General features: G+C 70.4%; 107 protein-coding genes and 10 pseudogenes (2 of these 117 only partly in view). 58 read left to right on the top strand and 59 right to left on the bottom strand.

Annotated elements, in window-relative coordinates:
- On the top strand, positions 1-1532 hold the 3' portion of the coding sequence (locus tag OG299_RS38510; protein ID WP_327364148.1) for a helix-turn-helix transcriptional regulator. It extends 1339 nt beyond the left edge of the window; only the last 1532 of its 2871 coding nucleotides appear in the window; its start codon lies beyond the left edge, outside the window; the stop codon is at positions 1530-1532.
- 22 nt (positions 1533-1554) lie between these two features.
- On the opposite strand, the gene OG299_RS38505 is transcribed toward OG299_RS38510, so the two are convergent.
- Positions 1555-2877 (bottom strand): TolB family protein, encoded by a 1323-nt coding sequence (locus OG299_RS38505; RefSeq protein ID WP_327364147.1) that lies wholly within the window; start codon positions 2875-2877, stop codon positions 1555-1557.
- A 221-nt stretch (positions 2878-3098) separates the two neighbouring features.
- On the opposite strand from OG299_RS38505, the gene OG299_RS38500 reads away from it, so the two are divergent.
- The gene (locus OG299_RS38500; protein ID WP_327364146.1) at positions 3099-3365 is read left to right on the top strand and encodes a hypothetical protein; all 267 of its coding nucleotides are present in this window, start codon (positions 3099-3101) and stop codon (positions 3363-3365) included.
- Positions 3366-3392: 27 nt separating this feature from the next.
- On the opposite strand, the pseudogene OG299_RS42890 reads toward OG299_RS38500, so the two are convergent.
- Positions 3393-3557 (bottom strand): annotated as a pseudogene (locus OG299_RS42890) (IS630 family transposase); the annotation flags it as partial.
- A 63-nt stretch (positions 3558-3620) separates the two neighbouring features.
- Positions 3621-3932, bottom strand: a complete 312-nt coding sequence (locus tag OG299_RS38495) for a hypothetical protein (RefSeq protein WP_327364145.1) — start codon at positions 3930-3932, stop codon at positions 3621-3623.
- 285 nt (positions 3933-4217) lie between these two features.
- Here OG299_RS38495 and OG299_RS38490 point away from each other — a divergent pair, with 285 nt between their 5' ends.
- The 3 genes from OG299_RS38490 (at position 4218) to OG299_RS38480 (ending at position 5837) form a co-directional block, all read left to right on the top strand.
- Complete coding sequence (locus OG299_RS38490) at positions 4218-4613, top strand: hypothetical protein (protein WP_327364144.1); 396 nt, start codon at positions 4218-4220, stop codon at positions 4611-4613.
- A 223-nt stretch (positions 4614-4836) separates the two neighbouring features.
- On the top strand, positions 4837-5568 hold the full coding sequence (locus OG299_RS38485; RefSeq protein WP_327364143.1) for a DUF6193 family natural product biosynthesis protein: 732 nt from the start codon (positions 4837-4839) through the stop codon (positions 5566-5568).
- Entirely contained in the window at positions 5565-5837 is a 273-nt protein-coding gene (locus OG299_RS38480; RefSeq protein WP_327364142.1) for a hypothetical protein, read from the top strand. The genes OG299_RS38485 and OG299_RS38480 overlap by 4 nt, the downstream gene beginning before the upstream one ends.
- Positions 5838-6176: 339 nt before the next feature.
- On the opposite strand, the gene OG299_RS42885 is transcribed toward OG299_RS38480, so the two are convergent.
- Positions 6177-6833: a transposase domain-containing protein gene (locus tag OG299_RS42885; protein WP_442817559.1), complete on the bottom strand. Its 657-nt coding sequence runs from the start codon at positions 6831-6833 to the stop codon at positions 6177-6179.
- Between the two features lie 119 nt (positions 6834-6952).
- A complete protein-coding gene (locus tag OG299_RS38475; RefSeq protein ID WP_327364141.1) occupies positions 6953-7447 on the bottom strand; it encodes a MarR family winged helix-turn-helix transcriptional regulator in 495 nt (164 codons plus the stop codon).
- Positions 7448-7555: 108 nt separating this feature from the next.
- Between OG299_RS38475 and OG299_RS38470 the strand changes: the two genes are divergently transcribed.
- The 4 genes and pseudogenes from OG299_RS38470 to OG299_RS38460 all read left to right on the top strand — a co-directional run.
- Complete coding sequence (locus OG299_RS38470) at positions 7556-8155, top strand: SgcJ/EcaC family oxidoreductase (RefSeq protein ID WP_327364140.1); 600 nt, start codon at positions 7556-7558, stop codon at positions 8153-8155.
- Complete coding sequence (locus tag OG299_RS38465) at positions 8152-8904, top strand: SDR family NAD(P)-dependent oxidoreductase (RefSeq protein WP_327364139.1); 753 nt, start codon at positions 8152-8154, stop codon at positions 8902-8904. Before OG299_RS38470 ends, OG299_RS38465 begins: the two co-directional genes overlap by 4 nt.
- 181 nt (positions 8905-9085) lie before the next feature.
- Positions 9086-9172 (top strand): annotated as a pseudogene (locus tag OG299_RS42880) (IS5/IS1182 family transposase); the annotation flags it as partial.
- A gap of 7 nt (positions 9173-9179) precedes the next feature.
- Positions 9180-9296, top strand: a pseudogene (locus tag OG299_RS38460) (IS5/IS1182 family transposase); the annotation flags it as partial.
- 133 nt (positions 9297-9429) lie between these two features.
- Here OG299_RS38460 and OG299_RS38455 read toward each other — a convergent pair.
- Both OG299_RS38455 and OG299_RS38450 read right to left on the bottom strand, forming a co-directional pair.
- Positions 9430-10002: a GNAT family N-acetyltransferase gene (locus tag OG299_RS38455; protein ID WP_266637765.1), complete on the bottom strand. Its 573-nt coding sequence runs from the start codon at positions 10000-10002 to the stop codon at positions 9430-9432.
- 1872 nt (positions 10003-11874) lie between these two features.
- On the bottom strand, positions 11875-13029 hold the full coding sequence (locus tag OG299_RS38450; protein WP_327364138.1) for an FAD-dependent oxidoreductase: 1155 nt from the start codon (positions 13027-13029) through the stop codon (positions 11875-11877).
- A gap of 238 nt (positions 13030-13267) precedes the next feature.
- Here OG299_RS38450 and OG299_RS38445 point away from each other — a divergent pair, with 238 nt between their 5' ends.
- Positions 13268-13873, top strand: coding sequence for a TetR/AcrR family transcriptional regulator (locus OG299_RS38445; protein ID WP_266637761.1), 606 nt, complete (start codon positions 13268-13270; stop codon positions 13871-13873).
- A gap of 34 nt (positions 13874-13907) precedes the next feature.
- A pseudogene (locus OG299_RS38440) lies at positions 13908-14137 on the top strand (hypothetical protein); the annotation flags it as partial.
- A 141-nt stretch (positions 14138-14278) separates the two neighbouring features.
- Here the strand turns inward: OG299_RS38440 and OG299_RS38435 are convergent.
- On the bottom strand, positions 14279-14917 hold the full coding sequence (locus tag OG299_RS38435) for a TetR/AcrR family transcriptional regulator (RefSeq protein ID WP_327364137.1): 639 nt from the start codon (positions 14915-14917) through the stop codon (positions 14279-14281).
- Positions 14918-15064: 147 nt separating this feature from the next.
- Here OG299_RS38435 and OG299_RS38430 point away from each other — a divergent pair, with 147 nt between their 5' ends.
- Positions 15065-15706 carry a DsbA family oxidoreductase gene (locus tag OG299_RS38430; RefSeq protein WP_327364136.1) on the top strand — a complete coding sequence of 214 codons (642 nt, stop codon included), beginning with the start codon at positions 15065-15067 and terminating at the stop codon, positions 15704-15706.
- Positions 15707-15763: 57 nt separating this feature from the next.
- Complete coding sequence (locus OG299_RS38425; protein WP_327364135.1) at positions 15764-16699, top strand: NADP-dependent oxidoreductase; 936 nt, start codon at positions 15764-15766, stop codon at positions 16697-16699.
- A gap of 169 nt (positions 16700-16868) precedes the next feature.
- On the opposite strand, the pseudogene OG299_RS38420 reads toward OG299_RS38425, so the two are convergent.
- Positions 16869-17073, bottom strand: a pseudogene (locus OG299_RS38420) (helix-turn-helix domain-containing protein); the annotation flags it as partial.
- Positions 17074-17182: 109 nt separating this feature from the next.
- Positions 17183-18001: pseudogene (locus tag OG299_RS38415) on the bottom strand (IS110 family transposase); the annotation flags it as partial.
- A 273-nt stretch (positions 18002-18274) separates the two neighbouring features.
- On the opposite strand from OG299_RS38415, the gene OG299_RS38410 reads away from it, so the two are divergent.
- Positions 18275-18505, top strand: a complete 231-nt coding sequence (locus OG299_RS38410; protein WP_327364134.1) for a hypothetical protein — start codon at positions 18275-18277, stop codon at positions 18503-18505.
- On the opposite strand, the gene OG299_RS38405 is transcribed toward OG299_RS38410, so the two are convergent.
- A complete protein-coding gene (locus OG299_RS38405; protein ID WP_327364133.1) occupies positions 18478-19200 on the bottom strand; it encodes a hypothetical protein in 723 nt (240 codons plus the stop codon). The genes OG299_RS38410 and OG299_RS38405 overlap by 28 nt on opposite strands.
- A 94-nt stretch (positions 19201-19294) precedes the next feature.
- On the opposite strand from OG299_RS38405, the gene OG299_RS38400 reads away from it, so the two are divergent.
- Together OG299_RS38400 and OG299_RS38395 are read left to right on the top strand one after the other, a co-directional pair.
- Complete coding sequence (locus tag OG299_RS38400) at positions 19295-19918, top strand: TetR/AcrR family transcriptional regulator (protein WP_327364132.1); 624 nt, start codon at positions 19295-19297, stop codon at positions 19916-19918.
- Between the two features lie 106 nt (positions 19919-20024).
- Entirely contained in the window at positions 20025-20231 is a 207-nt protein-coding gene (locus OG299_RS38395) for a hypothetical protein (protein ID WP_327364131.1), read from the top strand.
- A gap of 410 nt (positions 20232-20641) precedes the next feature.
- On the opposite strand, the gene OG299_RS42875 is transcribed toward OG299_RS38395, so the two are convergent.
- Complete coding sequence (locus OG299_RS42875; protein ID WP_353962828.1) at positions 20642-20857, bottom strand: RICIN domain-containing protein; 216 nt, start codon at positions 20855-20857, stop codon at positions 20642-20644.
- 535 nt (positions 20858-21392) lie between these two features.
- Positions 21393-21977, bottom strand: a complete 585-nt coding sequence (locus OG299_RS38385) for a TetR/AcrR family transcriptional regulator (protein WP_327364130.1) — start codon at positions 21975-21977, stop codon at positions 21393-21395.
- A gap of 55 nt (positions 21978-22032) precedes the next feature.
- Between OG299_RS38385 and OG299_RS38380 the strand changes: the two genes are divergently transcribed.
- Positions 22033-22938 carry a DUF2867 domain-containing protein gene (locus OG299_RS38380; protein ID WP_327364129.1) on the top strand — a complete coding sequence of 302 codons (906 nt, stop codon included), beginning with the start codon at positions 22033-22035 and terminating at the stop codon, positions 22936-22938.
- A 187-nt stretch (positions 22939-23125) separates the two neighbouring features.
- Here the strand turns inward: OG299_RS38380 and OG299_RS38375 are convergent, their stop codons facing one another.
- Positions 23126-24046 carry an MBL fold metallo-hydrolase gene (locus OG299_RS38375; protein WP_266637752.1) on the bottom strand — a complete coding sequence of 307 codons (921 nt, stop codon included), beginning with the start codon at positions 24044-24046 and terminating at the stop codon, positions 23126-23128.
- A gap of 81 nt (positions 24047-24127) precedes the next feature.
- Here OG299_RS38375 and OG299_RS38370 point away from each other — a divergent pair, with 81 nt between their 5' ends.
- Positions 24128-24979 carry a LysR family transcriptional regulator gene (locus OG299_RS38370; protein ID WP_327364128.1) on the top strand — a complete coding sequence of 284 codons (852 nt, stop codon included), beginning with the start codon at positions 24128-24130 and terminating at the stop codon, positions 24977-24979.
- Between the two features lie 621 nt (positions 24980-25600).
- On the opposite strand, the gene OG299_RS38365 is transcribed toward OG299_RS38370, so the two are convergent.
- Together OG299_RS38365 and OG299_RS38360 are read right to left on the bottom strand one after the other, a co-directional pair.
- On the bottom strand, positions 25601-26077 hold the full coding sequence (locus OG299_RS38365) for a hypothetical protein (RefSeq protein ID WP_327364127.1): 477 nt from the start codon (positions 26075-26077) through the stop codon (positions 25601-25603).
- Between the two features lies 1 nt (position 26078).
- Positions 26079-26621 (bottom strand): hypothetical protein, encoded by a 543-nt coding sequence (locus tag OG299_RS38360; RefSeq protein WP_266637749.1) that lies wholly within the window; start codon positions 26619-26621, stop codon positions 26079-26081.
- A 909-nt stretch (positions 26622-27530) separates the two neighbouring features.
- Between OG299_RS38360 and OG299_RS38350 the strand changes: the two genes are divergently transcribed.
- The 3 genes from OG299_RS38350 to OG299_RS38340 are packed head-to-tail and all read left to right on the top strand — an operon-like array spanning position 27531 to position 29202.
- On the top strand, positions 27531-28220 hold the full coding sequence (locus OG299_RS38350) for an HAD family hydrolase (protein ID WP_327364126.1): 690 nt from the start codon (positions 27531-27533) through the stop codon (positions 28218-28220).
- Positions 28217-28381 carry a hypothetical protein gene (locus tag OG299_RS38345; protein WP_327364125.1) on the top strand — a complete coding sequence of 55 codons (165 nt, stop codon included), beginning with the start codon at positions 28217-28219 and terminating at the stop codon, positions 28379-28381. Before OG299_RS38350 ends, OG299_RS38345 begins: the two co-directional genes overlap by 4 nt.
- Positions 28382-28434: 53 nt before the next feature.
- Positions 28435-29202 (top strand): YhjD/YihY/BrkB family envelope integrity protein, encoded by a 768-nt coding sequence (locus OG299_RS38340; protein ID WP_327364124.1) that lies wholly within the window; start codon positions 28435-28437, stop codon positions 29200-29202.
- A gap of 82 nt (positions 29203-29284) precedes the next feature.
- Here OG299_RS38340 and OG299_RS38335 read toward each other — a convergent pair whose 3' ends face one another.
- Positions 29285-29788 (bottom strand): hemerythrin domain-containing protein, encoded by a 504-nt coding sequence (locus OG299_RS38335; RefSeq protein ID WP_327364123.1) that lies wholly within the window; start codon positions 29786-29788, stop codon positions 29285-29287.
- A 246-nt stretch (positions 29789-30034) separates the two neighbouring features.
- On the opposite strand from OG299_RS38335, the gene OG299_RS38330 reads away from it, so the two are divergent.
- Positions 30035-30652 carry a single stranded DNA-binding domain-containing protein gene (locus tag OG299_RS38330; protein WP_327364122.1) on the top strand — a complete coding sequence of 206 codons (618 nt, stop codon included), beginning with the start codon at positions 30035-30037 and terminating at the stop codon, positions 30650-30652.
- Between the two features lie 588 nt (positions 30653-31240).
- On the top strand, positions 31241-32059 hold the full coding sequence (locus OG299_RS38325; RefSeq protein ID WP_266637741.1) for a DUF1206 domain-containing protein: 819 nt from the start codon (positions 31241-31243) through the stop codon (positions 32057-32059).
- Between the two features lie 143 nt (positions 32060-32202).
- On the opposite strand, the gene OG299_RS38320 is transcribed toward OG299_RS38325, so the two are convergent.
- From OG299_RS38320 to OG299_RS38300, 5 genes are all read right to left on the bottom strand, one after another.
- Positions 32203-32628, bottom strand: coding sequence for a VOC family protein (locus tag OG299_RS38320; RefSeq protein WP_327364121.1), 426 nt, complete (start codon positions 32626-32628; stop codon positions 32203-32205).
- A gap of 93 nt (positions 32629-32721) precedes the next feature.
- Positions 32722-33099 carry a hypothetical protein gene (locus OG299_RS38315; RefSeq protein ID WP_327364120.1) on the bottom strand — a complete coding sequence of 126 codons (378 nt, stop codon included), beginning with the start codon at positions 33097-33099 and terminating at the stop codon, positions 32722-32724.
- A 379-nt stretch (positions 33100-33478) separates the two neighbouring features.
- Positions 33479-33676 (bottom strand): CsbD family protein, encoded by a 198-nt coding sequence (locus OG299_RS38310; RefSeq protein WP_266637737.1) that lies wholly within the window; start codon positions 33674-33676, stop codon positions 33479-33481.
- A gap of 109 nt (positions 33677-33785) precedes the next feature.
- Positions 33786-33947 (bottom strand): hydrophobic protein, encoded by a 162-nt coding sequence (locus OG299_RS38305; RefSeq protein WP_266637735.1) that lies wholly within the window; start codon positions 33945-33947, stop codon positions 33786-33788.
- Between the two features lie 1000 nt (positions 33948-34947).
- Entirely contained in the window at positions 34948-35271 is a 324-nt protein-coding gene (locus OG299_RS38300) for a plasmid stabilization protein (RefSeq protein ID WP_327364119.1), read from the bottom strand.
- A gap of 320 nt (positions 35272-35591) precedes the next feature.
- Between OG299_RS38300 and OG299_RS38295 the strand changes: the two genes are divergently transcribed.
- From OG299_RS38295 to OG299_RS38275, 5 genes and pseudogenes are all read left to right on the top strand, one after another.
- A complete protein-coding gene (locus OG299_RS38295) occupies positions 35592-35867 on the top strand; it encodes an isoamylase early set domain-containing protein (RefSeq protein ID WP_327364118.1) in 276 nt (91 codons plus the stop codon).
- A 311-nt stretch (positions 35868-36178) separates the two neighbouring features.
- A pseudogene (locus OG299_RS38290) lies at positions 36179-36775 on the top strand (SDR family NAD(P)-dependent oxidoreductase); the annotation flags it as partial.
- A gap of 325 nt (positions 36776-37100) precedes the next feature.
- Positions 37101-37235: pseudogene (locus OG299_RS38285) on the top strand (MFS transporter); the annotation flags it as partial.
- Between the two features lie 201 nt (positions 37236-37436).
- Positions 37437-37700 (top strand): hypothetical protein, encoded by a 264-nt coding sequence (locus tag OG299_RS38280; protein WP_327364117.1) that lies wholly within the window; start codon positions 37437-37439, stop codon positions 37698-37700.
- Positions 37701-37861: 161 nt separating this feature from the next.
- A complete protein-coding gene (locus OG299_RS38275; RefSeq protein WP_327364116.1) occupies positions 37862-39550 on the top strand; it encodes a sensor histidine kinase in 1689 nt (562 codons plus the stop codon).
- 9 nt (positions 39551-39559) lie between these two features.
- Here OG299_RS38275 and OG299_RS38270 read toward each other — a convergent pair whose 3' ends face one another.
- Both OG299_RS38270 and OG299_RS38265 read right to left on the bottom strand, forming a co-directional pair.
- The gene (locus OG299_RS38270) at positions 39560-40039 is read right to left on the bottom strand and encodes a pyridoxamine 5'-phosphate oxidase family protein (RefSeq protein WP_327364115.1); all 480 of its coding nucleotides are present in this window, start codon (positions 40037-40039) and stop codon (positions 39560-39562) included.
- Positions 40040-40161: 122 nt separating this feature from the next.
- Positions 40162-40488: an STAS domain-containing protein gene (locus OG299_RS38265; RefSeq protein ID WP_266637723.1), complete on the bottom strand. Its 327-nt coding sequence runs from the start codon at positions 40486-40488 to the stop codon at positions 40162-40164.
- A gap of 269 nt (positions 40489-40757) precedes the next feature.
- Between OG299_RS38265 and OG299_RS38260 the strand changes: the two genes are divergently transcribed.
- The 3 genes from OG299_RS38260 to OG299_RS38250 all read left to right on the top strand — a co-directional run bounded on the left by OG299_RS38260 (position 40758) and on the right by OG299_RS38250 (position 44881).
- On the top strand, positions 40758-41501 hold the full coding sequence (locus OG299_RS38260) for a response regulator (protein WP_266637721.1): 744 nt from the start codon (positions 40758-40760) through the stop codon (positions 41499-41501).
- 190 nt (positions 41502-41691) lie between these two features.
- Positions 41692-44046: a phosphoketolase family protein gene (locus OG299_RS38255; RefSeq protein ID WP_327364114.1), complete on the top strand. Its 2355-nt coding sequence runs from the start codon at positions 41692-41694 to the stop codon at positions 44044-44046.
- 139 nt (positions 44047-44185) lie between these two features.
- Positions 44186-44881: a response regulator gene (locus tag OG299_RS38250; protein ID WP_327364113.1), complete on the top strand. Its 696-nt coding sequence runs from the start codon at positions 44186-44188 to the stop codon at positions 44879-44881.
- On the opposite strand, the gene OG299_RS38245 is transcribed toward OG299_RS38250, so the two are convergent.
- The 3 genes from OG299_RS38245 to OG299_RS38235 all read right to left on the bottom strand — a co-directional run bounded on the left by OG299_RS38245 (position 44875) and on the right by OG299_RS38235 (position 47911).
- Entirely contained in the window at positions 44875-46632 is a 1758-nt protein-coding gene (locus tag OG299_RS38245; protein WP_327364112.1) for a sensor histidine kinase, read from the bottom strand. The two genes, OG299_RS38250 and OG299_RS38245, sit on opposite strands and share 7 nt — an antisense overlap.
- Before the next feature lie 134 nt (positions 46633-46766).
- Complete coding sequence (locus OG299_RS38240) at positions 46767-47630, bottom strand: universal stress protein (protein WP_327364111.1); 864 nt, start codon at positions 47628-47630, stop codon at positions 46767-46769.
- Positions 47627-47911 carry a hypothetical protein gene (locus OG299_RS38235; protein ID WP_266636840.1) on the bottom strand — a complete coding sequence of 95 codons (285 nt, stop codon included), beginning with the start codon at positions 47909-47911 and terminating at the stop codon, positions 47627-47629. Before OG299_RS38235 ends, OG299_RS38240 begins: the two co-directional genes overlap by 4 nt.
- Before the next feature lie 269 nt (positions 47912-48180).
- Between OG299_RS38235 and OG299_RS38230 the strand changes: the two genes are divergently transcribed.
- From OG299_RS38230 to OG299_RS38215, 4 genes are all read left to right on the top strand, one after another.
- Positions 48181-48849, top strand: a complete 669-nt coding sequence (locus OG299_RS38230; RefSeq protein WP_266636842.1) for a CBS domain-containing protein — start codon at positions 48181-48183, stop codon at positions 48847-48849.
- A gap of 54 nt (positions 48850-48903) precedes the next feature.
- On the top strand, positions 48904-49458 hold the full coding sequence (locus OG299_RS38225; RefSeq protein ID WP_327364110.1) for a CBS domain-containing protein: 555 nt from the start codon (positions 48904-48906) through the stop codon (positions 49456-49458).
- Between the two features lie 66 nt (positions 49459-49524).
- A complete protein-coding gene (locus OG299_RS38220) occupies positions 49525-49740 on the top strand; it encodes a hypothetical protein (protein ID WP_327364109.1) in 216 nt (71 codons plus the stop codon).
- 28 nt (positions 49741-49768) lie between these two features.
- Positions 49769-50758, top strand: a complete 990-nt coding sequence (locus OG299_RS38215) for an Acg family FMN-binding oxidoreductase (RefSeq protein WP_266636846.1) — start codon at positions 49769-49771, stop codon at positions 50756-50758.
- A 67-nt stretch (positions 50759-50825) separates the two neighbouring features.
- On the opposite strand, the gene OG299_RS38210 is transcribed toward OG299_RS38215, so the two are convergent.
- The 6 genes from OG299_RS38210 to OG299_RS38185 all read right to left on the bottom strand — a co-directional run bounded on the left by OG299_RS38210 (position 50826) and on the right by OG299_RS38185 (position 57125).
- On the bottom strand, positions 50826-51131 hold the full coding sequence (locus tag OG299_RS38210; protein WP_266636848.1) for a DUF1876 domain-containing protein: 306 nt from the start codon (positions 51129-51131) through the stop codon (positions 50826-50828).
- A 76-nt stretch (positions 51132-51207) separates the two neighbouring features.
- Positions 51208-51858 (bottom strand): Rv1733c family protein, encoded by a 651-nt coding sequence (locus OG299_RS38205; RefSeq protein ID WP_266636850.1) that lies wholly within the window; start codon positions 51856-51858, stop codon positions 51208-51210.
- A 323-nt stretch (positions 51859-52181) separates the two neighbouring features.
- Entirely contained in the window at positions 52182-54626 is a 2445-nt protein-coding gene (locus tag OG299_RS38200) for a glycoside hydrolase family 65 protein (RefSeq protein WP_327364108.1), read from the bottom strand.
- Positions 54623-55375 carry an HAD family hydrolase gene (locus OG299_RS38195; protein ID WP_266636854.1) on the bottom strand — a complete coding sequence of 251 codons (753 nt, stop codon included), beginning with the start codon at positions 55373-55375 and terminating at the stop codon, positions 54623-54625. Before OG299_RS38195 ends, OG299_RS38200 begins: the two co-directional genes overlap by 4 nt.
- Positions 55372-56043, bottom strand: coding sequence for a helix-turn-helix domain-containing protein (locus OG299_RS38190; RefSeq protein WP_266636856.1), 672 nt, complete (start codon positions 56041-56043; stop codon positions 55372-55374). The genes OG299_RS38195 and OG299_RS38190 overlap by 4 nt, the downstream gene beginning before the upstream one ends.
- A 5-nt stretch (positions 56044-56048) precedes the next feature.
- Positions 56049-57125: a zinc-dependent alcohol dehydrogenase family protein gene (locus tag OG299_RS38185; protein ID WP_327364107.1), complete on the bottom strand. Its 1077-nt coding sequence runs from the start codon at positions 57123-57125 to the stop codon at positions 56049-56051.
- A 697-nt stretch (positions 57126-57822) separates the two neighbouring features.
- Between OG299_RS38185 and OG299_RS38180 the strand changes: the two genes are divergently transcribed.
- Positions 57823-58671, top strand: a complete 849-nt coding sequence (locus OG299_RS38180) for a chymotrypsin family serine protease (RefSeq protein WP_327364106.1) — start codon at positions 57823-57825, stop codon at positions 58669-58671.
- Positions 58672-58790: 119 nt separating this feature from the next.
- Here the strand turns inward: OG299_RS38180 and OG299_RS38175 are convergent, their stop codons facing one another.
- The gene (locus tag OG299_RS38175; protein WP_266636862.1) at positions 58791-60257 is read right to left on the bottom strand and encodes a phosphoinositide-specific phospholipase C-related protein; all 1467 of its coding nucleotides are present in this window, start codon (positions 60255-60257) and stop codon (positions 58791-58793) included.
- A 737-nt stretch (positions 60258-60994) separates the two neighbouring features.
- Between OG299_RS38175 and OG299_RS38170 the strand changes: the two genes are divergently transcribed.
- The 3 genes from OG299_RS38170 to fxsT are packed head-to-tail and all read left to right on the top strand — an operon-like array spanning position 60995 to position 68099.
- Positions 60995-62491 carry a VMAP-C domain-containing protein gene (locus tag OG299_RS38170; RefSeq protein WP_327364675.1) on the top strand — a complete coding sequence of 499 codons (1497 nt, stop codon included), beginning with the start codon at positions 60995-60997 and terminating at the stop codon, positions 62489-62491.
- Positions 62488-63651 carry an AAA family ATPase gene (locus tag OG299_RS38165; protein WP_327364105.1) on the top strand — a complete coding sequence of 388 codons (1164 nt, stop codon included), beginning with the start codon at positions 62488-62490 and terminating at the stop codon, positions 63649-63651. Before OG299_RS38170 ends, OG299_RS38165 begins: the two co-directional genes overlap by 4 nt.
- On the top strand, positions 63651-68099 hold the full coding sequence (gene fxsT / locus OG299_RS38160; RefSeq protein WP_327364104.1) for an FxSxx-COOH system tetratricopeptide repeat protein: 4449 nt from the start codon (positions 63651-63653) through the stop codon (positions 68097-68099). Before OG299_RS38165 ends, fxsT begins: the two co-directional genes overlap by 1 nt.
- Before the next feature lie 189 nt (positions 68100-68288).
- Here the strand turns inward: fxsT and OG299_RS38155 are convergent, their stop codons facing one another.
- The 3 genes from OG299_RS38155 to OG299_RS38145 form a co-directional block, all read right to left on the bottom strand.
- On the bottom strand, positions 68289-69635 hold the full coding sequence (locus tag OG299_RS38155; RefSeq protein ID WP_327360012.1) for an IS630 family transposase: 1347 nt from the start codon (positions 69633-69635) through the stop codon (positions 68289-68291).
- A 45-nt stretch (positions 69636-69680) separates the two neighbouring features.
- Positions 69681-70802 carry an IS630 family transposase gene (locus OG299_RS38150; protein WP_327280728.1) on the bottom strand — a complete coding sequence of 374 codons (1122 nt, stop codon included), beginning with the start codon at positions 70800-70802 and terminating at the stop codon, positions 69681-69683.
- A gap of 129 nt (positions 70803-70931) precedes the next feature.
- Positions 70932-72236 (bottom strand): cation:proton antiporter, encoded by a 1305-nt coding sequence (locus tag OG299_RS38145; RefSeq protein WP_327364103.1) that lies wholly within the window; start codon positions 72234-72236, stop codon positions 70932-70934.
- 176 nt (positions 72237-72412) lie between these two features.
- On the opposite strand from OG299_RS38145, the gene OG299_RS38140 reads away from it, so the two are divergent.
- The 4 genes from OG299_RS38140 to OG299_RS38125 all read left to right on the top strand — a co-directional run bounded on the left by OG299_RS38140 (position 72413) and on the right by OG299_RS38125 (position 76870).
- The gene (locus OG299_RS38140; RefSeq protein WP_327364102.1) at positions 72413-73606 is read left to right on the top strand and encodes an alpha/beta hydrolase family protein; all 1194 of its coding nucleotides are present in this window, start codon (positions 72413-72415) and stop codon (positions 73604-73606) included.
- Positions 73603-74751 carry an effector-associated domain 2-containing protein gene (locus OG299_RS38135; RefSeq protein ID WP_327364101.1) on the top strand — a complete coding sequence of 383 codons (1149 nt, stop codon included), beginning with the start codon at positions 73603-73605 and terminating at the stop codon, positions 74749-74751. Before OG299_RS38140 ends, OG299_RS38135 begins: the two co-directional genes overlap by 4 nt.
- Before the next feature lie 142 nt (positions 74752-74893).
- Positions 74894-75103 (top strand): aldo/keto reductase, encoded by a 210-nt coding sequence (locus OG299_RS38130; RefSeq protein WP_266636876.1) that lies wholly within the window; start codon positions 74894-74896, stop codon positions 75101-75103.
- A gap of 33 nt (positions 75104-75136) precedes the next feature.
- Positions 75137-76870 carry an HEXXH motif domain-containing protein gene (locus OG299_RS38125; RefSeq protein ID WP_327364100.1) on the top strand — a complete coding sequence of 578 codons (1734 nt, stop codon included), beginning with the start codon at positions 75137-75139 and terminating at the stop codon, positions 76868-76870.
- Positions 76871-76958: 88 nt separating this feature from the next.
- Here the strand turns inward: OG299_RS38125 and OG299_RS38120 are convergent, their stop codons facing one another.
- Entirely contained in the window at positions 76959-78239 is a 1281-nt protein-coding gene (locus tag OG299_RS38120) for a cation:proton antiporter domain-containing protein (protein ID WP_266636880.1), read from the bottom strand.
- 475 nt (positions 78240-78714) lie between these two features.
- Here OG299_RS38120 and OG299_RS38115 point away from each other — a divergent pair, with 475 nt between their 5' ends.
- Complete coding sequence (locus OG299_RS38115; protein WP_327364099.1) at positions 78715-79263, top strand: SUMF1/EgtB/PvdO family nonheme iron enzyme; 549 nt, start codon at positions 78715-78717, stop codon at positions 79261-79263.
- Here OG299_RS38115 and OG299_RS38110 read toward each other — a convergent pair.
- The 3 genes from OG299_RS38110 to OG299_RS38100 all read right to left on the bottom strand — a co-directional run bounded on the left by OG299_RS38110 (position 79235) and on the right by OG299_RS38100 (position 81755).
- Positions 79235-79699: a hypothetical protein gene (locus OG299_RS38110; protein WP_327364098.1), complete on the bottom strand. Its 465-nt coding sequence runs from the start codon at positions 79697-79699 to the stop codon at positions 79235-79237. The two genes, OG299_RS38115 and OG299_RS38110, sit on opposite strands and share 29 nt — an antisense overlap.
- Positions 79700-80463: 764 nt before the next feature.
- Positions 80464-81396 (bottom strand): BTAD domain-containing putative transcriptional regulator, encoded by a 933-nt coding sequence (locus tag OG299_RS38105; protein WP_327364674.1) that lies wholly within the window; start codon positions 81394-81396, stop codon positions 80464-80466.
- Positions 81291-81755, bottom strand: a complete 465-nt coding sequence (locus tag OG299_RS38100) for an AfsR/SARP family transcriptional regulator (RefSeq protein WP_327364097.1) — start codon at positions 81753-81755, stop codon at positions 81291-81293. Before OG299_RS38100 ends, OG299_RS38105 begins: the two co-directional genes overlap by 106 nt.
- A gap of 276 nt (positions 81756-82031) precedes the next feature.
- On the opposite strand from OG299_RS38100, the gene OG299_RS38095 reads away from it, so the two are divergent.
- On the top strand, positions 82032-82892 hold the full coding sequence (locus tag OG299_RS38095) for an MBL fold metallo-hydrolase (RefSeq protein ID WP_327364096.1): 861 nt from the start codon (positions 82032-82034) through the stop codon (positions 82890-82892).
- Positions 82893-82914: 22 nt separating this feature from the next.
- Here the strand turns inward: OG299_RS38095 and OG299_RS38090 are convergent, their stop codons facing one another.
- Both OG299_RS38090 and OG299_RS38085 read right to left on the bottom strand, forming a co-directional pair.
- Positions 82915-83388, bottom strand: a complete 474-nt coding sequence (locus tag OG299_RS38090) for a hypothetical protein (RefSeq protein WP_327364095.1) — start codon at positions 83386-83388, stop codon at positions 82915-82917.
- Between the two features lie 710 nt (positions 83389-84098).
- The gene (locus OG299_RS38085) at positions 84099-85076 is read right to left on the bottom strand and encodes a transposase family protein (RefSeq protein WP_327364094.1); all 978 of its coding nucleotides are present in this window, start codon (positions 85074-85076) and stop codon (positions 84099-84101) included.
- 168 nt (positions 85077-85244) lie between these two features.
- Here OG299_RS38085 and OG299_RS38080 point away from each other — a divergent pair, with 168 nt between their 5' ends.
- Both OG299_RS38080 and OG299_RS38075 read left to right on the top strand, forming a co-directional pair.
- Positions 85245-86333 carry a pentapeptide repeat-containing protein gene (locus tag OG299_RS38080; protein ID WP_442817608.1) on the top strand — a complete coding sequence of 363 codons (1089 nt, stop codon included), beginning with the start codon at positions 85245-85247 and terminating at the stop codon, positions 86331-86333.
- Between the two features lie 328 nt (positions 86334-86661).
- Positions 86662-87123 carry a DUF3592 domain-containing protein gene (locus tag OG299_RS38075; protein WP_266636894.1) on the top strand — a complete coding sequence of 154 codons (462 nt, stop codon included), beginning with the start codon at positions 86662-86664 and terminating at the stop codon, positions 87121-87123.
- A 171-nt stretch (positions 87124-87294) separates the two neighbouring features.
- On the opposite strand, the gene OG299_RS38070 is transcribed toward OG299_RS38075, so the two are convergent.
- The 3 genes from OG299_RS38070 to OG299_RS42870 all read right to left on the bottom strand — a co-directional run bounded on the left by OG299_RS38070 (position 87295) and on the right by OG299_RS42870 (position 89171).
- Complete coding sequence (locus OG299_RS38070) at positions 87295-88080, bottom strand: ATP-grasp domain-containing protein (protein WP_327364092.1); 786 nt, start codon at positions 88078-88080, stop codon at positions 87295-87297.
- Between the two features lie 309 nt (positions 88081-88389).
- Positions 88390-88863 (bottom strand): hypothetical protein, encoded by a 474-nt coding sequence (locus OG299_RS38065; RefSeq protein WP_327364091.1) that lies wholly within the window; start codon positions 88861-88863, stop codon positions 88390-88392.
- A 35-nt stretch (positions 88864-88898) separates the two neighbouring features.
- Complete coding sequence (locus OG299_RS42870; protein ID WP_442817607.1) at positions 88899-89171, bottom strand: single-stranded DNA-binding protein; 273 nt, start codon at positions 89169-89171, stop codon at positions 88899-88901.
- A gap of 337 nt (positions 89172-89508) precedes the next feature.
- Between OG299_RS42870 and OG299_RS38055 the strand changes: the two genes are divergently transcribed.
- Complete coding sequence (locus OG299_RS38055; protein WP_266636900.1) at positions 89509-90162, top strand: TetR/AcrR family transcriptional regulator; 654 nt, start codon at positions 89509-89511, stop codon at positions 90160-90162.
- Between the two features lie 309 nt (positions 90163-90471).
- On the opposite strand, the gene OG299_RS38050 is transcribed toward OG299_RS38055, so the two are convergent.
- Positions 90472-92700 carry a sulfatase family protein gene (locus tag OG299_RS38050; protein WP_327364090.1) on the bottom strand — a complete coding sequence of 743 codons (2229 nt, stop codon included), beginning with the start codon at positions 92698-92700 and terminating at the stop codon, positions 90472-90474.
- A gap of 404 nt (positions 92701-93104) precedes the next feature.
- Here OG299_RS38050 and OG299_RS38045 point away from each other — a divergent pair, with 404 nt between their 5' ends.
- Entirely contained in the window at positions 93105-93692 is a 588-nt protein-coding gene (locus OG299_RS38045; RefSeq protein WP_327364089.1) for a rhodanese-like domain-containing protein, read from the top strand.
- 647 nt (positions 93693-94339) lie between these two features.
- Positions 94340-94693, top strand: coding sequence for a hypothetical protein (locus OG299_RS38040; RefSeq protein WP_327364088.1), 354 nt, complete (start codon positions 94340-94342; stop codon positions 94691-94693).
- A gap of 18 nt (positions 94694-94711) precedes the next feature.
- On the opposite strand, the pseudogene OG299_RS38035 reads toward OG299_RS38040, so the two are convergent.
- Positions 94712-94801 (bottom strand): annotated as a pseudogene (locus OG299_RS38035) (AAA family ATPase); the annotation flags it as partial.
- A gap of 82 nt (positions 94802-94883) precedes the next feature.
- Here OG299_RS38035 and OG299_RS38030 point away from each other — a divergent pair.
- The 3 genes from OG299_RS38030 (at position 94884) to OG299_RS38020 (ending at position 97449) form a co-directional block, all read left to right on the top strand.
- Positions 94884-95561 (top strand): DUF6461 domain-containing protein, encoded by a 678-nt coding sequence (locus OG299_RS38030; RefSeq protein ID WP_327364087.1) that lies wholly within the window; start codon positions 94884-94886, stop codon positions 95559-95561.
- Positions 95562-96080: 519 nt separating this feature from the next.
- A complete protein-coding gene (locus OG299_RS38025) occupies positions 96081-96398 on the top strand; it encodes a hypothetical protein (RefSeq protein WP_327364086.1) in 318 nt (105 codons plus the stop codon).
- A 442-nt stretch (positions 96399-96840) separates the two neighbouring features.
- The gene (locus OG299_RS38020) at positions 96841-97449 is read left to right on the top strand and encodes an alpha/beta fold hydrolase (protein ID WP_327364085.1); all 609 of its coding nucleotides are present in this window, start codon (positions 96841-96843) and stop codon (positions 97447-97449) included.
- A 155-nt stretch (positions 97450-97604) separates the two neighbouring features.
- Here the strand turns inward: OG299_RS38020 and OG299_RS38015 are convergent, their stop codons facing one another.
- The 3 genes from OG299_RS38015 to OG299_RS38005 form a co-directional block, all read right to left on the bottom strand.
- Entirely contained in the window at positions 97605-98252 is a 648-nt protein-coding gene (locus OG299_RS38015) for an NADPH-dependent F420 reductase (RefSeq protein ID WP_266636912.1), read from the bottom strand.
- 448 nt (positions 98253-98700) lie between these two features.
- A complete protein-coding gene (locus tag OG299_RS38010) occupies positions 98701-99153 on the bottom strand; it encodes an acyl-CoA thioesterase (protein WP_327364084.1) in 453 nt (150 codons plus the stop codon).
- 76 nt (positions 99154-99229) lie between these two features.
- Complete coding sequence (locus OG299_RS38005; protein ID WP_327364083.1) at positions 99230-100048, bottom strand: 3'(2'),5'-bisphosphate nucleotidase CysQ; 819 nt, start codon at positions 100046-100048, stop codon at positions 99230-99232.
- 138 nt (positions 100049-100186) lie between these two features.
- Here OG299_RS38005 and OG299_RS38000 point away from each other — a divergent pair.
- A pseudogene (locus OG299_RS38000) lies at positions 100187-100647 on the top strand (LysR substrate-binding domain-containing protein); the annotation flags it as partial.
- A gap of 7 nt (positions 100648-100654) precedes the next feature.
- Here the strand turns inward: OG299_RS38000 and OG299_RS37995 are convergent.
- Complete coding sequence (locus OG299_RS37995; protein ID WP_327364082.1) at positions 100655-101788, bottom strand: FAD-dependent oxidoreductase; 1134 nt, start codon at positions 101786-101788, stop codon at positions 100655-100657.
- A gap of 111 nt (positions 101789-101899) precedes the next feature.
- Here OG299_RS37995 and OG299_RS37990 point away from each other — a divergent pair, with 111 nt between their 5' ends.
- Both OG299_RS37990 and OG299_RS37985 read left to right on the top strand, forming a co-directional pair.
- A complete protein-coding gene (locus OG299_RS37990; protein WP_266636920.1) occupies positions 101900-102628 on the top strand; it encodes a TetR/AcrR family transcriptional regulator in 729 nt (242 codons plus the stop codon).
- A gap of 469 nt (positions 102629-103097) precedes the next feature.
- Positions 103098-104030 carry a LysR family transcriptional regulator gene (locus OG299_RS37985; RefSeq protein WP_327364081.1) on the top strand — a complete coding sequence of 311 codons (933 nt, stop codon included), beginning with the start codon at positions 103098-103100 and terminating at the stop codon, positions 104028-104030.
- A gap of 182 nt (positions 104031-104212) precedes the next feature.
- On the opposite strand, the gene OG299_RS37980 is transcribed toward OG299_RS37985, so the two are convergent.
- The 3 genes from OG299_RS37980 to OG299_RS37970 form a co-directional block, all read right to left on the bottom strand.
- The gene (locus OG299_RS37980) at positions 104213-105532 is read right to left on the bottom strand and encodes a hypothetical protein (RefSeq protein WP_327364080.1); all 1320 of its coding nucleotides are present in this window, start codon (positions 105530-105532) and stop codon (positions 104213-104215) included.
- 106 nt (positions 105533-105638) lie between these two features.
- Complete coding sequence (locus tag OG299_RS37975) at positions 105639-105872, bottom strand: nuclear transport factor 2 family protein (RefSeq protein WP_327364079.1); 234 nt, start codon at positions 105870-105872, stop codon at positions 105639-105641.
- The gene (locus OG299_RS37970) at positions 105869-106867 is read right to left on the bottom strand and encodes an NADP-dependent oxidoreductase (RefSeq protein WP_327364078.1); all 999 of its coding nucleotides are present in this window, start codon (positions 106865-106867) and stop codon (positions 105869-105871) included. Before OG299_RS37970 ends, OG299_RS37975 begins: the two co-directional genes overlap by 4 nt.
- 122 nt (positions 106868-106989) lie before the next feature.
- On the opposite strand from OG299_RS37970, the gene OG299_RS37965 reads away from it, so the two are divergent.
- Positions 106990-107865, top strand: a complete 876-nt coding sequence (locus tag OG299_RS37965; protein ID WP_266636930.1) for a LysR family transcriptional regulator — start codon at positions 106990-106992, stop codon at positions 107863-107865.
- Between the two features lie 298 nt (positions 107866-108163).
- Here the strand turns inward: OG299_RS37965 and OG299_RS37960 are convergent, their stop codons facing one another.
- Together OG299_RS37960 and OG299_RS37955 are read right to left on the bottom strand one after the other, a co-directional pair.
- Complete coding sequence (locus tag OG299_RS37960) at positions 108164-108472, bottom strand: putative quinol monooxygenase (protein ID WP_327364077.1); 309 nt, start codon at positions 108470-108472, stop codon at positions 108164-108166.
- Positions 108473-108905: 433 nt separating this feature from the next.
- Entirely contained in the window at positions 108906-109430 is a 525-nt protein-coding gene (locus tag OG299_RS37955; protein WP_327364076.1) for a P-loop nucleotide/nucleoside kinase family protein, read from the bottom strand.
- Between the two features lie 380 nt (positions 109431-109810).
- Between OG299_RS37955 and OG299_RS37950 the strand changes: the two genes are divergently transcribed.
- Positions 109811-110173 carry a DUF1330 domain-containing protein gene (locus tag OG299_RS37950; protein WP_327364075.1) on the top strand — a complete coding sequence of 121 codons (363 nt, stop codon included), beginning with the start codon at positions 109811-109813 and terminating at the stop codon, positions 110171-110173.
- An 80-nt stretch (positions 110174-110253) separates the two neighbouring features.
- Here OG299_RS37950 and OG299_RS37945 read toward each other — a convergent pair whose 3' ends face one another.
- Both OG299_RS37945 and OG299_RS37940 read right to left on the bottom strand, forming a co-directional pair.
- On the bottom strand, positions 110254-110481 hold the full coding sequence (locus tag OG299_RS37945; RefSeq protein WP_327364074.1) for a hypothetical protein: 228 nt from the start codon (positions 110479-110481) through the stop codon (positions 110254-110256).
- A gap of 271 nt (positions 110482-110752) precedes the next feature.
- A protein-coding gene (locus OG299_RS37940; RefSeq protein ID WP_266636938.1) for a S53 family peptidase crosses the window boundary here: on the bottom strand, positions 110753-110853 show its 3' end. The gene runs 1297 nt beyond the window's last position; only the last 101 of its 1398 coding nucleotides appear in the window; the start codon falls outside the window, past its right edge; it ends in the stop codon at positions 110753-110755.

Below are 110853 nucleotides of genomic sequence, written 5' to 3'. Positions count from 1 at the left end.
TACTCGGCGCCACGGGCGACCTGCGGCAGGCCAGGGACACCATGCAGGAGGTGCTGCGTCTCCTGCCTGCCGAACTCACCCAGATCCGGGCACAGACGGCGCGGGCCTGCGCGACGGTGGAGCAGATTCTCGGGCGCTACACCGAGGCCAGGGCGATGCTGCACAGCGAGTGGAAACGTGTCGAAGATGTTGACGCCCACTCGGCGGCCTTCCTCCTCGTCGCGCTCGTTGCCGGTGAAAGTGTGGAGCGCGAAAACGGACAGGACCGGGTGGCCGAGGCGATCGCCGCCGCGCGGGAAGTCGGGGATCCGATGCTGCTGGTGACGGCTTTGTCGGCCGCCACCCTCATCGACCGGCGGGCGGACCGGCTGGACGAGGCGGCCGCACTCCTCGACGCGCTGCCCGACACCGATCTGGTCCACGACATCGATGCGGCGTTCTGGCTGAGCTGGTCGGAAGTCTCCGCCGACCGGCTCACGGCGGCGAGCCGACACATGAGCCGTGGCCTGCAACTGGCACGCGCGAGCAGGCAGTCACACAAGATCGCGCTGCTGACCGCGATACGCGGCATGGTGCACGCCTACCTCGGCGAGCTGGAGGCGGCGACGACCTGCTTCGACGACAGCCTGGAGTCGGCGGAACTGACCGGCAGCGAGGAGCTGCGCGTCATGGCGTTGACCTTCGGGTGCTGGATCACCACCTGGCGCGGCGACCTGGCCGAGGCGCTCCGCCTGGGTAAGGAGGCCATCGTCGTCGACAACCAGGCGACGGCCACGAGTTCCTGGCGCAGTGGCCAGGCCGAGGCGATGCTGGCGCAGGCGATGTTGCACGCGGGTGATCCGCACGCCTGCATCGAGCTGCTGCTCACCAGTGGCGGCGGTGCCGAGCTGCCCGCGGTGGGCCTGCGGACCAGGCCGTTGGTGTACCTGATGCTCACGGAGGCGGAGGCCGTGGCCGGCCGGGTCGCCGCGGCCGCGGAATGGGCCGACCGAGCGGAGGACGCAGCCGGTCGGCTCAATCTTCCGCTGCGCACCGCCATGGCACAGCAGGCCCGCGCGATCGCCACGCTGCCGACGGATCCGGCGGCAGCCGCACCGCTCGCCGTCGCCGCTGCCGGAACGTTCGGCCGGATCGGGGCGGCCGTGGAGGCCGGGCGGGCGCACTTGCTCGCCGCGACGGCGTTCGGCGGCAGCGGGGCGATGGAACAGGCCCGTACGCACCTCGTGTCCGCCCGCGCATTGTTCACGCGGTGCGACGCGCAACTGTTCCTGCCGCAGGTCGCGCGCGAGGAGCGGCGCCTGAACGCGCGCGGCCCCCGGCCCGAAAGCGGCGCCGAGCGGTTCGACTTGACCGCCCGTGAGGTCGAGATAGTCAACCTGGTCTCGGACGGCCTGACCAACCGGGACATCGGCCAACGGCTGCACTTGAGTCCCAAGACCATCGAAGTCCACCTGGGCCGGGTCTACGCGAAGGTCGGCGTCTCCGGTCGTGCTGCTCTGGCCGGTGTGTGGGCCGCCGCGGCGCGCGATTGAGGGCGCCGCAGCGGCCGACAACTCAGTTGCCGAGGTCGCGTACGTACAGGTTGAACTCCCGGCTGGTGCCGTCACCGCCCAGGTTCGTCGCGCTGGTCGTGAAAGCGACGTGGTGGCCGTCGGCCGAAATCGAGGGGCTGTAGCCGTACCCATCGCTCTGCGAGCCGTCATTGGCGACGCTGACCCTGGTCGTGGTGGCGGTCACCCGGTCTCGCACGAACACGTCCCAGCGTGAGTTGGTGTCGCCGCTCACCAGCTTGTCCTCGCCGGACACGAACGCGATGTAGCGGCCGTCGGCAGAGAGCGTCGTCCGCTCCTGACCGGGGGTTCCGCTGTCGCTCAGGCCATTGGGGCCGAGGTTCACCTGCGTCGTCGTCCGGGTAACCCGGTCGTACAGGAAGATGTCGGTGTCGAACCGACCGCCGGTGTCGCCCGCCACCAGATTCGACGCCGTGGATTCGAACGCGACGTAGCGGCCGTCGCCCGAGATGGTCGCCGTGCGACTGGCGGAATTGCCTTCGTTGCCGTCGGGACCGACGCTGATCCGGTCGGTGTACCCGGTCAGCTGATCGTGCACAAACACGTCGTCCGCGTGATTGTTGTCGGGGAACAGGGACAGCGTCTTCGCCCCGGAAGAGAACGAGACGTAGCGCCCGTCTGCCGAAATCGACGGCAGTTGGCTGATGCCGTCGCCCTGGCGACCGTTCGAATCGACGCTGACCCTGGTGGTCTCACCGGTCTGCCGGTCGCGCACGAAGACGTCGTGGATGTCGTTGGTGTCGCCGGACACCAGGTTCGACGCGGGAGAGTCGAACGCGACGAACCGGCCGTCGGCGGAGATCGACGGATGGAAACTCTCGCTGTCGCTCTGCTCGTCGTGGCTTCCGACGCTGGCCCTGGTCGTCTCACCGGTCTGCAGGTCGTGCACGAAAATGTCGCGGTAGCGGTTGGTGTCACCGGCCACCAGGTTCGTCGCGGAGGACTCGAACGCGACGTAGCGCCCGTCGGCGGAGATCGACGGATTCCGGCTCACGTTGTTGGCCTGGTTGCCTGCGGAGTCGACGCTGACCCTGGTGATGACGCCGGTCTGCCGGTCGCGCACGAACACGTCGTCCGCTCGGTTGGTGTCGCCGGCCACCAAATCCCTTGCAGGCGAGGCGAACGCCACGTAGCGGCCGTCGGCGGAGATCGACGGCCCGCCGGCGGAGTTGCTGATCGGTGCCGTGCCTGCCGGCCTCGGTTCGGCATCCGTGGCATGCGCGACGCCGACCGGTAGCAGCGCCGCGACGATTCCCGACGCGAGCACTGCGCGCCTTGTGTTGCGGATTTCGGAGTGACGTCTCATGGTTGTCCTTCTGTTCGGTTCGCCGCCACGGCAGCGTGTTGCCCGGATCAGCGTTCCGTATCGGACCGGCCGAAGCATGAGGGAACCCCCTACACCTTCGGCGTCGCGTTCTGCGCGCTGCGCATGTGGACCTTGCACGGTGCATTTCAGCGCGACATCTCCGATCCGGCTTCGTAGGCCCGGACACCAAGGAGATCCCCGTCCCCGGGCCCACCGTGACCGTGACGGCCACCGTGCCGGGCCCCACCGTCACTGTGACGGCCTCTGCCGCCTCCGCGGCCCCGGTGGCACCGAGTACTCCGCAGGCCGCACCGACGCCGACCGAGGCCCCGAAGGCGCCCCCGGCCGCCCCCACGACCGGCACCCTGCCGAACTTCGTCGGCCAGCAGCTCCAGGCCGCCCAGGACGGCGCGCAGGCCGCCGGGTTCTACCTTCTGGACTCCACCGACGCGACCGGCGCCGGAGGACCAGCCAAACCGTTTCAGTAGCCGCCACACCGACGCCACCGACAACGTCAGGCGCAGGCGGCGGATCACCGTCTGGACCCTGACAAGAGTCCACCGCTCATCCTCGAATCCGTGTGCTGACGGGCCTTTGCCGAGTTCCTCCTCGAGCACGGCAAACTGGGCGTCGTTGACGGTCGGGGAGTTGGCCGGGCCCGCCGAGCGCACGGCCTGCATGCCGCCCTCTCGCCCGGCGCGGCGCCAGCGTTCCACCGACCGCACACTCACCCGCATATCCGGTCATGGGTAGTAGCTGAGGATCACCAGCAGGGCCGTGCATTCCGCGAGGAGCTGGCCGCCGAGCGCCGCCTGCCGCACCCGCCGGACGGGAGCGGCCAGGGCGACGACGAATGCCAAGGCGCCGAGGCCCACACTCCAGCCGAACAGCCACCCGGGAAGTCCCCTGGTGCACTCCACCCCATAGGTCACACAGCCCGACACCTGCACAGAGGACAGGAGCAGCATGACGGCCGCCAGAACCGCCGGCACGAACAAGGCGGCGGACAGGCCCGCGCAGAGGCGGGAGCGGTCCTTTCCTCCGTCTGTTCGCACCGGGGACGTCGCAGAGGGAGCAGTTGCGTTCATGCCCCTATCCAACGCGTTCAGCAGAGCCGGGGTAGCCGTCCGGGTACTCACTTCGCGAGTGTGTGCCGTACTCAGATCGCGGGCGCCGCACGGCTTCGTGTGGCTTTGCTCACGCGACTTCGGGAGGCACCGCCGTCCGGCACTGTTCGATAGCGGCAGCCGCCATTGCGCTTCAACCCCTGCGCCGCGCCGGCCGTTGCCGCCCTCCATGCCATCGAACATGGTTGCGGGAGCCCGTGCGATCCTGCATGGATGAACCATCTCGGCGACGCGCACCTGCACACCTGGACGCTGCGCTTCATGGCCCTCCTGGCAGCCGACGCCCAGGATCAACTTGCCTGGCTGGGGAAGCGTGAGCTGGAAACGAAGGACGTCGTCGAGGAGGCGGAGCTCCTCTGCCGCGTCTCCGAAGGACTGGCGGAGCGCGGAGCCTTCGAACCCAAGGATCTCCGTGATCTTCGGGCCGTCGGCTGTCGCCTCGGCGAGATCGATGCCACCAGCCGCGTCGGCCTCTGGGACAACGCCCTGGCCACAGACTCGTCGTGGGACGACATACGCTCTCTCGCCCGCCAGTTTCTCCTCACGAGGCTGGGCGACTGGCATCAGCCACTGCCACGTCCCGTGCGCACACACGCGGGCGACCACTGAGCCATCCAGGCCGCCTGTGCGACTCTGACGCAGTCGGCGCCGCGGGAACATCGCAACTACGTTCAAATGCACGTCGACAGGTAGGCCGCCGCACGCCAGACCTCGGCAGCTGCCTCTCGGGGCGACGCTCAAGCAGCGTCACGTGGAGTCGCGTGCCCACAGCCCTCGCTGCGACGCCTGATCGCCGTTTCTCTTGGTGGCGTCGCGACGGCAGACTACGGAGGTGGACGCTGACCTTTACCCTGATCTGGCTGCTGCGGGCAGCCTGGCCGCAGCGCTGGAACAGCTGGCGGCCGAACTCGGTGTCGATCTCACAGTGGTACCCGGCGATTGGGGCCCGCTCGTTTCGGCCGGCATCGCCTCGTCGGTCCCTGAGCGCAAGCCGCTGTCTGTTCACATCGGGGCTGAGAGCCGCCGGTTCGGTGTCTCCGGCTGGAGTCACGGAGTCGAACTCATCACCGGAGCCACGCCCGACTTGGCGGATGTCGTCAGGGCCGGAGCGGCGTGGGGGCGGGGCAGGAGCACGCGGGAGCTGCGGGCGAAGCTGTCGTTTCTGCGCTCCAGCAAGCGCGCCGAAGCTCACGAACGCGGGCCGGCCGCGGTGGTGGAGCTGCAGTGGCGCACGATGCGGGAGCAGGCGGCCGAGGAACCGGACTTCACAGGGTTCGGCGAACTCGTGGAAGCGGCTCATGCCGAACCGCGGCTGCGACAGCTCTATGTATTCTCCAGCCACTGGACGCTCGGCTTCAGCTCCTGTACCGGGTACCCGTTCCGCGATGAGGTGGCCATCGTCCCGTCACACAATGGCAGCCCTTTCCGCCTGAAGGAGCATCCTCTCTCCGACGACGTTCTCGGCGAGGCCGCCACAGCCGAGGAAGCCGTCGCCCTGGCGGTGCGCCACCTCCCCACTGATCTCGGTCCGGCCGAATCGGGAACCGCCGAACAAGATGGATGACGAGCGCGAACCAAGTCACTGACCGTCACCGTCTTGTGGCCAGTTGGCTTACCATCAGAGAGGCTGGGGGGGTCTCGCCGGACGGCATCGAGCCACTGCGGCAGCCGTTCGCTCCGGCGCTCGGTGAGCATCTGGCCGAAGAAGCGGACGTGGCCGGTGAGGCCGTCCAGTTCAGGGCAGTGGACGAGAACGGCTTTGAGTCGGAGGTGCTCCGTCTCGGTGAGGCTCTCTGGCCGGCGGAGGATCCATCCAGCGACGACACGGGGTGATGGTGGCCGAGCTGTGACGGAGCCCGGCGAGAGTCGCTTCTCCCAGAAGTAGGCACGAACCTACTGGTAGCTGCCCTGATAGCCGAGCGGCATGACTCCTCCCACACCGTCCATGCGTTGGTGCAGCCTTGGTTCCAGCGGTCATCCAGGGAGGGCTTGAAGGCGTCGAGTTTGGATCGCCGGCCTTGCCACTGCCCGTGGAACAGTTCCTCCGGGGTGGTTGCGTCGGCGAGGAGCTTGACGGTTCGGGAGGTCATATGGAGTTGGCGGCCGATCGCCCTCCGGCTGAGCCCGGCTGCCAGCAATTCGTGGACGGTCGCGTGCTTGTCGCGGGTGCGGTCAGCGAGGCGGTATCTCGGCCAAGGCGAGCCAGAGAGGGCTTCGAACTTCTCGGCTCGGGGCAGGCTGGGCTGGATCTGGCGCCAGGAGCGTCGAGAACCCCTTGCGTTCCGATTTCGGCCAGGACCACTGCCCTGACCTGGGGAAACCCGAAGGGAACGCCCCCGGTGGTGGAGGGGCCGTCGAAGGTGTCGCCACTGCTGGTCGAATCCGGAAGGTCGAATTGGGTGCCGTCCAGGGCGAGCAGTCGTAGCCCGCGCCACCACGCTCCAGGCCGTGGCCGGTGTGGCGAGCGGCCCGGCCACCTCCCGGAACACGGTCTCCTGCACGTCCTCCCGGAGCCGGGCTCGCGCCTGGCATCAAGACGACCGGTTCACCCGTGCGAGGGCCCGGCTGCCGGGGATACCGCTGCTCAGTACGCGTAGCACCTCTTCCTACGACTCCCGGGCGAAGAGGCACAGGCCCAGGGATGAAGTACACGACCAGCCGCGCCGGCAGGAGGCGGCGGCGCCGTTCGGCCCGGCCGTGCTTGGCTATCGCCGCGTCGACCAGCTCGGCGGTGAACACCTTCGTCAGGATCCCGATCCGCACCCGCCGGCCCGCACCCCACCCGTCACACGCAGGGCAACGATCTCCGCAGCTCAAAAGCAACTGCATTGGCCCTGGCGGCCCCCACCCGGCCGCCGAACCCTCCGGGGCCGCAAACGGGTCGCGGATGTGGATCCGTGGTTGCACGTGTTCTCATCCCCGACCTGGACACCGGCGAGCCGCCCCGGTCACATGCGCTCCTGGCCTTCCTTGCGCTCATGGGTCAGCGCCCGGATCTCCTCCGTCGCCTCGCGGAAGGCCGGCGCCGCGCGCGCGAAGTAGTCGAAGAGCAGGTCCTGCTGCTCGGGTGTGTACTGCGCGAGCACCTCCCCGATCCGCCGGCGGGCCGGACCCACCGCCGCCTCGACCCTGGCCAGCGCGTCGGGCACGGCCTGCACCACGACCTTGCGCCGGTCGGCCGGGTCGGCGGTGCGGCGCACGTACCCCGCGCGCTCCAGCCGGTCGATCAGCCGCGTCGTCGCGCCCGTCGTCAGCCCGGTCCCGGACGCAAGCTCGCCCGAGGTCAGGCCGCCGGCGAGGGTGATGCGGCTCAGCGCGTACCACTCGGACGCCTGGAGGCCCGCTGCCTCGGCACCCGCCATGCCGTGCAGCCCCACCGCGTCGACGTAATCCCGGAAGACCAGCCGCCGCTCGTCCTGCCCTGCCCCACCCTGTTCCGGCATCGCCATTCCATTCCCCTTGCCTAATATCTGCGCGTGTGCAGATAATGCATGTGTGCAGTTGTTGCACCAGTCTAACCAATCTCACCGCCTCCACGGAAGGGCATCACCATGAACGCCAAGATCGTCAAGCGCGTCGTTCTAGCCACCGCCGCCGTCCTCGCCCTCGGTGCCGGCGGCGCGTACCTCTACCTCGACGCCACCTCCGACACCAAGCGCCCGGGCTCCGAGGCGTGCACCGACGTCATCCCGGCAGACGGCAACCGCGCCGACGGCGAGGCCATCTGCACGACCATCGACGCCCTCACCGCCGCCTGGGGCCGCGGCGACGCCGATGCCTACGGCCGGCAGTTCACCGCAGACGCCACCTACACCACATACATCGGGAGCCACTACGAGGGCCGCTCCGACATCACCGAAGGCCACCGCGCGCTCTTCGAGGACTTCCTCAAGGGCAGCAAACTCTCCGCCACCTACCTCGACCTGCGCTTCCTCGGCAAGGACGCCGCGATCCTGACCGGGCGCGGCGACGACTACACGGGCGGCAAGCCCAAGGCCACCGAACTGTCCAAGGTCCAGACGTACACCCTGGTCCGCGACACGGACGGCGTCTGGCGCATCGCCGCCTTCCACAACACCCAGCGCCAGAACGTCATGGAGCGCTTCTCCTTCCTCTACTCCCCCGCCACGGCCCCGAAGGCGGAGAAGTGAGCCGGGAGGGCGCGAGCCGCGCTCTGGTCACCGGCGCCACCGAAGGCATCGGCCGGTCCTTCGCCCGCACCCTGGCTGCGCAGGGTTACACGGTGACCGCCGTCGCCCGCACCGAGCACCGCTTACGCGACCTCATGAACGAACTCGGCGCCGGACACGACCACCTCGTCGCCGACCTGGCCACACCGGAAGGAATCCGCACCACCGCGGACGCGCTGACGGCAGCCACGACTGCCACCCCCTACGACCTCCTGATCAACAACGCCGGCCTCGCCCGCCCCGGTCCCTTCGCCGACACCCCGCTCGACGAGGCCCTGCCCGTGCTCCGTCTCAACTGCGAGGCGGTCATCAGCCTCGCGCACGCCTTCCTCGCCGCCGCCCGCCCCGGAGCGGCCCTGGTGAACGTCGCATCTACCCTCGCCTTCGTCCCCAAGCCCGACCAGGCCGTCTACAGCGCGAGCAAAGCGTTCGTCAGGTCCTTCTCCGAAGCCCTCTGGCACGAACAGAAGCCGCGCGGCGTGTACGTGACGGCCCTGTGCCCCGGCCCGACGGCAACCCGCCCCGGCCTCCACGCGGACACCCCATCCGCCCTGCTCATGACCCCGGAAGCAGTCGTCGCCGCCACCTCGGCCGCCCTGCGCGAACGCCGCCGCCCCACGCTTGTACCCGGCCGCGCCAACGCACTCCTGACCAGAACGCTGGCCGCCCTCCCCCGCCGCACAGCCCTCGCCGCCCTCGCCGACGCCTAACGAGGTCGTGCAGGGTCTGTACGGTCAACGGTGGGTCTTCGAACAAGAAGTGACACCTGATGACAGACGTGACCGTGTCGGCGGAGGCTGTGGCGGAAGTGCAGCCGTCCGGGTTGGCGCCGGACGTCCTGGATGACCGGTTGATCAGTCACCTGGTGGACCGGACCAAGGCAGGCGGGATCAAGGCAAGCGCCGCTGCAAGCTCCCGCTGCACCAGCGCGCCCTGGTCGCCCTGGTGTACCTGCGCAAGCACGACCGGCCTTGCCGGGCACCAAGTCGAACGCGGCATGGCCCAGTTGAAGTCCTGGAGGACCTTCCAAAAGTCCCGGATGAGCCCCAACCGCATGACGTCAGTTGCCAAGGCAGTCCTCACCCTGGAGAGGCAACGCTGAAAACGATCACTGAGCTGCGGCCCTTCCGGCGTCGAGGCACTGTAGTCGTCACCGAATCGGCACGCTGCTTGTCACCAAGGGCAGGACCGGCAGGGTTGTCGGTGCTCCTCTGGAGCGCTGGGATGAGTCCGAGTCAGGCCGTCTGTCGGCCCCTGGCGCTGGGCTGATCTGAGGTAGGGCTTCCGGCTGAGGCGATGTCGTCGCGGAGCACGCTGTAGCGAACGACGTCCCGCCACTGCCCGTCCCGGAACACGATGCTGCGCAACACGCCCTCGCGGGTGAAGCCCGACCTTTCCAGTGCGCGCTGCTCAGCGAGGTTCCCCGTCTCGGTATCCGCCTCGATCCTGACCACAGGCGTGTGCGCGAACAGGTACCGCGTCAGCAGCCGCTGAGCCTGCGTGCCGATACCCCGGCCCCGGGCTTCTGGCAGCAGCTGGGCTCCAATGTTCCAACAGTAGGAACTCCGCGAGGTCACGACCTTCCGCCATGCCACGAAGCCAAGCCGGTCGGCACCGGTTACCACCATCAGCTGACCCGCCTCATCGCTGAGCAGGCCGTCCTGCGCCCAGCGCCGCCGCCAACGCCCCGGATCTGACCAGCCCAGCCACTGGAACGGCCCAGTCGCCTCGGGATCTGTCAGGAACTGCTCAAGCAGTGGCAGATCGCCCTCGTCCACCGGACGCAATATCACTGGATCGTCGCTCATCGAGTCACTCTAGGACGCGCCGGCGATCTCGGTGTCAACTGATCCTGCTGGTTTGCCAACTATCGAGCTTCGGCACATCACAGGGGCTCTGCCTCAGCGACGGCGACTTCGCTTCGTTCATCGAGGCCGTCAACAGCGTCTTGGACGCCACCGCAGTGGAGCGGGAGGCCGTTCCGGTCTGACGCACAAAACAGGTGCTGAACAGCATCGGGCTGGCCGGAGTCGATGCGACTGCTGAACTCGTCGTGGGGTGCGGCCGGCGACCGCCGCCACCAAGGGATTAGGCCTCATCGTTGGGCCGGTGCGGTGTGAAAGGAACGCAGACCGGAGCAGGTACGACATGCCGTCGACCCAGGCGGACGAGTTCGTCCATCACCGACTCGGCGGCCCTCATGGGAGGTCCGAGCACCAGGACGTGCCCGCTGGGGAGAACAAGGTTGGACGGTGGGCTGGCAGAGGCCGGCTGCTCGTCGGCCTGGAGGTCTCGCTCGGGCCGGTCAGGCCCCACATCTCGTCACGGACGACGATTCGGGCAGGCTCCGGCTCCGGTGCGGAGAGCGGCTGTTCCACGGGGATTCCCGCTTCGGTCGGCTCACACAGCGTAGGGCGCGCTCCGTAGATCCATTGGTTTTCCGGTCAGGAGCGGTGCCGGATGCGGCCGAGGTCTGCGTCGAGGATGTTGCCGGAACGAGGTGCTCTGCTCTTTCCAGGCAGGGTCGTAGTTGTCGTACTCGGGGTCGTCGTAGCCAGGGCCGATGGGCATGGCGGTCTCTTTCCACTGGTTGAGTCGGGTATGCCGGTCATTGCTTGGCCGGATGCGCAGCTCTCGCGCTCCGGCTCGGTGGAGGCTTGCGATCATGGTTCGCCAGCATCACGCGGACTGGCCGGACTCGTTGGGCGGTATGAAGCACTCCGGCACCCGCCTGGACCCACTGGCCGAGAGCGCGGTGATCGCCGCGTGTGCTCTCGCCGACGCCAGCGGGCTCGAGCGGTGGAGCGCGGGCGCCATCGAGGACGCGGCCACCGCTCTGGAGGTACTCGCCGGGGCACTGTCCAGCCTGAGCCCTGCGGCCGCTGAAATCCTGGAGGTCGTCCCGGCCGCTGTCGCCGCGCTCCGCGAAGGCGTCGAGCGGGTGCCGACCGCGGCCGCCCCCTCCGGGAATGACAGCCGTGCGGGAGACCCCGCGGTGTTGAGCGCCGGACTGCGGCGGGCGCTCGCCACGCACAACCTCACTGGGCGAGTTCACCAGCTCGGCCCCGACTTGCTGACCGCACCATGGACGCGGCTCACGCCCAGGCTCTCGCCGCGCTCCTCATCGTCCGTCGTGAACTACCACGTCAGACACCCGCCCCTGAAGACGAATCCCGCTGGGGCGCGGGGCCGGCCGATGAATCCCTCGCGGCGGCCCTGGCCGCTTACGGGCCGGGGACGTACGCCCGGGTCTTCGCTTCCGGGGACGTCTCCAGCGGTCTCACTCCGAGGTTGTACTCCAGGTGACCGCTGCCCGGAAGCACCGCGTCGGCCCGCGCCACCGCGCCGGCCCGGCCGCGACGCCGAGGGCTCCGGCACGGGTGGAAGGCATCGACGCGAGCTAAAGGGGGCTGGACGGTACTGGCATCAAGCGGTGAGGTCGGTCAGCAGGTCTCGTGGAGCGTGCACGTCTGCGCACCTGCCTGCCAGGTACTCCACCTGCGCGGCGGTGCCCTGGTTGTTCACCTCACGGCATGAGCGTGCAAGGCCACACCCAGACCCAGACCCTCGGTGGTCCCGATCGTACGAAGGGCCGGAATCAACCCGCCAACAAGGTAAGGACCACTTCACCTGGTGGCGGTCCCGTCTGCGGAAGTCGGGCGGCGCGTTGCCTGCCGTGCTCAGTTGGTGTGAGCGGGGCGCGAGTCAGGCCAGAGGCTGTCGGGGAAGGCGGCGTCGTCGGAGTCGATGTCGGGCATGAGGGTGGTGAGCATCTGCTGGGCGGTCCTGGCGTTGTCGGCGGCGCGGGGCAGCATGACGCTTTCGTAGGCGTCGAGGGCCTGGTCGACAGTGGGGTGGTCGATGACGGCTCGGGCGAGTTCGGCGCCGTCGAGCAGGGCGAGGTTGGCGCCGACGCCGACGGGTGGCATCAGGTGGGCGGCGTCTCCGAGCAGGGTGATGCCGGGGACGCGCTGCCAGGAGTGGTGAACGGGAAGGACGAACATGGGCCGGTTGATGAAACCGCCCTCGTTGTCGCGCAGGATGTGCAGCAGGCTCTCGTGCCAGCCCTGGTACTGGGTGAGGAGGCGCGCCCGCACTGCCTGGGTGTCTGCGAGGTCGAGGCCGGCGTGCCAGTCCTGGGGGCCGCGGAAGTTGACGTAGGCGCGGACGTGTCCGTTGCTGTTCCGCTGGAGCACCAGGCTGCGGCGGCCCGCCTTGGCCGACATGGTGCCGCGACCTACCAGGTGGGCGATGCCGGGGTGACGATGGTCGACGTCGTCGAAGTGAGCCTCCACCAAGGTGACACCGGCGTAGGAGGGTTGGGCGTCGGAGAGCGCGGGGCGCACCCGGGACCAGGCGCCATCGGCGCCGATGACCAGGTCGAAGTCTTCGCCCGTGCGGTCGTGGTGGTGCAGGCGGACGGTGCCACGGGGTAGTGGGGTGACGGCCCTTACGGAGTGGCCCCAACGGACCGTGCCGGGGGCGAGGGAGTCCAGCAGGAGCGCGCGCAGCTGGCCGCGGTCGATCTCGGGCCTGCTCAGATCGTCCTCGTCCGCCTGGTCGTGGCGTATCAGGGTCGCGTGGCGGTCGTACAGGCGCCACTCCTGGCTCTCGGGCCGGGAGAGGGCGAGGAACTGGTCGAACAGGCCGGCTGTGCGCAGGGCTGCCTGGCCGGTGTCTTCGTGGATGTCGAGAGTGCCGCCTTGCGAGCGGGAGTGGGGGGCGGTCTCGTGCTCGAAGACCGTGACCGGCACGCCGTGCTGTTGCAGGACGCGTGCGCAGACGAGGCCGCCGAGGCCGGCGCCGACGATCGCAATACGAGCGGTGGTGGACATGAGGGCCACGCTCCGTTCAAAGGGTTGGGGGAGGGTGCTGGTGCGTTGTGGCGACGCCCTGTTCAGGGCATGGCGGATCAGTCGTTCCGGTGTGGGACGCGTCCCGGGTTCCGGCGGCCGGGGTGCCGGTCAGCCGTCCCCACTCACAGAAACATAGCAGCTCCAAAAGTACAACCGCTCCGACTTTACATTGAGTCGCCTTTGCGAGCGGATCCCCTCAAGGAGGTAAGGTGGGGGCATGGCCGAGACAACGACAGGACGCCGCGAACGCAAGAAGGCCCAGACGAGGCAGGCCTTGACGGATGCCGCAGTGCGGCTGTTCACCGAGCGCGGCTTCGACGACGTCGGTGTACGCGAGGTGGCGGAGGCGGCCGACGTCTCGCTGAGCACGCTCTTCAAGCACTTCCCCAGCAAGGAGGCCCTCGTCTTCGACCTGGACACGGACATGGAGAGCGCCCTGGTCGCCGCCGTTCACGACCGGGCCCCCGGTCAGCCCGTGCTGCACGCCCTGCGCGACCACATGGTGCGCACCCGAACCGCCGTGCGAGCCAACGACCCCACTTTCGTCCTGGTCGAATCCACCCCTGCACTGCGGGACTACGCCCGTCGCATGTGGTTGCGCCACGAGAAGGCGCTGGCCGCCGCCCTCGCCGAGGCCACCGGGCTCGCCCCGGAAGACCCCGCCGTCGTCGGCCTGGCACGCTTCGCCCTGGAAGCTCCCAGCATCGCCCGCGCAAGCGAAGACCCGGCCGGGACCATGCGCGACCTGTTCACCCTGCTGGAACACGGCTGGTCCGCCACCCCCCTGGCGGGACAGGAAGACCGCCCCCGTCGGGACGGGTGACCGCGACCTCTCGAGGTCGCAGCGTTCTCGCGGAATCATGGCCCGCAGCCGCATCAAACGGTGCGGGCCCGGCGGCCGGCCCCGCACCCGTCCGGCCCGGGTGGTCGGCGACAAGGGGGCTACAGCTCCCGCAAGATCCGCGCCTACCTCCGCAAACGCGGCATCGCCTGCACCATCCCCGAGCGCGTCGACCAGATCAGCGGACGCCGGCGGCGCGGCAACGCTGCTTCAACAAGCTCTCAACGCGCAGCGCATGTACGGCAAGGGCGTGGCGGATGCCGTGCGCGCCGCGTTCGCGGCACGGCAGATCCCCCGGGATCGCGTAGCCGCCGCACCGCGGGCGCGATGCCACCGGCCCGGGCCGTCGCCCCGGGGCGGTGGCGGGCCGGCTCCCCCCGGCCTGGGTCATGGCGCCGCTGCGGCCATGACCGGGCCGTCGCCGGGTACCTCCGCGGTGTCGAGGGGGCGCTGCAGGAGGGCGAAGGTGGAGTCCAGGCAGTCCGCGGCGCGGGCCGGGTCGGGGTCGACCTTCCGCATGATCTGCAGGCCCTGCACCAGGTTGAGCAGCAGCCGAGCGCCTTGCGGCGGGGTGACGGCCGGAGCGAGCTCCCCGTCCCGCGCAGCCCGCTCCAGCTGCGCGGTGAACGCCTCCTCGGCGTACCGGAGGTTCCGCCGGGCCAGCTGGGCGACCTCCTCGTCGCGCGGCAGCAGTTCGGCGATGCTGTTGACGCTGAAGCACCCTGCGTTGCCGGAGGCCGCGTCGGCGGCGAGGAGCCGGCCCAGGACGTCCCGCAGCTGGGGCAGCGCCGGACTCTTGTCGTCGAGCGCGGTGCCGAGCAGCCGGGTCTGGTGGTCCAGGTAGCGGCCGAGCGCCCGGATGAACAGCTGGTGCTTGTCCCCGAACGCCGCATAGATCGATCCGCGGCCCAGCCCCAGCTCCTCCACGAGGTCGCTCATCGCGGTCGCCTCGTAGCCCTTGCGCCAGAACAGGATCATCGCCCGGTCCAGGATCGCCTCTTCGTCGAACGTGCGTGGTCTCGCCATGCCCCCACGGTAGCGAAGGTCGGCGGCTGGGGCAGCACGTGGTTGACCGCTCGTTCCAAAATCGGCTACGTTATGGAACGAGCGGTCCGGAACTCCCGAAGCGGAGCCGGGCCCACCCGTGAGACCGATCCGTCAGGAGCGAGCGTCGTGAAGGTCGAGATCTATTCGGACCTGGTGTGTCCGTGGTGCTACATCGGCAAGCGCCGCTTCGAGAAGGCCCTGGCCGCCTTCCCGGAGGCGGCGAATGTCGACGTCGTCTATCGGCCGTTCCAGCTCAACCCCGCGGCGCCCGAGACGACGGAGCCGTCCGCACACATCTACGAGCGCAAGTTCGGTCGCCCCGCCGCGACCATCTTCGGCCCGCTGACCAGTGCTGCGTCCGCCGAGGGGATCACGTTCCGGATGGACGACGCCTTGGCCACCAACACCTACCAGGCGCACCGCCTGCTCTGGTTCGCCCGGCGGCACGGGCGCCAGGCCGAGGTGAAGGAGCGCCTGCTGGCGCACTACTTCACCGACGGCGGGAACCTCGGCGACCGCGAGGCCCTCGCGGGGCTCGCCGAGGCGGCCGGCCTCGACCGCGCCGCCGCGCTGGCCTTCCTCGCCTCGTCCGAGGGAGCGGACGAAGTCCGCGCCGAGCTCGCCGAAGCCACCGCTCTCGGCGTCACGGCGGTCCCCACCTTCGTGATCGACGGCACGTTCGTGCTCCAGGGCGCCCAGAACCCCGAGGCCCTGCTCGATGCCCTGGAGAGGGCCGCGGCCGACCGCAGCCCCGCGACCACTGCCTGATCCCCCCCTCCCCCCAGCCCCACCCCACCCCTCGCAGACTTGATCAAGGAGCGTCCCATGAAGGCAGCAGTCATCGACCAGTACGGCCAGGTCCGCGACGTCGTGCGTGTCACCGACGTGCCCGTCCCCGCCGTCGGCCCCCGCGACGTGCTCATCGAGGTCCGCGCGGCCGGGGTCAATCCGGTGGACCACCTGATCGTCAAGGGCTTCCTGAGCGCGGGTGCGCCGACCGGTCCGCTGGTCATCGGCAACGAGCTCGCCGGCGTGGTGGCCGAGGTCGGCGGCGAGGTCACCCGCTTCGCGGTGGGCGACGAGGTCTTCGCCCGCGTCGACCCCCGCGTGGGCGGCGCCTTCGCCGAGTACGTCGCCGTGGACCAGTCGCTGGTCGCCACCAAGCCGTCCGGCCTGACGTTCGAGGAGGCCGCCTCGCTGCCCCTGGTCGCGCTCACCGCCCTCCAGGCCCTGACCGAGCAGGCCGACGTACGGGCCGGGACGCGCGTGCTCATCCACGGCGCCGCCGGCGGCGTGGGCTCCGCAGCCGTCCAGATCGCCAAGCAGCTCGGCGCCGAGGTCGTGGCCACCGCCAGCGCCGGCAGCGTGGAACTGGTCCGCGAGCTCGGTGCCGACCGGGTGATCGACTACCGCGCCGAGAAGTTCGACGAGATCGTCTCCGACGTGGACGTCGTCCTCGACACCATCGGCGGCGAGACCCAGGAACGGTCCTTCGGCGTGCTCAAGCCCGGCGGCACGCTGGTCTCGATCGTCCCCATCCCGGACGCCGAGGCCAAGCAGGCCCAGTGGAACGTCCGCGCCCTCAGCTTCTACATGCGCCCGCACGGCGAGCAGCTGGCCCACCTCGCCGGCCTCGTGGAGTCCGGGCAGCTCCGGCCGATCCTCGAAACGGTCTTCCCGCTCGACGAGGCCTCCGAGGCCCTGCAGAAGGTCGAGCGAGGCGGTGCCCGCGGCAAGACCGTCATCGGTGTCCGCGCCTGACCGCACCCCCGCTCCCGGAGACCGCCGCCCCACGAGCGGCGGCCTCCGCGTTCCCCATGTCCGCCCAGCGGCGAACCCCCGTCCTCCCGAGGTGGAAGGACGGGGGTTCACGGCGCCGTGAACCGTCACGGCGCGGTGGTGCCGCGCGATGCCCTTCGGCGCCGAGGAGGTCATCCGCCGCTGCGCCGCCGGCCTCCCAGCGCAGCAGGTCGCCCGGCCGGCATTTCGAGCACCTCGCAGAGCGCTGCGAGCGTCGCGAAGCGCACCGCCTCGGCACGGCCGTTCTTCAGTACCGCCAGGTTGGCGGGCGTGATACCCACGCGCTCCGCCAGCACCGGTCTTCCCCCGCGGCGTCCTCGGCCAGGACCAGCCACGGGTCCTCGAGCCGGAACCGGTGCGTGCCGCCCCCGCCTGCGACCAACACCAGCGAGGCGACCGGCGCTTCCGTGGGCACTTCGATCCTGTCGTTGGCCAGGAGCCAGGCGACGACGGCGGGCCGGTCGAACTCCGGGAGCACATCCGTGCCGCCGGCCGGCGCCGGCCATGGACTGCGGCGAGCGAGGCGGCCAGAGATGGGATCACGATGTCGAGGGTGCCCGTGCCGGGAACGATGACGGTCTGCTCGTCGAGGGCGCCGAAGACGTCATCGATCAGCCTCTGAGCCATCCGCGGAGCCTTGGGCCGGATCAGCTCGACGAGCCGGCGGCGGCCGGCTTTCCGCAGAGCGCTGGGAGATCCGTAGCGCTCGAGGAGCCAGGTGACGGCCGGGTGGTCCAGCCGCGGTCCCAGGACCCGCTCGAGGCTGGGGTGGAACTGGGTGAGCAGGCCGCGTATCCGGTTGCTGGTGCGGGTGGCCTCGGCCGCGAGGTCCTGGTCGAAGCCGGTCAGCACCGTGAGCTCGGCGGTGATCTCGTCGGTCAGCTCCAGCGAGCGCAGGATGTGGGGCACCGTCCGGGCCGCGTCCGCGATCACCGCGGCGTCCTTCGCATCGGTTTTCGCCTCGCCCGGATAGAGATCGGCGATCCGCCGCATGGCGAGTCCGGGCAGGTAGGCGACCTGGCAGCCCGCGTCCCGGGCGACGGTCAGTGGCAGGGCACCGATCGAGGCGGGCTGGTCCACGATCACCAGCACGGTGCCGAACTTGGCCTTGAGTTTGTCGAAGACGGCCCGCAGTTTCGGTTCGCTGTTGGGCATCGGCTTGTCGAAGACCTTCTTGCCCGCCGGGGTCAGCCCGTGGCCATGATGGACGGACTTGCCGACGTCCATCCCGAGGAAGACGCCCACGCCATCGGTGTCTAACATCGCACCCCTCCCAGGTGGTTGCTCCTGCCGGCCTCGGCAATGGCACCGTGCTCGCGCATCCACGTTATGCAGACCTGCCGCCCGCTTTTCTGTCCGGCATTGCGCCAGGCCGGGCGGTGGCCGGGTCTCTCATCAGCGACTCCGACGGCACCCCACGGACCTGGCGACACCCCCCCAGGTCATCCGTTCGACAGAGGGGACACAGTCATACCGGGCCCGGAGGCCAGCAGCCCCATTGCAGGACCGCGAAAAACACAACGGGGGGGAAGTCGCGTGCCGGCGGCGCCAGTTCACCACCGCGGCCCGGGACGACCGGGCGATCCGCCCCACCTCGGCCAGCAGCACCCGGTCCTGTCCCGGGACGAGAGGGGCGAGGGCGGCGAGCGGCGGCCGTCCGGGGTGGTGTGCACCGCCCACCAGTCGACCCGGACTGCCTTCGCAGCTACGGCGCTGCCGCCGGCGGCCTGGTTCGAGGCTCAGCTGGAGACGCTGGCCGAGGGCTGAGCGGGGACGGCGGCCGGGCCGTCCGCGGGGCGGCCCGGCAGGCACAGGGCGAGGGCGCCGAGGACGAAGCCGTAGCAGGAGACCAGGCCGTGGCCGTTGGCCTGGGCGAACCAGAGCACGAGGCCGAGCACGGGGACCCCGGCGGCGAGCAGCAGCTCCTTGGCGTGGCTCCCGGGGATCCCGGCGCGGTGTGCGCGCAGGGCGCGCTGCAGGAGGGCGGCGGCGAGGGTGGCGCCGAGGAAGTAGGTGGCGCCCGAGCTGCCGGCGAAGTTACGGGGGTCGGTGCTGTGGTGGCCGCCGAGGCCGATCAGCATGTCGATGTGCTCGGGCAGCAGGATGCCCGCGAGGAACAGGACGAGGGTGCGGGGCCCGCCCCAGTACCAGTCGGCGAGCGCGGCGACGGCGGCGAGGGTGGCGATGTTCCAGGCGCCGCCGAGGAGGCCGCCGTTCTGCATGAAGACGGCGGTGACGACCCGCCACCACCCCGTTTTGGCGGGGTCGTCGTCGAGGGCGTCCATGGCGCCGGACCAGAGCAGCTGCGTGGCGACCCCGGCGAGGGCGAGGACGGTCAGGCCCACCGCCGCCCAGGGGACGCGGCGGCCGCGCAGCGTGTCCCGGCCGAGCAGGTCCAGGCCCCCGTTGAACATCATCACCATCAGTGCCGCCGTGGTCACGTTGAACACCAGTGCGCCCATCGCCGCCACCCCCCTTCGGTCGTCGTAGGACGACAGTAGCGCGACCGAGGCCGACTTTCAAACACTGTTAGAAAATGGGCGTAGGCTGTTCCTCGTGAAGCTGACGAGGGAACGCATCATCGACGCGGGCATGGCGGAGTTCGCCGAGTCCGGATACCAGGGCCTGTCCATGCGGCGGGTGGCGCTGCGGCTCGACGCGAAGGCGGGCAGCCTCTACTACCACGTGCCCAGCAAGGCCGTCCTGGTCCAGCTGATGGCGGACCGGGTGGCCCGGCAGGCCTACGACGCGGGCACCGCCGCACTGGACACGCTGGAGCCCGGCGCGGGCTGGCAGGAGCGGGTGGAGGCCCAGGCCCTCACCCTGCGCACCTGCATCCGCCGGCACGCCGGTGGCGCGGTGATGTTCGCCGACAGCCCGAAGGTGCTCAGTACGGGGGCGCTGTCGGTGATGGAACGGCTGCTGGAGACCCTGCGCGCGGCAGGCGTCCCGGACGGGCCGGCGGCGGTCGGCGCGGACGCGCTGCTCAGCCACGTCACGGGGTTCGTACTCCAGGAGCAGAGCGAGTCACCGGCGGCGGCCGTTGGCCCGGAGGAGGGCGCCGCGCTCGTGGCCCGCTTCCCCCTGACGGTGGCCGCGGCCTCGGCCTACGGGGAGGACGAGAAGTTCCTGCTCAGCGTCCGCCTCCTCTGCGACGGCCTGGCCACGCGAATCCCGTGACGGCGGGCCCGAGGAGGCACGGCGGCGGTGGGCGGAGGAGGATGCGCGCCGGGAGCAGGAGAGGGGGAGGGTGAGGCGCGTCTGGCCCGCGAGCAGGCCGAGCGGGATGAGAGTGCGCCAGGCGCTGGAGAAGGCGCGGGCGTGGTGGGGCCGCCTGTCACCGCAGCAACAGACCGAGCTGTTCGCCGCCGTCGCCGAGTACGCCCGGCGTGAGTCAAGTCTGCAGGTAGAGACCCCGGAGAAGCCGATGATGTGGTCGCAGTACGCCCGCGGCGTTCCGGTCCAAGTAGCCGAGCAGCAGCCCCGCCGGTAGGCCAGCGGCCCGGTGCGGCCCACAGGTTCGGGATGGGTGCGCCGGCCAGGAGCGGGGCGGTGTCGAGCCAGCCGGTCACCTGCTGTCGGAGGGCGTCCTTCTCCGCGGCCGAGTACAGGGCCCGCTTCTGGCCTGCGGAACGGTCCAGGCGGAACCAGCCGGGCATCTCGGCGACGAACGCGTCCATGTCCGGCCAGGCCGGCGGGACATGGACTTCGCGGACGGTGTCGATCAGGTCGAAGAAGCGGCCCTCCCGCCGGTCCTGGGCCAGGCGCGCGGACGGCTGGAGCGTTCTGGGCGAGCCTGCGGCTTGGCGCAATACGGTGTGGAGGGGCGGTTGTTCGATGCCGTGCGGGTTGCTGTGGAGCGGCTCACGGGCGATGCGGTGTTTGAGCGTGGGCTCGGCCTTTTCACACTGCGGGTGTGGCCCACTTCTGGTTGGCTCCAGAATGACACTCCCACTGTCCGGCAAGAGCTCCGTTGCCGGTTTGCCAGGACAAGATTTCCAGACACTTTCCTGAGTTCCTGTTCCGGATCGCCCCATCGTGCAGAGGGGCGCCGAGTGAGGCGCATTTGAGGATGGGTGACCCGGTGTGGCGGGTGCCGAAGTCCGTCGTCCTCTTCACTCGGTAGGAGTTGTGGCGGGCGCGTTTGACGATGCGTGGGTAGCTGTGGTGGCGTCGCGGCCCCGGCGGCGCGTGGCCCGCGGTCGCCTACGTCGATGCCGCGGGCAACACCGTTTCGCTCGTCCCCGACGCACCGGTCGGCGGCTCGCGCACGTACCGGTTTCGCCGTTGGCGTTTCGCACATCGGACACGGCCCGGCCGACGACGCCGCCAGCGGCGGCGGCGGTGGCCGCTGCATGGCTCCGCGACGTCGTCGAACGGCTCATCGCGGCGGGCCAGTAGCGGCCGGGTGAGCCCGACATCGTCGTCGTGACCGATGCCGGATACGCCGTCACGCGCCTGGCTTGGGTGCTGAGACCTGCCCGTCGAGCTGGTCAGGCGGATCCGGGGCGACCGCGTTGTGCGGCCACCGAAGCCGCCGCGGGTCTACGGCTCCAAGGGCGGCCGTCCGCCGAAACACGGGCCAGGGTGGGAGGACGTGGGCGCTCCGGTGACGGGTGCGGCGCTGCAGTACGGTCGCGGCGGGCGGCCCGGGTCAGCGCGTGACCAGCGCGGCCGTCACCGTGGCCAGGTAGGCGGGGTCGGTCGGCACCGAGCCGGGGACGGCGTGTGCCAGCTGGGCGTGGCCCACGTAGCTGGTGTAGGCGAGGATGCCGCGGCGGCGGGCCTCGGGGGGCGGGAAGCCGAGCAGTTCGAAGAGGTGGGCGAGATAGCCGACCCGGCGCTCGGTGACGCGGGCGAGCGCCGCCGTGACCATGGGGTGGTCGCTCGCGGCGAGCAGCCGCACCTCCAGGGGGCCCTCGGCGGCGGAGGCGGTCGCGGCGCGCAGGAGGGCGCCGAGGCGGGCCGCAGGGTCGGGTTCGGCGGCCTCCATGGCGCTGATGATCCGCTCGGTGGACAACTCCTCCCAGCGGGCGAGGGCTGCCTCGACGAGCGCGTCACGGTTGGAGAAGTGCCAGTAGAAGCTGCCCTTGGTCGTTCCCAGGCGGGTCGCGAGGGGTTCCACCGCGACCGCGGCGAGGCCGCGTTCGGCGAGCGCGGCGAGGGCGGCGTCCGCCCAGTCGTCGGCGGTGAGGCGTTTGCGGGTGCGCCGTTCCGTGGGGGGCGGGGTCTCGTGCATGGCTCCGTACGGTACCGTACGGTTGAAACATACGCTCCCGTATGGAGGTGCGGTTATGCGTCGCACGCGCACGGTTCGCAACATCCACCAGAGAATCGTCCAGGCCCCGGCCGAGACCGTCGGCGCCCTTGTCGACCGGCTCGCCACGCCGGACGACCCCCTCTTCCCCACCCCGGTCTGGCCCGCGATGGTCCTCGACCGTCCGCTCGCCGTCGGCGCCGACGGCGGCCACGGCCGGGTCCGTTACCGGGTCGCCGCCTACGAGCCGGGGCGGTCCGTACGGTTCGACACCACCGATCCCGGCATCGGCGAGGGCCACCACCGGTTCGACGTCGAACCCCTGGGCCCGGACAGCTGCCGCGTCGTCCACGTCCTCGAACTGACCATGGGCGCCGGGGCGTTCGCCCTGTGGAAGCTGGCGATCCAGCCCGTGCACGACACGATGGTCGAGGAGACCTTCGACAACGCGGAGCGGGCCGCCCTCGGCCGCCTGCCCCACCCGCCGGCCCGCCGGACGCCCCGCGCACTGCTGCTCAACCGCATCTTCTGGGCGCGGCCGACCGCCGTCCCCGTCCCCGACGACGCCCGCCTGCTCCACGACGCCGTCGAGCGGCCCGACTTCACTGACGCCTGGCGCATGCCGCTGAAGCCCGGCATGGACCGCAATCCCGGCGCCTGGCGGCACGTCCTGCCCGCCGCAGTCCAGGGCACGGCCGAGCACGAGCTGATGCTCGGCGAAGACGCCTCCCACCTGGACTACCGCACCTCCCTCCTGTTCGACGAGGACGCGGTCACCCTGTCCTCCGCCGTACGGGTCCACAACACGCGCGGCAGGCTCTACTTCGCACTGGTACGCCCCTTCCACCCGTTCGCGGCCCGGCTGATGCTGTGGCGGGCACACCGGCGGGTGGCGTTCGCGGCCCGGTCCGCCGGGGAGCGGAACGCCACGGCCTCGATCTGATACGGCTTGCGCGAACCGGACGGCATCTCGGACGCGAGCTTGCGGTCATGCTCAGGTCACGCGCGCATGCGCGTACCTCTCCATCTGACCGCCGCGCTCGTGTCTGCAACCCCGCCCGGCCTCCCCTCCGACCGTGGGCGGAGAACCTCGCCCAGGGCGTCGCCTGCGGCCGCACCCAGGCCGTGCCTCAGCCTGTCGGGCCCTGGTCCGCGACGGTGGGGTGTTCGGTGCACAGGCATCCAACGCCCTTGTCGATCCACTCCTGTCCGGCCCACTCCGGGTGCCGTTCGATCATCAGGGCCCGGACCTCGGCCACGATCTCGCTCTCGCCCATCGCGGAGTCGCGGCGACGCCAGGTCTCGTCGCGCAGCTCGCGCAGGTAGTCGCGGATGTCGGCGAGGATCTGCGGGCCGCCGACGGCGCCGTGGCCGGGGACCACCGTGCGGTGCCCGTCGGCCGACAGGCTTTCCATCACCGTCAGCCAGCCGGTGCCGGAGACGTCGGTGTCGTGCGGCGGGAACCAGGGGAAGATTGCGAACTGCCCGCTCTCGGCCAGGTCGCCGGTGAACAGCACGCCGGCATCGGGTACCTCGATCACCTGGTCGCCCTTGGTGTGGCCCCGGCCGGTCGGCCGCAGCCGTACGGTGCGGCCGCCGAGGTCCAGGTCGTATCCGCCGTCGTAGACCACATCGGGGGCGGCGACGCGGACGCTGGTGTCGAGGCGGTCGGCGACCGGCGCACCGAAGCCGCGGAACATCTCCAGGTAGCCCGCTCCCTTCACCGCCAGGTCCTCGGCCTGGGCACGGTTGGCGAGGTAGGTGGCGTGGCCGTCGAAGACGTGCGCGCCGAAGGCGTGCTCGGGGTGGTAGTGCGTGGTGGTCAGGTACAGGCGGCGCCCCTTGGCGACCTCGGACGCCAGGGCGAGGACCTGCTCGGCGTTGGCGGTGCCCATGCCGGTGTCGACGACGAGGACGGCCTCGGTGCCGCCGACGATGCCGATGTTGGGGACCAGCGGGATCCCGCGGTCCGGGACCACCAGCAGGTCGGGGGCGATCTCCTGGGCGCCGGCCACATGGACGGCGGGGTCGGGAAGCAGTGTGTCGTTCATGCTTCGATTCCACCGCCCCTGTACCCCGGCCGTCCAAGACCGATTCGCTCGCGCCCGATACCGTGCGGGTATCGTTGCAGCATGGAGCTGCGGACATTGCGCTATTTCGTCGCGGTCGCCGAAGAACTCCACTTCGGCCGGGCCGCCGCCCGACTGCACATGAGCCAGCCCCCACTCAGCCGGGCGATCAAGCAGCTGGAGACCGACCTCGGCGCCACCCTGCTCCACCGCTCGGCCCAGGGCGTCACCCTCACCCCCGCCGGAACCGTACTGCTCGACGAAGCCCGCACCCTGCTCGACCACACCGACCGGATCCGCGCACGCATCGCCGCCGAATCCGGCTCCACCGCCATCACCGTGGGCCTCCTCGGCGACGGCACCGACCTCAATGCCCTCCACCTGGCCAACGCCTACCGCAAACGACACCCGGACATCGAGGTCCACATCCGCGAGACCGACCTCACCGACCCCACCTGCGGACTGCGCACCGCACAGGTCGACATCGCCCTCACCCGCGCCCCCTTCGACGAAACCGGCCTGACCGTACGCCACCTACGCACCGACCCGGTCGGCGCGGTGCTGCGCACCGACGACCCGCTCGCCTCCCGCACGCGCCTGGAACTGGCCGACCTGGCCGACCGGCGCTGGTTCCACTTCCCGGACGGCACCGACCCGCTGTGGGGGGCGTACTGGACCGGCGGCGAGACGCGCGAGGGACCTACGGTGAGGGCCGTCCAGGAGTGTCGGCAGGCCGTGCTCTGGAACGGCACGGTCGGCATCACCCCCCTCGGACACGACATGCCCGAGGGGCTGACAGCAGTACCGCTGACCGACATGGCGCCCAGCCGCGTGGTGGTGGCGTGGAACGAGGGCGACACGAACCCTCTCATCCCCTCGTTCGTCCACATCGCGACAGCCACCCACCGCCGCTGAACCCCTCCCCGCCCGCACCGGTGTTCCTCAACCCCGAGCTCCGCACAGACGAACAACTGCGGCCTTCGATGCGCGCGCAACCAAGTGGGGAACTGCAAGCGGGCCAAACGGGCCCCGGCGGTCCGGGCTGAGGCCCCGACGGCACGGCCGTATTGCGGGGAGAGCATCCGGATGCCTACCCGCCGCCCTGGTGGGCGCCTGGACGACGCCCTCATGGAGCCGCTGCCGATGCCCTGTCCCGTCTTCCCCTTGGCCTTTCCCGCCTTGGCGAGCTCCTTTTCGAGGCCGGAGCTTCGGCACCTGTGCGGCTGCCCGCCTTCCGGCGCCCGAAGCAGGCTGTTCGCATGTGTCTCGGAGAGACGTGGACCGGCTCAGAGCGGGGTGGGGCACGCGGTCGGAGGCCGACGGCAGTATGGGTGACGGCACCGGACCTTACGCGTCCCGGCGACGGCTGCCCGTCTGCGAACCGGGTAGCCGCCGGGGCCGCCTTCCTGCCGCACGGAGCCTTTCCCCAGCCTCCCGAGAGGCAGCGTCAGGATCCACGTGTCGACAACCGCGCCGCACCCGCCGGTGCGACACCGGCGGGTCGAACTGCGGGGCTTGCGTACGCTTGCGCTGCGCTCAGGTCTTCAGCAGGCGGTTGAAGAACGAGCGGTAGTGCTGGAGCGCGAGCCGCAGATCCTCCGTCGCCACGTCGCCGCCCCCGCGCCACTGCCCCTCCAGTTCCTTCTTGTGCGTGGCGAAGGTGCCGGCGAGGCTCTGCATGACCTCGGCCACCAGGGTGTCCGCCGATGTCACCGCCTGCCGCGGGTCGTCGACGAATTGGGCCTGGATCTCACTCCACGCCGTGCGGTAGCGTTCCGCCTCCTCCGGGGCGAGCAGCGACTGCTCGTCGCTTTCGGCATCCGACTCTGCCGGCAGGTCCGGAGCGGCCGTGTCGTCCCGATCCGTGGAGGACTCGCCGAGCGTGGCATCTCCGGTCGCCTCGCCCGGGTAGACCGCCGCCGTCCGTTCGTCGTCGCCTGCCGGGTCCGAGCGTGCGAGGTCCTCCGTGGTCAGGGCGGATGAGGTCTCCTGGTTCTCGTCGTGGGTCTGCATGTCACCGGCTCCTCTGATCAGTGAGCAGTTCCTCGAACAGGGCGCGGTAGTGCACCATCGCCCCGCGCAGCTCCTCCGTCGTCGCCTGTCCCTTCGCGCTCCGCGCTCTCACGTCGTGTGCGGCTCGGTAGTGCTCCAACGTGCGGCTGTGCTCGACCGACAGGTCTCGGACCGCTCCCCGGTATCCCTCGGTCGGGTAGCCGCGCTCCGTCATCAGCCTCGACACCAGGTCGTCGGCCTTGTCTACGGCGTCCGCAGGGCGGTCCACGAAGTGTTCCTGGAGGCCGCTCCAGTCCTCGGTGTACTGGCGCTGCCGGTCGGCGGGGAGTTCCTTGATGTCGAGCTGGTCGTGCCGCTGCTCGCGGGCGCGGAGCTCGCGTTCAGCGGCCATCGTGCCGCCCTTCTCCTCGACCGTGCGCTCGTATTCCGGTCCGAACCGGTCGCGCAGGTGGCGCCGTCGGGCCAGGAACCACAGAATGGTGGCGAGAACGGCCACCACGACCACCGCGGCCACGATCACGGCTATAAGCATGTTTGTCGACATCTTGGCCCTCCGTCCCGGGGCTTGTGCCTCCATGGCGCGGCTGCCCACCCTGCCGCCGGACAAACCAGGCACACCCGGAGTCGGCAACTGAGTCGGCGCGCGCGGAGGGCTTCAGACCCGGCACAGCACCTGCTCGGCCCGGCATGGCTCAGCAGCAGCCGCCTGGAGGCCGGTCGGCGCAAGCTTGATGCCTGGAGCGCAGGCCGCAGCGCCGGTCGTGATCCGGGTCGCGCGCGAGGTAGGCCTCCTGGAGCAGCTCGATGCGAGCACGGGGTCGAGCCCGCCCGGATCGCGGTCGAAGGTCCAGCTCCGCTCGTCGTGCACGGGCCGGGGACCGCCATCGGGAGGGCGTCCTCCCACCCGAGGAGCCGCCCTACGACCACGGCCCGGCTCGCCCACGGACAGGGCGGACTGACACCGGACGCTAGCAGTCGGGCTCCACCCGGTAGCCGTCACGCCCGTCGGCGGTGATCCACGCGGTCAGGTACCGCCTGTCGCGCGAGAAGGGCTTACGGAACTCGCGCCGTACGCCGACCCGCGGACGCCACAGTCAGACGGCGCAGCGGGCCCCGATGTTTGCCGACGAGAGCCAGGGGCACGCGCCGACGAGGAGTATCCGTGTACAGGGGAGGGCCGTACGCATCCGTAGCCCGGTATCTCTGGAGGTACGAGACCACGAGGAAAGGGCCCTGGGCCCGCTCGGGCGGTCCAAGACAGCGAGCAAGAGCTCGACCCAGGACATGTACTCGCCCAAGCGGCGGCCGGCGCTCAAACAGCGGCTTGCAGGGGCCGACGTACGACCAGCTCTACGAGGAGGCCAAGCGCCTTAATCTGCAGGGCAGGCCGTTCCTCCATGGACAAGGCCGAACTCAAGTGCAAACCAGGCCACTGACCCGCCGGGAGGCTCGCATGAACCGGGCGGCGCTGTTCGATGTCGACGGCACCCTCGCCGACACCAACCACCTCCACGTCACGTGCTGGTGGGAGGCACTCAGGCAGGCGGGCCACGACGTCGCCGTGCACGACATTCACCGCGCGATCGGCCTTCCCGGCGAGGACCTGCTCGCACACCTGCTGGGCGAGGACCGCGACACGGACCAGGACCAGACGCTCACGGCCGGGCACGACACCCTGTACAGAACGTACTTCGATCGGCTGGCCCCGCTGGACTCGGCGGCCGAGCTCCTGCGCGAGTTGGACCGGCGGGGCTGGCGGGTGGTGCTCGTGACCTCTGCGCAGGAGGCGGAACTGGACGCGCTCCGGCGGGCAGTGGACGCCGACGATGCCATCACCGCCACGGCCAGCTCCGACGACGTGGAGGAGGGCAAGCCGGCACCCGACCCGGTGCACCACGCCCTCCAACTGGCCGACGCACCCGCACGCGCCGCCGTGTTCGTCGGAGACACGGTCTGGGACATGAAAGCGGCGACCCGCGCCGACGTCGCCTGCGTGGGCCTCCTGTCCGGCGGCATCCCGCGCTCCGACCTCGAAGAGGCCGGAGCGCGAGCCGTGTACCGGCACCCCGCCGACCTCCTCGCCCACCTCGACAGCAGCCCGTTCGGCCGTGCTGCAAACACCGGACAGGAGCCTGACCCATGACCCCCTCGACCCCGCTCACGGCCGGCAATCCCCGCACCTGTCGCGCCTGCGTGGTGGCCGTCTGGACCACCGGAAACGTCGGGACCAGCGTGGTACGGGGCCGCCTCGCCGGCCGGGTCAGCGGTCTGGACGGCGCACTCACGCGTGCTCCGGCAGCGTGATGACCGGGCCCGGCAGGACGGACCGGCTGCCGCTCTTCGGGCGGGTGCGCAGCATGCTCCGCCGTGCGCGGGCCGGACGCCGCTGGGTACACGTCCGGGACCTGGAGCTGTGGCAACGCTCGCTGGGCTTCGCCGCGCTCGGGTTTCTGACGCTCGTACCGCTGCTCATCGTCGTGACCGCGGCGGATGCCCGCGGGGGGCAAGGGTTCGCGCAGTGGCTGGGAGACGGGCTCGGCGTGTCGCGGGCAGCCAGAGCGGAGATCGAGCGGCTCTTCGCCCTGCCCGGTCAGGCATGGCGGGCGACGACTGCGTTCGGCCTCGCGCTGCTCGCCGTATTCGGCCTGTCCTTCGGCACCACGCTGCAAAGCGGATACGAAAGGGTCTGGAATCTGCCTCCGGCTCGGTGGTGGGCCAGATGGCGTCAGGTGCTGTGGCTCGGCGTTCTGGTCGGTGTCCTCTACCTCTCGGCGGTCTCGTCGCCGTGGCGCGAGGCCCCGGCCCGTGGCTTCGTCACGGTGGCGATCGGCACCCTCTTCTTCTGGTGGTCCCAGCGGCTGCTGCTCGGCGGCCGGATCCCGTGGACCGCCCTGCTTCCCGGGGCGGTGGCCACCATGATCGGACTGCTCGGGCTGCGGATCTTCTCCCGGCTCGTCTTCTCACCGCTGATCGCGTCCAATGCCGTCACCTACGGCCCCTTCGGAACCGTACTCGTCATCCAGACATGGCTCGTCGGTATCGGCGTCGTCGTGTTCGGGGGCGCGCTCGTCGGCCGACTGCTCCACGACGAGCTGCTGCGCCGGACACCTCCGGTGGATCCGTAGGTCGGCGGACGTCCTTCCACAGGCATCCGCCCGTTCGGCCCGCCCGTCGGCCACGGGGCGTCCAACATGCTCCCCTGCTCCGTCACCCACGTGCGACCGCGCGTACGTTCTCGATGCGGCCGCAGTCGGCCGCGAGCTGCCGCTCCCGCTCCCGCAGGAAGGCCGCCCCGAGCTCGGCCCGCCGCTCGTCCGGGACGTTCTCCCTGGCGCCGTTGAGGATGCTCCGCTCCTCTTCGTCGAGGTGGTGGGAGACCGCCTTGACCAGGTCCTCCAAGCGCGAGTCCCACTCGTCCGAACCGACCTCGGCCACCTCGAGCAGCGCCAGTAGGGCCTCATTGCCCTCTTCGTGCTCCTCGGCTCCGTGTTCGACCTCCTCGTTGTCGACATGCTTGAACCTCTTCAGCGCGCCGTACACCTCGGTTTCCTCGGCCTGGCCGTGCGCGATGAGGAGCGCGGAGAACTTGGCCAGGGCACCCTCGCGGTCCGCCTCCACGCTGCGCATCCGACGGAAGAGGTCCTCCATGGTGTGGTGATCCTTGAGGATCGCCTCGACGACGTCCTGGTTCTCCTGCTCGTCCGCGCTCATGCAACGCCCTTCCCCTCGTTTCCGGCTCTGCTTCCGGGTCTCGCTTCGCACGGCGCCTGCTCGATGGAGGAGGGTTCAAACCTCCGGGGCCTGGGCGCCTCCGGCTCCACAGACCTGGTTTGAAGGCCGGCAGGCCGGTCAGACGCCAAGAGCCTCCCCTGCCCGTGAGCGGCGCAAGTCGGGGCCTGCACACGGCCGGTACATCCGAGCCGGCAGCCGAGACGTCCAAGCGATCGGAACAGTGCCATGGAAACCAACGCCCACAGCCCGGAAGCTCGTTCCTCCCCCGTTCCAGCCCCACAACGCCTCCTCGCGATCTACCTGAACGACCACCTCGCGGGCGCCAACAGCGGCGTCTGTCTGATCCGGCGCATGGCACGGACGCACCGCGGTACGCCGGCGGGGGCGCTCCTGGCCGAGCTGTCCGAGCAGATCGCCGATGACCGGGAGAGTCTGCGCGAGATCATGACGGCCCTCGACGTCCCCGCGCAATGGCACAGGGTTGTCATAGGCCGTCTGGCCGAGAAGGCGGGCAGGGTCAAGCTCAACGGCCGCCTCGTGAGCCGCTCGCCCCTCAGTGACGTCCTCGAGCTGGAAGCCATGCGGCTCGGAGTCGAGGGCAAGGCGTCCCTGTGGCGGTCGCTGGGGACCATCGCCGACGCCACCACCCACCTCGACCCGGCCGCCGTCGCCCGGCTGCTGGACCGCGCGCACCGGCAGGCAGCCGCCCTGGAGGAACTGCGGGTGGAGGCCGCGGGCCGGACCTTCACCACCGCTGCCGCAGCCCCCACGCGGGCCGACCGGGGCCGCACCCACGGCACACCACGCTTCCGACTGTCACGAAGAGTGCGTTGGGCGTCATGAGAGTCGTCGTCACCGGCGCCGGCGGCAACGCGGGGACCAGCGTGGTCAAGGCCCTGGCAGCCGACCGCACGGTCACCGACGTACTCGGTGTCGCCCGCCGCCGGCCCGGCCTGCACATCCCCGGCGTGCGATGGACCGAAGCCGACATCGACCCCGGACGCAGCGACCTGACCGAGGTCTTCGCCGGCGCCGACGCCGTCGTCCACCCGCCCCGTCCACGGCCCGTTCAATCTGGTGGCCGACCCCGTACTGAACAAGGCCGTCGTGGCCGGCCTGCTGCACGCTCGTACGCTGCCGCTCCCGGTCGGCGCCGCCCGTGCCGCACTCGCCGCGGCCCGGCACGTACGCCTCGTACCAGCCGATCCCGGCCTGCTGGACGCCGTTGCAACTCCCCCTGCTCGACGCCGGCCGAGCCCACGACGATCTGGGCTGGACCCGTCGGCCACCGCCACGGAGGCCCGCGGTGTGAGGCGCGACTCCCAGCAGGGCGGTCGGACGGCGAGCAGCACCGCCGGAGTGGGTCGTCGTCGGCACAGAAGGGGTGCGCATGTCGCACATCGAGGTGACCGTCTCCGAGGTCCGACCACGATGAGAAGCGGGGACGCGAGCAAGCGCGCCGCATCCCCTGGCGGCGATGTCCGGCAGGTCGCGGCGCGCTGCGGGCTGCTGGCGCGCGGGGTGCTGTACGTACTGGTCGGGATGCTGGCCCTACGCGTGGCCTTCGGTCAGGACGGGGGCAAGGAAGCCGACCGTCAGGGCGCCCTTCAGGAGCTCGCGGAAAATTCCTTCGGCAGCGTCCTCATCTGGGCCGTGGGCATCGGGCTCGTGGGCATGATGCTGTGGCGCCTGTCAGAGGCGGCGTTCGGCGCAGCGGGACCGGACGGCGGCAAGCTGATGAAGCGGCTGGCCTCGGCGGGCCGGACCGTCTTCTACGCCGCGGTCGCGTTCTCGGTCCTGTCGTTCGCGGCGGGCGGCGGCGGGCGCTCCGGCGACCAGCAGTCACGCGATGTGACGGCCAGGGCGCTGGACCTGCCCGCCGGCCAGTGGCTGGTGGGTGCGGCCGGGCTCGGGATCGCCATCGCGGGCGTGGTCATCGCTGTCCAGGCGGCGCGGCGCAGCTTCCGCAAGCACCTCGCCATGAGCGGGGTCTCGGAGCGGTGGCGCAAGGCCGTCGGCTTCCTGGGGGTGACCGGCGGCCTGGCCCGGGGCGTCGTGTTCGCGGCGGCAGGCGGCTTCGTCGTGTACGCCGCGGTGCGCTACGACCCGGCGCAGGCGAAGGGCATCGACGACACCCTGAGGTCGTTCACCCAGACCGCGGCGGGGCCGTGGCTGCTGGTCGCGCTCGCCATCGGCCTGATGCTCTTCGGCGTGTTCTCCTGGGCGATGGCCCGGTGGCGTGAGGTCTGATCCCGGACAGACGGGGCGGTTGGACAGGGCCGGTTCTCAGGAGCAGCCTTGTCGTGCCAGCCGGTCCTGACAAAGGCGCGAGCTGTACGTCGAGGTCGGCTTCCGCATCGTGAACGTCCACTACGGGTGAGGGAGTGCGCGCTTCATCCGGTGGCGCTTGCGGGGGCGAAGTCTTCGCTGACCGCGGAGAGGACGAACGCGTGGCCGGCCGGGTCGGCGTAGCGGCGCCAGGTGGTCCGGCTGCCCGGCAGGCTGCCGTCGTCCTCCGCGGCCACTGGGCGGGCCCCGAGGGTCACGGCCTCGCGCTCGGCCTCGTCGAGGCACCGTGCCTCCACGAGGATGCGCACATGGGCCTGTTGGGAACCCTCCGGGAGCGGCCAGCTCGGCGGAACGTGGTCCGGGTCGCGGCGGACTCCGAGTACCACGCCGGTGCGGCTGGTGACGAGGAGGAGCTCCTCGTCACCCGGGGCCGGTCCTGTCGTGGCACCGAGCAGTTCGGCGTAGAACCGTGCCAGCAGCTCGGGCTCGGCAGAGTCCAGGACGATAACGGTTGTCTTGGGTACGGTCATGCCCCCCGTTTGCCCTGTGTCGCCGCCCGTACACGGCACGTGCCCGTATGCGGCAGGCGGGACGATGTGAACCGGCCGTTGCACCCCGATCGCTCAGGAGCGGATACGGAGTCCGATCTCCGTTTCCTGGTCGCCCGATACGGCTCCCATGTCCTCGACGGAGAAGTGTCCGGCGAGCGCGTCCTGCACCCGCTGCACCGCGCGGGGGCCTCCCTGAAGGGTGACATTGACCGCGTCCTTCAGCCGAACGGGGGCTGCCTGCCCCTCCGCCGGTTCCGCCGGCTTCGCCGCATCGAGGGTCGCGCTCCACACGGTCGCGGCCTGACCGCCTTGCGTCGCGCTGCCCGCCCCGACGTCCACGGGGAAGGAACGCTCGAGCAGGTCGAGGAGGACGCGTGCGTCCTCCGCAGAGCAGTCGCCGACCGCCACCACCACTTCGGCGGCCGGGTTGTCCTTGTTCTGGCTGTCCATCGAGGACCTCTCTCGTGCCGTGCAGCTCGGTGCGAAATCTGAGACCGGGAAGCCGCGCCAGCCACCGCACGGGCCCCTGCCGCGCACGTCGGGGGCGGTCGGCCCTGGAGGTAGCGTCTCCACGCTCACACAGGGAGTCGGACCCCGCATCATTTGCCCGACGGAGGGTGCGATCCCCTCCCTGGGGTCGGCGCCGTTGTCCCGCCGAATGGCGGGGCGCCTGCCACCGGTTGTAGGCGGCATGGATTCCACCCGCCGGCCCCGGGGAGGCGGGCCGACGCCTCAGGGCCCGGGAACAGGATGCGGCCCCGCGACGCCGAGGCGCCGGGGGCCGCATCCTGGTCATCCGCAAGCCCCGAGGGGACTCACCCAGGCGGCGTCAGGTCCTGTCGCCCTTGTCGCGCAGGGAGTCCTTGATTCCGCGAGCGCGCTCCTCGGTTTCAGTCAAGGCTTCCTTCGCCTTGCCCTTGGCCTGGTCCGTCTTGCCTTCGGCCTTCATCCGGTCGTCGCCGGTGACCTTGCCGACGGCCTCCTTGGCCTTGCCCTTGGCCTGGTCCATCTTTCCCTTGTCAGCCATGGTGAACTCCTTGGTTGGGAATCTCGACGGTGCCCAAACTAGATGAAACGGAACAATTGCGCGCGGCGGGGCAAGCGGTTGTCAGGCGGGCTTGCGCCGTCGATCGCAGCTACCAGCGGTACCAGCGGCCGCCGCCGCCTGCCGGGCGGGCCACGAAGCCAATGAGCCAGAGCACCAGGACCGCGATCGCGACCCACCACAGAACTTCGACCGCAAAACCCGCGCCGAAGAGGATCAGGACGAGCAGAAGGACGAGCAACAGGGGAACCATAGTTCTCCACCTCCGACAGGCCGCCTGCCCTGTCGTCCTCCTGGTATGCGCAAGAACTCGCGATTGCCTCCGGATGCACGCACAGGCGATCGCGGTCCCCGAGCCGACCCACCCACTCGAGACTGGATTCGGCCCGGGGCCGGGCTCCGCCCTTCGGTCGCGACGGGGACGGCCGCAGCGCCCTTGCCCCCGCGTCATCCAGTTCTACGACGCAATCCTCCTGCGGCGGGCCCATCCCCCGGTGTCGGCGAGTGGTTCGATGGTTGTCGCCGGGGCCCAGGGGCACGCGTCGACCGAGGGGCCGATATCCACGCCCCTGGAGGCAAGGGGCCCATGACGACGTTCGGGTACTGCCTGGCCTGCCAGGAACTCACCCCGGACCAGCTGCTGGAACAGGCCCGCAGGGCAACAGCCCGCTGGTCTGGTCGATGATCGGGGGCCTTGTCACAGACCGAGGGCCTGCCGGGTGACCCATCGGGCGACCTGCCCCACCATGCGCCTGCATCCGGCGGTGAAGGCCCAAGCCGCGGCCCCATCGAGCCGGCTGCTCGACAGCGGGTTCGTCACCATGGGCCCCGACCGCGAGGCCACCTCCCGCGTCCGGGAAGCGGTAGGCGGTCGAAAGCCCGTGATCGGCGGCCTGAAAGTGTGCTGGGACACGGGCCGGGAGAAGCCAATCGACACGCGCACCGGCTATGGCGCCAAGCACCTGCCCGGCGAACTGGCCCAAACCCCACCGACCCCCGGGCGGCAGCCCTGGCGCCAGAACCCCGCCGGCCTCCCCGCCAAAACCGCCGCTCCGCGTCGACACGGGCACGTAGGCGCCGGGAGCGGACAGGCGCTGCCCGGGTTCGGAGGTTCACCACGCCCAACGCTGGAGCGCGGATGTCCGCGCCGGGCGCTCCGCCGGTCGACTGTCTCCAGACGCGTGGGCCATGGCGGACGGAGCCGAGACCGGAGTCCGATCCCGGCCCTGACGGCCTGATGGCCGAGCCGCCATTCAGCGGCCGAGGGCCCGCTTCAGTTCGGCCTTGTCCATCTTGGAACGGCCTTCGACCCCCCGCTGCTTCGCCTCGTTGTACAGCTGCTCCTTCGTGGGGCCCTGAGACCCGCTGTGCGAGCGCTGTCCACCACGCTTCGACGACGACATGTCCTGTGTCGAGGAGCGGCTCGCGGTCTTCGACTCCCCTGAACGGGCGCGTTCCTTGTTGACGGTGCGCGCGGCGATCTCCTTCGCACGCTTCGTGCTCTCGCCGCGCTGCTCGGCGCTTTCCTTGATGTGCTCATACTGACGTTCACGCTTGGGGCTGGAACCACGAGGCATGGCGGCTCCTCCACTCGGCTCGGATGCGGAATCTGTTCACGGATCCACCGGATCCGTACGGCGCCTGCCCGGCGAGGACGATGCCATTCAGCATTCCGGCCTTCGGTTCCCTGCGCGGCAGAGGTTCGGCGCGCTGGGCGGTGGCCCAGGCCGGTCCGTGGACGAGCGGAGGCGGCGCGTTCTGTCGGCGACCTGGCCGCTGAAGCCGACGCCACCGGCCGAGTGACCGCCGCGTCCTCGACCGGCGTGGAAAGCCACCGCCTTCAGGTTTCCGGACAAGAATGGGTCGGTTCCCCTCTCCCGTCGGCTGGAGGCACACGGTGCTCGAACGCAAGAGAATCAAGGGCCGTACCCAGGTCACCTTCGTCCTACCCGAGGACGCCCCGCCCGGACCGGTCAGCGTGGTCGGAGACTTCAACCACTGGAACCCCGCAGCCCACCCCCTCGAGTCCCGCGGCAACGGCACCCGCGCCGCAACCGTCACCCTGCCTGCCAACAGCGGGCACTCCTTCCGCTACCTGGCCGCCGGCGACTACTGGTTCGACGACGACAGCGCCGACGGTCACGACGGCGCGAACAGCCGCCTCCACACCTGACCAGGCGCGGACGAAGGACTGGCATGCATCCGCTCTGCCCACCTGTTCAACCGCAAGATCGGACAGCTCCACCACTGCCTCCACCACAAACTCTTCGATGAGCAAGGGGCACGGCCAACCCCTGGTGCAGCCTGACGGCACCTCAACCTCGCTGGCGTTCAGCCCTGATGGGCACAAGCTGGCCGTCGGCAACAGCGCCAGCGCAGTGAACTTGTGGGACATGACCGGCCCTCACCACCCCGCGCCTCGGGGCAAGCCCGTGGCGGTGGCGGCCGCCCCCGTCACCTCCGTGGGGTTCAGCCCGGACGGGCGAGACCACCGACGACGAGGACTTCCGCGCCCAGTTCGAGACGAACTTCTGGGGCGTCTACAACGTCACCAAGGCGGCGATCCCCCTGCTGCGCGAGCAGGGCGGCGGGCTGGTCGTCCAGTTCTCCTCCATGGGCGGCCGCGTCGGCGGCTCCCCGGGCATCGCCTCCTATCAGGCGGCGAAGTTCGCGATCGACGGCTTCAGCCGGGTGCTGCGCGTGGAGACCGCGCCGTTCGGGGTGCGGGTCCTGGTCGTCGAACCGAGCGGGTTCCGCACCGACTGGGCCGGCTCCTCCATGACCGTGCACGACGTACCCGAGGGCTACGACGGCACCGTCGGCGCGATCAACCGGCGCATCCGACAGAGCACCGAGGGCCCGGCCGGCGACCCGGTGCGCGCCGCGCAGATCCTCGTGCGGATGGCGAAGCGCCGCGACATCCCGACCAACCTCGCACTCGGCGTGACGGCGTCGGAGGGGTCCATCGCCCAGGACCGGCGGCTGCTGACGCAGGACGAGGAGTGGAGCGCCGTAGGGCGGTCGGCAGACTTCGCGGAGCCCTACCCCGTGAAGTTCCCGGAGGACTCAGCGGCCGAGTAGCCACGCATCGAGTCCCGCCCACGGTCCCGTTGGGTGCAACCAGACCGCCCAGGTCACCAACGCCCTGCGCGCCGCCGGCATCGTGTAGCCGACCCATTTCGTGCCCCACTTGGAGGGCCGGGCCCGCGCGGTGCGGACCCGGCCCTCGGCACACCCTCGACGGAAGACCTCACGGCCTGTGTGGATTCGCCGGCCCAAACCCTCGTCCGTGCCGGTGGCGGTGATGACGACCTTGCGTCGGCTGGCCGTCGGGGCGTCCTGGTTGTCGAGCTGCTCGATCCAGGTGGGGACCGCCTGGTTGCGCCCGGCGTCCTGGCGGGTGAGCACGGGCCGGGGATTCACGTACAACGCGGGCCGCGCGGTGGGCGGGTTCCTCCCCACCGTGGTCGGCTTCCTCGCGGACAGCTGGGGTGGGGGCGGCGCTCTGGTGATCGGCGCTGCCGGGTACGGCATCTCATGACGTGCCGGGCGGAGCACCACGCGCGACCATGGGGAGCCAAGGTTCTCGCCACAACCGAGCCGCTCGGAGTCTTCAGCGGCCTCGTCGTGGGGAAGGTGATCGGCATCATCGCCGGTACCAACCCCGCCGCCCGCTTCACCAAGAGCGGGACCTCACCCCGGACCTGGAGTTCACCACCAGGCACTGACATCGGGAGCCGATGTGGGAGCGACTCTTCTGGTCGCGGCAATCGTGGTCGCGGCCCTGGTCATCAAAACGGCCCTCGCCGAACTCGGAGAGCCCGGCAGCGGCCGACGCCAGTGGATGTTCCTCACCGACTCCCGCGCCGTAGTGGCGGGGGCGGTCACCGCCCTCGCCCTCGGCCTGCTGGGCTGGCGAGTGGCGGAGGGCGAAGGCGCGGTATGGGCGGGAGTGGCCGGATTCCTCGTCGCGTTCGCCATGGGCCAGGGCCGCGGGCCCCGGTGACCCCACCCCGGCTGCGCCTCCAGGGACCCGCCGGCAGCACCGATCGGTCCGACCATTGGATCCCCGGGTCGCTCCTGGTCTCGATACGCTGACGCCGAACCAGGTGGTGGGGAGAGAAGGAGCTGGTGGGTGTGGCGGATCCGTTGCCTCAGGTACCGCGGATGCAACTGGACGAGCTGCTGGAGGAGCTGCAGGCCCGGATCAATGCCGTACGCGGCACCCGGGACCGGGTGCACAGCCTGCTGGAGGCGGTCGTCTCCGTCGGCCGGGAGCTGGACCTCTCCCAGGTCCTGCGGCGCATCGTGGAGGCCGGCGCCCTGCTCGTCGAGGCCGACTACGGCGCGCTGGGGGTGATCGGCCCCGACGGCCGCAGGCTCTCGCAGTTCCTCACCGTGGGCCTCACCGACGAGCAGATCGCGCGGATCGGGGCCCTCCCCTCCGGCCACGGCCTGCTGGGGGAGGTCATCCGCCATCCCGAGCCGCTGCGCCTGACGGATCTCGGCGCGCACACCGCGTCGTACGGCTTCCCGGCCGACCATCCGCCGATGCGCACCTTCCTCGGCGTCCCGATCCGGGTCCGCGACGAGGTGTTCGGCAATCTGTACCTGACCGACAAGCGCGGCGGACAGGACTTCGACACCGAGGACGAGGCCGTGATCTCCACACTCTCCGTCGCCGCCGGGGTGGCCATCGACAACGCCCGTCTGTACGAGGGCTCCCAGCGGCAGCAGCGCTGGCTGCGGGCGAACGCCGAGATCACCAACAGCCTGCTGTCCGGGAGCCCCCGTCCCGCCGTGCTGGAGCTCATCGCACGCCGGGCCCAGGAGATCACGGGCGCCGAGCTCGCCGACATCTCGATGCCACTCGACGGCACCGACGACCTGGTCGTGGAGCTGTCCGTCGGGCCCGGCAGCGAACTGCGCCATGGCCTCGTCATCCCCGTCGAGGGCAGCCTGTCGGGGGCCGCGTACAAGGGCGGCACCCCGGTCACCACGGTCAGCCTCGCCACCGACGACCTCTATCGCGGCGGCGCACAGCAGTTGACGACGCTCGGACCGGCGGTGGCCGTCCCCATGGGCACGGCCGCCGGAGACGGGCGGGGGGTTCTGCTGCTGGCCCGAGGGGTCTCGGAGCCCGTGTTCACCGAAGGTGAGCTGGAGCCGCTGCTGGCCTTCGCCGGGCAGGCCGCCCTGGCGCTCGAGCTGGCCGGACGGCGCCGCGACGCCGAACAGATAGCGTTGCTGGAAGAGCGCGACCGCATTGCCCGCGACCTGCACGACCTCGCCATTCAACGACTGTTCGCGACGGGGATGACGCTGCAGAGCGCGGCCCGGCTGGTGGAACACGACGGCGCCGCGGAGCGGGTGGGGCGGGCCGTGGACGACCTCGACGAGACCATCAAGATCATCAGATCGACGATCTTCGGGTTACGCGCCAAGGACCGCGAGGCGGGGCCCGGCCTGCGGGCGCGTGCCGCCCGGGCGGTCGGCGAGGCGGGGGCGGCGCTCGGACATCCGCCGCGGCTCAGCATGGAGGGGCTGCTGGACACCGACGTGTCCACACACGTCGCCGACCACACCATGGCCGCACTGACCGAGCTGCTGAGCAATGCCGCCCGCCACGCACATGCCACCCGGGTGGGCGTCTCGCTCAAGGCCACCGGCGAGGAGATCGTCCTCACGGTGACCGACAACGGCAGGGGAATCCCGGCCCAGGGACGCCGCAGCGGGCTGCTCAACCTCGACGAGCGCGCCCGGAGCCTCGGCGGCACGTTCTCCGTGGAAGGGCCGGCCGAGGGCGGCAGCGTACTCGTCTGGCGATCTCCGCTCACCGCGGCGGCCGACAGGTGACCCGTCCCGTCAGCGGCCGCACACGGTCATCGGCTCGGGCGGGTCCGCCTCCAGACGGAAACCCGTGACGAGGTCGGGCGTGATGCGCAGCGCCCTCGGCATGGCCTCGGCCACCCAGGGGCGCAGGCGCGTCGCGTAATCCTCCGCTTCCTCCGGGTCCGCCACGGGAGTGGCGTATCCGGTCACCACGACGCTCCAGCCGAGGTGCGTCTCGGGGTCGATGGCATCGGCTTCGTAGGCGACCACGACCCCAGCGGCGTCGGACGGAGCGAGCAGGGCCGCGAGGGCGCCTCCGTCGTGGACCCGTACGACGATGTTCTCGCCCTCCACGAGGTGGTTCACGGGGCGGACCGCCGGCAGGGCGTGTTGGGTGAAGACGATCCGTCCCAGCGACACGGTCGTCAGCAGCCTCAGCGCTTCGTCACGGTCCAGCTGCTGCATCCGCCGGGCTGATGGCTCCTCCTCCGGGTGTACCGCATCCCGGTCCATGGTCCACGCCTCCCTCGGCCTCCGGCGTCCGCGTTGCACGGCCTGGTCACCAGGCTCACTCGCCGGACCGGCTGATACCAGGGCCGAACGGTCCCCTAATCCGCCGAGGCGGGGTCGGTTGGTCACCTCTCCGACAGCACGAGGACCCGGTCGGCTCCGAGGAGCCGCATCGGCCCTGCCACCAGGCGGGGAACCCCGGCGAGTGTGAGCCGAATGCCGCGTGCAGCGCACTGATGGTGGATCCGCAGGAGCAGATCGACTCCCGCGCTGTCGCAGAAAGTGAGGCCGGACAGGTCAAGAGTGAGTTCGGGACCCCACGACTCCGCGAGCCGCGTCAGTCTGGGGCCGATCTGCGCACTCGTGTGGACATCGAGTTCACCGTCGAGAGACGCCGTCACTTCGGAGTCCTCCCGGACCGCACACGTCAGTGCGATCAGCTGGGTGGTCATGACACCCTCCACGTTCCATGCGGCTCCGTAGTCGCAACCGCGCCGTTCCCCGTGCTCCTCACAGCTCAGCGCACCGTTCCCCCATGCGGAAGGACCGGCCGGCCCCCGCCAAGGGTCGAAGGTCCCCTCTTTTGCCGCCATGGTCACGGGGGCGTGCGGGACGCACCGGAACGGGGGCCGATCGGCCCTGTCCGATCGGCCCTGCCGAAAGGCAGGATGCAAGCATGCGCACGCCTGCGGAGGGTGGGCGCCCGTGAAGGAGTTGCCTGATGCCGGAGAGCGGCCCGTCGTCCCCCGTGGAGTCGCCTGCGCCGATCAGCGTGTTCCTCCTGGACGACCACGAGGTGGTGCGCCGAGGCGTTCACGACCTGCTGGACGCCGAGCCCGATCTGACCGTGGTCGGTGAAGCGGGAACGGTGGAGCAAGCCCTCGTCCGCATCCCCGCCCTGCGTCCACAGGTTGCCGTACTGGACGTCCGGCTGCCGGACGGCGACGGGGTGAGCGTGTGCCGTGAACTGCGGTCCCGGATGCCCGAGCTCTCCTGCCTCATGCTCACCTCGTTCGACGACGAGGAAGCGCTGCTGGACGCGGTGATGGCCGGCGCGTCGGGCTACGTCCTCAAGCAGATCACCGGCACGGATCTCGTCTCGGCCGTACGCACGGTCGCCTCGGGCCAGTCCATGCTCGACCCCGGCGCCACCACGCGGCTGATGGCCCGGATCAGAGGCGACGCACCGAAGGAAGAGCAGGCCCCCGGACTACCTGGGTTGACCGACCGGGAACGCGAGATCCTCATCCTCGTGAGCAAGGGTCTCACCAACCGGGAGATCGGCAAGCAGCTCTTCCTTGCCGAGAAGACGATCAAGAACATCGTCTCGCGCCTCCTCACCAAACTGGGCGTGGAACGCCGGGTACAGGCGGCAGTCATCGCCAGCCATGCCCTGACCCCGCCGAGCCAACGCCCGACAGCGGCAGCGGCAGCGGAGTCGACGGACGGCCCCGCCCGGCGTTGACCGAACCCGGACGGAAGCACGCTGCTTCGCCTGACCGCCACGCGTCGCCCTCGTCGCGGCTCCGCCGGAAGGGGCCGATGGTCCCCCGGCAGGGGCCCACCCTCCCCTGCCGGCCGCCTACGAACTGGAGCACCGTTGTGGCATCGGCTCAGTCGACGCACGCCTCGGTCTACCGCACGAAGGAGCGGAGATGACGAAGTACCGGATCCCCGAGCTCGACGCCCACTGGCGCGCCGCGAACTATCTGGCCGTGGGCCAGATCTACCTGATGGACAACCCGCTGCTGGCCGAGCCGCTGCGGCCCGAGCACATCAAGCCCCGGCTGCTCGGCCACTGGGGCACCTCCCCCGGCCTCAACCTCGTCCACACCCACCTCAACCGGGTGGTCAAGGAGCGCGCCCAGGAGGCGTTGTGCATCTGGGGCCCCGGCCACGGCGGACCCGCCGTACTCGCCAACTCCTGGCTGGAAGGCTCGTACACCGAGACCTACCCGGACATCAGCCGGGACGGCGAGGGGATGCGGAAGCTGTTCCGGCAGTTCTCCTTCCCCGGCGGGGTGCCCAGCCATGTGGCGCCCGAGACGCCGGGATCGATCCACGAGGGCGGCGAACTCGGCTACTCGCTCGCGCACGCCTACGGCGCCGCCTTCGACAATCCCGGCCTGCTCGTCGCGTGCGTCATCGGCGACGGCGAGGCCGAGACGGGACCGCTCGCGGCCTCCTGGCACTCGAACAAGTTCCTCGACCCGCTCCGCGACGGCTCGGTGCTGCCGATCCTCCACCTCAACGGCTACAAGATCGCCAACCCCACCGTCCTGTCCCGCATCCCCGAAGCGGAGTTGGACGAGCTGCTGCGCGGCTACGGGCACGAGCCGCTCCACGTCACCGGCCACGACCCCCGCAGCGTCCACCAGGCGATGGCGGCGGCGATGGACAAGGCCCTGGACCGCATCGCCGAGATCCGGCGCGGGGCCCGCGCCGCCAAGGGCGACAGCGCCCGCCGGCCATGGCCCGTGATCGTCCTGCGGACCCCCAAGGGCTGGACCGGCCCGGCCACGGTGGACGGCAACCCCGTCGAGGGAACCTGGCGGGCCCACCAGGTCCCGTTGGCCTCCGTACGGGAGAACCCCGAACACCTGCGGATGCTGGAGCAGTGGCTGCGCTCGTACCGCCCGCAGGAACTCTTCGACTCCGAGGGGCGCCCCACGGCGCGGGTGCTGGCCTGCGTTCCGCCGGGTGACCTGCGCCTGGGCGCAACCGTGCGCTCCAACGGCGGCCGGCTGCTGCGTCCGCTCCCGCTTCCCGCGCTCGAGGCTCATGCGGTCGCGGTGGACAAGCCCGGAAGCTCCGTCCACGAGCCCACCCGGGTACTGGGGGCCTACCTCACCGACGTGATGCGGGAGACCGAGGAGCGGCGGGACTTCCGCGTCGTCGGCCCGGACGAGACCGCCTCCAACCGGCTCGACGACCTGTTCGCCGTGACGGGCAAGGCGTGGCAGGAGCCGACCGAGCCGACCGACCTGAATCTGGCACGCGGTGGCCGGGTGATGGAGATCCTGTCCGAGCACGTCTGCCAGGGTTGGCTGGAGGGGTACCTGCTCACCGGCCGCCACGGCCTCTTCTCCACGTACGAGGCCTTCGCGCACATCGTCGACTCGATGGTCGCCCAGCACGTCAAGTGGCTGCGGACGGCCCGCGCACTGCGGTGGCGGGCCCCCATCGCCTCCCTCAACTACCTGCTGACCTCGCACGTCTGGCGCCAGGACCACAACGGCTTCTCCCACCAGGACCCGGGGTTCGTCGACCACGTCCTCAGCAAGAGTCCGGAAGTCGTGCGCGCCTACTTCCCTCCCGACGCGAACACCCTGCTCGCGGTGGCCGACCACGTCCTGCGCAGCCGGGACCAGGTGAACGTGGTCGTCGCCGGCAAACAGCCGTGCTTCGACTGGCTTTCGATGGACGAGGCACGGACCCACTGCGCCCGAGGCGCCGGCATCTGGGACTGGGCTGGGACGGATGACGGCACGCGTGAGCCCGATGTGGTGCTGGCCTGCGCGGGTGACATTCCGACCCAGGAGGTGCTCGCCGCGGCGGCGCTGCTGCGCGAGCACATGCCGCGGCTTGCCGTCCGGGTCGTCAACGTCGTCGACATCGCGCGGCTGATGCCCCGGGAGGAGCACCCGCACGGGATGACGGACGTCGAGTACGACTCCCTGTTCACCGCGGACACACCGGTGATCTTCGCGTACCACGGCTACCCGTGGCTGATCCACCGGCTCGCCTACCGCCGGGCCGGCCACCCCCACCTGCACGTCCGCGGCTACAAGGAGTCGGGCACCACCACCACACCGTTCGACATGGTGGTGCGCAACGACCTCGACCGGTACCGCCTCGTCATGGACGTCATCGACCGCGTTCCCGGCCTGGCCGAACACTCCGGAGCCCTGCGCCAGACCATGGCCGACCAACGGATCCGCCACCACGACTGGATCCGCGCCCACGGAAGCGACCTCCCGGAGATCGTCGACTGGTCCTGGCCGTACTGACGGTGCGCCCCAGCGCACGGCGCCGCTCGCGCAGGGGCACGCTGATCGGTGCGACCGCCTCCCGTTGCTCCGAGGTGTGCGTCCCGGACCTCGCTGAGACAATGTGCGCAGACACAGCGGACCGATTCCAGGGGCGCAGATGTCCGACGCAAAGGCCTCCACGGCGGAGGGAGCCGTCAGGGTGTTCCTCCTCGATGACCACGAGGTCGTCCGGAGGGGCCTTCACGACCTCCTCGAGGCCGAGCCCGGCATCACCGTCGTGGGCGAGGCGTCCACGGCCGAGCAGGCGCTGGCCCGCGGGCCGGCGCTGCGCCCGGACGTGGCGGTACTGGACGTCCGGCTGCCCGATGGTGACGGCATCACGGTCTGCCGTGAGCTGCGCTCGCGGATGCCGGAGCTCGCGTGTCTGATGCTCACCTCTTTCGACGACGAGGACGCGCTCCTCGACGCGATCATGGCCGGCGCCGCCGGGTACGTCCTCAAGCAGATCAAGGGGGCCGACCTGGTCGCCGCCGTACGGACCGTGGCGACGGGTCAGTCGATGCTCGACCCGGCGACGACGGCTCGCCTCATGCACTCGCTCCGCGACCCCGGTGCCCCCGCGAAGTCACCCGTGGACGCCCGGCTGGCGGCTCTCTCCGAGCGGGAGCACACCGTGCTGGCGCTCATCGGCGAAGGCCTCACGAACCGCCAGATCGCCAAGCAGCTCTTCCTGTCCGAGAAGACCGTCAAGAACCACATCTCCAGGCTGCTGGGCAAGCTCGGCGTCGAACGCCGGGTCCAGGCAGCCGTGATCGCAGCGCAGGCACGCGATCAGAACGAAAGCCCTCACTGACCGGTACGGGGCGTTGCGGCGTCGCCGTCGGGGGACGGAGCAAGGGGTACGCGCCATACGAGCCGGGTGCCTCCGCCGGGCCTTCCCTCCGTACACAGCTCTCCGCCCAGCCGCTCGGCCCTCTCGGCGAGGTTGCGCAATCCGCTGCGACGGCCCCCACCCAGCATTCCGATGCCGTCGTCGCCGACCTCGACGGTCACAGCGCCGTCCGCGGCCGTGATCGAGACGTCCGCGTGTCCTGCCTGCGCGTGGCGCGCCACGTTGGTCAGCGCTTCGCCGATGACGGCGATGACCTCGTCGGCCACGGCCGACGGTACATCCGTGTCGATCAAGCCCTCCATCCGCAGAGCCGGGGCGAAGCCGAGCACGACCGCCGCCTGGTCCACGGCTTGCACCACGCGGAGCCTGAGCTTCGGCAGCACCCCGGGGATCTCGCGCTCGCGCAGCCCGAAGATGGTCGATCGGATGATCTTGATGGTGGCGTCCAGGTCGTCGATCGCCCGGGTCAGGCGCTCCGAGGCCTGTGGGTGCTCGACGAAGCGCTGGGCGCTCTGCAGCGTCATACCGGTGGCGAACAGCCGCTGGATCGCCAGATCATGCAGGTCACGGGCGATCCGGTCGTGATCTTCCAGCAGGCTCATCTGCTCCGCGTCCCTTCGGCGGTCGGCCAGCTCCAGGGCGAGGGCGGCCTGGCCTGCGAACCCGGGCAGAGCGCCCACCTCCAAGGGGCCGAAGGCGGCTCGCCCCCGCAGCCGCGCGAGGATCAGCACACCGCTCAGGTGTTCCTTCGTACCGATGGCGACCGCCACGGCCGGGCCGAAACCTTCCCACCGCTCCGGCTGGACCTGGACCCGCTCGTCGTGGGCGACGTCGGAGACCACCACCAGCCCGTCCTCGCAAAGGGCCGCTTCCGCCAGCGTTCCCGCGATGCTGGGGAGCACGATCCCGCGGTGCGCCTCGGCTCCCTCCCCCAGCGAGAGCGAGCCCCGGAGGTCGCCACCGGCTCCGACCAGGTAGAAGACGCCGAGGTCCGCCCCGGTGATGTCCTTCGAGCGCTCCAGCATCCCTTCGAGTACCTCGGACTCCGGGGAGCCGGACAGCAGGGCACTGGTGATGTCGGCGTTGGCCGCCATCCAGCGCTCCCGGAGTCTGACGTCTTCGAAGAGACGGGCGTTCTCGATGGCGATGCCGGCGGCGACGGCCAGCGTCGACAGGACCGCCTCGTCTTCGGCGTCGAACTCCATTCCGCCGCGCTTCTCGGTGAGGTAGAGGTTGCCGAACACGTCGTCGCGGACCCGGATCGGCACGCCCAGGAAGGAGTGCATCGGGGGGTGGTTGGCGGGGAATCCGTACGACGCGGGGTGCTCGGACAGCTCCGACAGACGCAGCGGCTCCGGGTGGCGGATCAGCTCGCCCAGGATGCCGTGCCCCGAGGGCAGGTCCCCGATCTGCGCGCGCAGCTCGTCGCTGATGCCCACGGGGAGGAACTCGGCGAGCTTCTTGTCGTCGCCGATGACGCCGAGGGCTCCGTACTCCGCGTCCACGAGGACCACGGCCGCCTCGACGATGCCGCGCAGCACCTGTGGCAGGTCCAGCTCCCGGCCCACCGACATGACCGCCTCGAGGAGCCCGTTCAGCCGGTCCCGGGTGCCGCGGACCTGGTCGATCCGCACCTGCAGCTCTTCGAGCAGTTCGTCCAGTCGGAGCCGGGGCACCCTTCCGATCGCGGCTTCTCGGCCGTCCCCGCTCATAGGCACCTCCGGCAGCGCACGAGGGGGAACCTGGTTCGCTTTCACCGTAGTACGAACCGGGGTCTTTCACCTGGCGTTGCCGGGCCAAGACCGCTGTGCGTACCCGCCGGCCGGAGGACTGTGCGCGGCTGCCGTCAGACGGTGGGGACGGTGATGACCGGGCAGTGTGCCCGGTGCAGGAGGCCGTGGACGACGGAGCCCAGGTGCATGCCGCTGTATCCCCCGCGACCCCGGCGGCCTACGACCACGGCCAAGGCGTGCTCGGCGGCCTTCGCCAGTTCCTCCACAGGGTGCCCGATGGGGATCTCGTGCCGGACGGCGACATCCGGGTACTTCGCCGGCCAGCCGGCGGTGGCCTCGGCCAGCATCCTGCGCTGGGCCTGCAGGGCCACCTCCTCGTCGTGCAGCCGGAGGACCGGCGGCTGGAACACCGAGATGACGCGCAGCTCGGCGCCCCGGAGGTCGGCCTCCTCACAGGCGAAGGCGAGCGCGGCCTTGGAGGATTCGCTCCCGTCGATGCCCACGACCACATAGGGCGGCTGCTGGCTGACGTGCTCGGCATCGCCGACCACCACCACCGGACAGCCGGCCTGGGCCGCCACGGGGACGACCAGGGATCCGGCACTGAAGAACTCGGCCGTCCGGCTCAAGTGTCGTGAACCCAGCACGACCATGCGTGCTTCCTTCGACAGCCTGCCGATCACGGCTGCCGGAGGGCCTGCCTGCAGATCACCGGACACCGCGAGCTCCGGATGGCGATCCCGCGCCCAGTCCACGGCGTCTTCCAGCGCGTGCGCTCCGGCCTGGCGCAGGGCGGTCTGGTGGGGCGTGTCATCGACAGGGTGGGTGTCGTGCTGCGGTGGCACGGCAGCGACAAGGTGCAGGCCGAGCCTGCGCCGGTGGGCCTCGTCGGCTGCCCAGGCCAGGGCCAGGTGCCAGTCCCTGGCCGGGTCGATTCCGACCACGAGTTCTCGGCCTTCGCCGGTCTTGCCGCTCACGATGCGCTCCAGAGCTCTTTGCCGACCAGCAGGTCTGCGTGATGCGACGCCTCGACCAGGACACCGGCCACGGACATGCTCTTGTCCGCGTCCGCCTGGACGGTGAGGTCCGGGTATGCGTCCCGGGTCTGCAGTCCGGTACCGGACTGACGGACCCGTTCGATGCTGTCGGCCGACAGGTACAGGGCCTTCCCGGCGGTGTCAGCCCCGTGGACGATGTGCAGCGGGCGGTCGCGGCGTGCGGCCGAGCTGATGTCCGGGTATCGGATGGTCCCTTCCATGGTTCCTCCTCGCCGAGCCGGTAAGGGCAGTTACCACGCTGGCACCGGGCTCCCCTCTCCCAGAGGGCCGCTCAGGGTTGCGTTCGGGCCCAAAGGTCCCCCTTGGGCTGTCTCCCGCCCTCATCCGCCGGCCAGAGGTGACCCGGATGGTCCCCGCAAAGGACCATTCGGCCCTCCTCGCCGTGGCCGGACGCAGCGGAAGGTTGACTGCGAATCCCCGGGCAGCGGGACCACCCCGGGCAGCGCGAGATGGCAGGAGAGGTGCCTCCATGAAGCACATCAAGGTGGGAGACCTGATGACGGACGAGGTTGTCGCCGTGGTGTCGGCCACCTCCTTCAAGGATGTGGCGAAATTGCTCGCACAGCACGACGTCAGCGGACTGCCCGTGGTCGATGACGAGGACCGCGTCGTCGGCGTCGTCTCCGAGAGTGATCTCCTGATCAGACAAGCGGCCCCCGTCGCCGCCGAATCCTCCGAGGCCTCTCCCCTCGCGGAAGTCACGGCGGGCGAGGTCATGTCCACGCCGGCGGTGACCATCCACGCGGAGGAGACCGCGGCCGACGCGGCCCGCCTGATGACACGCCGGAGCGTGGAACGACTCCCCGTTGTGGACGAGGAGGAACGTCTCGTGGGCATCGTCACCCGGCGTGACCTGCTGCGGCTCTTCCTGCGTCCGGATTCCGAGATTCGGCGCCGTGTGACCGATGACGTACTCGGCGACACCCTGGGGGTGCACGCCGAGGCAGTCGAGGTCCACGTCATCGACGGGGTCGTCACCCTGTCCGGCGTGGTGGACAGGCAGAGCCAGGTGCCGGTCCTGATCCGTCTGGTCGAACAGCTCGAGGGCGTGGTGGCGGTCGCGTCCGCTGTCACCGGCCGCGTCGACGACTCGTCACTCGCCCCAAGGGCCCGGACGCCTCAGAGCATGCCGTGGTGACCGGCGGGATCAAGGACGCCCCGACCCCAGTGGCCACTGCGCCCCGGAGGGGTCATGCAGCCTCTGCGCACGGTCGACGACTTCATGACGCATGCCGTCATCTCCGTTGACACCGGAGCCCAGTTCAAGGAAATCCTGGAGACCTTGCGGCAATGGCGCATCGGCTCCCTGCCCGTCCTTTCCCGGCTGATGCGGAAGCACCAGATCAAGCGTCTTCCCGTCGTCGACGGCGAGAACCGGGTCGTCGGCATACTCAGCCGGTGCGACTTGCTCCGGCTCTTCCTCCGCCGCGACCGCGCCATCCAGGAGGAGATCCTCGAGGACGTCCTCACCCGGACCCTGCGGCTGAGCCCGTCCGCCCTGACCGTCGACATCACGGACGGTGTCGTGACCCTGAGCGGCACCGCGCCCCGGTCGGTAGGAGTAGACCGTGAGACACCGAGAAGCAGGCGAGCTGATGAGCCTGATCCCGATCCCGCCCCGGATCAACGAGAAGGCTTGATCGTCGTCGGTCGCCGGGTCCGGCGCTGGTCGCTCGGTGCTCACATCGGCTCGCCGGACGTCGGCCTGGGGCCGACCGGACCCTCAAGGGTCCACTCGGCCACTTGAGGTCCGGCACCGTCGGGTCGAGCCTGTAAGGAGAGCCGGATACGCGTTCCGAAGGAGCCGGACATCATGACGCACCGCATCACCGTGGGTCTGGACGGGAGGCCCGAGAGCACCGCCGCCGCCCGCTGGGCCGAGGGGATCCTGCGCAAGACGTCCGAGGCGGTCCGCCTCGACCACCCGTCGCCGGGCATCACCACGCGGCGGGTCGGCGGACTGCCGGCCCCCGCACCCGAGGATTCCGCCACGCCGGCAACCTCGCCGGTCGCCGTCGCCCACGATTGAGACCGAAAGCACAGACAGGAACCGTCCCGTGTCCGCACCGCGCTTGGACCCCGAAAGCGTCATCCCCCTCATCGAAGACGCCGTCGCGGCGCCTTCGATGCACAACGCCCAGCCCTGGAAGTTCGTCATCAGGCCGGACACGGCGGTGCTCGAGCTGCACGGCGATCCCGAGCGGGCGATGCCGCGGGCCGACCCCGACCACCGCGCGCTCCATCTGGGCTGCGGCGCAGCGTTGTTCAACCTGCGCGTGTCGGCGGCGTCAGCAGGCTACGAGGCCGTTGTCGACGTGCTTCCCGACCCGCTCGACCCTTGGTTCCTGGCCACGATCCGGCTCCAGGCGGCGGCTGACGCCGACCGCGATCTGGCCGCGCTCCGTCCTGCCGTACGGAGCCGGCACTCCAGCCGGTTCCCGTTCACCGAGGAGGAGATCCAGACTCCCCTGCTGGACGCTCTGCGCGCAGCCGCCCTGCTGGAGGGCTGCCGTCTGGTCGTGCCCGATGCCTGGCACACCGAGACCGTACTTGGCCTGGTCCGCGACTCCGAGCACCGCGAGGAGATGGACGAGGCGGTCCAGGGCGAAACGTCGGCGTGGACGCAATCAGAGGAAGGCGACGAGCAGGAGCGGAGCGACGGCATTCCCGTCTCCGCGTTCGGCCCCCGCCCCTCCGGCAGGTCCGCCCCGGTCCGTGACTTCGGCCGGTCACGGCCCGTGACCGGCCGCGGCTGGGCCGTTTTCGAGAAGCATCCGCACATCGCGCTGCTCGGCACGTCCGAGGACACCCCCACGGACTGGCTCCGCGCGGGGCAGGCTCTGGAACGGGTCCTCCTTCAGGCCACCGCTGACGGCCTCGTCAGCTCCATGACTTCACAGCCGCTGGAATGGCCCGAACTCCGATGGACGGTTCGCGATCCCGTCGCGCCGACGGGGCACGTCCAGATGGTCATCCGGCTGGGCTACGGCCCCCAGGGGCCGGCAACTCCCCGCAGACCGGTCGACGAGGTTCTCGCCGTCATCTGACCGCGGCGACAGGGTCCGCGCCGCCCACCGTTCCGGAGCGGCGCGGACCCTGTCGTGTCCGTGGCTGCTACGAGGTGGCGGCGTTCAACCACCCTGCATACGGTCTGAGAGAGTCCTGCGAGCGCGTCCCCGCGCCGACGGCACCGATGTCACCGTACGCGGCGCGCTTCATTTGCAGGGCCAAGTCCTCCATGGCCCGGGCCGCGGCCAGTTCGTCACCGATCTCCGGAACGTCGCTGTCCTGCGGGTTGCACCGAGCAGTGCCGTGTCCGGTGACCTTGGTGGTACCGGTGTCGAGTTCCAGTCGGGCCTTGGTGGTGCGGTCCTCTTCGAACAGGAAGAGCCGGACCTTCCATTCAGTGGTGTGAGACATGGCGGGTCTCCCGGAGTCGGTGAGGGGTATGGAGTCGGTTGCGCCGAACCCGGCGGCCTTCGGGCGCGTGGGAGCCTCAGTCATCGTCGGCCTCCCGCCCCGGGCGCAGTCGCCCGGACCAGCCCGGTTCCACGCGTTCCCAGTCGCGCTCCCACTGGGCGAGGTTGCGCGCTTCGACGCGGCGGAGCCGCAGGAAGACGACGCCCGCGGCCGCGAGCGTGATCAGGCCCGCGCCGGCTGCCCCGGCGGCGACGGCGTCCGAAGCCAGCTCGGTCCGGCCCCGGGGAGCCGAGGCTGCCTCGCCGGTATCGTCGACCCACAGCGCAACCGTGTGCCCCACGGGCGTCCCGGCCGGGACGGGGAGGGCAGACGTGTGGCGGGAGGCGGGGGGAAACTGCCACTGCGCAGGAGCTGTTGTGGTTGCGGCGTTGGCCCGGGTCGGGATGTGCCGCGTGGTTTCGCCGACGGTGGTCGCCTTCACCAGGTGTCGGTGTCGTGCCTGCTCCGCGGCCGCGCGGAGCCCGTTGTCCATGGCGGTGAGTCCCACCTCGACCCCACAGGCCACGGCGAGGACGCACGACAGCACGAAGACGAGGAGCCAGCGACTGCGCGTACGGTCCGTCGCCCGCCGGAGCGGGTTGGCCTCCGCATCATGCCTGCGCCGCCTGCTCGTGGGGCCGTCCTGCGAACCCCTGTGTCCTGGTCCGGACGAGCTTCGGTGGAACATGCCGCACCTCCGCGCTGCAACGGTGCCGATTCGCTCAGTGCGCAGCGGCGGTGTCGGCCGGCGCGCCGCGCTTGCTGCAGTGGGCCACGAGCACGCTCTTCTGCGTCATGACGACTCTCCGTTCCCACTGGTGGCTGTCCGCTTCGGCCGGAGGGATCCGCGGCGGAACTCCGAGTGGTCCTTCTTCTCTGTGCTCTCAGTGTGCTCCGCGCGGGAGGCACTGCACCTCCGCTGCCTCCACGCTCCCGTGGGAGAGGGAGCCTTCGCATGGGTCTCATGGGGTCGTGCGGGAGCCATTCGGCCCTACGCATCCGCGTGCTGCTTCACTTCGCCGGTGGGGCCACTCTCGTCGGGCGTGGCTGCGGGCCCTGGCTCGGCGGCAGGCGGAACCAGCACTGCTGCCCCGGGGCCACGCTCGCCCTTCGGCCGCCCGGCAGCACGAGGTGTACGGGGTCGCACCGCGAAGCGGGCACGGAGATCCCGAACCGGCCCGGCAGGAATCGGACACGGATACCCCGGTGCCCCCGGTAGCAGAAAGTGAAGGTCGAGCGCGGTACGTCACCGAGCGGAACGGGGTCCACACGGAGTCCGTCCGCACAGGCCTCCAGCCCGGCGACGACGCGCTCGACGAGGTCGAGGGTGCCGCCCATGGCACCCAGGTGGATGCCCTCGCCCGTCGTGCCGCCCTGGATGTCGGTGACATCGCTCAGCAGGGCCTCCTGGCAGAGCGACCAGGCGTCCTCGCCCTTCTGCCGGGCGAGGACCCAGCCGTGTACGAGACTGCTGAGCGTCGAGCCGTGGCTGGTCCGGGCGAGGTAGTAGGAGACGGTCGCACGCCAGATGTCGGCATCGAGGGGGTAGCCGAGCCGGGCGAAGATCTCGTACAGCTCGGCAGGTCGGAAGAGATAGCCGAGCATGAGGGTGTCGGCCTGTTTGGATGCCTGGTAACGGTTGACCGTGTCCCCCTCGGCTTCGAGGATGCGGTCGAGGCGGCGGATGCCGTGGTAGCGGGCGCGGTAGGCGTCCCAGTCGAGTTCGGCCAGGTCCCCGTAGCCTTCGAACTGGCTGATGACTCCGTCGTGGAACGGCACGTACAGTCGGCGTGAGACCTCCTGCCACCGGTCGAGGTCATCGATGCCGAGGCCCAGCACCGTGATCAGTTCACTGCGGCGGGCGGGCGGCAGTTCGCCGAACAGGTCGAGGGCGCGGGCGAGTACCCAGGCTGCGGTGACGTTGGTGTAGGCGTTGTCGTCGATCCCTGGCGTGGCGGCGTCCGGGTAGGCGTCGTGGTATTCGTCGGGGCCCAGGACGCCACGGATCCGGTAGCGCCGTTCTTCGGGGTCGTACGCGGCGGCGCTGGCCCAGTAGTGGGCGATGTGCAGCAGGAGTTCGGCGCCGGGCCCGTGCGTGAACCCGGTGTCGCCGGTGGTCTGGCCGTAGCGCCAGACGTTCCATGCGATGGCCGATCCGACGTGCCGCTGCAGCTGCGAGTGGTCGGGCAGCCATCTGCCGGAGCGGGGGTTCAGATGCAGCGTCTGCGTCTCCTCTTGGCCGGAACTTCCGCTCTGCCAGGGGAACATGGCGCCCGAGAAACCCGCCCGGCGCGCGGCGTCGCGCGCCGGGGGCAGGCGGCGGTACCGGTACGTGAGCAGGGAGCGGGCAACGTCCGGGAAGTGCAGGGTGACGTAGGGCAGGACGAAGAGCTCGTCCCAGAAGACGTGCCCCCGGTAGGCCTCTCCGTGCAGTCCCCGGGCCGGCACGCCCACGTCGAGCTCGGTGGTGAACGGGGAGAGCGTCTGGAGGAGATGGAAGGCGTGCAGGCGCAGGATGCGCCCCGTCTCTCCGGGAACTTCCAACTCCCCATCGGCCCAGAGTCGTTCCCAAGCAGCCTGATGCGTGGTGAGCAGTACGGGAAAACGCGGTGCTCGCGACGCATGGTCGACGGCCCCTTGCAGGGGCTCTGCTGTGGGCCGGTCGAGCGACGTCCGCAGGGCGGCGGTCTTCACCACCACGACGGGTCTTCCCCGGGAGATCGGCAGCCTGAGCGTCTGGACTGCGGACGTGCCGGTGCAGGACACCGCCACGGGGCCGAGGGGGCGCGAGGAGACGCGTACGGCGAGTCCGATCCGGATCCGGGACGAGGTCGTCGTACAGCCCAGCCATGCGACGTCTTCCGGCTCGACACCGACGTGGTGGTCGGCGAGATGGCGGCCGGCGAGGTCGCGGTAGCGCTCGACACCGGTATTCGCGATGGCTCCGTCGAGGACCGATTCGACCATGAGGGCGCCGCGCCAGCCGTAGGCGTGGAAGACGGTGCGCTGCGCGGCCAGGTACGGGTCGCCCATGTGAACGAGCCGCGTGTGCGTGACACCCAGCCGACGGCCGTGCGAGTCCTGGAAGAGCATGCGGCGCGTCAGAGTGCCACCGCGCAGGTCGAGGGAGACCCTGCCGTGGCGCAAGGTGGAGTCGTCGGGTGTCAGCCAGTCGCCCGGCGGTCCGCCCTCCGGCAGACAGCGGTAACGCAACGCCGTCCAGTCGGGGAGCCGGACCATGTCCTCGTTGGTGACCTGTGCGCCTCCCACGGTCGAGACGAGACGGTTGTAGCAGCCTGCGAGGTAGGTCCCCGGGGAGTGGACCGCGTCGGCCACGGTCTCGGGCGCCGATCCCCGCGTGGCGAACCGCCCGTTGCCGAGGGTGCACAGGCTTTCGACGACCCGTTCCGTTTTGGGGTCGTACCTGCCGAACTCCCAGGCCCACGAGGTCGTCATGGTGCGTGCCCGCGGAGTACGGCGGGCAGTGCGCCGAGGTCGGACAGCACGAGGTCCGCCCCTCCTGCGCGCAGGGAGTCGGCCGTGTGCGCATCGGGTGACCGGTCGATGCCGACGACCAGGCCGAAGCCGCCCCGGCTCCCTGCCTCGACCCCGGCGATCGCGTCCTCCACGACCGCCGTGTCCGCGGGGGCGGTGCCCAGACGCCCGGCCGCTTCGAGGAAGAGCGCGGGATCGGGCTTGCCGGCCAGGCCGAGCCGCGCCGCGTCCTTTCCGTCCACCAGCGCGTCGAAGAGATCCGCCAGGGCGGCGGACTCCAGCAGTGCGCGGGCGTGCCGGGACGCGGACACCGCTGCACACCGCGCGCCTCGGGCCTTCAGCTCGTTGAGGGCCGGGCGGACATCGGCGAACGCGTCGACGGCCCGGGAGCTGAGGTTCTCGGTGAAGATCTGTTCCTTGCGCGCGGCCACGGCCCAGACCGTGCGGCAGCCCGACGTGTCCGCGCGCTCACCCGGTGGCAGATCGATCCCCCGGGCGCTCAGGAAGGCACGGGCCCCGTCGTAGCGGGCCTTCCCGTCGACCAGCTCCCGGTATTCGCGATCGGCATCGAAGGGTCGCTGCGTCGTGCCATCGGATGCCCACGCGTCGAGGCAGCCGTCGAAGGCGGCCTTCCAAGCGGTCGCGTGGAGCACCGTGGAATCGAGCAGGACCCCGTCGGTGTCGAAGACGACGGCCCGGATCGACGTCACTTGCGCCCCACGCGGCGGCCGGTGATCCGGACGGGAGTGACCGACATCCAGTGCGTACGCTGTCCGCCCGCCCAGGGCAGGGAGCGCGCGATGGCGTCCAGCCGTTGAAGGGCTTCGCCGTCGGTGACGCCGACGACTTCGCCGACGGCCATCACGCTCCAGCCTTGCTTCATCGCGTCGTCGATGTGGTCGACCTCGAATGCCACCTCGGTGCCGGCGGCACGGGCGAGTAGCGCGTCACCGGAGGTCCGGAAGGCGATGTCGTTCCCGGCGACGACGTAGTTGACCGGGAAGATTCCGGGGCCTTCCGCGGTAAAGATCGCAACCCGGCCGATGCCGTGCGTCGACAGCAGCCGACCACACTCCGCCTCGCTGAGCGGGACGAGTTCGGAGTCCAGCCAGGCGGTACCGCGGCCGGGCGGTTGATCGGTGGTGGCGCCGGTCAGTTCGGCAACGGTCGTCCCGAGCGAGTCGGCGAGGCGTACGAGCGAACCGGCGCTGGGGTTGGCGGCCCGCTCTTCCAGGTAGGCGATGTACGAGGCGTCCGTCCCACAGCGGTCGCCCACCTGTTCACGGGTGAGCCCGAGTTCCATGCGCCGGGCGGCGATCCGCCGCCCGAGGTCCGTGTGTCCGACTTCCTGAGCGGGCTTCGGTGACGTTCTGGGCATGATGTTCACTTCCCCGAGGTCTGTGTGCTCACGGTGTTGTGCTGAGGGCCGCCCAGCGCCACCTTGAGGGCTCCGGTCTCGGCCGCGCGGGAGAAGACGTCATACGCCTCCTCCATCTGCCCGAGCTCGAAGCGGTGGGTGACCAGCGAGGCGGCGGGGAGCCGGCCTGCGGCCATCATCTTCAGGAGCATCGGCGTCGAGTAGGTGTCGACGAGCCCGGTGGTGAGGGTGACGTCCTTGATCCACAGGTCCTCGAGGTGGAGGGTCGCCGGCTTGCCGTGGACGCCGATGTTGGCGACGTGCCCGCCGGGGCGAACCATCCGCGTGCACATCTCGAAGGCTTCCGGCACGCCGACCGCCTCCATGACGACGTCGGCGCCGAGCCCGTCCGTGAGGTCCTCGACGAGCCTCTCGGGCTCCTCGTCCGCGCGCGCTGTTGCGTCCGCACCCAGGGCGCGGCCCGCTGCCAGCCGGGACTCGGCGAGGTCGACGGCGATGATCCGGCCGGGGCTGTAGAGCTGCGCGGTGGCGATGGCGGCCAGGCCGATGGGGCCGGCGCCGACCACGACGACCGTGTCGCCGGGCCGGACCTTGCCGTTCAGGACGCCCACCTCGTAGGAGGTGGGGAAGATGTCGGCGAGCAGTACGGCGTCGTGGCTGTCGACGGCGCTGGGCAGCGGGTGCACGGACAGGTCCGCGAAGGGCACGCGGACGTACTCGGCCTGCGTGCCGTCGATGGTGTGGCCCAACACCCAGCCGCCGCCTCCGCGGCACTGGCCGTAGTGGCCTTCCCGGCAGAACCGGCAGCGGCCACAGGACGAGATGCAGGAGATCAGCACCCGGTCGCCCGGCCGGACGCTGCGGACGTCGCCGCCGATCTCGACGACGGTGCCGACCGCCTCGTGGCCCAGGATGCGGCCCGGGGTCACCTCGGGCACGTCGCCCTTGATGATGTGCAGGTCGGTACCGCAGATGGTGACCGCGTCGACGCGGACCACCGCGTCGGCGGCGTCCTTGATGCCCGGATCCGGAACGTCCTGCCAGGAGGTCTGTCCCGGGCCGTGGAAGACGAGTGCCTTCATGACGTCGCCCTCCCTTCCTCTCTGGTCGGGTATCGGTCACCGCCAGCCTGACCTCGTGGAGGCCGGCGCGCATGGGCCGGACGGCCCCCGCGCGGGGCCGGTCGGGCACATGCCGAGACGTGGCCGATGTCCACACCACCCGGGCCCGGCGCCGGCGTCGTACCGGTATCAGGACGGGTTCTGGGTGATCGCCGTCCCGACCCCGTTCGCAGCGCAGGCAGGCACCCCCATCCTGCCTGTCCGTCGCGTTCACCTTCCGACGCCTGTACATCCACAGTGTCCGAACCACGAACGCACCGCCACGCGAGACGGTCGGGCCCCTCCCGCCCCTGCTGACGGCCGCGGGCCGCTTTGCGCAGCGGTTCGGCCGGGGCACATCGAATGCCGCAGCGTTGTTCGGCCAGGTCGTCCGGGGAGCAGGAGGCGGTTCGGTGGGGCGCGCGCATGAGGTGCTGCTCTCGTTGCAGCCACGGTGCGTACTGCGGCGGGCGGCTCCGGTGCGTAGTCAACCGGTGGCCTGCAGGAGCTGAGGTGTCCCTCTCGCAGGGCAATTTCGCCATCGCTCCGTCTTGGTGGCTTTAGGCCTTGACGGCTCGATATCAGCTCTCCTCATCACCGAAGGATCAAATGTCACTCTCTGTTGCCATAAGGCCGCCTTCACCAGCCGGTGACGATGTGTCCACATGCGAGGGTTTCCATGGCACTGACGGTCGATGAACTGCGCGCGCTCTTCCCCACCGAGGCATCAGGCGGTTTCGAGCTCGACACCGGCAGGCTGGGCTGGAGACTCGCGGCAGCCCGGACCACCCCCATCAGCCTCCGTCAGTCACCCCCCGCGGTGCCGCTGAGCCGCTGGAACGACTCGGCGCCGTTCTACGCGGGGGCCGCACTCGGGCCCGCGAACGGCTCTTTCGCCCACTGCACCAGCGGCGTCCCGGCCACCAGCACCGTGGACAGCCGCCAGTGGCTCGTCACCGCGGGCCACTGCTATGGGCTCGGCGAGACCGTCTACACCGCCGGCGGCAACCGCGTCGGCACGGTCGGAGCCAAGCTGGACGACCTCGACTCGGCGTTCATCGAGACGCCGACGAGCCGCTACACGTGGGACGGCGTCGACGCGCAGGGGTACACGCGCTACCTCAACGGCGTGCGCAACGCGGCGGTCGGTGACTACACCTGCCAGCTGGGCTACACCTCCAAGGTGGTCTGCAACATCCGCACCGCGTACGCCGGCAACGCGACCTGGGTCAACAACGGCGCCTACGTCTGGGGGAAGCGCCAGCACCCCGAACAACAGCAGCACGGTCGCCCGGCCCGGCGACAGCGGCGGTCCCGTGATCACCATCAACAACGCGGACTCGCGGGAGCTGAACGGCATGGTCGTCGCGGGATTCGGCTGTTCTGGCGTCGGCACGAGTCAGGTCTGCAATCAGGTCGGGTGGATCGAAGTGGGGGACATCTTCGACAGGTTCGCCCTCCGGCTCCCCTGACACGCACTCCCCGCCACGGCTCCCTCGGCGTTGCCCGGGCACCTGACGAGGCGTAAGGCCGGCCCGGTGACTGCCGGGTCGGCCTTACGCCACACACGAGTGAGGCGATCTCCCCCATGCGGAAAGCATGACGAGAGCCCGGCCGATTGGTCGGCCGGGCTGGTGTCGGGTTCCGTCAGCGGGTCGGGCAGACGTCCTGGGTGACCTTGCCGGCCTTGCCGCCGGTCGTCGCGGGGTCCAGGGTCAGGCACTTGCCGGTCCACCGGTTGATGAAGTAGGTGGCGCGTCGCCCACCGTATTGCTCTGCCGGCATGACCTCCCAGAGCTGGTTGTCCGAGGCCCACCGGCTCTCGCACGGCCACCAGAACAGCTGCATGCCGTTGCCGGGCGGAACGCCCAGGTTCCACGGGACGGTGAGGCAGTAGCCGTTGCCCGCCTTGATCCAGTAGTAGTTCTGGCTGTCGTAGGGCGGCAGCGGGACCGTCCACTGCTGACTGCTCGGCGCCGGGCTCGCGCAGGCCCGCTGCGTCATCACGCCGCCCGAGCCGTCGGGGAAGTCCTCGCCCCGCACCATGCAGCGGTTCGGGGCTGTGGTCTCGTAGGTCTGCCCGATGAACTGCTTGTTCGGGGTGACGGTCCACAGCGCCGGGTGCGGCGGGAAGACGTGGGCGTTGCGGTTGAGTTCGTTGACCACGGACATCGGGGTGGTGCTGCCGGAGTCGCTCTTCTCGTAGAAGTTCACCGCGACGTAGTTCGGGTAACGGCCCGCGGCGGGACGGCAGTCCTTGTCGATGCGGTTCTTCAGGGCCGAGCCGTTGTCGCCCGGCGCCTTGGCCTCCGGGTTCAACACGCTCGAGTCGAACTGGTTCATCGTGAACAGCGGCGTCAGGGCCGTGCCGGGCATGGGGTTCTGCCCCACCGGGTTGCTGTTGCGCGAGGCGCAGCCGCTCGGCCGGCCGTCGTAGTCGTAGAGCGTCTCCACCGTGCGTGCCCAGGTGTACATCAGGCGCCCGTATTCCTTGCTCCCGTCACCGGACTTGACCGGGACGTCCTCTCCCCACTTGTCCTGGAGGACCACCAGGCGGCGGTTGTCGGAGACCATGTCGCGCAGCCGCGGCCAGTTCCGCTTGTCGATGTCGTACTGATTGGGCGAGAACAGCAGGTCCTTGGCGTTCTCACCCTCCAGCACGCTGGAGACCGCCTCCGTGAGCGTCGCGCGGCTGGCGTAGTTCTCCAGGAAGATGGTGACCACTTCCTCCGGGTGGGCCTTGAGGAATTCCACCACCGTGATGAGTCCGCCGCTGAAGGTTCCGAAGCACTTGAACGTGGAGTGGCACATCATCACGTCGTGATTGCCCTCCGCGTCGTAGGCGATGTCATAGGTGTCGATCATCAGCCCGCGCACGCCGTCGTCGAGCTGCTTGGAGATGCTGCGCGACTGGTTCCGCGGCGGCAAAGCCCCCGAGTCCGCGTAGGAGTTGTGCGTGGTCAGCGAGGACCACTGGTCAAGGCGGGCGTCTCCGTACTTGCTCCCGGACGCCGCCACCGCCGTCGTCGGGGTGGGCAGCATCGCGGCCAGGAAGACCAGCGCGAGGACGGGTAGGGACAGCCTTCGCAGCACGCGGAAGCCTCTTGCAAACATGTCGTTCCCCTGGGTCAAGACGGTCGTCGGAACCGGAGCGGGCGTGCGGCGCCGGTTGCCGGACGGCGGTGTGGGCCGCCCGGGGCACGGTCATGCCCGGCGGGCCGGCCGCGGCCGTCCGTCCACGTCGAGCCAACACGGCGGACGCGGGCCGGACCATGCGCTTCCACCGGCAGAAGTAGGTCCGGCCTACTTCTGCCGGTCGGGGCCGCCACCCCGGGTCCCTGCCCGGCGCCCGTACGAGAGGGCCGGCCCCCGGGGGCCCAGGGGGCGCTCGCGAAGACCGGCGGGGAGTTCAGACCAGGGCGCGGTTGTCCCTGCCGTCCCGCATGTGGTCGAGCCGGCGTTCGTACCAGGCCACCGGACTCGCAACTCCCCAGCGGCGGCCGCGGCGCTCGAGGCGCGGCACGGACCTGTGCGCCTGGGCCTCCTGGAGTATCAGCGCCCCTGGACGGTGGCGGTCCGCCTGACCCGCCCCCTCGGCTCGCTTTGGATCCCCCGCCGGTCCGGGACGGCCGAACCCGGACCGCGCACTTCTGCGGGTCGTCAGGGTGCCGGCCAAGCGCCGGATTTCATGTGGGACGTTCCCAGGGGATTGATCAGTTCTTCTGGTGGCAAAGAAGGCCCCGTGATAATTTCGCGGATCAGCGAGGGTGCTCGTGCCGACTTCTGGGGGATGGTCGGGGGTGGGGAACGTGGCGGTGCGGTTGGGCGTTGGGGAGAGGGCGCGCTTGCGGATGGCGCTCGTGGACGAGCTGAGTGCGCTGGACTGCGTCCGGGACCCTCGCGAGCGGCTGTTGTTCGGGCAGAGTGTCGGTGGATACCTCGAAAGAGCCATGGATCTGCCCGGCATGAATGCCCGGAACGATACGGTCGCCCTCGTGCAGGCGGTGTTACGGGACCAAGAGGACGTGGAGACCGGCGTGGACGCGCTCCTCTACGCCGTCGAGCTCCACGAGGGCAGTGACGTCGCCGGGCGTGTGCGGGAGCGGGTGCTCCGAGCCTGGGACCCCGAGCCCTCCTCGGCGCTGCCCCTGCTCGGGGTATTCGAGGACAGGGACGTCAAGGCGGCCCGGGCACTGCTCGCCGGGCACACGGGGTTCGATGCGGGCGAGTTGCAAGACCGGCTGAGTCGGGAGCTGCAGCTGGACCTGCCCGGCCAACTCACGCCCGGCCAGCTCTTCGACCACCTGCTCGACCTCAACGCCCAGGCCGGCGGACTGCCGCCCGCCGTGGTCCTGCTGGAGTGCGTCGCCGAGCTGGTGCCGCAGGACAGCGAGCGGCGACGCCGGCTGCGGGAGTGGTGCGAGGCCTGGGCGTCCGGCGCGGGAGCCGGGACCGAGGAGGCGCTGCGCCGGCGGCGCGAGCGGCTGGGCGCCCCGGGCCGGCCGGGCACCACGGGCCCGTCCGACGGGGACGTTCCCCGCTGTCTGATCGTCATGGTGGATCCCGCCCTCGACGGTTCACCCGACATCTACGTGCGGCACTGGGTCAACCGGACGGCCGGCCACTGGGCCCCGGTCTCGGGCGCCCTCGAGCGGGCCACGCCGTCGACCCTGGGCACGTTTGTGGAGCGGGCCGTCCGGCGCGGTGAGGAGCACTGGGCAGACGCGGACCGTGCCGGCCAGGACCCGAGCCCGATCCACATCGAGTTCGTCCTGCCGTACAGCATGCTCAACCACGACGTGGCGGGTCTGGGGCTGCCCGAGGCGGGCGAGGACGAGCCGGTCCCCATAGGGCTGCGCTACTACGTCCACCTGCGCAGCCTGGAGCGGATGCGTACCCGCGACCCGGCCCAGCTGCGCCGCTGGCGGCTGCGCTGGCAGGCCCTGCGGGCGGCCAGCGCAGCCCGCCCGCACTCCTGGACGGGTGCCGATCCGACCACGACGGGGCTGCGCATCTGGCGCAACAAGCTGGTCGCGGACCAGCACCTGACGGCGGTGACGCTCAGCGCCCCCGCCCTGGAGGGGCAGGCACTGGAACCGCTCAAGGCGGCCATCTCCGAGGGCATCGGCGTGGCGCTCTGGGACCGCCGGGACCCCGCGCTGCAGGCGCTGGGCGCCCCGCTCGACATGCTCGTCGGCTACCCCACGACCCAGCTGCCCGGCACCATCCACCGGCTGCGCATGAAGGCCGAGACCGAAATGAACGGAATGCAACTCCCCGGCCGTCATGTGGCGTTCTTCTACGATGACCCGTTTCGGCTCATCGACTGCGAGGAGGTACCGGCGTGACCGAGTACGAGCAGAAGCCGGAGCACGACACCGCCCCGGCCGCCGGCGGCACCACCGGTACCGCGCCGGGCGGATCATGGCGCGTCTTCCACGCGACCGGAGCGGCGCCGGCCGGTGACCCGCCGGCGATCCCGCCCGCCCCGCCCTGGCGGCAGTTCCTGGGCGCGCCCCTCCAGCCCGCCCCCGCCGACGACGACCGTGCCCTGCACCGCCGTCTGGGTGCGCACGACGCCCGGCCCGGACTGCGGGACGAGGAGATCGACACCGTCAACGCCGCGCTACTGCTGCGCCGTCCGCTGCTGGTGTCCGGGCCGCCCGGGGTGGGCAAGTCGACCCTCGCCCATCTGGTCGCCCGCGAACTGGGCCTCGGCCGGGTGCTCCAGTGGAGCATCGTGAGTCGGACCACGCTGCGCGATGGGCTGTACGAGTACGACTCCATCGGCCGGGCCCAGGCCATCGCGGCCTGGCGGGCGGGCGCCGACCGGCCGGCCCCGACCATCCTGGACTCCGGCCCGCCTACGGCCGCCTCGCCCACACCCTCGACACCTGCCGCCCCGCCCGCCGCCGGGCCCCGTCCGGAACCCGCGCCCTACCTGGGCGACTTCGTCACCCTCGGCCCCGTCGGCACCGCCCTGCTCGCCTACCCCCGTCCCCGCGTCCTGCTGATCGACGAGCTCGACAAGAGCGACATCGACCTGCCCAACGACCTGCTCCACGTCCTGGAGAACGGGAGCTACACGGTCCCGGAGCTGATCCGCAGCGCCCTGCCGACGGTCGACGTGTTCACGGACGACCCGGACGGCCGGGCCGAGATCGTCGGTGGCCGGGTCGAGTGCCTGGAGTTCCCGCTCGTGGTGATCACCAGCAACGGCGAACGGGAGTTTCCGGCCGCCTTCCGACGCCGCTGTCTGCCGCTGGAGATGCGCCCGCCCAGCCGCGAACAGCTCGTCTCGATCGTGGTCAGCCACCTGCGGAGCAGGCCAGAAGCGGTGGACGCACTGATCGACGACTTCGAGCGGCGGGTGCGTACCGGGGGCACACAGTCGGTCGACCAGTTGCTCAATGCCGTCCATATGACCACAGCGGGTGGTTTCCAGGCGGACGCCGACGGGCGTAAGCTCATTGAACTGCTGTTGCGCGACCTCGCGAAAGGCCGCTGATGGACGGCACTCCCAGGGAGCGCGCACCCGACGCCCGTACCGGGACGGACGGTCCCTCCGGCGACGGTCCGACCTGGCGGGAGATCGCCGACGGGGTCTGGCTCGCGGCGGCCCGTCGGGCCGCGGCGCCGGCGGCCGGGGAGCAGTGCCCTCCCACGGAAGACGCCCCGGAGGAAGACCCGGAGGACTCGAAGGGCGCACCGGAACTCGACCCGGAGCAGGCCGGTGACGTGACCCCGCCCCCGAGCGCGCCCGGCGGCCCGTCGCAGACCGAGGCGGTACCGGGCGCAAACAGCGCCACCGGATCCCTCGTCACGCTCCCCTCCCCGTTCGACCGTTCGGGCGAGGACGGTCCGGCGAGCCTCCGGGAGACCGAGGCCGACGCCACCCGCGCCGTGCCCGTCCTCCCCGCCACCCGGCGGGCCCGCAGACCGGCGCCGTTACGCCTGGCAAAGGCGCTTCACCTGCTCAGCCGCAGCCTGCCCGCCCGCCACCGCAAGGAGCTGGACGAGGAACGCACCGCCCGGTACGGCATCTCCGACAACCTCTGGGTGCCGTACCTGCGGCCGGCCACCGAGAAGGCGTTCGACCTCGTACTGCTCGTCGACGCGGCACCGACCATGCAGATCTGGCAGCAGCGGATCTCCGCGATCGCGGTGGAGGCGGCCCGCAGCGGCGCGTTCCGGGACGTGCGCACAGCCCGGCTGGAGTTACCCGCGAACGGCAGGGCCCGGCTGCGCTGGCCCGGGGAGGGGACCGGCGATCCGGCGGAAGTCATCGACGCCCGCGGCTCCCGGGTGCACCTGCTCGTCACCGACGGGCTCGCGCACGGCTGGGCCGGACCGGCGGCGGACGACCTGCTGATGCGGTTGGCGCGCAACGGGCCCACGGCACTGGTGAACCTGCTGCCCACCTACCTGTGGCACCGCTCCTCCGCCGCGCCGTACCGCGCGGAGCTGGAGGCGGGCGGTTTCGGCGCGCCGAACACCCGGATCGGCCACGGCCCCGCGTACGAGGACCCCGCCGGGGAGCCGCCCTGGGGGGCGGAGGGCAAGCCCGTCGTCCCCGTGCCCGTGCTGAGCCTGAAACCGGAGTCGTTCACTGCCTGGGCCGAGCTGGTGGCCGGGGATCTCGGCGTGCGCCGGACGCTGCCCTTCCTGCTCGCCGGGACGCTGGCCGACGGCCGGCCGACGCCGGGGCTGCGGCCGCCGCGGACGGACGGACCCGGCTCCGCGGAGGCCGCCGAGGCCGCGGTTCGCCGGTTCTTCTCGCTGGCCACACCGACCGCGCGCCGGCTCGCCACCCATCTTGCCGCCCTGCCCTTCGAGTTCGAGCTGATCGAGGAGCTGCGTGACCGGGCGGTGCCGGAGGCCGGTCCCGGGCACGTGGCCGAGCTGCTGATGGGCGGGCTGATCGACTGGGAAGACCCGGGCTCGGACGGCCGCCCCGACTTCGCCGAGGGCATCAGGGAGGCGCTGCTCGCCACCGGTAGCCGCAGCCAGCTCGCCCGGACCGTGAGCCTGTTCGCCGATCTGCCGAGCGCCCGCGGGCGCGGCGTACGGCTGCGGGCCGCGCTGCAGGACCCCGAACACGCCGCCCTGCCGGAGGCGACGGCCGCCAACCGGCCGTGGCTGCGCGTCGAACTGGCCGTGCTCAAGGCCCTCTCAGGCCCGTACGCCCGGCGCGCCGACCGGGTCCTGGCCTCCGTCGGCGCCGGGCCGGGCGGGGCCGGGCCCGGCAGCGTCGGTACGGACCCCCCTGTCATCACGGCGGGCGGCTCCGGCCCACCCGGCGCACCCGACATTCCGAGAGAGGGCATACCTCCCCAGGAGATCCCCGTCCCCGCGAACGACGACGCGTCCCCTGGAGAACCTGTGCCGACCACCACCGACCCCTCAGACCCCGTAGTCCGGAAGGCTGAACCGATCATGGACACCAAGTCCCAAACCCTCTTCGTCCGCTCCGGCCAGCCGAGGGTCATGGGGAACGTCCCGCCGAAGAACCCCAACTTCACCGGCCGGGAAAGCCTTCTGGCGGCCGTCGAGGAACACCTGCGGTCGGACGAGACGGCCGCGGTGCTCCCGCACGCCCTCCATGGCATGGGGGGCGTCGGCAAGTCACAGCTGGCCATCGAGTACATCTACCGGCACAGTCACGAGTACAACGTCATCTGGTGGATCCCCGCGGAGCGGGAGAACCTCATCCTCGGCGCCCTCGTCGACCTCGCCCGCGCCCTGGACCTGGAGGTCGGCCCGCAGGCCAACACCGCGGTGCCCGCCGTCCGGGAGGCGCTGCGCACCGGACGACCGCACGACAACTGGCTGCTGGTCTTCGACAACGCCGAGGACATCGAGACGGTCCGCGGCTACTTCCCCACCGGCGGCCCCGGCAAGATCATCGTCACCTCCCGCAACCGCGACTGGGAGCGGGTCGCCTCCCCCCTGACCGTCAACGTCTTCGAGCGCGAAGAGAGCATCGCCCTGCTCCAGCGCCGGGCCCGCGACCTCAGCCACGGGGACGCCAACCGCCTCGCCGAGGCCCTGGGCGACCTACCGCTCGCGATCGAACAGGCCGGCGCCTGGCACGCCGCCACCGGCATGCCGGTCAGTCAGTACCTGGACCTGCTGGACCAGCGCCGCCCCGGCATCCTGGAGCTCGACCCGTCGCCGGACTACCCGGTCTCGGTCGCCGCCGCGTGGAACATCTCCCTGGACCAGTTGGCCAACACCAACCCGGCTGCCCGCCAGCTCCTGGAGATCTGCGCCTGCATGGCTCCGGAGCCGATCCCCCTGAGCATCCTGCGCGGCACCCGTAACGTCGACATCACCCCGGAACTGGACCCGGTGCTGCGCGACCCGGTGCTGCTGGCCCGGGCCACCCGCGACCTCAGCAAGCTGTCGCTCATCAAGCTGGACCACAAGAACGGCACTCTGCACATCCACCGTCTGATGCAGGCGGTGCTCGCCGCCGGGCTCGACGAGAGCCGGACCGAGGAGCTGCGGCGCTCGGCACACCTGCTGCTGGCCACCGCCACGCCAGGAGCCCCCAACTCACCCGACCAGTGGCCGGCGTACCAGGCTCTGCTTCCGCACGTGATGGCGAGCGGCGCGGTCCGCACCTCCGACCTGTGGGGCCGCGAACTGATCAAGTCCATGGTGCTCTACCTCTACTACTGGGGCGCGCACGAAACCGGTGTCGAGGTCGCCCAGGAAGCGTGGCAGACGTGGACCGCCCGGTCCGGCGAGGAGGACGCACAGGTCCTGGTGATGGGCAAGCTCCTGGGCTTCCTGCTGCTCCAGACGGGCGGCGTCACGCAGGCTCTGGAGCTGTTCCGCAAGGTGCTGGAGATCTCGCGGCGGGATTCGGTTCCCGAGGAGGACCTGATCGACTCCATGACGCAGATGGCCGGCGCCCTGCGCTACAAGGGAGACTTCTACGCCGCCCGCGCACTGGACGAGGAGGCCGACAGCCGGGCCCGTGACCTGATCGGCCCGGAGGAGCCCGCCACCCTGCTCGCCGCCCACAGTTACGGCGTGACCTTGCGGGCGTGCGGTCAGTTCGCGGCGGCCCGGGAGCTGGACGAGGAGACCGCCCGGCAGTGGGAGATCCTCTACGGCACCGCCAACGGCCTGACGCTGAACACGATGAACGGCCTGGCGATCGACATCCGCGAGAGCGGCGACTACCCGGCCGCCCGGGTCATGCAGGAGGAGACGTACCGGATCTACCGCACGGTCTTCGGCGAGGACAACGCGGCCACCATCCGCGCCGCCCGCAACCTGGCCGTGTGCCGCCGCCGGGACGCCGCTCTCCAGGAGGCCTCGGACCTCACCGAGGAGACCTTGGCGCGGTTCGACCTCCGCTACGGTGCCCAGTACCCGGACACCTTGGCCTGCGCCGCGAACGCCACCGTCGACCGGCGGCTGCGCGGGGACTTCACGGCCTCCCGCGAGCTGGGCCTGCAGACCCTGGAGCGCTACCGGGCGACCCTGGGCCCGCAGCACGCCTTCACCCTCATCACGATGACGAATCTGGCGGCGACACTGCGCGCCCTCGGCGAGGTCGAGAAAGCCGAGGCCCTGGACCTGGAGTCCACCGGCATGTTCCGGGAGACCCTCGGCGAGATGCACTCCTTCACGCTGACCGCCGTCCTGGGGCTGGCGAACAACCACTACGCCAAGCTGGACTTCGACGCGGCCCGCGCGATCGACGAGCAGAACCTGCCGAAGTTCGTCGCCACCTGCGGCCCCGACCACCCACTCACTCTCTCCTGCCGGGCGAACCTGGCACTGGATCTGCGCGGGCTCGGCCGGATCCAGGAGGCCGACGAGCTCAACGCCGACGCCGTGGAGGGCATGACCCGGGTGCTCGGCCCGGACCACCCGTGGCTGGTGGCGGCCCGGCTGCACCAGCGGATCGAGTGCGACATCGCGCCGATTCCCCTCTAGTGCCGCGTCAGGCAACGTTCGCCCCGTCGCGACGCCCGGCACGCACTCTCGCCGCACCGGCCGAAAGCTCAAGTACGTCCAGTACGAGCGCTTGCGGCCGGCACGCCGAGAGCAGGCACCGGACGCCGCTCCTTGACGGGCAAACGTTGCCTGACGCGGCACTAGTGTTCTGCGCCCGAAATCTCAGGGCTAAGTCTGCGCCTGGTTGCTCGGGTCGGATGGGGTGATCTTGGTGAGGTAGTCGGCGAGGGACTTGAGAATCTCGTCGGCGGTCTTCGTCCAGGTAAAGGGTTTCGGGTCCTCGTTCCAGGTCTCGATCCAGGCCCGGATGTCGTCTTCCAGTGCTTTCACCGAGGTGTGGACGCCGCGGCGGATGAGCTTGTCGGTCAGCAGACCGAACCACCGCTCGACCTGGTTGATCCAGGAGGAGCCTGTGGGCGTGAAGTGGACATGGAAGCGGGGGTGCCTGGCCAGCCACGTCTTGATCTCAGAAGTGTTGTGGGTGGCGTAGTTGTCGCAGACCAGGTGCACGTCGAGCTCGTGGGGCACGGCTTTGTCTATGGTGACCAGGAACTTCTTGAACTCGATCGCGCGATGGCGGCGGTGGAGTTCGCTGATGACGGTGCCGTCGGCGATGTTGAAGGCGGCGAAGAGGCTGGTGATGCCGTGCCGCAGGTAGTCGTGGGTGCGTCGTTCGGGCATGCCCGGCATCATCGGCAGCACCGGCTGTGAACGGTCCAGAGCCTGGATCTGGCTCTTCTCATCCACGCATAACACCACTGCCCGTTCCGGCGGGTTGTGATACAAGCCGACGACGTCGACGACCTTGTCGACGAACTGCGGGTCGGTGGACAGCTTGAAGGAATCCTGCAGATGCGGCTTGAGATCGAACCGCTTCCAGATCCGGCCGACCGTCGACTTCGACAGCCCCGTCCGAGCTGCCATCGAGGCCCGCGACCAGTGAGTATCCTTCCCCGGCGTGGACTCCAGCGTCGCCACGATCACGTCTTCGACCTGGTCAAGGAGAATCGAGGGCGGCCGGCCCGGACGGGGCTCATCGACCAGGCCTTCAAGGCGATGGGCGATGAAACGACTGCGCCAGCGGTCGACGGTCGAGGCATCGACACAGAGCTCGACCGCGGCCTGCCTGTTCGTCCCGCCCTCCGCACAACGCAGGACGATCCTCGCCCGCAGAGCCAGAAACTGGGCGGTCTTCGCACGCCGGGCCCACCGGACCAACTGGTTCCGTTCAGCCTCACTCAGAACCAGATCGGCCTTCGGCCTGCCGATTCGGGCGGCATCCTCGAGTCCGGCCATCCCCTCGGCGGCGAACTTCCCGCGCCACTTCCTCACCGTCGCTGCGGTCACACCGACCTTGACCGCCACCTGCGCGTTCGGCACCCCGCCTGCGCACGCCAGCACAATGCGCGCCCGCTCTGCGAACCGCGGCGCCACCGCCCCACTCGCCCAGCGGGACAACTCGGCGTGCTCCTCATTGGACAGGCGGACTTCGACGGCACGAGGACCTGGCGACATGACAACAGGCTACAGACTTAGCCCTGAGATTTCAGGCGCAGAACACTAGTGTCCTGCGCCGGAGATCCGTTGGCAGAAGCGGGCGAGTGAGTCGAGGATCTCTTCGGCTGTCTTGGTCCAGGTGAACGGGGTCGGGTTTTCGTTCCACTGCTTGACCCAGGCTCGGATGTCGGCTTCCAGGGAGCGCACACTCTTGTGGGCGCCACGGCGGATCTTCTGGTCCGCGAGGAAGCCGAACCATCGCTCAACCTGGTTGATCCAGGAGGAGCCGGTGGGTGTGAAGTGCAGGTGGAACCGTGGGTGTTTGGCCAGCCACGTCTTGATGGCCGGGGTTTTGTGGGTGCCGTAGTTGTCGCAGATCAGGTGGACCTGAAGGTGTTCGGGGACCTCTTTGTCAATCTTGATGAGGAACTTCTTGAACTCCGCGGCCCGGTGGCGACGGTGCAGTGAGGTGATGACTTCACCGGTCGCGACGTCGAAGGCCGCGAACAAGGTGGTCAGCCCGTTGCGAACATAGTCGTGAGTGCGGCGCTCGGGCATGCCGGGCATCATCGGCAGCACTGGCTGAGAGCGGTCAAGAGCCTGGATCTGGGACTTCTCGTCCACCGACAGCACCACCGCTCCTTCGGGCGGGTTGAAATACAGCCCCACCACGTCGTAGAGCTTCTCCACGAACAGCGGGTCCGTCGACAGCTTGAACGTGTCGCTCAAATGGGGCTTTAGCTGGAACTTCCGCCAGATCCGGCCCACTGTCGACTTCGACAGGCCACTGCGGGCGGCCATCGATGAACGCGACCAGTGAGTGGCGTTCTTCGGGATCTCCTCCAGCGTGCCGACCACTACCGCCTCCACCTGATCAACGCTGATGGTGGGTGGCCGGCCAGGCCGGGGCTCGTCGACCAGCCCGTCCAGCCGGGCCGCCAGGAACCGGCGACGCCACTTGCGGACCGTGTCGGCCGCGATATGCAACTCCCGTGCCACCACGACAATCGGCGGCACATCAGCACCGGCACACGCCAACACGATGCGGGCCCGCAAGGCCACCGCCTGCGCAGATGACGCCCTGCGGACCCAACGCTCCAACACCACACGCTCATCGGAAGACAACAACAACGGTTCCAACTTCGGACCACGACGTGGCACCGGCACATCCGCAGAAGCAGTCATACATAAACTAACGACGGATCTCCGGCGCAGGACACTAGGCGACCTACGGCGGCGCTCCGTCCTCGCCGTACGGAGTGCCGCCGTCAGGATGTGTACGCCGCGGTGCCGCTCTGCGCCGCGTACGCGGTATCAGAGGGCCTCGGCGGAAGATGCGTCGACCGGGGTGCGCGGTGGTGGCGGAGTGGCCCCGCCCGCGCCCGCTGCGCGCGCCCGCAGGCGGCGTACGACGGCCAGCAGCGGCTCGGTGGCCACCGTGGTCGCCACGGCCATCATCACCAGCGCCGTGTAGAGCCGGCCGCTGATCAGCCCCGCCTGCAGGCCCGCGTTCAGCGCGATCAGCTCGGTCAGACCACGGGTGTTGAGCAAGACGCCCACGGTCCGGGCATCATGCCGGTCCAGGCCCGCGAGCCGGGCGGCAACGGTCCCGCTCACCACCTTGACCGTGATGGCGAGGAGGGTCACGGCGATCACCGCGACCACACCGGTGGAGTCGAGCGCGCCGATCTCGACGCCGCGGCCGGAGACCACGAAGAAGAACGGCAGCAGCAGCATGCCGATGTCGTGCAGCGGCCGGACCAGGTCCGGGTCCAGGGTGCCGCCGTCCTCCCGCGGAGTGACCACGCCGGCGAGCAGCGCGCCGAAGATGACGTGCAGCCCGAGAGCCTGGGTGACCCACGCCGAGGCGAACGCGAAGCCCACCAGGACGGCGAGCCTCACCGAGGGGTCGACCCCCGAGCGCCACACCAGGCGGCGCAGGACCGGTCGGGCGGCGAGCAGCATCACGGCCGTGAACCCGAGCAGCAGCGCCAGCCGCACCGGCCGGGAGAGCCCGCCGTTCACCTCGGTCTCCAGCAGCGTGCCCACCAGGACGGTCCAGCCCATGACGTCGATCAACCCGGCGGCGGCGACGGCGACGATGCCGGGCACCGTCCCGGCCAGGCCGTTCTCGCGGACTATGGCCGTCAGGACGGGCACGGCCGTGATGGACAGCGCCACGCCGAAGAACAGCACCGAGGCCGTGGACATCTCGCGGGGCGCGCCCAGCTCCACCAGCCGGCCGTGGAAGAGAAGCGCGACTGCGCACCCGGCCGTCATCGGCAGCACGAACGCCGCGAGCGAGACCGCCACCACGGTACGGGCCCGGCCCCTGACCACGCCGAGATCGAGTTCGTAGCCGACGGCGAACAGGAAGAGGACCAGGGCGATCTGGGAGAGCCCGGTGAGCACCGGGCCCAGCGCCGGGGGGAACAGGATCCGCGACAGCCCCGGGGAGAGCGCCGCGAGCATGGTCGGGCCGAGGGCGATGCCGGCGATCAACTGCCCGATGATCGTGGGCTGTCCCCACCGCCGGGAGAGCCAGCCCGCGGTGTGGGCGACGATCAGGATGAGCGCGGTGGCGCCGACGAGATGGGTGATCATCGCATCAGTACCCATACGGTCCCCCTCGAGGAGTCCGGCGCCGGGCCGGAACGGCCACGGCGGGTGCACGGCATAACAAAGAGCGCGCACCCGGGGTCGAGGGGCACGATTTCAGAATACTGCCAAGTTGACGCCTCGTTATGTGCCACGATCGCGTTCACGGTGACTGGTTGACGTCCGGGCGGGGGCTTATGACGACGGCATTGTTCATCCACGGCACGGGGGTCCGGGAGCCCGGCTTCTCGGAGCTGTACGGGCGCTTCTCGGCCGGGCTGCGCGCCGTGGCCCCGGCCGTCCACCCGGTCCCGTTCTACTGGGGCGGGGAGTTCGGCGCGACGCTGGCGGGCGGTGGCCTGTCCCTGCCGCAGCCGGGCGGACGCAGCCGCGGCGGCCTCGGCGGGTCGCCCGACGCGGCCCCGGCCGAGGACGCCGACAGCGAGCGCTGGGCCGACCTGTACCGCGATCCGCTCCTCGAACTGGCGCTGGTCGCCGCGGACGGCCCGGCCGCCCCCGGTGAACTGCCCCTCGGCGCCCCGATCCCCGGGGAGCGACCTCAGACGTTGCTGGCCGCCCTCCAGGGGAAGGTGGCCGATGTCGCCGAACGCACCGGTGTGCCGGAGCAGCACCTGTCCGAGGCCGCTCTGGCGCTCAGCCGCAGCCCGCTGCCGGGCCGGGCCGCGAGCCGCCTGCCCGACGACGAGGACCTCGCCCGGCTGCTCGCCCGGGCGGTGGTCGCTGCGGCGCTGGCCGCCGTACTCGCCCAGGACGCGCCCGTCGTCCCCGACGGCGAGGCGCGGGACGCGGCCGTGGCCGCCCTGGCCGAACTCATGGGGGCCCGCCCGGCGGGCTCCGAGCGGGGACTCGGAGCCCTGCTCGCCCGGCCGGCGCTACGGCTCGCCTCACATGCCGCGGTCCGGCGGCGCCGGGCGCTGACCGAGGCCGGCCATCCTGCCGCCGCCGACATCATGCGGTACCTGGCCCGGGGCGGGGCGCTGCGGCGCAGGCTCCGGGGGCTGATCGAGGAGCTGTCGGCGCCGGTGGTCGTGGTCGGGCACAGCCTCGGCGGCATCATCGCCCTGGACACCCTGGTCGCCGCGCCTCTGCCGCACGTGCAACTACTGGTCACGGTCGGGTCCCAGGGGCCGTTCCTCTACGAGAGCGGGGCCCTGCCCGGGCTCGCCCACCCGGAGCCGCTGCCGCGGCACGTGCCCGACTGGCTGAACGTCTACGACCGGCGGGACCTGCTCGGCTACCTCGGGGCGGGGCTGTTCCCCGACCGGGTCACCGATGTCGAGGTCGACAACCGGCAGCCGTTCCCGGCCGCGCACAGCGCCTACTGGACCAATCCGGCCGTCTACCGCGAGATCGCGGCCCGGCTGTCGTGACGGGGACCGCGGCTCCCGCGCCGGAGCGCACCTTCGCAGTGGTCGTGGGCATCGAGCGGTACGCCGCCGGGCCCGACTGGGACCTGCCCGGGCCTGCCGGGGACGCACTGCGCTTCCGCTCCTGGCTGCTGCGTCTCGGCGTACCGGAGCAGAACATCCTGCTCCACCTCAACCCGCTGACCGGCTCGGACGTGCCGTACCGGCCCGCCGACCACGCGACGCTGCGGCAGCTGGTGGTGTCCGGGCTGCACCCGTTGCGGGGCGAGGCGCTGTGGGTGTGGTGGGGCGGGCACGGGGTGCTGGACCGGGCGGAACGGTTGCGGCTGTTCTGCGAGGACGCCACCACCGCCGACAAGCGCAACCTCGATCTGGACTCGATGCGCCGGACCCTGGCGAGCGACGCCTTGCCCGGCTTCGGCCGACAGATCTGGATCGTGGACGCCTGCCAGACGTTCGAGGAGGAGTACGGCTTCCAGCACACGCTGCCCGCCGAGACCCTGCCCGTGGGACGGCGGGTGCAGTCCCACCACCAGACGCTGCTGCTGGCGGCGACCCGGGGGCAGCGGGCCACGAACGATCCCGTGCGCGGCACGGGTCTGTTCTCGGCCAGTGTTCTGGAGGCCCTTGACAGCCGGTGCGGCCCCGTGGGTGGGGGTGCGCGTCAGTGGCCGGATCCGGAGGCACTGTTCGGCGACGTCCAGCAGCGGGTGGAGCGGTTGCGGGCCGAGCGGCGCACCGACCAGTTGCCGATGATGTGGCTCTACGCCCCCCAGCGGTCCGAGCACCCGGCGCCGCCGACCCCCGCGACGGCACCACCGCGGGCCGCGGTGGGGATGGCGAACGCACCCGGTCAGCCCATGGAACGCCTCATCGGCGCCCTGCTCGCCTACCCGATGATGACCGATCCCGAGGAACGGCAGGCGATCATCATGGAGTTGGGCGAGGCCACCCGCACCGTGGAGCGGATGCGCAGGCACACCAAGCCGCGCACCGACCTCATCGGGATCGTCCGCGCCCTGAGCGAGGCGCCCGGAGAGCTGTGGCTGCTCCACGCCGCGGTCACCCTGCTGGACGACGACGAACAGCGGGCCGTGGCCCTCGAGGCTGCCGTCCACGCGTGTGCCGGACCGCGACCCGCCGGGTGAAGGGCCGAGGCATCGTCAGATGGCTTGATCACATGGGCTTTTCGACACGGCCCCCGTTCGTCATCATGGAGGAGACCCCGGCAGCGCCGGTGGCGCGTCCCGCCCGGTCGGTGGGACCGGGGCACTTGAAGGGGGAAGCACGTTGCATGAGCCGGCCAACGCGGACCGTCCCGGTGCGGACCGCGTGGAGCACGTCGAATCCGATCTCGCGGATCTGACCGGGGTGAGCCTCTCCGCCATGCGCGGCGTTCCCGCACGGTTGCGCAGCCGACGGCTGCTCGCGCAGGCGCGCCGTGCACGGAGCAACACCATGGGGCACAGCAATCCGACCGGCGGGGCCAGGGCCGAGTAGATGGCTTCGCGGGAGCACGAGGCGCGGTTACGGATGCCCGGCGCCAGGTTCGACGAACTCGCCTCGGGCGGCGGCTCCGCCGAAGCGGTCGCGTTCCTGGTCCGGGTCGAACGCACCAGGCGCCTGATGCTCCTGGGTGAACTGCTCGACCGGCTGAACGAACTGCCGGGCGCACTGGGTGAACTGGGCCCGGTCGCACCGGTCTGGGAGTTGTTCGCCGAGGCGGCCGAGGTGGAACCGAACGCGTGCGAGACACTGTTGATGAGCCCGCACATGGGCTGCTGGACGGCGCACATGGTGCGCCGTCTCCACGGCACGACGGGCGGCCCGCCCCTGTGGGCGGATGCCGGGCACCTCTGCGCCATCTCGCTGACCGCGCGGATCCTTGCCGGGCTGGATGTCGAACTGGACGTGCCCCTGTGGGACGGCGGCCTGTCCCTGCCCACCCTGGGCCTGGCACGGATCGGCGGTCTTCCGGGCTACGGCACGGCCCGGGCCCGGCTGCGGGGCGGCGATCTGCACCTGACCTCGGATGGCCGCACGATCCTGGTCCGCCCGCTGGACGAGGCCTGGCGCAGCCACTGGACCCCATCGCGCACCTTCGTCGGCACGTCGACCTGGCTGGACGACCTGGACCCCTACCGCGACCTGGACGAACCGGTCACCCCGCAGCCGCTGTCCGAAGCGGAGGCAGAACGCTGGCAACGGCTGTTCACCGAGGCCGCGGCCATCCTGGAGGGGCCCTCGCCGGACGGGCCGGGCAGGCTGCGGGTGGCCGAGGTCCGGCGCATCGTGCCGGCGGACCTCGCCGAGCCCGGCGGGCCGACCCGTACGGCATCGACCGCGCCGGGCCCCGCCCCCACCGACGTACTGGTCAGCGCGACCACGTCGGACGCCTTCGGCTCCATGGTCATCTCCCGCCCGCCCGACGCGCTGGCGCTCGCCGAGGCGATGGTGCACGAGTTCCAGCACAGCAAACTCGGTGCACTGCTCCATCTCTTCCCCCTGCTCCACGATGACGGGGCCGAGATCCACTACGCGCCGTGGCGGCCCGATCCGCGCCACTCCACCGGGCTGCTGCACGGCGCGTACGCCTTCACGGGGGTCACCGGATTCTGGCGTGCCCGTATGACCGACCCGGGGGTGGACCCCCAGATCGCAGGGTTCCACTTCGCGCTGCGCCGCCTGCAGACCCGGCTGATCGTCCGTACGCTGCTGACCCGGGCCCGGCTCACCGCACCCGGCTCCCGGGTGCTGCATGGGCTGGCGGCCACCCTCGACAGCTGGTTGCGCGAGCCCGTGGCACCGCAGACCGCCGAGCGGGCGCGGGCCGCCGCGCTGAGCCACGTCGTCGAGTGGCGGCTGCGGAACCTGCGCTGCGACGAACCCGAACGGACCGCGCTGGCCTCGGCGTTCGGTGCGGGAGGCGCTCCCCCACCGACCGGTGCGCACGAGCCGGTCCTGGCCGGCCCGCCGGGTTTGTGGCACGACCCCCGCGCCCGTCTCTACCGCGATCCGCCGCTCGCACCGGCCGGCGCGGACGGCCACCTCGTCGCCGGGGTCCCGCGCACGGCCCAGGCCCTCTACGCCGAGACCCTGCGCCGGTCCCCCGCGGACCCGCACGCCCTCAGCGGCTGGCTGCTGGCCGAGGCCGTGCTCACCCCGGCCCACCGGCGGCTCCTGAGACGCCCGGAGCGCCTGTCGGCCCTGGCACCGGGCACTCCGGAGGAGCTGCGGAGGGCCGCCGCCTGGCTGGCCGGGGCGTAGGTCCCGGTTTCAGCCGGTGCGCAGGATCCGGAAGCGACAGGGGGTCGCCGGGTGCCGCCTACGGCCACCAAATCTCTGGCTCAGGTCACTAGGCGCTCGTGCGTACCGCTCCGGCCGTGTGCTCGGGTGCCTCGAGCTTCTCGGGTGTCTCGGGCAGGTCGTTGCGTGCCGGCTTGCCGAGGAGCCAGCTCAGCAGCGGACCCGCCATCGCGGTCGTGACCACGGCCATGACGACCATGAGCGAGTAGAGTCCCTTGTCGAGGAAGCCCAGTTGCAGGCCCACGTTCAGGACGATGAGCTCGGTCAGGCCTCGGGTGTTCATCAGCGTGGCGAGGGCAGCGGACTGCCGTACCGGCATCCGGTTCAGCCGGGCGGCCGCGAACGCGCCGATGAACTTGCCGCCGACAGCCACCAGGAGGATCAGCGCCAGGGCGCCCAGCCCGTCCATGTTGAGCCCCGAGAGATCGACCTTGAGGCCGGCGACGAGGAAGAACACCGGCAGCAGCAGCGTGCCGTTCATCTCCCCGAGGCGCTCGTGCACCTGCGACTGGAGCTGCTCGGTGCCGGTGCGCGGGAGGACCACGCCGAAGAGGAACGCGCCGAAGATGTAGTGCAGACCCACCCACTCGGTGGCAGCGGCGGACAGCAGCAGGCCCGCGACGATGCACCCGAACACGGTCGGGGTGAGCCGGAGGCCGGGCCGGCGGGCCACGTAGCGCTGCAGCAGGGGGCGCAGGACGAAGAGCATGCCCAGCAGGTACGGGATCGCGAGCAGAATGCGCCACTCGTCGCCGCCCGCGGCGCCACTGATGGCAACCACGGCGGCGAGCACCGACCATGCGAGGACGTCGTCGATGGAGGCACAGGCCAGAGCCACCACACCCAGTGGGGTGCGCGTCATCTTCCGGTCGGTGAGGATGCGGGCCAGCACCGGGAACGCCGTGATCGACATGGCGATGCCCATGAACAGCATGAACGCCGTCTGGTTGTCGGAGCCGTACTCGTCCATCAAGTAGAGCGCCAGGAGCATGCCGAGGCCGAAGGGCAGCACGATGGAGCTGAACGAGATGCCGACGGCAAGGCTTCCGCTGCCGCGTATCAGCTTGGCGTCCCACTCGAGGCCGACGATGAACATGAAGACCGCGACTCCGACCGCGGCCAGAGCGCTGAGCAGTGGCCGTATGGACACGGGGAAGAGGGCGTCGGAGATGGCGCCGTGGAACAGGGTGGGTCCCAGCGCGATGCCGGCGAGGACCTCACCGATCACCGCCGGCTGTCCGAGCCGCCGGGCCAACGCGCCGAGTACGCGTGCCAGGATCACGATGGCGGCGAGGCCGAGGAGGAGTGATGTGGTCTGATGGGTGTTCATACGGTCCGTCTCCGTAAGGCGGGCTGTCCTTTGACCCGTTGGGGCAGCCTGGGCGGGTGGTCAGGTGCCCGGCGATCGCCTGGTGCGGTCACCGGGGTTGGTCGGGGTACGTGAACCGGGTTGCGGTTCACGGGGCTGCTCAAGAACTGTGTGCCTGCTGCGAAGAGCCGCGGTGTACTTCCGCCGGAGAATGGCTCGAGGGCCAGTGACGCCGGGGCACGCTGCAGACCCCATGTGGCGGGCATGCTCGCGGCGAAGGTGCCGTGAGCGCTCACGGCCGGACGCGTCGCATGCCTCGATGACGCGAGATGGATGACCACTTGCAACGATCCGCGGTACGTCGACAGCGGGCAGTTCGCCGACGGCATCAGCCTCGTCCGCGACTCGCTCCTGATGCACCTCGGGTGCGGTCGGCGCACAGCGCATTTCCGCCGACTGCGGTCATGGCCAAGGACAGACGCGGAGTGCGCACCGGGTGCGGTGCCACTGGAGGGGCAGGCGTTGGTCACCGGCCCAGATCTTCGGGGTCCCGGACGTGACTGCTGCTCGGCGTCTACTCGATCCGGCCGTGGCGGCACCATCACTCATCCGCGCCCCCGGATGCTGCTCTCAGTACGCCGCTGGCATTGCGGATCTCCTCACGCCCCGCCGACCGCCTGGGGAAGGCCGCGCCGGCAGGCATGAGCGGTGCCTCGAAGACACCGCCCTCGGTGAACCCGCCGTCCACGGCTCCTGGAACGACGCCCTGGCGTACTGCGCCTGGTCCGGCACCCGCCTGCCCACCGGGGCCGATGGGAGCACGCGGTCCGCGATTACGGGCTCTTCCGCGTGGTCGCGGACAGCAGCCCGGCCCACCGGGCGGACACGGCAGTCTTGGCAGCGGTTTCGACAGGGGCAAGAGATTGCCGTGGCGACCTGCTCGGCGTGCTGTCGCAGCACTCGTTGCGCGTCTGGCCCGGAACTGCGTGGGTTCCGGGCCAGCGCTGCGGGCAGCGTCAGCCCATGGAGGAGAAGACCCTCTTGAAGAGGTCTCCATCCTCATCCGCGTCGTCTCCGGGCATGGCTGCCCCGTCGGCGTGATCGGCGTGCTCGGCGTGATCGGCGTGATCGGCCTGCTCGGCTCGCTCGGCGTGCTCGAAGGCCACGGCGACAGCCTTGATGTCGCCGACCTTCTCGCCCGGGCCGGCGGCTACGACCGGCTCACCGCTGCACGTGGCGTTGTCGAAGAGCAGGGCGACCATGTCGGAGTCGTTGGCAATCTCCTGGACGGCGCCGTCGGTGACCGCCAGCTTGTGGCACTTGCCCTCGGTCAAGTCGCTGATCTGCGCGAGCTGGCTCTCTCCGTCCTTGAGGAAGACATAGTTAAAAGCCTGGCCGTCGTCGGCGAACGCCTGGGCGCCGGCGGGGAGAGTGAGCGCGAGGGCTCCGACGAGGGCGACGGCTGTGGTGCGAAGACGCATGGGGATTCCATTCTTCCGTGTTGTGGATGCCGGTCGGCCGACACCCATGCGGAGCGTAGAAGTACCCCTTGCCCGAGAACGGGACCTGGCGATGGCGCGGTCGGAGGTTCACCCGAGTTGCCCTGGCACATGCCACCTGCGGCCTCGATACCATGCTGCTCCGAGCGCTCCCAGATCCGGCGCAGGGTGAGCAGGGTGCTCGAACTCCAATACGAGACGACCCGCGACCGGGAATCCCTCGACCGGGCCATCGCACTGAGTCGAGAAGTGGTCGAGGAGTGGTCGAGGAGTGCAGCCCGGCAGACCGGCAGGCGGCTGCCTATCGCCTCGGCGCGCTGCTCCTGGACCGGCGCAACATCGGAGACACGGCGGCTGCCGTCACCCTGCTCGGCGAGGGGGCCGACCTCGACCCAGGCGGCAGCGAGGTCCATCAGCACATCGTCTACCGGCTGCGCCTCGGAGCAGGACGCCCGGCGCGCGACGGCGACCCTGCGATCGGCCTGCAGGACCGCGGTCGAACAGGGCTTCCCGCTCCCACGAGGGGCCCTCATCTGGGCCCAGTGGGCCGGTGACCGCGCTGCCTGGGCGGAAGCGGCCGAGGCTGCCGAACTCGGACTGACCCACCGTGAGACCCCCGTACGCACGCAGCTCGTGCGGGGCCGCGGCGGGCTCGGCCGCGACCCGTTCCGCTCCGGCCACCCGGGCGAGCAGGGCGAGGGCCTCGGCGGGGCCGAGGACATCGAGTTCGATGCGGTGCGCACCCGTCAGTGCGGGGAGCCTGCTGCGGGAGGTGACCAGGACGGCGCAGGATGCGGCGCCCGGTAACAGCGGGCGGACCTGCGCCTCGGAGGCGGCATCGTCCAGTACGAGCAGCATTCGGCGGCCCGTAAGGGTGGGCGGTACAGGTCCACGCGCTCGTGCAGGCTGTCGGGGACCGGTCGGCCAAGGGCGCGCAGGAACCGGGCGAGCACCTCTTCGGGGTTGGCGGGGGCGGAGGCGCCGCTCAGGTCCGCGTAGAGGTGGCCGTCGGGGTACGCCTCGGCCGACCGGTGTGCGGCTTCGACGGCGAGGGCCGACTTGCCCGCCCCGCCGGTACCGGAGACGACGCAGACGGGCAGGGCGGTACGGGTGGAGGCAGTGTCCCCGCCCGCGCCGACGAGGTGGCGCAGCAGCTCCGCGAGAGGCCGGGCGCGGGCCGTGAAGTCCGCGGTGGCCGGAGGGAGGAGGGCCGGCACGGGCACCGCCATCGGACCGCTGGCACCGCGCTCGCCGCCCGCTTCGCCTTGCGCTTCGGGGACGCAAGCGGCGGCCGGCGCCGACACTTGGCCGGTGGGGTCGCCGCCCGCCCGGAGGATCGACACGTGCAGAGCCTGCAAGTCCGGACCGGGCTCGACGCCGAGCTCGTCGGCGAGCGCTTGGCGGCCCTGCGCGAACACCTCGAGGGCCTCGGCATGACGGCCGGCCCGGTACAGAGCCTGCATGAGGCGTCTCCTGGCGCGCTCGCGGGTCGGGTGGGCGGCGACGAGTGCGCTCAGCTCGGCGAGATCGACCGGTGTGCCCGCGCAGAGCTGTGCCTGAGCCCGCTGCTCCCTCACGGACAGGTGTTCCTCGTCCAGGCCGGCGGCAGCGACGGCGAGGGCCCCGCCGATCCCTCCCAGCGCCGGCCCACGCCACAAGTCGAGGCCTTGGGTGAACAGCGCGGCGGCCTCTGCGTGTCGGCCGTCCGCGGCCGCTGCGCCCCCTGGTCGGCCAGCTCCGCGAAGCGGTCCCGGTCCGTCCCGGCGGACGCCACCCGGATCCGATACCCGGCCGGCTTGGTCTCGATCACATCGCCGAGGGCGCGGCGTAGTACCCACACGTACGTCTGGACGAGGGTCCTCGCGCTGTCGGGAGGGAAGTCGCCCCACACCCTGTCGATCAGCGTCTCGGCCGACACCACCTGCCCGCGCTCGAGCAGCAGTGCTGCGAGCAGTGCCCGCGGCTTCCTGCCCTCGATGGTCAATCGTCGCTCGTCGCGCCATGCCTCGACGGGTCCCAGCAGCCGGAACTCGGTCATCGGCAGGTCCCCCCGGACAGTGCGCCCACCCCTGTCGTCAATGCGGTGATCAAGATAGCCGAGGGGGCCCGGGGCGGACAGGGCCGAATCCGGACCGCGTTGGGGCATGGCCACGGCCGCCGCAGCATCGGCCTCGCAGCCGCTCGGTCCGGTGAAGCGCACGGACCGGCTTCTGGTGGATCACCGGGCAGGGTCAGTGGTGGCGCCGGCCACAGGACTCGGTGTCGACGGTATGAACGCGGTCAACGCGCGGCGTCGCGGCGATAGGTTGGGGCCGTGATCGATTTCCTCGCCGACGCCCCGGTCCCCGGCAGCTTGGACGCCGTGTGGCACGCGGGCTGGCCGTCCCCCAAGCACGATCCCGCCCCCGAGATCCAGGTCCACGCGTACACCGAGAACACGGTGATCCTGCGCCAGAACAAGTCCGTGCACTACGAGGCGCCGTTCCTCTTCCTCCTCTTCGGGAACGAGCGGGCGCTGCTGATCGACACCGGCGCCACCGCCGACTCCGGCCACTTCCCCCTGCGCGCGACCGTCGACGCCCTGATCGAGGACTGGCTGATGCGCAATCCCCGCGCACGGTACGCGCTGACGGTCGCTCATACCCACGGGCACGGCGACCACATCGCGGGCGACGGCCAGTTCACCGACAGACCGGAGACCACGATCGTCGGCCCGGGGCTGGACGAGGTCACGGTCCACTTCGGACTCGACGACTGGCCGCACCACACCGCCGAGCTCGACCTGGGCGGGCGCGTCCTCGACCTCATCCCCGGGCCCGGCCACCAGGCCGCCGCTCTGGTCTTCCACGACCGGCACACGGGTCTGCTGCTGACCGGCGACTCGCTCTACCCCGGGCGGCTCTACGTGGAGGACCGGGCGGCCTACGCCGAGACGGTGGACCGGCTCGTGGACTTCTGCGCGACCCGCCCGATCACCCACGTCCTCGGCTGCCACATCGAGATGACCACGAAACCGGACACCGACTACCCGCGGGGTACCACGTACCAGCCGGACGAGCCTCCGCTCCAGCTCGCCACCACCCACCTGCACGCCCTGCGGCGCGCCCTCGCGGAGACGGCGGGACAGCCGGGCTCCCATCCCCGCGGCTCGTTCGTCGTCGTGTACCGGGACTGACCTGCGGACAGACCGCACCGACCTACCGCGCGGCCGAACGGCCCGTCTTACCGTGCGCGAGCCGGCGGTGCAGGGCGGGGCCGCCGGCCGTGACCACGGCGAACAGGCACACCCCGGTGATCAGGGCGGGGTCGGCGAACCACAAGCCGAAGATCCAGTCGGCCAAGAGGGCCACCCCGACGAGGAGGACCTTCCCGGCCAGCAGGCCGTAGAACAGGACCCGGTCGAGCGGGGTGCGCCCGAACCGCGCCAGCCGGGGGCCGACCAGCTGTCCGGCCGTGCTGACGCACAGCACCAGCACGAGCACGCGCAGTGCATGTTCCCAGGCGGGCGTGTTCCCGCCGAGAGCCCAGACGGCGGCGTAGGCCGCCCGCGCACGCAGGCGCCGGGGGGCGAGCGGCGCCGCGGCGGGCCCGGGGACGCGGTGCGTCCCCGGCGGGGCCGCGCGCGTCACGGCGGGTTCCGAGGAACATGCGCGGGCGCTGTCGATGGACATGGTCGGCCCTTCGCTGCAGATCGAACAGGACGACCCCGAGCGCCCCGCAAAACAACTTGCACTCTGAGTGTCATATCTTCCGGTGGGGCCGTCAAGCCTCGGCTCCGGGAGCCCGGCCGGCGCCACGAGGGCGGCGCGCGGTCACACCCCGGCGCGCGGTCGGCGATGTGGTGCAAGGTCCAGCGGGCGGTGACCGTCGGGTTGGGCACCTCGGACAGGCACAAGGCCGGGAGGGCAAGCGGGCAGCAGCTCCCGGCTGAGGGCGGGAGCCGGATCTTGCGGTTCGACGACGGACGGTGTGGCTCTCTTTGGAGAAGGCTCGGCGACGGTGCTGGGCATATCGACCAGGGGGAACCCACATGCGTACTCACCATGTTCGTGGAGTCGCGGCAGCTGTTGCCGTGGCCGGTTTGGTTGCCGACCTCGCTCTCGCGACCGGCATGGCCCAGGCCGATTCCACGACGTCGGCTCCGATGCCGAGCCCCACATGCTCGCCGGCCCCGACGCGCGCGCCGGTTCTGATGTCGAGCCCCACGGGGGTACCTACGACTTCCGCGCGCCTGACAGTGAAGTAGAGCGGGCGCAGCCCCGGGCGAGTGCGCCCGGGGTGTTCTCCGTTGCCTCACGGGCGCACCGATGTCTCACGCCTTACAACCTTGGGAGCGATTGAGTTCGGGGCGTGCTGGCCTGGCGGGTTGGCTGGTGGGTAATCAGCAGGCGGCCTGCCGGGCGAGCACCAGTTCGGTGCTCGCCTTGCGGCGGGTCGCTCGCCGGGCGGAACGGTCAGAGACCAGGGTGGCGATCGCGAGGTGGGTCTCGGCGTAGGTCTCGCGGCGGCCGGTGAACCGCTGCAGGGGCCGCCACTGCTTGTACTCGGCATTGGTGTGCTCCACGCAGATCCGCGCGGAGGACTGGCGGCGTCTCTGCTCGCGCCAGGCGTGGTGCTCGCCCAGCGGCGCGTCGTCCTTTGGTTTCTTCGGCGGGGCGCTGACCTGGCCGGGGAACTCGTTGGCCAGGCCCCGGTAGCCCTCGTCGACCTCGGCCTTGACCTTGGGGTGCCGGTGGAACTGCTCGGCGATGCCCTCGGTGCGCACGGCGGTCTGGTCGTGCATGCGGCCCGGCCGGACCACACCGCTGAACAGGGTGCGACCCTGCGGGTCACTGAACGTGGTGGTCTTGATCGTGTTCTGCTTCTTCTTGCCGGAGACGAACGCCTTGCGGCCGGGGCGGTGGGCGCGGGGGCGGCGGACCTGCACTTCGGTGCCGTCGATGCGCAGGTCAACGCCCTCCGCGCCGGCGTAGGCGAACAGGCCCTCCAGCGTGCGCAGCCGTACCCCCGGCCGGTCCGGGACGGCGAAGCCGCGGGTCGCCAGCAGGGGGCGGACCTCGCGGATGGCTCCGGAGACGGTGGAGCGGTCCACTGCGTACAACTCGGCCAGAGCGGCGTGCGGGATCCCAAGCCGCAGGTGGACCAGCGTGACCAGGAGCCGGTCGACGAAGACCAGGCGCTGCTTGGGCCCGGCGCCGACCCCCCGCCTCCGGTCTCCGCCACGCCGCTCGTGTAGCGCCGACTCCCGCGCGGCCTGCCACCGGGGCGCGAGTTCTTTGAGTAACTCGCCGAAGTGTGCGCGCGAGACCCCGGACAGGGCGGGATGGGAACAGGCCGCACGGGCCCAGGTAAACCTCACAACTCACTCAACCCATACGGCCGTTCTCATGTTACGGGCCAGTGCCACAGCACTCTTGATCGTTTACTAAGTGGAGCCTAAGCTCCTGTGCCCATGGAGATGGGGGAACCGGACCGCGGTCGGCGGGCATGGCGCGACGGGCTGGTCAGGCGTCGTACAGCCGTGGCTCTGCTGGCCGGGGCCGCCGGGCTGGTCGTTCTAGGCACGGTGTTCGTCCTACTGCCCGGTGTGGTGGTCGACCACGATCTCGCCGGGGCGAGCGTCGCCGCACAGGATCGACTGAAGGCGGTGAATGATGTCCGTACGACGCTTCTGCAGGTGGTCGGCGGCCTGGTCGTGCTCTTTGGCGCGTATGCCACCTGGCGGCAACTGCGGGTGAGTCAGGACGGTTTGCGCGCCACCCAGGAGGGCTACGTCACCGACCGATTCAGCCGGGCCGTCGACCAGCTCGGCAGCGACAAGCTGGATGTGCGCATCGGCGGGTTGCACGCGCTGTGGCGGATCGCGGAGCAGTCCGCCCGCGACCGGGAGGCCATCATCTCCATCCAGGCCGCGTATCTGCGTACGCACCTGCCCTGGCCACCCGCCGGGCCGGAATCACCGGCGGCAGACGTGCCCATCAACGACATCACCCCCCTGGAGACTCGCGCCGCCGACGCCCAGGTGGCGCTGACCGCGCTCGGCGTGCTGTGCCAGCACCGGGAGCAGTCCTGGGTCAATCTCAGCATCACCGACTTGCGCCGGGCCGACTGCGACGGCCTCTGGTTCCCCGAGGTCAACTTCGACCGCGCTTGCCTGGAGGCCGCGGGCCTATACCACGCCAATCTGACCCAGGCGTCCCTGGTCTCGGTCAACCTGCGGCACGCCGACCTCACGACTGCGATTCTCCGGCGGGCTCGCTGCATTCTGGCCGACCTACGGGGCGCGAAGCTGGTCGAAACCGACTTGCGCGACGCCGACTTCACTGAGACCGACCTGCGCGAGGCAAACCTGCGCAAGGCCGTCGCCCACGGCGCGGTCTTCCAACGCGCCGATCTCCGCATGGCCGACTTGCGCGGCACCGACTTGAGCACCGCCAACCTTGTCGAAGCGCGCCTGACCGGCGCCGTGGCCAGCGAGCACACCCGCTGGCCCGCCGACTTCGACCACACGGCCGCCGGAGTCGTCGACACCGATGACCCCGGCCCTGAGCCCTCGCCCCTACTCCAGCCCCCGGGGATGACGTGGCGGGCGGCGCCGCTGCGGTCCACTCCCTGACCAAGACGCGCCGGTCAAAACAGCAGCGACCGCGATCCGCCGGACGGCACCACTCCTCCTTAGCGGCGTCCTGATCGCGCAGGGGCCCAGACCGCCAGGCAGATCCGGAGCTGGTATCGCTCCCAAGGTCGTTAGCGTGCGGCACGCAGCCGTCGGGTCCCAGGGGGCTCGGTCGCACCCTGCTCGCGCACGGGACCTGCGAAACCGAAACCGGTGCACAGGCGTCTGGACGGGTAGTACTCGGACCCGGGGGTGCGGGGGCTTGCGCGTTGCGCAAGCCGGTCGTGCACCGGGCCCCGCGCCCCGCTTCCGAACCGAAACAGGTCTCATGCCGCCCTCTTCTACTCTGTGGATCCTTTCCCTCGCCTTCGCCCTGCCGGGGGCCGTGCTCGGTGCGGTGTCCTGCCACAAGGTCCGGGAGACCCGGCGTCTGCTGCGCGACGGCGTGCGGGCCCAGGGGGTGGTGATCCGCCTCGAGGCGATGCGGATGGAGGGCGCGGGCTCGGGCGACTCGATCACGATCCGGAGCACCGGGACCACGGCGTACGCGCCGGTCGTCGCCTGGACCACGGCGGACGGCCGGGCCATGGAGACCAGCTCGAACGTGGCCCGCCCGCTCAACAGGACTCCTGCCGTCGGAACCCGGGTCGAGGTCCGCTACGACCCCGCGAATCCCTCCCGGTGGATCCTTCCGGCCGGAGGCAACGGCCTGTGGTGGGTCTTCGTCGGAGTCGGCGCGCTCTTCACGGTGATCGGGCTCGGGTTCGGCGTCGGGGCGCTGTACGCGTAGGTGCCCTGATGCCCAGTCAGGGCTGTCCGGGAGGAACGCCGGGCGAGTGCCCTGTGCCGCACGGCTGACCTCGTGCGGGCGGGGGCTGGCGGCATGTCCGTACGACTCGCGACGATCTTGAAGCGCCGTGACGCCTACGCCGACCTGGTCGCCGACCAGGCCGAGTACCGGTCACCCTTGAGCCCGCTCCGGATGGGCCGCTGACCCGCTCAGGTACGGCCGGTCCCGCTCGGCGACCGAGGCGATCGGGCCGGCGGCGCGGAGCACCACGTCGAGGACGCGGTCCGGTTCGGCGGCGTAACAGTGGGCGAACCAGGCCATGTTGGTCTCGACGACCGCCCAGCCGCCGTCGACGAGCCGACCGATGTCCAGGCACACCGCGCTGGGCAGACCGGCAGCCGTGGCATCGAGGACGGTGCGGCCGAACGCACGGCTTTCCGCGTCCAGCGGCGCCGGGTCGAGGCGTCCGCGGACGGCGTACCGGCTTCCGGCGACGGTTTCGCCATCGAGGACGAACAGCCGGTACTCGGCAGCGAACTCCACCACCCCGCTCACCAGGACCGGCGTGGAGCCGTCGAGCCCGCCGGGCAGGCTGGTCCCGTCCTCGTGAACGGCGGCGGGCAGCAGGTCGATCTTGGCCGAGGGCGGCTTCACGAAGGCCCGTTCCCGCAGTGTCCGGGCCTCGGCGAGGGTGGTGAGCCGTACGCTGCGCCGCAGGAGGGGGCGCGGTACGTGCGTCAGCCAGTCGTCGGCCGGTTCGAGTAGCCCGAGGCCCAGCGGGCCGGCAAGGCGTGCGGCTGCACGGGGGCCTCCGTACCAGTGCACCCGGCGTCCTTCGACACGCGCCGCCCGGTCGGCCACGTCGTAGCCGCGCCAGGCTGCTGCCTGGCCGATGAGTTCGGCGGTCGAGGTGCGGGGTGCGGGCAGGAGCAGGACGGGCGGGGTGCGGGCTTCCATTCCGGCGATCCTAACCAACCACCCACCGAACAAGCGCCCGAATATCCCAGTCTGAGAGACCACCACCTCGAGGTGTCTCATGAGACACGACAGCTGAGCTGCCTCGCTTGCCGGGCCACTTCCCCCACATCGGCACGCCAAGTCCGCGCCTTGGCAGCCGATCAGCTCCGTGGCGGAGGTGCACGAGTGTGGCCAGGATCCGGTCGATGAAGAGCAGCCGGTGCTTCGCGCCAACGCCGACGGCCCGTTTCCCGCGGCCTGGGAACCAACGGCATCTGCCCCGGTCAACGGCGAGGGTGGTGTCGCTGCTCAGCGCTGTGTCCGGCGGGTGAGGCGGGCGTGGCGGGCGGCGGCGAGGTCGAGCACATCGTTGACGGCGGTCCGGGGCGGGCTGTCGAGATTGACGGCGTGGCTGCGCAGCATCGAGACCAGGTGCCGGCCGACCGACGGGGCTTCGGCGGGGATGCCTCGGTCGAGGGCGGCGGCGAGCATGTTGGCGAGCTCGCGGGTGTGGCGGGCGAAGGCGTCGGCAGCGTGCCGGGCGGCTTCGGCGGGGCGGTGGCGGCGGGTGAGTTGGTGGGCGAGGGTGGCGAACGCCTCCCCGGGCAGGGCGGCGAGGAGCTGCTCGGCGTCGAGCTCGTCGGCGAGGCGGCGCAGCATGGCGGCGGCGGTGGCGCGCGGCAGGTTCGAGCGGACGTCGGCGGGGCCCTGGTTCGGAAGGGCGACGATCAGGCGGTGCGTGTCGAGGGAAGCGAGGGTAACGAGGTCGGGTGTGCGGGCCATCGGGGCGGGGCTCCTGTCTGGGGTCGAGGTACTGTTCACGCGCTGCCAGCCGCCGGGGGCGCGGGAGGGGCCGCGACCGGCCGCGGCGAGCGGCTGGAACGGCGTCTGTGAGCTGTTCTGGTGCCGGTGGCGGGCGGTCTTGAGGCTGGGCCGATTTCCTCGTCGTCGAGCTCGACGACGGCGCGCTTTACGCCTTCGCGGTCCTCGTACGTGCACTGCTTCAGGCGGCCGCAAACGATGACGCAGGTTCCGCGGGCGGGGGTGAGGGCGACGTCCTCGTCGGCCTGGCGCCATACCGAGCAGGTCAGGAACAGGCTTTCGCCGTACTTCCCTTCGTAGGCCGCCGGTCGACCGCGCGCGCGGGGTAGATGCGATGCGGAACGCGGCGACTACGGCGCTTGCCGGGGGGATCCTGAGTTCGGGGTCGTCGACCAGGTTGCCGACGCCGAAAGCCGAAAGGGAACGCCGGTGAGCCCCTCGGACAGCTCCCACAGCCTGCGGGCGGTGGTGGTGTCGTCACGACGCTTCTCCTGGATTGAGGGCTCTCCGGCGCGCGGCTGGACAGGAACCCACTCGACGCAACTTCAAGTTGCGATACGCTGGAGCCTGGCACATGATCACCCATTAACGCAACTTGGAGTCGCAATGGAGTTGAGTTCCTCCGGTCCCGCCCGCCCGGTCGGGCGCGGCCGCAAGGCACAGGCGGCGGTGCGCGCCGCCACCCTCGCCGAGTTGCTGGACCGGGGATATGCCGAGCTGACCATCGAGGGCGTGGCTCAGCGGGCCGGGGTGCACAAGACGACGGTTTACCGGCGCTGGACGGACCGCGCGAGCCTGGTCGTCGACGCGCTCGCCGAACACTTCGCCACCGACATCCCCATTCCGGACACCGGCGCCGTCGAGACCGACCTCCAAGCGCTCGCGCGAGCGCTCGTGCAGAGCATGACGGGCCCGGTGGGCAGGGCGGTGCAGACCACAATCTTCTCCGATGCCGGCCGGCTGCCAGAGATTGCCGAGGCTCGGCGACGGGTCCTCGCCGACCGGTTCCGGCGAGCCGAGCCCGTGGTCACCCGCGCAATCGAGCGGGGTGAACTCCCGGCGGGGACAGATCACGTCGAGCTGTTCAAAACAATGGCCGCTCCGATCTACTTCCGGTTGCTGGTCAGTGCCGATCCGATCGAGGAGAGCACCGCTGACCAGGCCGTACGGATCACACTCGCCGCTGCACGCGCCGGCGCGTTGACACACGGCTCCGCCGAAGCCGTCAAAGCGACCGAAGCGGACGCCGGTCAGGCATGAAGGGCAGAGCGCTGGGCGCGGGTCGTGCGCCAACGGGCGAGCGGGTCAGCGACGGCGCGCGGAATGTGGCGGCGGCAGTTCATCGAGCCCGTCCTGCACTTCGGGCCCGGGCCCACCAGAGAGCTCCCTGTACATGGTGGGGGCGCAGCAGGCCGCGCGACGCGACCTGAAATCGGTGGTCGTGGCATACGACGGGCGTGGGGCAATCGATCTGCCCTGGCCTGCCCAGTACCTTGTCCGGGCCCGACGTTTCCGGCGAGCCCCGGTTCACGGTGACCGCCGGCCGGTGCCGGAGGGCGGCTCCACCGCTCAGAGCACCGTCACCCGGGCGAGCGCCCAGGAGGTGTGGTCGAACGCCGAATTGGCGTTGGCGTCCTCGACGACCAGGTGCAGCAGCTTCACCCCGCGTACGTCGACGTCCACCTGCACGGGACCACCCGCGCCGGTCAGTTTGCCGGTGGTGAACAGCACCTTGCCGTCGCCCCGTACCGAGGCCTTCGTCGCGCCGGCGGCTGCCTGCTTCGTGGAGAAGTCGTCGATGCCGACGAGCGCGGTGAAACGGTCCGCCGTTCCGCCGAGGTGGTAGACGATCTCGGAGGGCGCGTGGACGCCGAGGCCCTTGGCGTAGGTCACTGAGCCGAACGAGATCGGCGTGCCGTCCCCGGCCGCGCTGCGCCCGTTGGAGCGGTCACGTTCCACCGGGCCCCATCCGTTGGTGGCGGAGACCCACGCGAGATCGCTCAGATACGCGTCGGCGACCGGGGCCGCCGGCACCGTGGAGACCCGTTCCGGGGCGGAGTAGCGCAGCGGCCCGGTCGGCGACTGCGCCGTGCCCTCGACGGTCAGCGGCCACTGCGTGCCGGGGGTGGCCGTCGCCGGCGGGGTGACCCGCCAGGACGTGGTCAGCGTGGCTCCGGCGGCCAGCTGGTCCCGGCCGGTGGCGGTGGTCGCCTGGACCTGCCAACCTGCCGGGACGCGCAGGGCGAGGAGTGCGCCGGTCCAGGGCTTGCCCGACCCGTTGGCGAGGGTGGCCGTCACCGTGAAGGCCTGACCGGGCACGGCCGGCCCCTCGATCTGAGTGCGGACTCCGAAGGGCTTGCGGACGTACGTGTCCACCCACGAGGAACGCATGAGGGCGACCAGGCCGGTGACCACGGACGGGTTGGCGGCGGCGACGTCGCGCTGCTCACCGGCGTCGGAGGCGAGGTCGTACAGCTCGACCTGCCACTGTGCGTCGGGCAGCGCGTGGTCCCTGACGGGCGCGAACCGCACGGCCTTCCAGTTGTCCTTGCGTACCGCCTCCGCGAGCCAGGTGGCGCGGCCGCCGTCCTCCGTGTTGGCGCGGCTGGTGACGCCGCGTTCGTCCCGGTACCAGTACAAGTGGTTGTGGCGTGCGGCGTTCGGGCTCCCGGCGAGCAGCGGGGCGGCCGACAGTCCGTCGATGTCGGCGGGTGCGGGTGCGCCGCCGAGCTCCGCCAGGGTGGGCAGCACGTCGGTGAGCGAGGTGGGCCGGTCGCTGGTCCCCGCCCCGATCCGGCCCGGGGACCAGGCGATCAGCGGGACGCGGATGCCGCCCTCGTAGAGGTTGCGCTTGTAGCCGCGCAGCGGGCCGTTCGCGTCGAACAGGTCCGGGTTGACCCCGCCTTCCTCGTGCGGGCCATTGTCGCTGGTGACGAGGACGACGGTGTTCTCGGCGATGCCCAGCGCGTGCAGCCGGTCGGTGACCTTCCCGACGAGGGTGTCGAAGTAGGTGATCTGGGCGGCGTGGCCCTTGTTCTGCTGGGTCCAGGTACGGGAGGCGTAGGCGCCGACGTCGGGGATGTCGCTCGGTGCGTGCGGCACGGTCGGTGTGAGGAAGAGCAGGAAGGGCTCGGCGGCGTGGTCTGCGATGAAGTCCAGTGCGCGCTGCTCGATGAGTTGGGGGCTGTAGGCGCCCTTCGCGCCGCCCGCGTTGGCGGCGATCGTCTCCTTCACTCCGTTGTGCCAGAGGTACTCCGGGTAGTACTCGTGCGCTTGACCGTGGTCGATGTATCCGTAGAACTCTTCGAAACCACGGGAGTTGGGGTGGCTGGGCTGGTCGCCCTCCTCCGGCCCGAAGCCCCACTTCCCGATCACCGCGGTCCGGTAGCCGCGGGCGCGCAGCACCTCGGCGAAGGTGGTGTCGCCGGTCTTCAGCGCGCCGGGGGCGCCGTCGGGATTGGCCCGCACGGCGGAGTGCCCGGTGTGCAGGCCGGTCAGCAGCGAGCAGCGGGACGGCGCGCAGACGGCGGCGGTCGAGTAGGCGTCGGTGAACTTCAGGCCTTCGGCGGCGAGCCGGTCGATCCGCGGTGTGGTGATCAGCTTCTGGCCGTACGCGCCGAGGTCTCCGTAGCCGAGGTCGTCGGCGAGGATCACCACGAGGTTCGGAGTGTCCGTGCCGGCGGTCGCGGCGGCGCTCTGGGCTGCCGGAGCCGCCGCGAGGGCCTCCGGCGCGGCAGGGAGCGCGGCGAGGCCGAGGGTGGCCGCGGACCCGGCGATGAAGTGGCGGCGGGTGGGCATCAGGGGGCTCCTCGGATGGTGTCGCGAACGGAGTTCGATCATGCGGAGGCGCCGGCCTGATGGCCATGCACATGGCATTAAAAGCATGTGACGGCCCGGCGGGCGCCTCGTGCAGCGGCCACACGGCACTGGCCGTCGTGGAGGCGTCGTTCGTCACTCACGATGCGGCCACCGCGCCGTCGAACGCCGGTCCGGGCATCTTCTTGATCGCGAACGATCCGACGACACCGGGCACCGTCCGTTACGCCTGTACGAGCTACCCGTTGTTGCCGCGGGATGGCAACCGTGTGGCATTCGTGCAGGGCAGCGGCCGCAAGGGCGCCGGGGTGCCTAGGATCCCCGGCACGTGCCTCCGGCCTTCCCCGCAGGCTCTCCCCCCCCTCTGCCAAGGAACGCGATCTGCCATGAGTGTTTCCGCCGCCCTGAGCGTGAGCGAGGCGTTCTCCCGCCGCCACGAGCTGACCGTCGTCGATGTCCGGACTCCGGCCGAGTTCGCGTCGGGGCGTCTGCCGGACGCCGTCAACATCCCCCTCGACCGCATCGGTCGGGCACTACCGGAACTCCGGAAGGCCGCCGAGCACAAGCCCCTGCTGGTGGTGTGCGCCTCCGGCGCCCGGGCAGAGAACGCCGTCGCCACCCTGGCCTCCCACGGAATCGGCGCCTCGAGCCTCACCGGCGGCACCACCGCCTGGGCGGCCGAGGGGCACGGGCTCGACCGCCCCGAAGGCCGGCCTCGGGCCGTCTGGGCCATGGAGCGCCAAGTCCGATTCACGGCGGGTTCCGTCGTACTTCTGGGTCTGGCCCTCGGCTTCTTCGTCCACCCGGCCTTCCAGTTGCTGTCCGCCGGAATCGCGGCCGGTCTGGTCTTCTCCGCCGTCAGCAATACCTGCGGCATGGCGGTCGTACTCGGCAGGCTCCCCTTCAACCAGCGGGGGAAAGCCCCCCTGCCCAGCTCCTCCCAGTCCTTTGCCCCCAGCGAGCCTCGCGCGTGACCAACCCCGCTCCCGACCCGTATTCCCCGGCTACGGCATGGAGGTCGGCGAAGACATCGCCCCGCCGCCCGAGGTCCTGCACGATGCGGGCTACGCCACGTACGCCGTCGGCACATGGCACCTCACGCGCGACTCGGCCTCCAACGCGGCCGACCACCGGGTCGCGGCGGACGCGGAGCTCTGCGGCAGGAAGTGCGCCGCTGCGGAGGCGGAGAGTACGCGCGCTCGGAGCGAGCGGCGGCGAGAATCCGCGGGTGTGTCGTTGTGCTGCAAAGACGGTCTCCGTGAACGGTGAGCGGTGACGCCCGGCAGGCGCCGGACGGTGGCTTGGTGGGGCTGACGCCCCGGATTGGGTGCGGTCTGAGATTGATGAGAACCAGCCGCAGCTAGCAAGGTTCGCGGTGCTCCGCTCCTTGTGGCGGGGGGCGATCGATGGCTGGGCCCACCTGGTGCTGCTGGCTCGGGCCATCGCCTATTAAGCGGTATTCGCTGCGGTGGACGAGTTCGACTGCGGCGGGGACGTGAACGTGTCTGGGGTCGATGTCGGCTGGGCAGTCACGGAACCAGGTGTCGGCGTACTCCTCTGAGTGCTCCGCCAAGTACAGACAAACGTGCACCGCTTGGTGGTCGCTGTCATGATCTCGGCTATGGACGAGATCACCAAGGTTCTGAGGCGGGAGTTCGACGCAGAGGAGGGAAGCTTCCTGCTGCGGCTGCGGGGGGATCTGGAGTGGGACCGGGCTGCCTTCACCCGCCTGGAACAGGCGATGCGAGCCGCATGTGGGCGATCCCAGTCCGACGAGAAGCTCGATCGATGGGTCGCCGAAGGGTTCTATGAGGTCGTGACCTGGGTCCCGTCGTGGACGTCACACCCGAACTTCCCCAAGCCGGCGCCCGATGCCTACTTCGAGGACTGCATCGAGCGAATCGGGGATCTTGCCAACTGGTACTTCCGGGGCTGGCACGACTACTCCGAGGGGCATGTCTGGACTGCCCTATGAAAACTCCGGGAAGCTTGGTCAGGCCGCGTCGTCCCGGTCACGTTCGATAGCAGCGAGCCGATTCTTGAGACGGTAGCTGGGACCGTTGATGGAGATGACGTCGCAGTTGATGGGGATCTCGAAATCGGCTGTGGCGGTCGTTCCGTGACGGTGAAGGGTGATCACCAGATCAGGCCCCTGTGGATGTGGGTTGTCACTCCCCCTGGCTAGGGTGATCACTTGCTGGGAACAGACGAAGGCACAGCTCGTGCCTGTGGGGAGGATGGGCGTCGTGCGTGGCGGCATTCAGTGGCTTGTAGAGCAAGATGACTGGCAGCACAACATGGTCTTTGCCCGCGGCATCACGCCGGAGGAGCTGGGGTTGCGTATGGGGGGCGTAAGTGGATCCGTCGTTTCGCCGATCACGGACACTGAGGCATGGCACATGGTTCTCGACCTGGCGACGGACGACGATGATGTGGTGCGCGTCGGTGCGCATGGTGGATGGTCCTTCGCCGTTGAATACGGGCTGGGGGACGGTGCAGAACGACTGGCCGACATTTCCCGGAACGGCGTGGAGGCGGTCCACCTCGACCCGTCCGTAGACCATCCGCCGGCGATGTTCTCCTATGCGAGAGACGGTGTGAACGTCTGTAGCTTCGGAATCGGAGAGGAGGTCTGGCGATGGGGCGACGAGCCGGACCTCCTGCTACCTGAGCTGGTAGCGGCCGGTGTGTTGCACTCCGACGGCGAGTACGCACGACCGGATGACGAGGCCTACCAGGACCGGGACCGTCACACACTGGCACTCATAGAGACCCGGTTCGGTCTTGTCCTCCCCCGTGACGTACTGGAGAACGAGCGTCTGCCAGCCTTCGTCATCGCCTGAGTGGCAGCCGACTTCAATGTGGCGGATGGTCATGGTGGTTGAGCGAGGACGAGGGTTCGCAAGAGGCCGAAGGACGCCCGTCCATAGGACCGGCGTTGATGAGTTTGATCCGTGTGACCTGGCCTTCGACTGCGCCTGAGCTCCATTGCAGGGTAAGGCCGTTGACGACGGCGTCCCAGTCGTTTTGGAGGAATGCGGCGAAACCCTGGACGGGTGGCGGGCCCTGGTCGAGGGCCGCTCCCTGGCACAGGCGTTGGCCGCAGGCGAGCGTTTCGGAGCAGGCCCTGGCGGTCGTCGCCGGTGCCGCCACTGCGAGCGCTCCGGATCTTGCCCGTCAAGCGGCTCGGCACTTCGCCGCCGCGCCCGAGATCGGGGAATCGGCGTTTGGCCTCCTGGAAAGGGCCTGCAACCCGGCGCCGGGAAGGAAGCGCTCTACGACCGCCACCGTACGACGGCGGCCACGACCCTGGTCTCCGCCGCAGTGGCGGCAGCGGCCGCCCCTCCGTACGCGAAGGGTCGATGGGTCGGGCCCTGCACATCATCCGCAAGCCTCCCGCTGCCCCGAGTTCCCTGACCTACCGCTGGCTGTCGCCGCTCCAAGAACTCTGCGCCACGCAGTGGCGCCTCGCCGAGGGGCTCGTCGACCAGTTGCCTGCATCCGACCGGGACGAACTGCTGCTCCGAACCGCTGTGAAAGTCGCGGAACCCGACCCCATCCTTGCGGAGCAGATCGCTGGCAAGACCACCGGCGACAGCCTGCGCAAACTCGCCTTGGTGGAAGTCATCACCTCGACCTTGGGACGACCACACACAGCTCCCGACACCGAACCCGCATAAGGCTGGCGGCGAACGTCACTCGCAGCTCGGCACCGCTCTGCCGACCCTCACGCTGGACTTGGCTCACGCCCAGGCCCTCGCTGTACTCCTCGCCGCCCGGAAGGCACTCCCACCCCGGTGCCCACCGGGCTTGAGTCCACTGGCTGGAACTCACTCGGTGAAGCCACTCGGTGGCCTCCACCGGATGCCGGGCATTGGCTTTATTCATGGGTTGAGGTTCTGGCACAACATCTGTGGTGCCCGGATGCTCCGTAACTAACGATCCCGCCCGAGCCTAAGCGCGCGGCCTTGACGGTGGCCGGGCGTCGCCTGTCCTTTCTCGACTTCGGTGGTCCAGGTCGCCCTCTGTTCGCACTGCACGGGCACTTCGGAGAAGGCCGCACTTTCACGCGTCTTGCACGGGAGCTTGGCGCCTCCTGGCGGATCATCGCGCCCGACCAGCGTGGACACGGCCTCTCCGACAGTTTCTCCCGATTTCTCCTGCAACGGCTACGTCGAGGACGCAGCGGCAGTATTGGAACATCTGGGGATCCACGGCGCGGTCGTACTCGGCCACTCCCTGGGCGGCGTCAACGCCTACCAGCTTGCGGCACGGCTGCCCGGACTTGTGGACGCACTGATCGTCGAGGACGTCGGCGCCGAGGTCGATGACGACTTGTCCTTCAGCCTGTCCTGGCCGCATCGGGCACCGACCCGGGCCAAGCTGTTGGAAAAACTCGGCCCTTCGGCGAGCCACCTCATGCACGCCGTACGCGAGTACCCCGACGGGTGGGGTCTTGCCTTCGACCCGAAGGACATGAACGCCTCACAGCAGCACCTCAACGGGGACCACTGGGACGACTGGCTCGCCAGCGACTGCCCGGCCCTGCTCATCCGCGGCAGCCGCAGCACGGTGCTGAGCTCGGAGCACGCAAGGGACATGGCGGCACGGCGCCCCCATACCCGGCTCATCGAACTCCCCGCCGGACACACCATCCACGAGACCGTCCCAGTGGAGTTCGCCGCAGCCGTCAGCGAGTTCCTCGGAGCGCTGTGCACTTACCCCGAATGAGAGACTCAGCCGGTGCCCCACAGTCACAAACCACAAAACTTGAGTCAGAGCCTGAGTTTGGAAGTCACATACGCCCCGGCGGGCGTTGTCAGTGCCGGCGCCCGGCTTCCTCGTCCGAGGCCGGCTCCCGCTTCGCGGCGCCGGCCCCGGTGGGGTCAGCGGGTGAGGGAGACGGCGAAGGGCTGGAAGCCGTGCCGGCGCAGGATGTGGGGCACCACCAGGATCATGGCCTCGGTGGCGCGGGCGGTGGTGATGTCGCCGAGGTCCTCGATCCACGCGGGCTGCCAACCCAGGTCGCCGAGCAGGCCGGTGACGGTCCTCTTCGCCTGCTTGTCGTTGCCCGACACATAGACGGTCGGCGGGGTGCCCAGGGTTTCGGGGGCGGTCATGACCATGAACAGCATGGTGTTGAGGGTCTTGACCACACGGGTGTCGGGCAGGGCGGCCTGGAGTTGCTCGGCGAGGCTGCTGCCGGGATAGCACAGCTCGCCCGGCAGGCCGTCGTCGGCGTCGCGGGTTGCGTTGGAGACGTCGACGAGGATCTTTCCGGCGAGTTCGGTGCGCAGGCCGGTGAGGCGGTCCAGGGCGCTGTCGCCGGGCGTCGCGTTGATCACGATGTCCGCGGTGCGGGCGGTGGTGTGCTGGTCGGCGAAGGAGATGCGGGGGTCGACGCCGCCGACAGGCGCTGCGGTCTCTTCCTCCGTGCTCCGGCGGCCGAGTATGACGTGGTGTCCGCTCAGGGCGAGCTTTTGGGCGAGGTTCCGGCCGACGCGGCCGGCCCCCAGAATGCCGATGGTGGTCATGAGGTGATGCTCCTTGTGGTGTTGGCTGGGACGGGCGAGAGCGGGGGCCGCTGTTGTGGTCAGGCGATCGGCGAGAGGACCTTGAGGGCGGCGGCGTGGATGCCGGGGGCGGCGGCCAGGAAGTCACGGCTGCCCGTGGTCCAGGGCTCGCCCGCCAGGTCGGTGACGGTGCCTCAGCCCTTGGAGGCCAGCAGAGCATCGGCGACCAGGCCGGAGGCGGCCACCCGGCCATGCTTGCCGGCGTGCGCGATGACGCCGCTGACGTAAGGTGCCGAGTTCGCCGGGCCCTCGTGTCAGGGGTGCGTACTCATTTCGCCGGTGTGGCCACCAGCGTCGCGGGAGCAGCCCGCGCGAACGTCCTCTCACGCGGCATTGCTTCACGCGCGAGAGGGCTCTCCTGGGCCTTATCGGCCTGGACGGCTCGGGGGGTCTGAGCGCGGGTCTGCTGTCAGGGCTTGATCAGGGCGGCGGCGAGCTCGCGGCCACGGTCGGTCCACGTCGCGGGCTTCATGGTGGCCGGATCGAGGCGTACCGACAGGCGGCGGCCCTCGGCGAATACTGACTCGCCTCCCGGGGAGATCAATCGGAACCGATAGTCGACGCTGGTGTCACCGATCCGCTCGATCCAGAAGTGGACGGTGATCTCGCCGGTGCCGCGCACGGGTGAGAGATAGGTGATCGAAAAATCGCGGACCACAGAGAACGCGTCGGGTGTGGTCGGGCGGCCACCGGCATACGACACACCGCGCTCCTGCCACCATGTGGTGATGGCGCGCTCGACCAGCACGGCGTAACGCGCGTTGTGCAGAATGCCCATGGGGTCGAGATCGTCGAAGTACACCGGCGTCGTGGCGGCGTACCCGTACGGTGTCCGGCTCGTCTCGGAACCAGTCTTGATCACGGCATCTCCGGAAGAATCGTGGGGTGGGTCGCGATCGATCGCAGGTGGCCGAGCAGGGCCCAGGCGGGCGCGCCAGTCATCGTGAGAGGGTGGCGACGGCCTGGGCGTGGACGCCGGGCGCGGCGGCCAGGAAGCTCTCGCTCTGCGGGGTCCAGGGGCGGCCCTCGGCGTCGGAGATCTGTCCGCCGGCCTCGGTGACGAGCAGCGCCCCGGGCAGCAGGTCCGCGCGGGCACCGGCGAACTGCCAGAAGGCGTCGATGCGGCCGGCGGCCACGTTCGTGAGGTGCAGGGTCGCGGGCACGGCGGTGCGGACGACGAGCGCGTCGAAGAGCATCGCGGTGATCGAGGAGCCGACGCGTCGCACGACGTTTTTGTCCTCGTCGGGCCGGGCCTGGCTGGTGGCCACGAGGCTCAGGCCGAGGTCCGCGGTCTGGGAGACGTGCAGCGGCCGGCCGTCGAGGTAGGCGCCCGCGCCGGTGAGCGCGGTGTAGGTCTCGCCGGTCAGCGGCAGGTGGACCACGGTGAGCACCGGCTGGTTCTCACGCACGAGGGTCGCGGTCACCGCCCACTCCGGCAGGGCATGCAGGTGGTTGACGTTGCCCTCGGCCGGATCCACGACCCACCATTCGCCGGGCGGCAGCGCCCCGCCGTCCAACTCGTCCTCCACCCATCCGGCGTCGGGGCGCAGGTGTGTGAGGCGGGGGCGCAGTATGCCGAGGGCCGTGTCGTCGTTGGCGGCGAGTGCGTGCATCAGCTCTTCGCGGTTCTGGTAGCGGACTACCTCGCCGAAGCGCTCGCGCAGCGCCGAACCGGCCGCGCGCACGGCGTCCGAGGTCTGGTCGAGCAGGTCGGCGTCGGAGGCGGCGGCGTCAGTGGTCTGAAGCGTTTCGGACATGGTGGTACTCCCGTGTGAGAGGGGGATGGTGAGGTCGGTCGGGCCGAACTGTGCGGTCCGTCTTGCGCCTTCGCCTCAACGGTATGCAGCCCCGTAATTAACTTCAAGTGCATGTCAAGCACGCCTAGGATTACTCGCATGCAATTGGATTTGCCCTGCTCGCCGCGCTCGACGCGTTGCTGGAGGAGGGCGCCGGGGTGGCCGCACGCCTGCATGTCACCGCCCCTGTGATGACTCGGAGTCTGGGCCGAATCATTCACACGACCGGGGATCAGGCGCCGAGCCCTGAACTCGATCCGGCAACGCTGGAGCGCACCTTCACACTCCGTCGGCACGATTCCCTGGTCGCCCTGAGCGGTCCCGCACTGCTCGCCGCCGTGCGCGGACAGGCGCCGGGCGTGCGACTGCGCTTCGTCGCGGAATCGAGCCTCGACACCCCCGAGTTACGGCGCGGCGAGGCCGACCTGGAGGCGAACGCCAACCGCTCGAGCGCACCAGACATCCGTACCGAGAACGTGGGCGAAACCCGCCTCGTCATCGTCGTGCGGCAGGGGCACCCCCTCCCCCGCATCAATACCGTCACCGCAGAGCAGTCAGCGATCTCGCTCACTCGGTCGACTCCTGGCCGGTGAGCAGGTCGAGCAGGCCTGCGGGGGCGTTGTCGCCGAAGATGAGCTGGTGATTCTTGTCGGATTCGGCGGCGAACTGGGCACTGCGGGGAAAAAGAGCCTGCTCGTACTCCGCAAGGGCGGCTTCGATGTCGTCGGAATGCGCGGCGATGGCTTTGCCGAGTTCAGCGCCGTCGAACATGGCGAGGTTGGCGCCCTCCCCGGCGAACGGTGACATGAGGTGGGCGGCGTCGCCCAGCAGCGTCACTCCGGGGACGCGGTCCCAGCAGTGGCCGATCGGCAGGGCGCTGATCGGGCGCGGGGCGAGGGCGGTTTCCCCGTCAGTGACGAGTGCGGTGAGTTCAGGCGCCCATCCGGTGAATTCTGCCGCGACCTGGGCCGCCGCCGTTTCGGGACTGGCGAGGATGGCGGCGATCCATTCCTGCGGTTTGTTGAGCGCCACGTAGGTGTGAAGAACGGCGTCGGCCTCTCGATGGCCAAGGATCCCCTTGCCGGCTGTGACGGCGAACAGGGAACCGTCGCCGGCGGCCTTGGCCGCTGCGGGGTGGCGTTGGTCGGCGTCGTACAAGTAGGTCTCGATGAACGAGGTGCCGACGTACTCGGGCTTCGCGTCGGAGAGCAGCGGCCGGATCCTCGACCAGGCTCCGTCCGCGCCGACGAGGAGGCCGGTCGTCACGGTTGACCCGTCGGCGAAGGTCAGTTCATGCCTCCCGCCTCCGAGGGGGCGGACACGGGTGACCTTGTGTCCCCACTGGATCATCTCGTCGGGCAGCGAGTTGAGCAGGATCCGACGCAGGTCTCCGCGGAGCACCTCAGGGCGACCGCCCGCGCCGTCGTCGGGCTGGTCGAGCAGTACCGCGCCGTGCTGGTCGAGCACGCGCAGGGCCTCGCCGCCTTCGTGGATGATCGCGCGGAACTCGTCGGTGAGGCCGGCCGCCTCGAGGGCGAGCTGCCCGTTGTACTCGTGGATGTCGAGCTGACCGCCCTGCGTGCGGGCGTCCGCCGATGTATCGGCTTCGTAGATGGTCGCGGGGATGCCGTGCAGGTACAGGACTCGTGCGAGGGTCAGGCCGCCGAGCCCGGCGCCGACGATCGTGACGGGAGTGGTCATGGTGGTTTCCCTTTCGCTTGGACACCGCCCTACTGCGATACAGTGTTCGCAGTACTGGCATCACGATAGCACTACTGCGAACAGTGAACGCAGCAGTGAGGAGGAAAATCGATGGACGACGCTCACACGGTGATCTGGAACCGGCCGGAGCGGGCTGCGAAAGGCCCCGCGCCGTCACGCACCCGGGCGGAGATCACCAGCGCCGCTATCGCGATCGCCGACGCCGAGGGCATCGAGGCACTGTCCATGCGGCGCGTCGCCAAGGAACTGGGAACGGGCACAGCCTCGCTCTACCGCTACCTGGCATCCAAAGACGACCTGCTCGACCTCATGCTCGACGCCGTAGCGGCCGAAGACGGCGGCCCGCCTGCCCCCACCGGCGACTGGCGCAGCGACCTGCGAGCCCTGGCCCATCGTTCCCGGGCCACCATCCACCGGCATCCCTGGATGGCCTCCCTCGCAGCAGGGCGCCCATCACTTGGGCCGAACTCCCTCGATGCCACCGAACACGCACTCGCCGCCCTCGATCCCCTCGGCTTCGACATCGACGTCATGATCACCGTCGTCAACACGCTGCAGGCCTTCGTCCGCGGCTACGCCATCGGCGAGCTCGCCCAACAGGAAGCCGTCCGACGCTCCGGAGTCGGCACCCAGGAATGGATGGACGCCTACGCGCCCTACCTCGACAAAGTCGTCAAGAGCGGGCGCCACCCACTCCTCGCCCGGGTCATTCGTGATGCCGAGCTGCCCCACGCGGCCGACAGCGCCGAGCGCGGGTTCGAACTGGGGCTCGAGCGACTCCTCGACGGATGGGACGCCAACCTCCCCGAACGGCCCTGACGATCCGGCAGCATCAACCGGCGGTTCATCGGAGAACTCCACACCCCGACACCGGCCTCCGCGCGCCGAACCCCCGACGCAACGCGATCCCCGAAACGACCCGCCAGGTCTTGCACGGATCGGTGGACGCCTCGTCGTAGCGTCGGGGTCACGGAAGGGGCGCAGGCCCCGGCCGTGGTCAGGGTCTTCATTTTGAACAGGTAGCGGCCCAAGAAGTTGACATTCCGGCATGAGCGGCGAGAGGCGGGCGACGCCCTCTTCCATCGAGCTCGTGCATGGTTGGCGGTGAGACGTCGAGCTCTCGATCGCTGATCATGGTCGTGTGGTGGGGAAAGTGTCGCGTGGAGCAATCATCGACGACCGGAGGATCACCGACCTGTCGGCCGATGCGATCGCCCAACTCGTCGCGGAGGCAGGTCCGTTTTCGATTAATAACAAGTGCATGCTCTTCACTCGTAGAGTTACTCTCATGCAACTGGATTTGAACCTGCTCACGGCGCTTGACGCGCTGCTGGAAGAGGGCAGCGTCGCCGGCGCCGCGAGCCGCCTCCACGTCACCCCACCGGCCATGAGCCGCTCCCTGGGCCGCATCCGCAAGGTCACCGGTGACCAGATCCTGGTCCGCACCGGTCGCACCATGGTCCCCACCACCCGCGCACTGGCCATCCGCGCCCAGGTCCACGCCCTCGTGCAGGAGGCTCATCAGCTTCTCTCCGCGCAGCAGGACCTCGACCTGGCGACTCTGGAGCGGGTGTTCACCCTGCGCTGGCACGACGCCCTGACCGTCGCCTGCGGTACGGCCCTGATCGCCGCCATCCACCGCCAGGCCCCCGGCGTGCAGCTGCGTCTGCCCGTCGAACCCGGCACGGACACCCCCGACCTGCGCCGGGGCGAGGTCGACCTCGAATCCAGCTCCACGGTGCCGACCCTCCCCGACATCCGCCACCGCCTCGTCGGCAAAGACCGGCTCGTCGTCGCCGTCCGACCCGGCCACCCGCTCACCGAAGGCCCGCTGAGCGTAGAGCGCTACACGGCCACCGACCACGTCACCGTCTCGCGCCGCGGACGCCTGCGCGACCCGATAGACGAAGCCCTGACCACACACGGCCACGAACGCCGCGTCGCCGCCGCCGCGCCCACTGCTGCCATCGCGCTGCAACTGGCCCTCGACACCGACCTGGTGGTCAGCCTTCCCGACGCGGTCACCCGCGCGGCCCGGGACCAACTCGGTCTGATCACCTTGCCACTGCCACTCCAGATGCCCGCCATCCCGCTGTACCTGCTGTGGCACCAGCGCCACGACGACGACCGCGCCCACACCTGGCTGCTCGACCTGGCCACCGAAACCGTCCAGGCACTCTTCGCACCACCGCCCGACTCCCAACAGGCCCGGAGCGACTGACTCCCGTTCTCGGGTTCTGGCTCACATTCTGTGGAGTCTGCACGCTGAGTGACGGCTGCAATCGAGCCCTTGGATCGGTTGCCGACCTGGAAGCGAAGGGTCCGTTGGACGGACTTGGCTTCCAGGCACCGCACTATCAGCCGCCACACCGCACCCGGCACGGCGATCGAGATGATGGATCGTCAGAGATGGTGCACGGTGGCCGCGCTGTCCGACCAAAGCCAGTTCACGGGCGCGTACTGCTTCTTCAGCGCGGTGCGCTCGCGCCCGTAGCCCTTCAGCGCGGCCTCCACCGCCACCGCCAGGTCGTCCAGGTCCTGCGGCACCGGCACCCGCAGCAGCAGGTGCTGCTTGCGGTGTGCGAGGAGCAGCTCCCCTGCGGGTGTGCACTCCAACAAGGCGAAGTGGACGAGAGGTTTGAAGGGCTTCTCCGCAGTGGACATCCGGGCGCGCAGCACCCCGTCGGCACTCCACGCGTACATGCCGTAGCGGTTGAGATGGAAGGCACGGGCGCGATGCGGGTCGGCAACCACGGTGAAGTCGAAGCCGGTGAACGGGCTGTCCTCGCGCAGGTGCAAGCCTCCCAGCCGGCCCTGCAACACCCCGTGGTCGTCGACGAGGGCGAAACTGAACTCCTGCCCCCGGTTGGTCGAACGGTAGGTCTTCCCGAAGACCGGGACGACGAACAGGTCATCGCCGAGCGCTGCCGGGCGGCTCATCCTGGAGTCGAGGTAGCCGTAGAGGCTGCCGCTGGTCCCAGTGAGCTCCGACAGGGCCTCGGTCAACGAGGGCGAGGGCCGGTTGCCTCGCCCCACCGGCTCGTCGCCGTACCGCACGTGCGCGTACGCGTCGGCGTCGCTCTGGCGGTCGGTGCGCGCATCCAAGGTCGCGATGGCGCGCAGCACGGGCTTGTGGCCCGGGCCGAGTGGTGTGCCGGGTTCGGAGACGGCGACGATGTTGGGATGGGCGCCGGCCCAGTTGCTGAGCCCGTACTCGGAGGTCATACACAGCAGCCGACCCGCGGGGGTGACAGCGATCGACGCGGCGAACGGGTCGTCCCCGGGGCCCTGCTGCTTTCCCCAGCCCCAGGACATCGGCCAAGAGGCGCGGACCTCGTCCAGGCCCGGGGACAGGAGATGGGTGCTGCCGGGCTTGGAGCTGAGGGCGACCGCGCCGTCCGGGAGGACGGCCAAGGTCGCCACGTCGCCCTCCGGGATGGCCGACGGGCCACCGCCCGGCACCGCCTGTCCGAACACGGCGGTGGCTGTGGGCTTTCCGTCGGAGCCGTGGCGGGTGATCAGCTGGTAGCCGAAATCCTGCTCGGCGGAGTCGGCCGAGCCGACCGCATGCGCGCGGTAGCGGCGCAGGCCGGTCAGGACGTAGGTGTCGCCGGCTGCCGTCGCCACCGCGTGATCGACCCTGAGCCCCCATCCATCGGCTTCGGGGTCGAGATGGTGGACGTCCAGCAGGGACGCGGGCGCGGTGATCGGCAGCAACGTCATACTCACATCCTCTCCCCCGCCACCGACAATCGTCACTCAGAGTGCATGCTCTACGGAAGTGAGCCAGAGCCTTCTCGGGCTCTGGCTCAACTTCTGTGGTGCCGGGTCAGGTGCCCATGCGCTCGACTCTGCGCAACGCGCTGAGCTCCAATTCCCCCGCTCGCAGGCGGATGAAGTCGAGCACCGCCGCGCGTCCGGCGACCGGGCCGAGCACTCCCTGTCCGGGCATCGTGAAGGTGCAGGTGGTGTCTTCGGTCATGACCGCTTCCGGCTCTGGCACATTCAGCTCGTCTAAGGCGTGGGCGTAGTTCGCCACCGCCTGCTGGAGTTCTGCGGTCACGAGACCACCGTCAGCACGATCTTGCCTTGGAGGTGGCCCTGCGCGGCTCGCGTGTGTGCGCTGCCCGCCTCGGGCAGCGGGTAGGTGCTGTCCACCCCGACCTGGAGCTTGCCCTCGTCGAACAGGCGCCCGATCTCGGCGAGCTGGGGGCCGTTGGAACGCACCTGGATGTCCGAGACTGTGATGCCCAGACTCGCCGTCTCTTCCGGGTCGTACTGGGCGAAGAACACCGGAAGCATGGTGCCGCCGCGCTTGAGCACGGTCAGGAAGCGTGAGCTGTCCGGGCCACCGACGGTGTCGATCACCAGGTCGACACCGCTGACCACGTCCGCGGCCTGCGTCCTGGTGTAGTCGATGAACTCATCGGCGCCGAGCTTGCGCAGGAACTGCTCGTGCCGGCCCGAGGCCACCGCGATGACGTGTGCCCCCTTCCATTTCGCCAGCTGCACCGCGAAGTGGCCCACTCCACCGGCGGCCCCGTTGACCAGCACGGTCATCCCTGGCGTGATCGGCACCGGCTGGTGCACCTGGCCGGTGAAAGGAGACGGCACGTCGTGGCCGAGCTCAACCAGGTACTGCCAGGCCGTAAGCACGGCCATCGGCGCTCCAGCCGCCTGCACGTGGTCGATACCGGCCGGCTTGTGAGCCAGGTCCGAAGCCGGCGCGGCCACGTACTCGGCGTACGTCCGGCCGTCGAATCCGGGGAACCGCAGCATGCCGAAGACCTCGTCACCGACGGCGAACCCCAGCACGTCCGCAGCGACCTCCTGGACCACGCCCGACAGGTCCGTTCCGGGGATCAGGGGGAACTCCAGCGCCGGCCTCATCTCGGCCGGCATGATCTTCAGCCCCTCACGCAGGTACCAGTCCGGCGGGTTGATGCCCGCCGCGTGCACCCTGACGAGCACCTCGCCCGGGCCGATCTCGGGAACCGGCACCTCGTCATACTGCAAAACTTCCGGCCCGCCCGCTTCGTGGAACTGGATCGCCTTCATCGCGTCTGTCGCTTTCTTGGGGAAACATTGCTCCTTCAGTCAAGGCCCAGGACGGCATGGCCGTCCAAGACCTCTTCGGCAACCTCGTCATTCCGAAACGGCATGACGCGTACGCTGGAAGGGTGAACGATCTCGGACAGGACCTGGAACTGCGGCTGGTGCGCTACTTCACCGTGGTGGCGGCGCACCAGCACTTCGGCCGGGCCGCCGCCGACTTGCACGTGGCCCAGCCGGCACTGAGCCGCCAGATTCAACGGCTCGAGAAGCATCTCGGCGCACGACTGCTGGACCGCGTACCCCAGGGCACCCGGCTCACTCCGGCCGGCCAGAGGTTCCTCCCCCAGGCCCAAGCCCTGCTGCAGGCCGCCCGCCAGGCCGAGCTGGCCGTGCGTGAACAAGCCGAGACCGAACGAATCGCCATCGGCTACGTCGAAGACCTGGTGATCACTGCCGCCGTACGGGAACTGCGCCGCCGTTGCCCGGACGCCGAGATCGCCACCCGGTACCTGAGCTGCCGCGACGTCGGGGCTCTGTCCGACAAGCGCGTCGACGCCCTGATCGCACGGGCCCCGCTGCCGCTTGCCGCCGACGACGTGTTCACCACCCCGCTGTACGAAGAGTCCCGGATGCTCGTGGTCCCGCGCGGCCATCCCTTGGCCGACCGCGCGTCGGTGACCGCGGAAGAGCTGGCCGGCGAGGAGGCGGCGCCGTGCGCGTTCGAAACCGCGGACTGGACTTCCTACCGGATCCTCGGGGCCGGCGTGCCGCCGGTCGAGAGCTACGAGGACAAGCTCGAACTCGTCGCGAGTGGCAGGGTGATCGCCGTGCTACCGGTCGGCGATCGGCGTAGCTCACTGCGTCCCAACCTCGTCACCGTCCCGATCGAGGGCGCTCCCCCCAGCCAGGTCGTCCTGGTCAGCCGCAAGGGCGACCCGAATCCGATGATCAGGAATCTCCGGCTGGCGGCCAAGGCCGCCCTGACCGCCCCGGCAGCCTGACGGGACCAGCCGACCCGCTTGGCGCTGAACTGCACCAAGCGGCGCTCACACGCGCCGTGTTCGTCGCGCATCTGCCGGTATCGCTCGGGGTTAGGTTGTGCCGACTCAGCGTCCGACCCTAGGGAACGGCGTTCAAGCACGCCGTCTCGACCAGGAACCGTTGCCGTATCGCGTGAGGGTGCAGGAAAGCTTCAGCGGGGCGAAGCCGATCCAGTTCCCCGCTGGGAGCGGCTCCACGGCCGGTGGTGCGGCTGCAAGGCCAAATCGCCCACAGAGCGGTCCCCGTCTGTGAACACGCTCAACGGCCGTCGGACGTCGCGGCCGCGAGCTCGATGACTTCGGCGGGACCGGCCCGGAAGGCGGAGTTCGCCGCATCGGCCGCCACCATGTGCGGGCTCACATCGTGCGCGGCGATCGCCTCCCGCGAGGCCCAGCGCTCGATGAGGACGAAGCGGTCCGGGTCCCCGGCCACCGCGTGCAGGTCGTAGCGCAGGCAGCCCTCCTCGGCCCGGACGAGGGGCGCGAGGCGCTCGAACGCCTCCACCTGCTCCCGGCCGCGACCTGGGAGCGCACTGATCAGAATGACAAGATCCACATGGGTCGACATGCGGCGCAGCCTAGACCGCAGTGCCAGTGAACCAAAGGGGGTTTCGAATGCTGGTCGCGGTGACCGTGAGCATCGCGCCGGCGGCCGGCGCCTCCACCCGTACCAGTCCCTCGCCCCCCTCCAACACCCCGCCGACTGCCGCACCCACGGGCACAAGCACTTCGAACAACGGTAGAGCGCCATGTGCCGGCAAGGAGGCCGCCCCGGCCACGCCCCGCTGGCCCCCGGACGCGCGGGGCCGGCGCCCACGCCAAAATGAAACGCCTGGTCAAGCCTGACATCCTCACCGAGGCAGGCACCGGCAGGTTCGCCAGGAAGCAGTACCCGGCCGAGCACCGTCACCAGCAGCCCTGTACCAGCCCCACCGTGCGACGGACATCGGCCGGAAAATCATTCCTTTGCCACCTGTGCGCGGTTCACGCGGAGACGGACCTCAACTCTTGACGGCCTTTGCGATCTGCAGGGCGGCCTGGGCGGGCGTGAGGTGCGTGGTGTCGACAACCTCGGCCTCGGCGTGCAGCCACGTACGCGCCGCCTCGGCGTAGGGCTCAAGGTGCCTCAGACGGAACGGAGAGTTGGGGCCAAGGACAGTGTCGCCCGCGATACGCCCGCGGAGGGTGTCCTGGTCAGCGTGGAGAACGAAGTGCCGCACCGGAATGGCGTATTGAGCGAGACCCTTGCCGATCTCCCGCCAATATTGCTCGACCAAGACAGTCATGGGCATCACCAGCGTGCCGCCGGTGTAGTCGAGTACGTGGCGGGCGGTCTCGACTACGAGCGGCCGCCACGGTGGCCAGTGCTGGAAGTTGTCCGTCCCCGGCAGCCCCGGCGTGATGTCCATGAGCGTCTCGCCGACCTTCTCGGCGTCGAACACCCGTGAATCCGGGATCAACTGCTGCACGAGCACGCTGGTCGTCGTCTTGCCCGCGCCATGGGTGCCGTTAAGCCATACGATCATGGGTCACAACCCTAACGTCGCGCAGACTGCGGGAGCAGGCACAGCGGCGAACCGGCACGGCTTAGGCGTTCCCGGCATGGGGCCAATCACCAAGATCAGGTGTCACCTACCTCGAAAGGGCACAAGGAGTCACGAACCGTCCTCTCAGAAACCAGCGACATCAATCTCCTGTGGAGAAGGATGTTCTCGGCGCTGAGCAATAGGCGCTCTCGTAACTCGGTTCTGGCCCACATTTCGTGAGTGGCGGAACGGTGGGGCGGGCGGTGGCCTCGGGGTGTGTCCTCGATGTGGCGGCAATTACCTCCGGGGTAATCGCACCGCCCAACCTCCTCAGCTACGTTCGTGGCCATCACTCACCCCCGTAACGAAGGAGCCCCGTGGTGCCCGCTTACGGCTTCGCTCACCTCCGCAGCCGCCGGAATCACTCCGACGTCATCGAGTACCTGGAGCGCATCCAGGCAACCCTCGACCCCTTCGCAGGCCGCTTCGTCATCCACGGTCCGCCGGCCGAAGTCGTAGAAGGTACGTGGCCCGGCAGCATAGTGCTGATTGAGTTCCCCAGCCTCGCCGAAGCCCGTGCCTGGTACGACTCTCCGGCCTACCGGGCCATCCTGCGTCTGCGTACCGACCACGTTGAGGGCGACCTGCTGCTGATCGAGGGCGTCAGGCCCAACTACGACCCGGCCGAACGAGCTCGCAAGCTGCAAACAGAAGCTGGCCGAGCAAGCCAGTCGACCACATAGTCCTGCGGCCGCCTCCTCGGTCGCCGAGCCACCTCGCGCTCGTTGTCTTTCCCCACTCCGTCACAGTCCGAGCAGCACAGTCATTGGGCGGCTGTGAGGAGTACCCGTTTACGGAGGGGCGGAAGTTCGGCGCGGCCGAACATCTGGCGTTTGACCATTTTGATGTGGTTGACGCGGCCTTCGACGGGGCCGGAGTTCCAGTGACTGGTAAGGCCCGAAACGTCAGCATCCGCCGCACCGGCGGTGATGTCCCCGTTCCCGTGATCGGCCGCGACCATCGATGGGCCTTCGGCCGACGCCTGCTCCACGGCGACGACCTCGACATCGCCCCTGCCGGGAGTAGCCCGTCAGGACTCGGCCCTCCACCTGCGAAGTGCGGAGCCACGGCCGACATCCTGTTCGGCGGCGGCAACGGGGAAAGGGAAGAGGGCTGGTGACCTACCAGGACTTCGCGGGCTGCTCCCACGAGAACGGGCTCACCCTGGCCATCGCGCGATTGCGGACCTACCTCTCCGTAGGCGCACGGGTGCGCTGCCTGCTGCGGCAGCGCACCTGTGCCGGACTGTCGACGGCGGACCGTCAGCCGCGCCGTGCTTCGCGGGCGAGGGCGGGCACGAAGCGGGACGCGTCCAGCGTGCCGACGCCGGTGGCCATGTCGTAGCCGTTGGCCGCGGTGTAGC

It is taken from the genome of Streptomyces sp. NBC_01296, from assembly GCF_035984415.1.
In the GTDB taxonomy this organism is placed as follows: Bacteria; Actinomycetota; Actinomycetes; order Streptomycetales; family Streptomycetaceae; genus Streptomyces.
This window is presented reverse-complemented; position numbering and strand designations above follow the sequence as displayed.

Coding starts and splice junctions, on each gene's coding strand:
- OG299_RS42885 (WP_442817559.1), bottom strand. CDS start 6,833: ATGCAGTTGCTTTTGAGCTGCGGAGATCGTTGCCCTGCGTGTGACGGG.
- OG299_RS38330 (WP_327364122.1), top strand. CDS start 30,035: ATGGAAACCAACGCCCACAGCCCGGAAGCTCGTTCCTCCCCCGTTCCA.
- OG299_RS38480 (WP_327364142.1), top strand. CDS start 5,565: ATGACGAGCGCGAACCAAGTCACTGACCGTCACCGTCTTGTGGCCAGT.
- OG299_RS38450 (WP_327364138.1), bottom strand. CDS start 13,029: ATGTCCACCACCGCTCGTATTGCGATCGTCGGCGCCGGCCTCGGCGGC.
- OG299_RS38100 (WP_327364097.1), bottom strand. CDS start 81,755: ATGACCGAGTTCCGGCTGCTGGGACCCGTCGAGGCATGGCGCGACGAG.
- OG299_RS38315 (WP_327364120.1), bottom strand. CDS start 33,099: ATGGACAGCCAGAACAAGGACAACCCGGCCGCCGAAGTGGTGGTGGCG.
- OG299_RS38270 (WP_327364115.1), bottom strand. CDS start 40,039: ATGGACCGGGATGCGGTACACCCGGAGGAGGAGCCATCAGCCCGGCGG.
- OG299_RS38265 (WP_266637723.1), bottom strand. CDS start 40,488: ATGACCACCCAGCTGATCGCACTGACGTGTGCGGTCCGGGAGGACTCC.
- OG299_RS38045 (WP_327364089.1), top strand. CDS start 93,105: ATGAGTGTTTCCGCCGCCCTGAGCGTGAGCGAGGCGTTCTCCCGCCGC.
- OG299_RS38320 (WP_327364121.1), bottom strand. CDS start 32,628: ATGACCGTACCCAAGACAACCGTTATCGTCCTGGACTCTGCCGAGCCC.
- OG299_RS38425 (WP_327364135.1), top strand. CDS start 15,764: ATGAAGGCAGCAGTCATCGACCAGTACGGCCAGGTCCGCGACGTCGTG.
- OG299_RS38145 (WP_327364103.1), bottom strand. CDS start 72,236: ATGGGTACTGATGCGATGATCACCCATCTCGTCGGCGCCACCGCGCTC.
- OG299_RS38210 (WP_266636848.1), bottom strand. CDS start 51,131: ATGTCTCACACCACTGAATGGAAGGTCCGGCTCTTCCTGTTCGAAGAG.
- OG299_RS38360 (WP_266637749.1), bottom strand. CDS start 26,621: ATGTCGACAAACATGCTTATAGCCGTGATCGTGGCCGCGGTGGTCGTG.
- OG299_RS38340 (WP_327364124.1), top strand. CDS start 28,435: ATGCTCCGCCGTGCGCGGGCCGGACGCCGCTGGGTACACGTCCGGGAC.
- OG299_RS38025 (WP_327364086.1), top strand. CDS start 96,081: ATGGGTCGGGCCCTGCACATCATCCGCAAGCCTCCCGCTGCCCCGAGT.
- OG299_RS38155 (WP_327360012.1), bottom strand. CDS start 69,635: ATGTCGCCAGGTCCTCGTGCCGTCGAAGTCCGCCTGTCCAATGAGGAG.
- OG299_RS38220 (WP_327364109.1), top strand. CDS start 49,525: ATGACGCACCGCATCACCGTGGGTCTGGACGGGAGGCCCGAGAGCACC.
- OG299_RS38275 (WP_327364116.1), top strand. CDS start 37,862: ATGCAACTGGACGAGCTGCTGGAGGAGCTGCAGGCCCGGATCAATGCC.
- OG299_RS38090 (WP_327364095.1), bottom strand. CDS start 83,388: ATGTCCATCGACAGCGCCCGCGCATGTTCCTCGGAACCCGCCGTGACG.
- OG299_RS38250 (WP_327364113.1), top strand. CDS start 44,186: ATGTCCGACGCAAAGGCCTCCACGGCGGAGGGAGCCGTCAGGGTGTTC.
- OG299_RS38305 (WP_266637735.1), bottom strand. CDS start 33,947: ATGGTTCCCCTGTTGCTCGTCCTTCTGCTCGTCCTGATCCTCTTCGGC.
- OG299_RS38245 (WP_327364112.1), bottom strand. CDS start 46,632: ATGAGCGGGGACGGCCGAGAAGCCGCGATCGGAAGGGTGCCCCGGCTC.
- OG299_RS38365 (WP_327364127.1), bottom strand. CDS start 26,077: ATGCAGACCCACGACGAGAACCAGGAGACCTCATCCGCCCTGACCACG.
- OG299_RS38445 (WP_266637761.1), top strand. CDS start 13,268: ATGGCCGAGACAACGACAGGACGCCGCGAACGCAAGAAGGCCCAGACG.
- OG299_RS37955 (WP_327364076.1), bottom strand. CDS start 109,430: ATGATCGTATGGCTTAACGGCACCCATGGCGCGGGCAAGACGACGACC.
- OG299_RS37995 (WP_327364082.1), bottom strand. CDS start 101,788: ATGACCACTCCCGTCACGATCGTCGGCGCCGGGCTCGGCGGCCTGACC.
- OG299_RS38065 (WP_327364091.1), bottom strand. CDS start 88,863: ATGGCCCGCACACCCGACCTCGTTACCCTCGCTTCCCTCGACACGCAC.
- OG299_RS38140 (WP_327364102.1), top strand. CDS start 72,413: ATGACGACGGCATTGTTCATCCACGGCACGGGGGTCCGGGAGCCCGGC.
- OG299_RS38005 (WP_327364083.1), bottom strand. CDS start 100,048: ATGTCCGAAACGCTTCAGACCACTGACGCCGCCGCCTCCGACGCCGAC.
- OG299_RS38260 (WP_266637721.1), top strand. CDS start 40,758: ATGCCGGAGAGCGGCCCGTCGTCCCCCGTGGAGTCGCCTGCGCCGATC.
- OG299_RS38205 (WP_266636850.1), bottom strand. CDS start 51,858: ATGTTCCACCGAAGCTCGTCCGGACCAGGACACAGGGGTTCGCAGGAC.
- OG299_RS38110 (WP_327364098.1), bottom strand. CDS start 79,699: ATGCGTCTTCGCACCACAGCCGTCGCCCTCGTCGGAGCCCTCGCGCTC.
- OG299_RS38175 (WP_266636862.1), bottom strand. CDS start 60,257: ATGTTTGCAAGAGGCTTCCGCGTGCTGCGAAGGCTGTCCCTACCCGTC.
- OG299_RS37980 (WP_327364080.1), bottom strand. CDS start 105,532: ATGACGTTGCTGCCGATCACCGCGCCCGCGTCCCTGCTGGACGTCCAC.
- OG299_RS38170 (WP_327364675.1), top strand. CDS start 60,995: ATGGCGCTCGTGGACGAGCTGAGTGCGCTGGACTGCGTCCGGGACCCT.
- OG299_RS38230 (WP_266636842.1), top strand. CDS start 48,181: ATGAAGCACATCAAGGTGGGAGACCTGATGACGGACGAGGTTGTCGCC.
- OG299_RS38235 (WP_266636840.1), bottom strand. CDS start 47,911: ATGGAAGGGACCATCCGATACCCGGACATCAGCTCGGCCGCACGCCGC.
- OG299_RS38370 (WP_327364128.1), top strand. CDS start 24,128: ATGGAGCTGCGGACATTGCGCTATTTCGTCGCGGTCGCCGAAGAACTC.
- OG299_RS38310 (WP_266637737.1), bottom strand. CDS start 33,676: ATGGCTGACAAGGGAAAGATGGACCAGGCCAAGGGCAAGGCCAAGGAG.
- OG299_RS38050 (WP_327364090.1), bottom strand. CDS start 92,700: ATGCCCACCCGCCGCCACTTCATCGCCGGGTCCGCGGCCACCCTCGGC.
- OG299_RS38345 (WP_327364125.1), top strand. CDS start 28,217: ATGACCCCCTCGACCCCGCTCACGGCCGGCAATCCCCGCACCTGTCGC.
- OG299_RS38385 (WP_327364130.1), bottom strand. CDS start 21,977: ATGCACGAGACCCCGCCCCCCACGGAACGGCGCACCCGCAAACGCCTC.
- OG299_RS38470 (WP_327364140.1), top strand. CDS start 7,556: ATGAACGCCAAGATCGTCAAGCGCGTCGTTCTAGCCACCGCCGCCGTC.
- OG299_RS37990 (WP_266636920.1), top strand. CDS start 101,900: ATGGACGACGCTCACACGGTGATCTGGAACCGGCCGGAGCGGGCTGCG.
- OG299_RS38455 (WP_266637765.1), bottom strand. CDS start 10,002: ATGAGCGACGATCCAGTGATATTGCGTCCGGTGGACGAGGGCGATCTG.
- OG299_RS38395 (WP_327364131.1), top strand. CDS start 20,025: ATGAGAGTGCGCCAGGCGCTGGAGAAGGCGCGGGCGTGGTGGGGCCGC.
- OG299_RS38150 (WP_327280728.1), bottom strand. CDS start 70,802: ATGACTGCTTCTGCGGATGTGCCGGTGCCACGTCGTGGTCCGAAGTTG.
- OG299_RS38040 (WP_327364088.1), top strand. CDS start 94,340: ATGGACGAGATCACCAAGGTTCTGAGGCGGGAGTTCGACGCAGAGGAG.
- OG299_RS37970 (WP_327364078.1), bottom strand. CDS start 106,867: ATGAAGGCGATCCAGTTCCACGAAGCGGGCGGGCCGGAAGTTTTGCAG.
- OG299_RS38125 (WP_327364100.1), top strand. CDS start 75,137: ATGCCCGGCGCCAGGTTCGACGAACTCGCCTCGGGCGGCGGCTCCGCC.
- OG299_RS38225 (WP_327364110.1), top strand. CDS start 48,904: ATGCAGCCTCTGCGCACGGTCGACGACTTCATGACGCATGCCGTCATC.
- OG299_RS38070 (WP_327364092.1), bottom strand. CDS start 88,080: ATGGAAGCCCGCACCCCGCCCGTCCTGCTCCTGCCCGCACCCCGCACC.
- OG299_RS38015 (WP_266636912.1), bottom strand. CDS start 98,252: ATGACCACCATCGGCATTCTGGGGGCCGGCCGCGTCGGCCGGAACCTC.
- OG299_RS38200 (WP_327364108.1), bottom strand. CDS start 54,626: ATGACGACCTCGTGGGCCTGGGAGTTCGGCAGGTACGACCCCAAAACG.
- OG299_RS38380 (WP_327364129.1), top strand. CDS start 22,033: ATGCGTCGCACGCGCACGGTTCGCAACATCCACCAGAGAATCGTCCAG.
- OG299_RS38255 (WP_327364114.1), top strand. CDS start 41,692: ATGACGAAGTACCGGATCCCCGAGCTCGACGCCCACTGGCGCGCCGCG.
- OG299_RS38190 (WP_266636856.1), bottom strand. CDS start 56,043: ATGCCCAGAACGTCACCGAAGCCCGCTCAGGAAGTCGGACACACGGAC.
- OG299_RS38325 (WP_266637741.1), top strand. CDS start 31,241: ATGAGAAGCGGGGACGCGAGCAAGCGCGCCGCATCCCCTGGCGGCGAT.
- OG299_RS38505 (WP_327364147.1), bottom strand. CDS start 2,877: ATGAGACGTCACTCCGAAATCCGCAACACAAGGCGCGCAGTGCTCGCG.
- OG299_RS38075 (WP_266636894.1), top strand. CDS start 86,662: ATGCCGCCCTCTTCTACTCTGTGGATCCTTTCCCTCGCCTTCGCCCTG.
- OG299_RS38490 (WP_327364144.1), top strand. CDS start 4,218: ATGAACCATCTCGGCGACGCGCACCTGCACACCTGGACGCTGCGCTTC.
- OG299_RS38300 (WP_327364119.1), bottom strand. CDS start 35,271: ATGCCTCGTGGTTCCAGCCCCAAGCGTGAACGTCAGTATGAGCACATC.
- OG299_RS38335 (WP_327364123.1), bottom strand. CDS start 29,788: ATGAGCGCGGACGAGCAGGAGAACCAGGACGTCGTCGAGGCGATCCTC.
- OG299_RS38055 (WP_266636900.1), top strand. CDS start 89,509: ATGGAGTTGAGTTCCTCCGGTCCCGCCCGCCCGGTCGGGCGCGGCCGC.
- OG299_RS38185 (WP_327364107.1), bottom strand. CDS start 57,125: ATGAAGGCACTCGTCTTCCACGGCCCGGGACAGACCTCCTGGCAGGAC.
- fxsT (WP_327364104.1), top strand. CDS start 63,651: ATGGACGGCACTCCCAGGGAGCGCGCACCCGACGCCCGTACCGGGACG.
- OG299_RS37960 (WP_327364077.1), bottom strand. CDS start 108,472: ATGTCGACCCATGTGGATCTTGTCATTCTGATCAGTGCGCTCCCAGGT.
- OG299_RS38350 (WP_327364126.1), top strand. CDS start 27,531: ATGAACCGGGCGGCGCTGTTCGATGTCGACGGCACCCTCGCCGACACC.
- OG299_RS38475 (WP_327364141.1), bottom strand. CDS start 7,447: ATGCCGGAACAGGGTGGGGCAGGGCAGGACGAGCGGCGGCTGGTCTTC.
- OG299_RS38435 (WP_327364137.1), bottom strand. CDS start 14,917: ATGGCGAGACCACGCACGTTCGACGAAGAGGCGATCCTGGACCGGGCG.
- OG299_RS38180 (WP_327364106.1), top strand. CDS start 57,823: ATGGCACTGACGGTCGATGAACTGCGCGCGCTCTTCCCCACCGAGGCA.
- OG299_RS37985 (WP_327364081.1), top strand. CDS start 103,098: ATGCAACTGGATTTGAACCTGCTCACGGCGCTTGACGCGCTGCTGGAA.
- OG299_RS38120 (WP_266636880.1), bottom strand. CDS start 78,239: ATGAACACCCATCAGACCACATCACTCCTCCTCGGCCTCGCCGCCATC.
- OG299_RS38405 (WP_327364133.1), bottom strand. CDS start 19,200: ATGGGCGCACTGGTGTTCAACGTGACCACGGCGGCACTGATGGTGATG.
- OG299_RS38375 (WP_266637752.1), bottom strand. CDS start 24,046: ATGAACGACACACTGCTTCCCGACCCCGCCGTCCATGTGGCCGGCGCC.